Annotated in this window: 109 protein-coding genes and 1 pseudogene (2 of these 110 running past the window's edge); 50 read left to right on the top strand and 60 right to left on the bottom strand. The window is 62.9% G+C overall.

Going from position 1 to position 110,958, the window contains the following annotated elements; translation table 11 throughout:
- A protein-coding gene (locus tag AC3RCP_RS06100) for a serine/threonine transporter (RefSeq protein WP_492569287.1) crosses the window boundary here: on the top strand, nt 1-631 show its 3' end. Its footprint begins 671 nt before the window's first position; only the last 631 of its 1,302 coding nucleotides appear in the window; its start codon lies off the left edge, out of view; it ends in the stop codon at nt 629-631.
- A gap of 218 nt (nt 632-849) precedes the next feature.
- Nucleotides 850-1,167 (top strand): DUF3509 domain-containing protein, encoded by a 318-nt coding sequence (locus AC3RCP_RS06095; protein WP_007932393.1) that lies wholly within the window; start codon nt 850-852, stop codon nt 1,165-1,167.
- On the opposite strand, the gene AC3RCP_RS06090 is transcribed toward AC3RCP_RS06095, so the two are convergent.
- Nucleotides 1,164-1,664, bottom strand: a complete 501-nt coding sequence (locus AC3RCP_RS06090; protein WP_009042237.1) for a phosphate-starvation-inducible protein PsiE — start codon at nt 1,662-1,664, stop codon at nt 1,164-1,166. The genes AC3RCP_RS06095 and AC3RCP_RS06090 overlap by 4 nt on opposite strands.
- Before the next feature lie 340 nt (nt 1,665-2,004).
- Between AC3RCP_RS06090 and AC3RCP_RS06085 the strand changes: the two are divergent.
- Both AC3RCP_RS06085 and makC read left to right on the top strand, forming a co-directional pair.
- Nucleotides 2,005-2,262: pseudogene (locus tag AC3RCP_RS06085) on the top strand (YebG family protein); the annotation flags it as partial.
- 611 nt (nt 2,263-2,873) lie between these two features.
- On the top strand, nt 2,874-3,278 hold the full coding sequence (makC, locus tag AC3RCP_RS06080; protein WP_101336872.1) for an alpha-pore-forming tripartite toxin MakABE regulator: 405 nt from the start codon (nt 2,874-2,876) through the stop codon (nt 3,276-3,278).
- Nucleotides 3,279-3,595: 317 nt separating this feature from the next.
- On the opposite strand, the gene AC3RCP_RS06075 is transcribed toward makC, so the two are convergent.
- The 4 genes from AC3RCP_RS06075 to AC3RCP_RS06060 all read right to left on the bottom strand — a co-directional run bounded on the left by AC3RCP_RS06075 (nt 3,596) and on the right by AC3RCP_RS06060 (nt 7,907).
- Nucleotides 3,596-4,705 (bottom strand): dihydrolipoamide acetyltransferase family protein, encoded by a 1,110-nt coding sequence (locus AC3RCP_RS06075; RefSeq protein WP_492569285.1) that lies wholly within the window; start codon nt 4,703-4,705, stop codon nt 3,596-3,598.
- Between the two features lie 10 nt (nt 4,706-4,715).
- Nucleotides 4,716-5,702, bottom strand: coding sequence for an alpha-ketoacid dehydrogenase subunit beta (locus AC3RCP_RS06070; RefSeq protein WP_492569283.1), 987 nt, complete (start codon nt 5,700-5,702; stop codon nt 4,716-4,718).
- Nucleotides 5,695-6,789: a pyruvate dehydrogenase (acetyl-transferring) E1 component subunit alpha gene (pdhA, locus tag AC3RCP_RS06065; RefSeq protein ID WP_492569281.1), complete on the bottom strand. Its 1,095-nt coding sequence runs from the start codon at nt 6,787-6,789 to the stop codon at nt 5,695-5,697. Before pdhA ends, AC3RCP_RS06070 begins: the two co-directional genes overlap by 8 nt.
- A 98-nt stretch (nt 6,790-6,887) precedes the next feature.
- Nucleotides 6,888-7,907, bottom strand: a complete 1,020-nt coding sequence (locus AC3RCP_RS06060) for a Leu/Phe/Val dehydrogenase (RefSeq protein ID WP_007932382.1) — start codon at nt 7,905-7,907, stop codon at nt 6,888-6,890.
- Nucleotides 7,908-8,090: 183 nt separating this feature from the next.
- Here AC3RCP_RS06060 and AC3RCP_RS06055 point away from each other — a divergent pair, with 183 nt between their 5' ends.
- From AC3RCP_RS06055 to AC3RCP_RS06045, 3 genes are all read left to right on the top strand, one after another.
- Nucleotides 8,091-8,894, top strand: a complete 804-nt coding sequence (locus tag AC3RCP_RS06055) for a SirB1 family protein (protein ID WP_007932379.1) — start codon at nt 8,091-8,093, stop codon at nt 8,892-8,894.
- A gap of 68 nt (nt 8,895-8,962) precedes the next feature.
- Nucleotides 8,963-9,775, top strand: a complete 813-nt coding sequence (locus tag AC3RCP_RS06050) for a class I SAM-dependent methyltransferase (RefSeq protein ID WP_007932377.1) — start codon at nt 8,963-8,965, stop codon at nt 9,773-9,775.
- Nucleotides 9,776-9,831: 56 nt separating this feature from the next.
- Nucleotides 9,832-10,299: a GNAT family N-acetyltransferase gene (locus AC3RCP_RS06045; protein ID WP_492569279.1), complete on the top strand. Its 468-nt coding sequence runs from the start codon at nt 9,832-9,834 to the stop codon at nt 10,297-10,299.
- Between the two features lie 12 nt (nt 10,300-10,311).
- Here AC3RCP_RS06045 and AC3RCP_RS06040 read toward each other — a convergent pair whose 3' ends face one another.
- The 4 genes from AC3RCP_RS06040 to hmgA all read right to left on the bottom strand — a co-directional run bounded on the left by AC3RCP_RS06040 (nt 10,312) and on the right by hmgA (nt 15,177).
- Nucleotides 10,312-11,682, bottom strand: a complete 1,371-nt coding sequence (locus tag AC3RCP_RS06040) for an MFS transporter (RefSeq protein WP_101336868.1) — start codon at nt 11,680-11,682, stop codon at nt 10,312-10,314.
- A gap of 228 nt (nt 11,683-11,910) precedes the next feature.
- Nucleotides 11,911-12,549 carry a maleylacetoacetate isomerase gene (gene maiA, locus AC3RCP_RS06035; RefSeq protein WP_092417965.1) on the bottom strand — a complete coding sequence of 213 codons (639 nt, stop codon included), beginning with the start codon at nt 12,547-12,549 and terminating at the stop codon, nt 11,911-11,913.
- 15 nt (nt 12,550-12,564) lie between these two features.
- A complete protein-coding gene (fahA, locus tag AC3RCP_RS06030; protein WP_492569277.1) occupies nt 12,565-13,869 on the bottom strand; it encodes a fumarylacetoacetase in 1,305 nt (434 codons plus the stop codon).
- A 3-nt stretch (nt 13,870-13,872) separates the two neighbouring features.
- Complete coding sequence (gene hmgA, locus AC3RCP_RS06025) at nt 13,873-15,177, bottom strand: homogentisate 1,2-dioxygenase (protein WP_492569275.1); 1,305 nt, start codon at nt 15,175-15,177, stop codon at nt 13,873-13,875.
- A gap of 166 nt (nt 15,178-15,343) precedes the next feature.
- Between hmgA and AC3RCP_RS06020 the strand changes: the two genes are divergently transcribed.
- Nucleotides 15,344-16,135, top strand: a complete 792-nt coding sequence (locus AC3RCP_RS06020; RefSeq protein WP_007930806.1) for an IclR family transcriptional regulator — start codon at nt 15,344-15,346, stop codon at nt 16,133-16,135.
- Nucleotides 16,136-16,478: 343 nt separating this feature from the next.
- Here the strand turns inward: AC3RCP_RS06020 and AC3RCP_RS06015 are convergent, their stop codons facing one another.
- From AC3RCP_RS06015 to AC3RCP_RS05980, 8 genes are all read right to left on the bottom strand, one after another.
- Nucleotides 16,479-19,022, bottom strand: a complete 2,544-nt coding sequence (locus AC3RCP_RS06015) for a LuxR C-terminal-related transcriptional regulator (protein ID WP_492569273.1) — start codon at nt 19,020-19,022, stop codon at nt 16,479-16,481.
- 148 nt (nt 19,023-19,170) lie between these two features.
- Complete coding sequence (locus AC3RCP_RS06010; protein WP_101336864.1) at nt 19,171-20,538, bottom strand: DUF1329 domain-containing protein; 1,368 nt, start codon at nt 20,536-20,538, stop codon at nt 19,171-19,173.
- A gap of 25 nt (nt 20,539-20,563) precedes the next feature.
- Nucleotides 20,564-22,357, bottom strand: a complete 1,794-nt coding sequence (locus tag AC3RCP_RS06005; protein ID WP_009042224.1) for a DUF1302 domain-containing protein — start codon at nt 22,355-22,357, stop codon at nt 20,564-20,566.
- A 635-nt stretch (nt 22,358-22,992) separates the two neighbouring features.
- Entirely contained in the window at nt 22,993-23,904 is a 912-nt protein-coding gene (locus AC3RCP_RS06000; RefSeq protein ID WP_101336863.1) for an SDR family oxidoreductase, read from the bottom strand.
- A gap of 214 nt (nt 23,905-24,118) precedes the next feature.
- Nucleotides 24,119-25,021 carry an alpha/beta fold hydrolase gene (locus tag AC3RCP_RS05995; protein ID WP_101336862.1) on the bottom strand — a complete coding sequence of 301 codons (903 nt, stop codon included), beginning with the start codon at nt 25,019-25,021 and terminating at the stop codon, nt 24,119-24,121.
- Nucleotides 25,021-25,803, bottom strand: coding sequence for a class II aldolase/adducin family protein (locus AC3RCP_RS05990; RefSeq protein WP_007929804.1), 783 nt, complete (start codon nt 25,801-25,803; stop codon nt 25,021-25,023). Before AC3RCP_RS05990 ends, AC3RCP_RS05995 begins: the two co-directional genes overlap by 1 nt.
- A 153-nt stretch (nt 25,804-25,956) precedes the next feature.
- Nucleotides 25,957-26,643 (bottom strand): LrgB family protein, encoded by a 687-nt coding sequence (locus AC3RCP_RS05985; protein ID WP_007929805.1) that lies wholly within the window; start codon nt 26,641-26,643, stop codon nt 25,957-25,959.
- Nucleotides 26,633-27,019: a CidA/LrgA family protein gene (locus tag AC3RCP_RS05980; RefSeq protein WP_101336861.1), complete on the bottom strand. Its 387-nt coding sequence runs from the start codon at nt 27,017-27,019 to the stop codon at nt 26,633-26,635. The genes AC3RCP_RS05985 and AC3RCP_RS05980 overlap by 11 nt, the downstream gene beginning before the upstream one ends.
- Nucleotides 27,020-27,129: 110 nt before the next feature.
- Between AC3RCP_RS05980 and AC3RCP_RS05975 the strand changes: the two genes are divergently transcribed.
- Nucleotides 27,130-28,026 carry a LysR family transcriptional regulator gene (locus AC3RCP_RS05975; protein WP_007929807.1) on the top strand — a complete coding sequence of 299 codons (897 nt, stop codon included), beginning with the start codon at nt 27,130-27,132 and terminating at the stop codon, nt 28,024-28,026.
- Here the strand turns inward: AC3RCP_RS05975 and AC3RCP_RS05970 are convergent.
- On the bottom strand, nt 28,007-28,462 hold the full coding sequence (locus tag AC3RCP_RS05970) for a flavodoxin (RefSeq protein WP_492569270.1): 456 nt from the start codon (nt 28,460-28,462) through the stop codon (nt 28,007-28,009). The two genes, AC3RCP_RS05975 and AC3RCP_RS05970, sit on opposite strands and share 20 nt — an antisense overlap.
- Before the next feature lie 156 nt (nt 28,463-28,618).
- Here AC3RCP_RS05970 and AC3RCP_RS05965 point away from each other — a divergent pair, with 156 nt between their 5' ends.
- Together AC3RCP_RS05965 and AC3RCP_RS05960 are read left to right on the top strand one after the other, a co-directional pair.
- A complete protein-coding gene (locus AC3RCP_RS05965) occupies nt 28,619-29,092 on the top strand; it encodes a PAS domain-containing protein (protein ID WP_007929819.1) in 474 nt (157 codons plus the stop codon).
- Nucleotides 29,093-29,147: 55 nt separating this feature from the next.
- Nucleotides 29,148-29,753 carry a hypothetical protein gene (locus tag AC3RCP_RS05960; protein WP_101336860.1) on the top strand — a complete coding sequence of 202 codons (606 nt, stop codon included), beginning with the start codon at nt 29,148-29,150 and terminating at the stop codon, nt 29,751-29,753.
- Nucleotides 29,754-29,784: 31 nt separating this feature from the next.
- Here AC3RCP_RS05960 and AC3RCP_RS05955 read toward each other — a convergent pair whose 3' ends face one another.
- Nucleotides 29,785-30,744 (bottom strand): MerR family transcriptional regulator, encoded by a 960-nt coding sequence (locus AC3RCP_RS05955; protein ID WP_492569268.1) that lies wholly within the window; start codon nt 30,742-30,744, stop codon nt 29,785-29,787.
- Nucleotides 30,745-30,957: 213 nt separating this feature from the next.
- Between AC3RCP_RS05955 and AC3RCP_RS05950 the strand changes: the two genes are divergently transcribed.
- The 6 genes from AC3RCP_RS05950 (at nt 30,958) to AC3RCP_RS05925 (ending at nt 34,080) form a co-directional block, all read left to right on the top strand.
- Complete coding sequence (locus tag AC3RCP_RS05950; RefSeq protein WP_053259667.1) at nt 30,958-31,530, top strand: antibiotic biosynthesis monooxygenase; 573 nt, start codon at nt 30,958-30,960, stop codon at nt 31,528-31,530.
- A 161-nt stretch (nt 31,531-31,691) separates the two neighbouring features.
- Nucleotides 31,692-32,402 carry a dihydromonapterin reductase gene (gene folM, locus AC3RCP_RS05945; RefSeq protein ID WP_492569266.1) on the top strand — a complete coding sequence of 237 codons (711 nt, stop codon included), beginning with the start codon at nt 31,692-31,694 and terminating at the stop codon, nt 32,400-32,402.
- Nucleotides 32,403-32,423: 21 nt separating this feature from the next.
- Nucleotides 32,424-32,984, top strand: a complete 561-nt coding sequence (gene folE / locus AC3RCP_RS05940; RefSeq protein WP_007929828.1) for a GTP cyclohydrolase I FolE — start codon at nt 32,424-32,426, stop codon at nt 32,982-32,984.
- Nucleotides 32,985-32,986: 2 nt separating this feature from the next.
- A complete protein-coding gene (gene folX, locus AC3RCP_RS05935) occupies nt 32,987-33,358 on the top strand; it encodes a dihydroneopterin triphosphate 2'-epimerase (protein WP_007929829.1) in 372 nt (123 codons plus the stop codon).
- A gap of 94 nt (nt 33,359-33,452) precedes the next feature.
- Nucleotides 33,453-33,749, top strand: a complete 297-nt coding sequence (locus tag AC3RCP_RS05930) for a DUF1244 domain-containing protein (RefSeq protein WP_053259666.1) — start codon at nt 33,453-33,455, stop codon at nt 33,747-33,749.
- The gene (locus AC3RCP_RS05925; protein ID WP_053259665.1) at nt 33,742-34,080 is read left to right on the top strand and encodes a HopJ type III effector protein; all 339 of its coding nucleotides are present in this window, start codon (nt 33,742-33,744) and stop codon (nt 34,078-34,080) included. Before AC3RCP_RS05930 ends, AC3RCP_RS05925 begins: the two co-directional genes overlap by 8 nt.
- Nucleotides 34,081-34,245: 165 nt before the next feature.
- Here the strand turns inward: AC3RCP_RS05925 and trxB are convergent, their stop codons facing one another.
- On the bottom strand, nt 34,246-35,202 hold the full coding sequence (trxB, locus tag AC3RCP_RS05920) for a thioredoxin-disulfide reductase (protein ID WP_007929833.1): 957 nt from the start codon (nt 35,200-35,202) through the stop codon (nt 34,246-34,248).
- A 312-nt stretch (nt 35,203-35,514) separates the two neighbouring features.
- On the opposite strand from trxB, the gene cysZ reads away from it, so the two are divergent.
- Together cysZ and AC3RCP_RS05910 are read left to right on the top strand one after the other, a co-directional pair.
- Nucleotides 35,515-36,270, top strand: a complete 756-nt coding sequence (gene cysZ / locus AC3RCP_RS05915; protein ID WP_007929836.1) for a sulfate transporter CysZ — start codon at nt 35,515-35,517, stop codon at nt 36,268-36,270.
- Between the two features lie 40 nt (nt 36,271-36,310).
- Nucleotides 36,311-37,510 (top strand): glycosyltransferase family 4 protein, encoded by a 1,200-nt coding sequence (locus tag AC3RCP_RS05910; protein WP_492569262.1) that lies wholly within the window; start codon nt 36,311-36,313, stop codon nt 37,508-37,510.
- A gap of 84 nt (nt 37,511-37,594) precedes the next feature.
- Here the strand turns inward: AC3RCP_RS05910 and AC3RCP_RS05905 are convergent, their stop codons facing one another.
- The 3 genes from AC3RCP_RS05905 to AC3RCP_RS05895 all read right to left on the bottom strand — a co-directional run bounded on the left by AC3RCP_RS05905 (nt 37,595) and on the right by AC3RCP_RS05895 (nt 40,008).
- The gene (locus AC3RCP_RS05905; RefSeq protein WP_492569261.1) at nt 37,595-38,698 is read right to left on the bottom strand and encodes an NADH:flavin oxidoreductase; all 1,104 of its coding nucleotides are present in this window, start codon (nt 38,696-38,698) and stop codon (nt 37,595-37,597) included.
- Between the two features lie 206 nt (nt 38,699-38,904).
- A complete protein-coding gene (locus tag AC3RCP_RS05900) occupies nt 38,905-39,387 on the bottom strand; it encodes a glutathione peroxidase (protein ID WP_009042206.1) in 483 nt (160 codons plus the stop codon).
- Between the two features lie 135 nt (nt 39,388-39,522).
- Nucleotides 39,523-40,008 (bottom strand): FKBP-type peptidyl-prolyl cis-trans isomerase, encoded by a 486-nt coding sequence (locus AC3RCP_RS05895; RefSeq protein ID WP_007929845.1) that lies wholly within the window; start codon nt 40,006-40,008, stop codon nt 39,523-39,525.
- On the opposite strand from AC3RCP_RS05895, the gene AC3RCP_RS05890 reads away from it, so the two are divergent.
- The 3 genes from AC3RCP_RS05890 (at nt 39,977) to yihG (ending at nt 43,381) form a co-directional block, all read left to right on the top strand.
- Nucleotides 39,977-40,315 carry a DUF3565 domain-containing protein gene (locus AC3RCP_RS05890; protein ID WP_081002212.1) on the top strand — a complete coding sequence of 113 codons (339 nt, stop codon included), beginning with the start codon at nt 39,977-39,979 and terminating at the stop codon, nt 40,313-40,315. The genes AC3RCP_RS05895 and AC3RCP_RS05890 overlap by 32 nt on opposite strands.
- A 62-nt stretch (nt 40,316-40,377) precedes the next feature.
- Entirely contained in the window at nt 40,378-42,477 is a 2,100-nt protein-coding gene (gene pta / locus AC3RCP_RS05885) for a phosphate acetyltransferase (RefSeq protein WP_492569259.1), read from the top strand.
- Entirely contained in the window at nt 42,470-43,381 is a 912-nt protein-coding gene (gene yihG, locus AC3RCP_RS05880; protein WP_007929847.1) for a 1-acylglycerol-3-phosphate O-acyltransferase, YihG family, read from the top strand. The genes pta and yihG overlap by 8 nt, the downstream gene beginning before the upstream one ends.
- Before the next feature lie 85 nt (nt 43,382-43,466).
- On the opposite strand, the gene cysN is transcribed toward yihG, so the two are convergent.
- From cysN to AC3RCP_RS05860, 4 genes are all read right to left on the bottom strand, one after another.
- Entirely contained in the window at nt 43,467-45,365 is a 1,899-nt protein-coding gene (gene cysN, locus AC3RCP_RS05875; RefSeq protein WP_053259659.1) for a sulfate adenylyltransferase subunit CysN, read from the bottom strand.
- A 53-nt stretch (nt 45,366-45,418) separates the two neighbouring features.
- Nucleotides 45,419-45,760, bottom strand: coding sequence for a four helix bundle protein (locus tag AC3RCP_RS05870; protein WP_087091261.1), 342 nt, complete (start codon nt 45,758-45,760; stop codon nt 45,419-45,421).
- 104 nt (nt 45,761-45,864) lie between these two features.
- Complete coding sequence (gene cysD, locus AC3RCP_RS05865) at nt 45,865-46,782, bottom strand: sulfate adenylyltransferase subunit CysD (protein WP_007929849.1); 918 nt, start codon at nt 46,780-46,782, stop codon at nt 45,865-45,867.
- 249 nt (nt 46,783-47,031) lie between these two features.
- On the bottom strand, nt 47,032-47,790 hold the full coding sequence (locus tag AC3RCP_RS05860; RefSeq protein WP_009047010.1) for a Nif3-like dinuclear metal center hexameric protein: 759 nt from the start codon (nt 47,788-47,790) through the stop codon (nt 47,032-47,034).
- Nucleotides 47,791-47,892: 102 nt separating this feature from the next.
- On the opposite strand from AC3RCP_RS05860, the gene algW reads away from it, so the two are divergent.
- Nucleotides 47,893-49,047 carry a Do family serine endopeptidase AlgW gene (gene algW / locus AC3RCP_RS05855; RefSeq protein ID WP_025806436.1) on the top strand — a complete coding sequence of 385 codons (1,155 nt, stop codon included), beginning with the start codon at nt 47,893-47,895 and terminating at the stop codon, nt 49,045-49,047.
- 53 nt (nt 49,048-49,100) lie between these two features.
- Here algW and hisC read toward each other — a convergent pair whose 3' ends face one another.
- From hisC to AC3RCP_RS05805, 10 genes are all read right to left on the bottom strand, one after another.
- Entirely contained in the window at nt 49,101-50,153 is a 1,053-nt protein-coding gene (gene hisC / locus AC3RCP_RS05850) for a histidinol-phosphate transaminase (RefSeq protein ID WP_101336852.1), read from the bottom strand.
- A gap of 2 nt (nt 50,154-50,155) precedes the next feature.
- Nucleotides 50,156-51,484, bottom strand: a complete 1,329-nt coding sequence (gene hisD, locus AC3RCP_RS05845; RefSeq protein WP_007929857.1) for a histidinol dehydrogenase — start codon at nt 51,482-51,484, stop codon at nt 50,156-50,158.
- Between the two features lie 123 nt (nt 51,485-51,607).
- Nucleotides 51,608-52,243 carry an ATP phosphoribosyltransferase gene (hisG, locus tag AC3RCP_RS05840; protein WP_007929858.1) on the bottom strand — a complete coding sequence of 212 codons (636 nt, stop codon included), beginning with the start codon at nt 52,241-52,243 and terminating at the stop codon, nt 51,608-51,610.
- 127 nt (nt 52,244-52,370) lie between these two features.
- A complete protein-coding gene (gene murA / locus AC3RCP_RS05835) occupies nt 52,371-53,636 on the bottom strand; it encodes a UDP-N-acetylglucosamine 1-carboxyvinyltransferase (protein WP_007929859.1) in 1,266 nt (421 codons plus the stop codon).
- A gap of 22 nt (nt 53,637-53,658) precedes the next feature.
- Nucleotides 53,659-53,910, bottom strand: a complete 252-nt coding sequence (locus AC3RCP_RS05830; RefSeq protein ID WP_007929860.1) for a BolA family protein — start codon at nt 53,908-53,910, stop codon at nt 53,659-53,661.
- 115 nt (nt 53,911-54,025) lie between these two features.
- Nucleotides 54,026-54,331, bottom strand: coding sequence for an STAS domain-containing protein (locus AC3RCP_RS05825; RefSeq protein ID WP_101336851.1), 306 nt, complete (start codon nt 54,329-54,331; stop codon nt 54,026-54,028).
- Nucleotides 54,328-54,981 carry an MlaC/ttg2D family ABC transporter substrate-binding protein gene (locus AC3RCP_RS05820; protein WP_007929862.1) on the bottom strand — a complete coding sequence of 218 codons (654 nt, stop codon included), beginning with the start codon at nt 54,979-54,981 and terminating at the stop codon, nt 54,328-54,330. Before AC3RCP_RS05820 ends, AC3RCP_RS05825 begins: the two co-directional genes overlap by 4 nt.
- Nucleotides 54,982-54,991: 10 nt before the next feature.
- Complete coding sequence (gene mlaD, locus AC3RCP_RS05815; protein ID WP_007929863.1) at nt 54,992-55,459, bottom strand: outer membrane lipid asymmetry maintenance protein MlaD; 468 nt, start codon at nt 55,457-55,459, stop codon at nt 54,992-54,994.
- Complete coding sequence (gene mlaE / locus AC3RCP_RS05810; RefSeq protein WP_007929864.1) at nt 55,459-56,256, bottom strand: lipid asymmetry maintenance ABC transporter permease subunit MlaE; 798 nt, start codon at nt 56,254-56,256, stop codon at nt 55,459-55,461. Before mlaE ends, mlaD begins: the two co-directional genes overlap by 1 nt.
- The gene (locus AC3RCP_RS05805) at nt 56,256-57,065 is read right to left on the bottom strand and encodes an ATP-binding cassette domain-containing protein (RefSeq protein WP_009042197.1); all 810 of its coding nucleotides are present in this window, start codon (nt 57,063-57,065) and stop codon (nt 56,256-56,258) included. The genes mlaE and AC3RCP_RS05805 overlap by 1 nt, the downstream gene beginning before the upstream one ends.
- A gap of 275 nt (nt 57,066-57,340) precedes the next feature.
- Between AC3RCP_RS05805 and AC3RCP_RS05800 the strand changes: the two genes are divergently transcribed.
- The 10 genes from AC3RCP_RS05800 (at nt 57,341) to AC3RCP_RS05755 (ending at nt 64,364) form a co-directional block, all read left to right on the top strand.
- A complete protein-coding gene (locus tag AC3RCP_RS05800; protein ID WP_007929866.1) occupies nt 57,341-58,315 on the top strand; it encodes a KpsF/GutQ family sugar-phosphate isomerase in 975 nt (324 codons plus the stop codon).
- A complete protein-coding gene (locus tag AC3RCP_RS05795) occupies nt 58,315-58,839 on the top strand; it encodes a KdsC family phosphatase (RefSeq protein WP_007929867.1) in 525 nt (174 codons plus the stop codon). The genes AC3RCP_RS05800 and AC3RCP_RS05795 overlap by 1 nt, the downstream gene beginning before the upstream one ends.
- 8 nt (nt 58,840-58,847) lie before the next feature.
- Entirely contained in the window at nt 58,848-59,420 is a 573-nt protein-coding gene (gene lptC / locus AC3RCP_RS05790) for an LPS export ABC transporter periplasmic protein LptC (protein WP_053259656.1), read from the top strand.
- Nucleotides 59,407-59,952 (top strand): lipopolysaccharide transport periplasmic protein LptA, encoded by a 546-nt coding sequence (lptA, locus tag AC3RCP_RS05785; protein ID WP_007929869.1) that lies wholly within the window; start codon nt 59,407-59,409, stop codon nt 59,950-59,952. The genes lptC and lptA overlap by 14 nt, the downstream gene beginning before the upstream one ends.
- The gene (lptB, locus tag AC3RCP_RS05780) at nt 59,952-60,677 is read left to right on the top strand and encodes an LPS export ABC transporter ATP-binding protein (protein ID WP_007929870.1); all 726 of its coding nucleotides are present in this window, start codon (nt 59,952-59,954) and stop codon (nt 60,675-60,677) included. The genes lptA and lptB overlap by 1 nt, the downstream gene beginning before the upstream one ends.
- A gap of 182 nt (nt 60,678-60,859) precedes the next feature.
- Nucleotides 60,860-62,353 carry an RNA polymerase factor sigma-54 gene (locus AC3RCP_RS05775; protein ID WP_009042194.1) on the top strand — a complete coding sequence of 498 codons (1,494 nt, stop codon included), beginning with the start codon at nt 60,860-60,862 and terminating at the stop codon, nt 62,351-62,353.
- Between the two features lie 79 nt (nt 62,354-62,432).
- Nucleotides 62,433-62,738 (top strand): ribosome hibernation-promoting factor, HPF/YfiA family, encoded by a 306-nt coding sequence (gene hpf / locus AC3RCP_RS05770; RefSeq protein WP_007929872.1) that lies wholly within the window; start codon nt 62,433-62,435, stop codon nt 62,736-62,738.
- Nucleotides 62,739-62,750: 12 nt separating this feature from the next.
- Nucleotides 62,751-63,215 (top strand): PTS IIA-like nitrogen regulatory protein PtsN, encoded by a 465-nt coding sequence (gene ptsN / locus AC3RCP_RS05765; protein WP_007929873.1) that lies wholly within the window; start codon nt 62,751-62,753, stop codon nt 63,213-63,215.
- Nucleotides 63,216-63,217: 2 nt separating this feature from the next.
- Entirely contained in the window at nt 63,218-64,075 is an 858-nt protein-coding gene (gene rapZ, locus AC3RCP_RS05760; RefSeq protein ID WP_007929875.1) for an RNase adapter RapZ, read from the top strand.
- 16 nt (nt 64,076-64,091) lie between these two features.
- Nucleotides 64,092-64,364 (top strand): HPr family phosphocarrier protein, encoded by a 273-nt coding sequence (locus tag AC3RCP_RS05755; RefSeq protein WP_101336850.1) that lies wholly within the window; start codon nt 64,092-64,094, stop codon nt 64,362-64,364.
- Between the two features lie 30 nt (nt 64,365-64,394).
- Here AC3RCP_RS05755 and AC3RCP_RS05750 read toward each other — a convergent pair whose 3' ends face one another.
- The 6 genes from AC3RCP_RS05750 to pmbA form a co-directional block, all read right to left on the bottom strand.
- Nucleotides 64,395-65,288: a ZIP family metal transporter gene (locus tag AC3RCP_RS05750; RefSeq protein ID WP_101336849.1), complete on the bottom strand. Its 894-nt coding sequence runs from the start codon at nt 65,286-65,288 to the stop codon at nt 64,395-64,397.
- Between the two features lie 33 nt (nt 65,289-65,321).
- Nucleotides 65,322-65,933 carry a superoxide dismutase gene (locus tag AC3RCP_RS05745; RefSeq protein ID WP_492569252.1) on the bottom strand — a complete coding sequence of 204 codons (612 nt, stop codon included), beginning with the start codon at nt 65,931-65,933 and terminating at the stop codon, nt 65,322-65,324.
- A gap of 1 nt (nt 65,934) precedes the next feature.
- A complete protein-coding gene (locus tag AC3RCP_RS05740; RefSeq protein ID WP_007929886.1) occupies nt 65,935-66,384 on the bottom strand; it encodes a DUF2753 family protein in 450 nt (149 codons plus the stop codon).
- Between the two features lie 27 nt (nt 66,385-66,411).
- Entirely contained in the window at nt 66,412-67,788 is a 1,377-nt protein-coding gene (locus tag AC3RCP_RS05735) for a class II fumarate hydratase (protein WP_007929894.1), read from the bottom strand.
- Nucleotides 67,781-68,176, bottom strand: a complete 396-nt coding sequence (locus AC3RCP_RS05730) for a hypothetical protein (RefSeq protein ID WP_007929895.1) — start codon at nt 68,174-68,176, stop codon at nt 67,781-67,783. Before AC3RCP_RS05730 ends, AC3RCP_RS05735 begins: the two co-directional genes overlap by 8 nt.
- A 246-nt stretch (nt 68,177-68,422) precedes the next feature.
- A complete protein-coding gene (gene pmbA, locus AC3RCP_RS05725) occupies nt 68,423-69,769 on the bottom strand; it encodes a metalloprotease PmbA (protein WP_007929896.1) in 1,347 nt (448 codons plus the stop codon).
- A 108-nt stretch (nt 69,770-69,877) separates the two neighbouring features.
- On the opposite strand from pmbA, the gene yjgA reads away from it, so the two are divergent.
- Nucleotides 69,878-70,399 carry a ribosome biogenesis factor YjgA gene (gene yjgA, locus AC3RCP_RS05720; protein WP_492569249.1) on the top strand — a complete coding sequence of 174 codons (522 nt, stop codon included), beginning with the start codon at nt 69,878-69,880 and terminating at the stop codon, nt 70,397-70,399.
- Between the two features lie 48 nt (nt 70,400-70,447).
- Here the strand turns inward: yjgA and tldD are convergent, their stop codons facing one another.
- The 8 genes from tldD to mreB form a co-directional block, all read right to left on the bottom strand.
- Nucleotides 70,448-71,890, bottom strand: coding sequence for a metalloprotease TldD (gene tldD, locus AC3RCP_RS05715; protein ID WP_007929903.1), 1,443 nt, complete (start codon nt 71,888-71,890; stop codon nt 70,448-70,450).
- Nucleotides 71,891-71,917: 27 nt separating this feature from the next.
- Nucleotides 71,918-72,757 carry a carbon-nitrogen hydrolase family protein gene (locus AC3RCP_RS05710; protein WP_009042186.1) on the bottom strand — a complete coding sequence of 280 codons (840 nt, stop codon included), beginning with the start codon at nt 72,755-72,757 and terminating at the stop codon, nt 71,918-71,920.
- Nucleotides 72,758-72,815: 58 nt separating this feature from the next.
- On the bottom strand, nt 72,816-76,619 hold the full coding sequence (locus AC3RCP_RS05705) for a YhdP family protein (protein WP_492569247.1): 3,804 nt from the start codon (nt 76,617-76,619) through the stop codon (nt 72,816-72,818).
- Nucleotides 76,620-76,694: 75 nt separating this feature from the next.
- Nucleotides 76,695-78,152: a ribonuclease G gene (rng, locus tag AC3RCP_RS05700; RefSeq protein ID WP_492569246.1), complete on the bottom strand. Its 1,458-nt coding sequence runs from the start codon at nt 78,150-78,152 to the stop codon at nt 76,695-76,697.
- A 57-nt stretch (nt 78,153-78,209) separates the two neighbouring features.
- Nucleotides 78,210-78,809: a Maf family protein gene (locus tag AC3RCP_RS05695; RefSeq protein ID WP_101336847.1), complete on the bottom strand. Its 600-nt coding sequence runs from the start codon at nt 78,807-78,809 to the stop codon at nt 78,210-78,212.
- A 43-nt stretch (nt 78,810-78,852) separates the two neighbouring features.
- Complete coding sequence (mreD, locus tag AC3RCP_RS05690) at nt 78,853-79,329, bottom strand: rod shape-determining protein MreD (protein ID WP_009042183.1); 477 nt, start codon at nt 79,327-79,329, stop codon at nt 78,853-78,855.
- On the bottom strand, nt 79,329-80,438 hold the full coding sequence (gene mreC / locus AC3RCP_RS05685) for a rod shape-determining protein MreC (protein ID WP_101336846.1): 1,110 nt from the start codon (nt 80,436-80,438) through the stop codon (nt 79,329-79,331). The genes mreD and mreC overlap by 1 nt, the downstream gene beginning before the upstream one ends.
- 141 nt (nt 80,439-80,579) lie before the next feature.
- Nucleotides 80,580-81,617 (bottom strand): rod shape-determining protein MreB, encoded by a 1,038-nt coding sequence (mreB, locus tag AC3RCP_RS05680; RefSeq protein WP_002555108.1) that lies wholly within the window; start codon nt 81,615-81,617, stop codon nt 80,580-80,582.
- A 210-nt stretch (nt 81,618-81,827) separates the two neighbouring features.
- Here mreB and gatC point away from each other — a divergent pair, with 210 nt between their 5' ends.
- The 6 genes from gatC to AC3RCP_RS05650 all read left to right on the top strand — a co-directional run bounded on the left by gatC (nt 81,828) and on the right by AC3RCP_RS05650 (nt 87,034).
- Complete coding sequence (gatC, locus tag AC3RCP_RS05675; RefSeq protein ID WP_007929913.1) at nt 81,828-82,115, top strand: Asp-tRNA(Asn)/Glu-tRNA(Gln) amidotransferase subunit GatC; 288 nt, start codon at nt 81,828-81,830, stop codon at nt 82,113-82,115.
- A 16-nt stretch (nt 82,116-82,131) separates the two neighbouring features.
- On the top strand, nt 82,132-83,583 hold the full coding sequence (gatA, locus tag AC3RCP_RS05670; RefSeq protein ID WP_492569243.1) for an Asp-tRNA(Asn)/Glu-tRNA(Gln) amidotransferase subunit GatA: 1,452 nt from the start codon (nt 82,132-82,134) through the stop codon (nt 83,581-83,583).
- A gap of 10 nt (nt 83,584-83,593) precedes the next feature.
- A complete protein-coding gene (gatB, locus tag AC3RCP_RS05665) occupies nt 83,594-85,039 on the top strand; it encodes an Asp-tRNA(Asn)/Glu-tRNA(Gln) amidotransferase subunit GatB (RefSeq protein ID WP_087091251.1) in 1,446 nt (481 codons plus the stop codon).
- A gap of 131 nt (nt 85,040-85,170) precedes the next feature.
- Nucleotides 85,171-85,542: a septal ring lytic transglycosylase RlpA family protein gene (locus AC3RCP_RS05660; RefSeq protein ID WP_037035547.1), complete on the top strand. Its 372-nt coding sequence runs from the start codon at nt 85,171-85,173 to the stop codon at nt 85,540-85,542.
- Nucleotides 85,543-85,583: 41 nt separating this feature from the next.
- Nucleotides 85,584-86,657 carry a calcium/sodium antiporter gene (locus tag AC3RCP_RS05655; RefSeq protein ID WP_256593481.1) on the top strand — a complete coding sequence of 358 codons (1,074 nt, stop codon included), beginning with the start codon at nt 85,584-85,586 and terminating at the stop codon, nt 86,655-86,657.
- Nucleotides 86,654-87,034, top strand: a complete 381-nt coding sequence (locus AC3RCP_RS05650) for a carboxymuconolactone decarboxylase family protein (RefSeq protein ID WP_038582098.1) — start codon at nt 86,654-86,656, stop codon at nt 87,032-87,034. Before AC3RCP_RS05655 ends, AC3RCP_RS05650 begins: the two co-directional genes overlap by 4 nt.
- A gap of 109 nt (nt 87,035-87,143) precedes the next feature.
- On the opposite strand, the gene AC3RCP_RS05645 is transcribed toward AC3RCP_RS05650, so the two are convergent.
- The 5 genes from AC3RCP_RS05645 to kdgD all read right to left on the bottom strand — a co-directional run bounded on the left by AC3RCP_RS05645 (nt 87,144) and on the right by kdgD (nt 93,879).
- Complete coding sequence (locus tag AC3RCP_RS05645; RefSeq protein WP_009042175.1) at nt 87,144-88,085, bottom strand: AEC family transporter; 942 nt, start codon at nt 88,083-88,085, stop codon at nt 87,144-87,146.
- Nucleotides 88,086-88,429: 344 nt separating this feature from the next.
- Entirely contained in the window at nt 88,430-89,983 is a 1,554-nt protein-coding gene (garD, locus tag AC3RCP_RS05640; RefSeq protein WP_492569241.1) for a galactarate dehydratase, read from the bottom strand.
- Nucleotides 89,984-89,995: 12 nt separating this feature from the next.
- Nucleotides 89,996-91,357: an MFS transporter gene (locus tag AC3RCP_RS05635; protein WP_087091246.1), complete on the bottom strand. Its 1,362-nt coding sequence runs from the start codon at nt 91,355-91,357 to the stop codon at nt 89,996-89,998.
- 97 nt (nt 91,358-91,454) lie between these two features.
- The gene (locus AC3RCP_RS05630) at nt 91,455-92,900 is read right to left on the bottom strand and encodes an aldehyde dehydrogenase family protein (protein WP_492569239.1); all 1,446 of its coding nucleotides are present in this window, start codon (nt 92,898-92,900) and stop codon (nt 91,455-91,457) included.
- A gap of 67 nt (nt 92,901-92,967) precedes the next feature.
- On the bottom strand, nt 92,968-93,879 hold the full coding sequence (gene kdgD / locus AC3RCP_RS05625) for a 5-dehydro-4-deoxyglucarate dehydratase (protein ID WP_007929937.1): 912 nt from the start codon (nt 93,877-93,879) through the stop codon (nt 92,968-92,970).
- A gap of 235 nt (nt 93,880-94,114) precedes the next feature.
- Here kdgD and AC3RCP_RS05620 point away from each other — a divergent pair, with 235 nt between their 5' ends.
- Nucleotides 94,115-95,752: a phospholipase gene (locus AC3RCP_RS05620; protein ID WP_492569237.1), complete on the top strand. Its 1,638-nt coding sequence runs from the start codon at nt 94,115-94,117 to the stop codon at nt 95,750-95,752.
- A gap of 13 nt (nt 95,753-95,765) precedes the next feature.
- Nucleotides 95,766-95,957 (top strand): hypothetical protein, encoded by a 192-nt coding sequence (locus AC3RCP_RS05615; protein ID WP_009042169.1) that lies wholly within the window; start codon nt 95,766-95,768, stop codon nt 95,955-95,957.
- A gap of 108 nt (nt 95,958-96,065) precedes the next feature.
- Here AC3RCP_RS05615 and AC3RCP_RS05610 read toward each other — a convergent pair whose 3' ends face one another.
- From AC3RCP_RS05610 to AC3RCP_RS05595, 4 genes are all read right to left on the bottom strand, one after another.
- Entirely contained in the window at nt 96,066-96,815 is a 750-nt protein-coding gene (locus AC3RCP_RS05610; RefSeq protein WP_009042168.1) for a FadR/GntR family transcriptional regulator, read from the bottom strand.
- Between the two features lie 67 nt (nt 96,816-96,882).
- Complete coding sequence (locus tag AC3RCP_RS05605; protein ID WP_492569235.1) at nt 96,883-98,610, bottom strand: ABC transporter ATP-binding protein/permease; 1,728 nt, start codon at nt 98,608-98,610, stop codon at nt 96,883-96,885.
- A gap of 97 nt (nt 98,611-98,707) precedes the next feature.
- Nucleotides 98,708-99,268, bottom strand: a complete 561-nt coding sequence (locus AC3RCP_RS05600; protein WP_009046975.1) for a response regulator transcription factor — start codon at nt 99,266-99,268, stop codon at nt 98,708-98,710.
- Nucleotides 99,261-100,523 (bottom strand): ATP-binding protein, encoded by a 1,263-nt coding sequence (locus AC3RCP_RS05595; protein WP_007927040.1) that lies wholly within the window; start codon nt 100,521-100,523, stop codon nt 99,261-99,263. The genes AC3RCP_RS05600 and AC3RCP_RS05595 overlap by 8 nt, the downstream gene beginning before the upstream one ends.
- A gap of 400 nt (nt 100,524-100,923) precedes the next feature.
- Between AC3RCP_RS05595 and AC3RCP_RS05590 the strand changes: the two genes are divergently transcribed.
- The 8 genes from AC3RCP_RS05590 to AC3RCP_RS05555 form a co-directional block, all read left to right on the top strand.
- Entirely contained in the window at nt 100,924-101,640 is a 717-nt protein-coding gene (locus tag AC3RCP_RS05590) for an SIMPL domain-containing protein (protein WP_023969588.1), read from the top strand.
- Nucleotides 101,641-101,877: 237 nt separating this feature from the next.
- Entirely contained in the window at nt 101,878-102,441 is a 564-nt protein-coding gene (locus AC3RCP_RS05585; RefSeq protein ID WP_007927037.1) for a cupin domain-containing protein, read from the top strand.
- Between the two features lie 262 nt (nt 102,442-102,703).
- The gene (locus AC3RCP_RS05580; RefSeq protein WP_101336840.1) at nt 102,704-103,141 is read left to right on the top strand and encodes a hypothetical protein; all 438 of its coding nucleotides are present in this window, start codon (nt 102,704-102,706) and stop codon (nt 103,139-103,141) included.
- Nucleotides 103,142-103,254: 113 nt separating this feature from the next.
- Nucleotides 103,255-104,880, top strand: coding sequence for an ABC transporter substrate-binding protein (locus tag AC3RCP_RS05575; RefSeq protein ID WP_492569233.1), 1,626 nt, complete (start codon nt 103,255-103,257; stop codon nt 104,878-104,880).
- A gap of 305 nt (nt 104,881-105,185) precedes the next feature.
- Nucleotides 105,186-106,787 carry an ABC transporter substrate-binding protein gene (locus tag AC3RCP_RS05570; RefSeq protein ID WP_101336839.1) on the top strand — a complete coding sequence of 534 codons (1,602 nt, stop codon included), beginning with the start codon at nt 105,186-105,188 and terminating at the stop codon, nt 106,785-106,787.
- A 172-nt stretch (nt 106,788-106,959) separates the two neighbouring features.
- Nucleotides 106,960-108,360 carry an OprD family porin gene (locus AC3RCP_RS05565; RefSeq protein WP_053259633.1) on the top strand — a complete coding sequence of 467 codons (1,401 nt, stop codon included), beginning with the start codon at nt 106,960-106,962 and terminating at the stop codon, nt 108,358-108,360.
- An 82-nt stretch (nt 108,361-108,442) separates the two neighbouring features.
- Entirely contained in the window at nt 108,443-110,038 is a 1,596-nt protein-coding gene (locus AC3RCP_RS05560; RefSeq protein WP_087091238.1) for an ABC transporter substrate-binding protein, read from the top strand.
- 73 nt (nt 110,039-110,111) lie between these two features.
- On the top strand, nt 110,112-110,958 hold the 5' portion of the coding sequence (locus AC3RCP_RS05555) for an ABC transporter permease subunit (RefSeq protein WP_053259631.1). 164 nt of this gene lie beyond the right edge of the window; the window shows 847 of its 1,011 coding nt (coding positions 1-847); the start codon lies at nt 110,112-110,114; the stop codon falls past the right edge of the window.

Below are 110,958 nucleotides of genomic sequence, written 5' to 3'. Positions count from 1 at the left end.
CTCGTTCAACCATTCGCCGATCATCTCCGCCTTCGCCGTCGACCAGAAGCGCCACTACGGCGCCCAGGCCGAAGGCAAGAGCAGCGGCATCCTCGCCGTGGCCCACGGCATGATGGTGCTGACGGTGATGTTCTTCTGCTTCAGCTGCGTGCTGGCCCTGTCGCCGGCCGACCTGGCCGCGGCCAAGGCGCAGAACATCTCGATCCTGTCGTACCTGGCCAACCACTTCCAGACGCCGGTGATCGCCTATGCGGCGCCGCTGATCGCGCTGGTGGCCATCACCAAATCCTTCCTCGGCCACTACATCGGCGCCAGCGAAGGTTTCCAGGGGTTGATCGTGAAAAGCCTGCGCAGCCGCGGCCAGACCCTGTCGTCGCGCTGGCTGGAGCGTTGCACCGCGCTGTTCATGGTCCTCACCTGCTGGGCCGTGGCCACCTTCAACCCGAGCATCCTCGGCATGATCGAAACCCTGGGCGGGCCGGTGATCGCCTGCCTGCTGTTCCTGATGCCGATGTACGCGATCCGGCGCGTGCCATCGCTGCGCCAGTATTCGGGCCAGCTGTCGAATCTGTTCGTGGTGCTGATCGGCCTGATCGCACTGTCAGCGATCATTTATTCGTTCATGCCCTGAAACGGGTAGCCAAAGAAAAACGGACCTATTGGTCCGTTTTTTTTCGCCCCCGGGTTTATTGGGCGGCGCTTTTCCCGGCATGCCCTTTGCTTTGCAAGACCCGAGGAATACGGACGTTATCAAACCTCGGCGAACGGCCTGCCAGTGGTCTGGAAATGCGAACTAATCCCGATCCCGGCCGGTCAATGACTGCACGATACAATCAGGCGGTGACGCACATGGACAACCCCTTTCAGCTGATTACCGATGCCTTCGCCCCGGAATACCGGGTCAACCTGAGCATCCAGGGCCTGGACGGCAGCATCATGCTGACCCTCTCCAAGGCCGGCCGGGTCGTGGCCAAACGCATGATCAGCGCCGAGCAGCGCAACGATCCACAGCGACTCAAGCGCCTGGTGCAAAGCATTCAGTTCGGCATCGCCATCGAGCAGGGCCACAGCGCCGTGGCCATCCTCGAAGCCATGACCAACAGCGACAGCTTCAAGCTGCCGCTGCCGGCCGCCAAGGGCCGGCCGCCCCTGAGCGTGGCGATTTAAAGCTCGCCCTTCTCCACTTCCGGGTGCTCGCTGGAACCCGCACCGACTTTGCGTTGCGGGTGTTCGATCTTCACCGACGGGAACTGCGACGAGGCATAGCGCACCACCAGGATCGAGAACGCCAGCAGCAGGATGCCGCCACACAGGTAGATGATCCCCAGGTCCGGCGGGTTGTGGTGCGACACGTTGGAGATCAGCAGGCGGGTCAGCGCAGTGATCGCCACGTAGATCAGGAAGCGCACCGGCATGTGGTTGGTCTTGAAGTAGATGCCGACCATGGCGCCCAGTTCGAGGTAGATGAACAGCAGGAGAATGTCATCGATCTTGATATGACCTTCTTCGAGCATCCCGAGAAACTCCATCACCGCCGCCCAGGCCGTCACCGCGCCGATGGCGAACAGCGCCAGGTAGTGAAAGGTCTCGACGAACAGGTTGCCCAGGGACTCGGCCAACTGATGGACGTTCTGCCGCAGTTTCTCGGCCCAATTGATTTTCACGATGGTTTTTCCTTAGGTCGACTCGACCGGATGATGCGGGTTGGACGTGACGGTTGTTCTGCATGCAGAAAAAAGGCCAGCGTCTGGGGAATGAGATGGCGGCCGGGGTCGGCTGGACACTTCTGTGGGGCTTTCAAGGGCGTCTTCGCTGTAGGAGCGAGCGGGCGGCGATCCGACTTGCCCGCGATGGGGATCGACGCGTAATCACCTGACAAACCCTGAAACCCGTCTAGATTAAAAAGCCACTATTCAAAGCATAAGGATTCGCTTATTCTTCTCGCCTGTATATAAATACAGTGGTAGCAAATACCCATTATCGTGAAGGCATGTGAGGTGGTGAATGGCCGTCGAAGTGGTATACCGCAGCAGCCGAGATCTGGAGCGCTTGTTCATGGATAAAGCCGAAGCTGACCGTCATGACAAAATGCTCGAACTGGCTGAATTGCTGGCGCAAGTGTTGCAAAAAGCGGTGCCGTCCCTGAGCGAGCAACAGGTGGAAGAAGCCGGGATCTACATGGCAAAGAACCGCGATGTGTTCGCCAAGGCCTTCAAGAGCCAGCCGGACGCCCTGTCCGAACTGCTCAGCGCGCCGGTTGCGGCAGCCGAGCCAGAGGCTCCGCTGGCAGCGCCGGAAGCCGCGGAACCCGCAGCACTGACCAAGCCCGCCAAGGCGAGCAAAGCCGCCAAGTAAGCCGGTTGCGAATCGAGAAGGCCCTGGGTATCCCGCCCAGGGCCTTTTTTATGCCTGTGGAAATCAGGCCTGACCGCTTTTGATCAATCTCCACACTCAAAATCGACGGTACTGAAGTCGGCCAGAAATACATGACGACTTAAGACCATCCTTAGTCTTCAGTTAGTGTCTGATCTGGTTTTAATACAGAACCATATAGAATATTACGCAATCAATGCAGCCATTTGTACTAATAAACGGCTTCATGTACCGCAACGAAAAGAAGTTATTCTTCAAAACATCCAAAGCCCCACCATAAAGCAGAAACACCACGCTCATTCAATATCAATAGCTTAACATCCCATTACAGGGCCATATCAGCAAAAACAAAGAACTGCCAAAAGCATGACGCGACCAGAACCCCATTAAACTTTCAACCATCATGACTTCACATTAAAAAGCTCAGTGCTACTCTCAGCGTTCCGTCTGAGCCATCAAACTTAAAGTTGACGGAAAACTTACACAAAAGGAATATTGTGATGAAGCAAATTGATGTTCTGATAGTGGTCGATGTTGAAGGTGCTCTGTCAAGCGGTGATCTATCAAATAATGTGTATATGATAGATACCAACAAATATGTTGGATCGAGTACCGGGGAGGGGACGAACGGACTCCACACGGCGTGTAAGGATGGACAGTTAATCAACTGGGGCGTTACAGGTGTCTCACCTTCAAGTGATGTACAGATCAGTCGCTTCGTCGGTCAGATGGTGAGTGACGGCACTTGCAATCCTAAGCCGTTCAACACCCCTGAGGGTGAGAGTGAGTTCTGGCAAGGCCGGGTCGAGGCGCGCGGTTTCAAAGGACGCAAGCAGTACTCGGTGGACCTTAAGTTGAATGGAAAAACATTAACCTTTGATCCGTATCTGGAGATCAAGCAATAGCTGTAAGCGTTGTGTTTCGATACCGACGAGGCTTACTGTACAAACAAATAATTTCGTGCACTTAGCCCCTGCTTTTTTTATAACGTCGGCTTTATTTATCTGAGTGCAACACTAGAAAAGCCCGCCCATTGCGTCGGGCTTTTCTACCCCCCTATAAACACTTACTTTTACTGATGAAACATACCAATCCCACCGCCCAGATTTTCCGATGAAATAAACGACCTTCGCCAACACCGAATACATCAGCCAGTTTGGCTACAGTGATCTGCAAGACCGAGAAAGCCAAGACTCCAGTATGAGCTAAAGTTGCCCCCTTCCTAGGCTTCAGGTTGCTCCAGCGCTTCGACCAACGCCTTGAAAAACCGCGCCGCCTCGCCACCGGTGACCACCCGATGATCGAAGGTCAGGGACAGCGGCAACAGCGGATGCACCGCCACCGCGCCGTTCACGGCCACCGGCTCGTCGCGGATCACCCCGGCGGCGAGGATCGCCACTTGCGGCGGCACCACCACCGGGTTGGCATAACGGCCGAACAGGGTGCCGAAGTTGGACAGGGTCAGGGTCGCGCCCATCATCTCCTTGGGCGGAATCGAGCGTGCCTGCACATCGGCGCGCAAGCGCGTCACCCCCGCCTTGAGGTCCACCGCGTCGCGCTGGCCGACATTGCGCAGCACAGGCACGAACAAGCCATCGGGGGTGTCCACGGCGATGCCCAGGTCGAGGTGCTGGTGCTGCTTGATCGACAGGGTCTTGCCGTCGAACGCGCTGTTGAGCACCGGTTCCACCGCACAGGCCGCCGCCAGCGCCTTGGCCAGGCGGATCAACGGGTCGCGGGCCTGGCCCCAGCGGTGCAGGTCGGCATCGCCGTAAATCGTCACCGGCACCACCTCGGCGTGGGAGCGGGCCATGTTCAGCGCCATGCTCCGACGTACCCCGCGCAGCCGGTCGCCGCCGAACCGCTCGCGTTCCTGCTGCGCGGCGTTTTCCACATCGCTGCGGCTGATCAGCCCATCCTTGGCCGAACCGCTCAAGGCATTCACGTCCACGCCCAGTTGCCGGGCCAGTTGGCGCACCGCCGGCGTGGCGCGGACTGCCATATGCTCGCGGGTCGAGGGCGCGGCGCCGACAAAAAACCGGTCTTCCTGACTGGCCCCGCCACCTTCGAGGCGCCCGACCACGGTGCCGGCATCCGCCTCGCCTTCGTAGCCGAGCAAGGGTTCGCCGACATGCAGGATGTCGCCCGGCGCGCCGTAGGTTTTCGCCACCACCCCGTCATAGGGCGCGGGAATGTCCACCAGGGCCTTGGCGGTTTCCACCGACACCAGCAACTGATCGGTCTTGACCGTATCGCCGGCCCTGACGTGCCATTCGACGATCTCCGCTTCCTGCAGGCCTTCGCCCAGATCGGGCAGTTTGAAATATTTCATCGCAGCCTCCTCAGGCAAAGTTCAGGGTGCTGTCGCAGGCGTGAAGAATGTCTTCGACGCCGGGGATGTACAGCGACTCCAGGCGATACAGCGGCGGTGGAATGTCCGGCGCGGTGACCCGCAGGATCGGCGCCTGCAATTCCAGCAATACCCGCTCGTAGAGGCTGGCGGCAATTTCCGCGCCGACGCCGCAGGTGCGCGGCGCCTCGTGCACGATCACGCAGCGCCCGGTCTTGCGCACCGAGGCTTCCAGGGTGTCGAGGTCCAGCGGCTTGATGCTGGCGACGTCGATCACCTCCGCCGACACGCCCTGCTCGGCCAGCGCGTTGGCGGCCTGCAAGGTCTCGACGATGCTCGCGCCCCAGCTGACCAGGGTGATGTCGCTGCCTTCGCGCAGGGTGAAGCAACTGTCCAGCGGCAGGCGCTTGCCGTCGTCCACCAGCGGTTGCGGGTTCATGCGGTAGAGCCGGGTCGGCTCGAGGAACAGCACCGGGTCGGGATCGTCGATGGCTGCCAGCAGCAGGCCGTAGGCCCGCGCCGGCGAGGACGGCACCAGCACCCGCAGCCCCGGGATATGGGCGAACAGCGCCTCGGTGCTTTCGCTGTGGTGCTCCGGCGCGCGAATGCCCGCGCCCATGGGCGTGCGCAGCACCATCGGGCAGGTGATGCGCCCGCGGGTGCGGTTGCGCATGCGGCTGGCATGGGACACCAGGTGCTCCATGGTCGCGTAGATAAAGCCCATGAACTGGATTTCCACCACCGGCTTCAGGCCTTGGGCGGCCATGCCGATCACCAGACCGCCGAGCATGGTTTCCGCCAGTGGCGAATCGATCACCCGCTTGAAGCCGAAACTGTCGCGCAGCCCCAGGGTGGCGCGGAACACCCCGCCGTTCACCCCCACGTCCTCACCCAGGACAATCACGTTCTCGTCCTCGGCCATGGCCCGGTGCAGCGCCAGGTTCACCGCTTCCAGCAGGCTGAATGTGCCGTTACTCATGGTCCGTACCTCCCGCACGCCGCGCCAGCCGTTCGAGGAACATCTCGCGCTGTTCGGCCAGGGCCGCCGGCCACTGTGCGTAGACATGGTCCAGTATCGACTCGGGGGCCTGGGTGCCCGCCGCCTCGAAGTTATCCACAGCACGCTGCACCAATGCCTGGCATTCCACCATCAGCGCCTGCTCGCGGTTTCCCTCCCAGACACCCTGCCCGACCATGAAGCGTTGCAGGCGTTTGATCGGCTCTTCCAGCCAGGCCTGCTTGACCTCATCCGCGGCCCGATAGCGCGTGGCATCGTCGGCGGTGGTGTGGTCGCCCAGGCGATAGCTCAGGCATTCCAGCAGCACCGGTCCCTTGCCATGCCGGGCACGCTCCAGGGCCACCTGCACCCGGTCGTACACCGCGAGCATGTCGTTGCCATCGACCTGCTCGCCGTGGAAGCCGGCGCCGATGGCCTTCTGTGCCAGGGTTGGCGCGCCGCACTGGATGCGCCGTGGCACCGAGATCGCCCACTGGTTGTTGTTGACCACGAACACCACCGGCAACTGCCAGGTGCCCGCCACGTTGAGGGCCTCGAGGAAGTCGCCCTTGCTGGTGGCGCCATCGCCACAGGTGGTCACCACCACCCGGTGCTCGCCACGGATCTTGAATGCGCTGGCCACGCCGCAGGCATGCAGGGCCTGGGTGGCGATCGGCACACAGATGGGGAAGTCCTCGGCCACCGCCGGGTCGGCGAAATCGCTGCCGCGCTCGTCGCCGCCCCAGTACAGCAGGATCTCCTCCATGCGCACCCCGCGCATCAGTTGCACGGCGGTGTCGCGGTAATAGGGCACCAGCACGTCTTCGGGCCGCATCAGGCTGCCGATGGCCACGCCAATGGCTTCCTGGCCGAGGGTCGGCGCGTAGGTGCCGATGCGTCCGGTGCGTTGCAGGGCCACGGCCTTCTGGTCGAACAGGCGGGTCAGGACCATCTGCCGGTAGAGCCGGGTCAGCAGATTGAAGTCGTCGGCCCAGGCCGGCAGGTCGCCGAGCAACTGGCCGTCCGGGGACAAATAGCGGGTATAGGGAAGTGCAACCTTGTGAGGCATCACATGGCTCCTGGCACGCCGGGTCAGCGTGCAGTTGTTGCGCCTCGCGCTTGTGGCGCGGGGCTTACAGGGCGAAAGGCCGGGTAAGGCCCTCGCGCCTAGCGGTACAGCACGCGCTCCGCCAAGTCGTCGGCCACCCGCGCCGGGGAGCGCTTTTCAGCCTGGGCATGAGCGAAGACCTCGGTGAGCCGCTGGCTGATCTTCGACAGGTGGGCGGTGATGGTCGCCAGGTCTTCACCGCGGTGCTTGAGCGAAACGTAGATCAGCCCGCCGGCGTTGATCACGTAATCCGGCGCGTAGAGGATGCCGCGGTTTTCCAGCTGGTCGGCGACCTGCAGGTTGGTCAGCTGGTTGTTGGCCGAGCCGGCGACCGCCGAGCAGCGCAGTTGCGCCACGCTGTGGCTGTTGAGCACGCCACCCAGCCCGCAGGGCGCGAGGATGTCGCACGGGGTGCTGAGCAAGGCTTCGTTGGCGATGGGATGGGCGCCCAGTTGCTCCATGGCCAGTTGCACCTTGCCGGAATCGATATCGCTGACCAGCAGTTCGGCGCCCGCGGCATGCAACTGCTCGGCGAGGGCAAAGCCGACATTGCCCAGGCCCTGGATCGCCACCCGCAAGCCTTCGAGGTTGTCGCTGCCCAGGCGCGCCATGGCGGTGGCGCGGATGCCGGCGAACACCCCCATGGCGGCATGCGGTGCCGGATCGCCGGAGGCGGTGGTGCTGGTGACGTGCTGGGTGGTTTGGGCGATGCAGTCCATGTCGGCGACCGAGGTGCCGCTGTCGATGGCGGTGATGTAGCGGCCATCGAGTTGTTCGACGCAGCGACCGAAGGCTTCGAACAGCGCGGCACGGCTTTCGACGTGTGGCGGACGGATGATGACCGCCTTGCCGCCGCCGTGAGGCAAGCCGGCCAGGGCGGCCTTGTAGCTCATGCCCTGGGCCAGGCGCACGGCATCGACCACGGCACTTTCGTCGTCGGGGTAGGCAAGGTAACGACAGCCTCCCAAGGCAGGCCCCAGGCGGCTGCTATGAATGGCAATCACCGCCTTCAACCCGGTGGCCGGGTCAACGCTCAGGTGCAGCGATTCAAGGCGAGTGCTTTGCATGAGAGCGAACATCGTCGGGCTCCCGAATCACTTCTTGTAGTCGCCAGTATAGGCTTGTGCATGAAAATTGCTGGAGCGCGCGGGAATAAGCCCGGTGCCTTACCGGGCTTTAGGAAATAACCTGCTACGGCATGTGTGCGGCACTGGACGAACGCCCGCGACGGGGCTAAAACGAGGCATTCGCTGGAGATTTCGATGAACCCGCGTCAAGCTTTTTTCGCCTGCCTGCAACAGTCCCCGCCCGCCCTTTTCGAGGCGGCGCTGTGGATCGCCGCCGAGCACGACAAAGAGGTGTCGCCCGAGCAGTTGCTGCAAGACTTCAAGGAACTGCAACAGCGGGTCAGCGCAGGCTTGCCGCTGCTGCCGGTCAGCGAACTGGGCCAGCCGCTGCTGCGGCGCATGAACGACCTGGGGTTCCAGCAGGACGAGTTCTTGCCGCTGCGCCCGCAGGCGGCGCTGCTGGACAAGGTGCTGCACACCCGGCGCGGGCAACCGCTGGCGCTGGGGCTGATCGCCCTGGAGCTGGCGCGGCGCCTGGAAATCCCCATGGTCGGGGTCAACTTCCCCGGGCACTTTCTATTGCGCGTGCCCGGTGCCGATCACCTGCTCGACCCTTGCGGCGGGCGCCGCCTGTACCCCAACGACTGCCGTGAGCTGCTGGAGCGCCAGTACGGGCCGAACATCAAGCTGGCCGCCGAGCACCTTGCCACGGCCAGCCCGCAGCAGATGCTCCAGCGTCTGTCGCGCAACCTGCGCCAGTTGCACCTGAGCCACGACGACCACCTCAATGCGCTGATCGATGCCGAGCGGGTCCTGGAACTGGGCAATGGCAGCGCCTCCGACTACCTGGCCCGCGCCAGCCTCTACCAGCACCTGGACTGCCCCAACGCCGAACGCTTCGACCTGGAGCACGCCCTGCTGCTCAGCGAAGACCCGATCCAGCGCCTGCGCCTGACCGAACGCCTGGGGCACCTGCCACCCAATACCATCGTGCACTGATGGGGCGCTCTGCCTCCCATGCCACAATGCCCGGCGACAACTCTCCGTTTGCTTCAAGGATGAACAGCATGAACAGCGCCGAACGCTTTCTTCAGGACTTTCACCAACGTCGCCCCGGCACCACGCCGCCGGCTTTTTCCGGGCTTAGCCTGCCGGGGCGCGGTTCATCCTACGAGATGCTGGCAGCCACGCTCGCCACCACTCAGCCTCGCGCACGGGTGCTGGACCTGGGCTGCGGCGACGGTTTCCTGCTGGATCTGCTGGCCAGGAAGTATCCCGATGCCCGGTTGACCGGCGTGGACATGAGCGCAACCGAACTGCAGGCGGCCCGCACCCGCCTCGCGAACCGCAGCGTGCTGCTCAATGAGCGGGCCCAGTGCCTGTCGATTGCCACCGGCAGCATCGATGCCGTGGTCTCGCACCTGGCCCTGATGCTAATGAGCGATATCGAACAGGTGCTGGGGGAAATCCATCGGGTTCTGGCCAAGGGCGGGCAACTCTCGGCCATCGTCGGCCGGGCCTTTCTGTTGGGCGAGCCGGGCCAGCACTACTTGCAGGCCTTTCGCACCGCCGCCCGACGCGACCAGCTCCGTCCCTTGCCCCTGGTGGATCCCCGTACTCAGTCACAGCGTGGATGGCGGGAGCTGTTGGGCCACAGCTTCACCTCGCTGCACTTCGAGGAACTGGACCTTGAGTGGACGCCCACCTTCGAGGAGCTCTGGGATTCGTTGGCAGAAACCTACGACCTGGATCGCCTGACACCCGCCAATCGCGCATTGATGAAGAGCGAACTGCGCACGGCCACACAACCCTTGCTCCGAGCGGACGGCACGCTGCTGACCGGCTGGGGGCTGCTGCTGATCCAGGCCAGGGCGGCATGACAGCCCCGCCCGGGCTCTGGCAGGATGCTCGGCTCACACCAAGGAATGGGCACAGCATGCTGATCAGAAAAGCTCATGGCGACGACGCGCAACGCGTCTTCGTCATTCGCAACCAAGCCATCAACCACCAGTGCAGCGGCCATTACCCCGCCGCCGACCTGCAGGTCTGGACCGCCGGCAGCCTGGGGGACTACTTCGTCGAAGTCCTGAAGAAGACCGGGCACGTAGCCGTCATCGACGACCAGATCGCCGCCAGCGGCATGCTCGATCCGGAGTCGGGGCAGGTCGATGCGGTGTTTGTCGATCCGGCGTACATGGGCCGCGGGATCGGCCGGCAGATGATGGACTACCTCGAACAGCTGGCACTGCAGGCCGGCCTACCGCACCTGATCCTGGACTCGACCCTGAACGCCGCAGACTTCTATCGCCACTGCGGCTTCGTCGGCGAGCAGGTTACCCAGTACCATTCGCCCCGGGGCCTGACCCTGGCCTGCGTGCCGATGATCAAGCATCTGGCACGCTGAGCCCGCGCGCCTTCAGGGTTTGAGCGGCGCCTGCAGTTCTGGTGCAGGCCCCGCGCCTGCCGAAGGCGCCTCGGACGGCGAGCGCACCTGGATGATCAGCAGCGCCGCAATCACCGCTGGAATCGCGCAGAAGAAAAAGATCTGCTGCACCGGGATGTGCATCGCCAGCAGCAGGCTGCCGAACAGCGGGCCGAGGATCGAGCCGAAGCGGCCGACGCCCAGGGCCCAGCCGGTGCCGGTGGCGCGGACATGGGCCGGGTAGAAGTTGCTGGCGAAGGCGTTGAGGGTCAGTTGGCCGCCGATGATGCAGAAGCCGGCGGCGAAGACGAAGGCCACCAGGTAACGCGGATTATCGTGGTTCAGGCCCAACAGCAGGGTGCACAGCGCCGCCCCGGCCAGCACCGCCGAGAGCAGCCGTACCTTGCGTTGCAGGCGGTCGGCGAACCAGGCCATGCAGATCGCCCCCAGGGTGCCGGCGAACAGGAACATCGAGGTCACCAGGTTCGCTTCGTTCAGGCCAAGGCCACTTTCCAGCAGCAGCGACGGCAACCAGCTGATCATGAAATACAGCAGGATCAGGCTGACGAAAAAGGTCGACCAGATCAGCAGCGTCGGGCGCGCATAACCGTGGCGGAACAGCTCGATCACCGTGAGCTTGCTGCCCTGCTCGGCTTGGTTCTGCGCGGCCGAGGCGGCCGGTGGTTGCCAGTCCGGCAGCATGCGCGCGGTGACCTTGCGCAGGCGGGCATAAGGCGGCTGATCGCGCAGCAGGCGCGGCAACGACTCGGGGAGGAACCAGGCCAGGAAGGGAAACAGCAGCAACGGCGTGACGCCGCCGGCGAGGAACACCGCCTGCCAGCCGAAGCGGTCGATGAAACCCGCGGCGACAAAACCGCCGGCCGCGCCGCCGAAAGAGAAACCGCAGGCGGCCAGGGTCACCATCAGGGTGCGCAGGCGCGGCGGCGAATATTCCGACATCAGCGCCATGGCGCTGGGCATCGCCCCGCCCATGCCGATGCCGCAGATAAAGCGCGCGACCATCAGGCTGTTCAGCGAATCGGCGAACACCATCATCACCGTGAGGCTGGCGTAGACCAGCACGCAGGCCAGCAGAATCCGCCGCACGCCAAACCGGTCCGCCAGCGGCGTCACCGCCAGCGAGCCCAGGGTCAGGCCCAGCAGGTTGGCACTGAACACCGGACCGAACGCGGCCTTTTCCAGGCCCCAATCCTGGGCCAGGGCCGGCACCACATAACCCAGCACCTGGGCGTCGTAGCCGTCGGTGACCAGCAACAGGGCCAGGAGCAGAAGAAGCAACCACTGATAACGCGACACCGGACGGGCGTCGAGGGCCGCCCGGAAGCTGGCAATCTGATTGTGCATCGCAAGGTACCTGCTGTTTTTTATGGTTATGGAAGCCGGCAGACCGTCATTGCTCTTGGGCGACAAGGATCGGTCTTGTGTACATCTTCAGGCGCGGGAACACGCTGCTGCCGCAGGCCTGTCTCCTGTAGCCGCTGCCGCAGGCTGCGATAAGGCCGAAGGCCTAGCGATCCTGAGATCTTCGCGACCGCTCCGGTCGATCGCAGCCTGCGGCAGCGGCTACACAGGTCAGGCGGGCGTATCGGGCTGGTTGGCCGGGTGGGCCTTCTGGAACGCCGGATGTTCGGCGGCCAGGGCGGCGACCCGGCGAATCCGCGGGTAGGCGTCCAATGGCACCTTGAAGCGCTCGGCCGCGTACAGCTGGGGAATCAGGAAGGTGTCGGCCAGCCCCGGCTGCTCGCCGAAGCAATAACCCTGCTCGCCGATCAACTGCTCGACCGCCGCCAGGCCATTGCTGATCCAGTGACCGATCCACTCCAGCACCCGGGCCTCGTCGTAGCCCCACTGGCGCAGCAGGTTCTGGGTGCTGGAGTTGTGCAGCGGATGGATATCGCAGCCGATCAGCAACGCCACCGCCCGCTCGTGGGCGCGGGCCGCCAGCTCCTGGGAGAGCAGCGGCACCTGTGGATAACGTTCTTCCAGGTATTCGACGATGGCCAGCGACTGGATCAGCAGCTCGCCGTCATCGGTGCGCAAGGCCGGCACGCGGCCTTGCGGGTTGATTTGCAGGTATTGCGGCTGGCGGTTCGCACCGCCGCCGGCCGCCAACAGGTTGACCGGCAGCGCCTGGTAGTCCAGGCCCTTGAGCGCCAGCGCGATGCGCACCCGGTAGGACGCGGTCGAACGGTAGTAGGTATAGAGCTCCATGACGCGCACCTCTTCTTAACGGGAAGGCAGGACTTTACCGCGGCATTCGCCGAAACCGATGGAGGCGAAACCCTCGCGGCGGCAGCGGCCGTGCAGGATGATTTCGTCGCCGTCCTCAAGAAATTTACGCACTTCGCCGGACGCCAGTTCGATCGGTTTCTTACCGCCTTCGGTGATTTCCAGCAGGCTGCCGAACTGGTTGCTTTGCGGGCCCGACAGGGTGCCCGAACCGAACAGGTCGCCGGCCTGCAACTGGCAGCCGTTGACGCTGTGGTGAGCGACCATCTGCGCCACGGTCCAGTACATGTACTGGGTGTTGCTCAGGGTCAGGCGGTGGGCCGGCAGGCCTTGCTCGCGCATCGCTTCGGTGAGCAACAGCACTTCCAGCTCGATATCGAAACCACCGGCGGCCTGGTCGCGCTTGTCCAGCAGGTACGGCAGCGGCTGCGGGTCGCCTTCGGGACGTGGCGTCTGGGCACGGCGGAACGGTTCCAGGGCTTCGGCCGTCACCACCCAGGGCGAGATGCTGGTGATGAAGCTTTTCGACAGGAACGGGCCCAGCGGCTGGTATTCCCAGGCCTGGATATCCCGCGCCGACCAGTCGTTGAGCAGGCAGAAGCCGGCGATGTGCTCGGCAGCGTCGCCAATGGCGATCGGCTCGCCCAGCTCATTGCCCTGGCCGATCCAGATGCCCAGCTCCAGTTCGTAGTCCAGCCGGGCGCATGGGCCGAAGGTCGGCTCGCTCTGGCCGGCGGGCAGGGTCTGGCCCTTGGGCCGGCGTACGTCGGCACCGGAAGTACGGATGGTGGAAGCGCGGCCGTGGTAACCGATCGGCACGTATTTGTAGTTCGGCAGCAACGGGTTGTCCGGGCGGAACAGCTTGCCGACGTTCTGCGCGTGCTCGATGCCGACATAGAAGTCGGTGTAGTCATTGATCCTTGCCGGCAAGTGCATCTGGCAATCGGCGGCCAGGGGCAGCAGTTTCGCGCCCTGGGCCTCGACCTTGCCGCGCAGGCTGCTGCCCTCGCCGAGCAATTCCAGCAGGCGCTCGCGCAGGGCCACGCGGGCCGGGCGGCCCAGTTCGAAAAAGGCATTCAACTGGCCGCCACGGGTGGCATCCACCGCGGCCTTGGCCGGGCCCTCGAACAGCCCGGCGTCGAGCGCCGCTTCCAGGTCGAAGATGTGCTCGCCGATGGCCACGCCGCTGCGCGGCGCCGAACCCTTGTGGCTGAACACCCCCAGCGGCAGGTTCTGCAGCGGGAAGTCGGCATGGTCGTTGGCGGAGGCAACCCAGCTGCGGGTGATGGTTGGCTGATTCATGGGTTATTTCCGATTCGGGTTGAAGGTGGCGGGCAGCGAGGCCCAGCAAGCATCGTAGTCGTTCTGCAATTGCGGGCACTCCAGGGCGAACTGGCTCGGACGCAGCACCTGGCTGGTCTCGAACATGAAGGCCATGGTGTTGTCGATCTTGGCCGGTTGCAGCTCGGCGTTGATGGCCTTGGTGCAGCTTTCGCCATCCGGGCCGTGGGCGCTCATGCAGCTGTGCAGCGAAGCGCCGCCGGGCACGAAGCCTTCGGCCTTGGCATCGTAGGCGCCCTGGATCAGGCCCATGTATTCGTTCATCAGGTTGCGGTGGAACCACGGCGGCCGGAAGGTGTTCTCGGCCACCATCCAGCGCGGCGGGAAGATCACGAAGTCGAGGTTGGCCAGGCCGTGCACGCTGGTGGGCGAGGTCAGCACGGTAAAAATCGACGGGTCCGGGTGATCGAAGCTGACGGTGCCGATGGTGTTGAAACGGCGCAGGTCATATTTGTACGGCACGTTGTTACCGTGCCAGGCCACCACGTTCAGCGGCGAATGATCCAGCTCGCAGCCCCACAGCTCGCCGAGGAATTTCTGCACCAGGGTCGTCGGCTGCTTGAGGTCTTCGTAGTGGGCGACCGGGGTCAGGAAGTCCCGCGGGTTGGCCAGGCCGTTGCTGCCGATCGGCCCCAGGTCGGGCAGGCGCAGGGGCGCGCCGTGGTTTTCGGCCATATAGCCGCGCGCCTGCGGGTCCAGCAGTTCGACGCGGAACTTCAGGCCGCGGGGCAATACCGCGATCTCCAGCGGTTCGACTTCCAGTACCCCAAGCTCGGTGGCGATGCGCAGGCGGCCCTGTTCGGGCACCAGCAGCAACTCGCCGTCGGCGTTGAAGAACACCCGCTCCATGGAGCGGTTGGCACGGTAGGTGTAGATGCTGATCCCGGCGGGTTTCTGCGCTGCCGAGTTGGCGACCATGTTCACCAGGCCGTCGATGAAGTCGGTCGGCTCACTCGGAATATCCAGCGGGTTCCAGCGCAACCGGTTGGGCGTGATCTCGCCCAGCGGCCCGCCTGCCAGCTGGCGATCCAGCTTGGCGAAGGCCGGGTGGTTGGCCGATGGCTGGATACGGTACATCCAGGTGCGCCGCGCCTCGCTGCGGGCCATGGTGAAGGCCGTGCCGGAGAAGAGTTCGGTGTAGAGGCCGTAAGGGGCTTTTTGCGGGGAGTTCTGGCCGACGGGCAAGGCGCCTGGCAGGGCCTCGCTGGAAAACTGGTTGCCGAAGCCCGACTGGTACGCCAGCCCGGACACCGTGGAATCGAGGTTCATGGAGCCTCCTGGAAGTGGAGTTGGCAGCGGCCAGCGACTCCATGGGAAGAGCTCTCGGCACGCCTGCGTTATTTTTATCGTAATCCAATTACGGATAACGTAATTTGATTGGTATTGACCGTCAAGCTATAAAGACGCCCATTCGTCCCGGGATCACACCGCCTCCATGGAAAAGCCGCGCAGCACCAGCGACAGCAACGGTAAACAGAAAGTCCGCTCGGCCGAGGTCGGCACCGACATCCTCAAGGCTCTGGCCGAGCTGTCGCCGGCGACCTCGCTGTCGCGCCTGGCCGAACATGTGCAGATGCCGGCGAGCAAGGTCCACCGTTATCTGCAAGCGCTGATCGCCAGTGGTTTCGCCGAACAGAACACTGCCACCAACCACTATGGCCTGGGCCGCGAGGCCTTGCGGGTGGGCATGGCCGCGCTGGGCAGCATGGATGTACTGAAGGTCGCCGCCCTGCCCCTGGCCGAGTTGCGCGATGAATTGAACGAGACCTGCTTCCTCGCGGTATGGGGCAACCAGGGCGCGACCGTGGTGCATATCGAACCGGCCGTGCGCGCGGTGACGGTGGTGACCCAACTGGGTTCGGTGCTGCCCTTGCTCAGCTCGTCCACCGGGCTGGTGTTCGGCGCCTACCTGCCGAATCGCGAAACCGTCGATTTGCGCGAGCAGGAACTCAAGGCCCACGCACCCCATGCGCTGGCGGACGAGCAGGCCTATGCCGCCCTGTGCGAGCAGATCCGCCAGCGCGGCCTGCACCATGTGCACGGCCTGCTGATGCCCGGCGTGGATGCCTTGTCGGCGCCGGTGTTCGACGCCACCGGCAAGGTCGCCGCCGTGCTGACGGTGGTCGGCCCGACCTCGCTGTTCCACGCCGACGAAAACGGCCCGGCGGCGCAACGCCTGCTGGCCGCGTCCCAGGCGGTGAGCTGGCGCATGGGTTACCAACCCTAGACGCGGATCCATCCAATCGTCAGCTTTGCGGCCGCTGCGCGACCGATCGCAGGCTGCGCCAGCGGCTACAACAACCCCGACCTCTGTAGCCGCTGCCGAAGGCTGCGATCGGCGGCGCAGCCGTCGTAAAAGAGGGCCACGCGGTTTAGCAGATGCACCGCGCCGTCAGGTTTTGCGGCCGCTGCGCGACCGATCGCAGGCTGCGCCAGCGGCTACAACAACCCCGACCTCTGTAGCCGCTGCCGAAGGCTGCGATCGGCGGCGTAGCCGTCGTCAAAGCGGGCCGCGCGGTTTGGCGGGAGGCCGCGTTGTCAGAGTGGCGGCCCTGATATCTGTCCGACCACTACATCAATCCCAACGTCTTGGCCTTGGCCACGGCCTGGGTGCGGCGCTCCACCCCGAGCTTGCTGTGAATGCGCCGCGCATGGGTCTTCACCGTGTGCAGGGAAATGAACAATTGCTCGGCGATCTGCTGGTTGGAGCTGCCCAGGGCGATCAGTTGCAGCACCTCCAGTTCCCGCTGGCTCAGCGGGCTCTCCCCTGCCGCCAGCAGCGGCATGGGCGCTTCGGGTTCGGCCACCGGCTGGACGTCAAACATCCGCGGCTGACGCAGACGCAATTCATGCAGCGCCTGGTGCAGGTTGCACCGGGCACCGAGCTCCAGCCCCTCCTGCAGGGCCCCGGCGGACAACGCCCGATCCCCCAGCACAAAGGCGACCTCGGCCAGGGCCAGGTGCAACTCGGTCTGCAGGCACAGCATGCCCCGTTGCCGGGCCTGTTCGAGCAGGCGCTGCAAGTTTGCCACCGGTGCCTCGGCACGCTGCTGGTACACCTCGGCCAGCACCAGCAGGTACTCGATACGCGGAATCAGCTCGAGGGTGGCCGGTGGCGCCTGGCGCGCCTGGGGCCCGCGGTAGTGACGCAGCACCCGGCTCAAGGCCTCCTGGGCCAGTTCTGGCCGCCCCTGTTGCAACCAGAACACGCTGCTGACCTGCAGCAGCACGGCGCGGTACACCGTGTCCGGGATCTGCCGTTGCTGCATCAGCCGCTCGGCATCGCGCAGGCGCACAAACGCGTGGGCATAGTCACCCTGGTTGGCGGCCAGGAACGCCTGGCCGAGAAACCCGTACAGGGCGCGCTTGTCGTGACTGAGCAGACAGCGTTCGAGCCCGCTCTGGAAGTGCCCGGCGGCCTGTTCCGCCTGCCCCTGGCGCAAGGCCAGGCGCCCTTGGCGCAAGGCGATACGACCCAGCAGCGGGCCGACCCGATAAGCCTGGCGACTCAACAATTGCTGCACATCGTCCAGCAGGCTCTGCGCCCTGTGGGGCACCCCACGCTGCTCCAGCAGTTGGGCATGGTCCAGCTCCAGCAGCGCTTCGAACAGCAATGAACCCTGGGCCCGGGCCAGGCACAGCGCCTCGCGGTTGAGCATCTGCGCCACGTCCAGTTCGCCCCGGAGCAAGGCCTGCTGGGTCAGGCCCGAAAGGCACAGCAGGCGGGTCGGCCAGGCATGGGCCGGCAGTTCGGTCAGCGCCTCGAGAAAATGCATCCGCGCCGGTTCCATCAACCCTTGCAGATGCAGCAGCCAGCCCTGCTGCGCCTGCCAGAGCGCCACCAGTTGCCGCTGCCCGGAGGCCGTCGGCTGCGGCGTGAAACGCGCCATCTGCGCCACGCAGTGTTGCGCCTGGTCGAAACGCCCGGCGAACAGCAAGGCCGCCGTCAACAGCCCGACCAACTGCGGGCTGCCGAGCAGCAGTTCCTCGCCCTGCTGCTCATGCAAACGCAACAGCAACACCACATTCTGCTGCTCGAACAGGTGCTCGAAACTGAAGTGCTGCAACAGGCTGACCGCCACTTCGTATTCCTGCGCCAGCAACGCCTGCTCGAACGCCGCCTGCCAGTCCTCCTGCGCGGCGAACCACTGGCAGGCACGGCGATGCCAGGAGCGTCCCGCCGGCCAGGGCTCGTCGCGCATCAGCCGGGACAGGGGCGCGAACACTTGCAGCCACTCCGGCGCAGCCTCCCAGGGTTCGATGAAGCAGCCCAGTTCCTGCAATGTCCGCAGGTACTGGGCACCCTCCCCGGCGCCGAACAGGTGCTCGCACAACGGCGCATTGAAGCGCGGCAGGTGCGCCAGCACATGCCAGACCTCGGACAGCTCCGCCGGCAACACGCTGAACAGTTCGTACTCCAGGTATTCCAGCAGGGTATTGGGCCGCCCCTGCCGGCATGGCGTGGCCACCAGCTCGCTGCCTTCGAGCAGGGCGATGCGCACCCCGGCGCACCAGCCGGCACTGCGCTGGAAAATCCGGCTGGCGGTGTGGATCGACAAAGGCTGCGGCAATTGTTGCAGCAGTCGCGCGATGTCCTCCTGGGTGAACGCCAGCTCGGGCCCCGTGCATTCGTAGAGCTGGTCGTCGAGCAGCAGCCGCGGCCAGTTGCATTGCGGCCGGCGGCGGCCGCCCAGCCACCAGGTCAGCGCCGGGTTGCTGATCGCCAGCAGGCGGTCGAGCAGCAGGTCCAGCGGCGGCGCGGCGACCCGGCAATAGTCGTCGAGGAACAGCCAGGTCGGAGTCTGCACCTGCGCCAGATGGTCCAGCACGGCAGCTTCGTCCGATACGGCCAGGCCCAGCGCCCGCGCCAGCTCGCCGCACAATTGCAGCGGTGTCTGCGCGGCCCCGGCCTGGGGCAACCAGCACACCCGGCACCCGGGCGGCGCCTGCAACAGGCATTCGGCGAGCAGGGCCGTCTTGCCGCTGCCGGCCGGCGCACAGAGCAGTTTCACCCGGGCGGGCGACGCCAGGAGCGGGGCACTCAGACGGCTGCGGGCCAGGTGATGGGAGGACAAACGGGGCAGGAATCCAGGACAGGGAGTCATGGCGGTCATTGCGGCGTGCCTTTTTATAGTTTTAGCCTGCGTGCCCCCACCCTAGCCTTGTCGCCGGTGCTTGTTGAGAAGTATTCAGCACGCTGATCCGCGCCCATAAAAAAGGCGACCGATCGGTCGCCTTTTGCCATCGTTTGTATCCCGGGCCTTACCGAACGCCGGTTGCGCGCAGGGCGGCCGGAGTGTAGTCGGCGGCCTTGGCGGCAAAACCGAACTCGAAGCTGTGCTTCTCTTCGTTCTTCATCCCCAGGGCGAGGTAGCGCCCGGCGATGATGTCGTACAGCGCTTCGAGGGTGTAGGCCGGCACCTGGGCGTTGTAATAGAACTGCGCATGCCCTTCGGCCACCCGCCACAGCTGGCCACGCCCGTCGTAGTGGTCCACCAGCGCCACCTGCCAGCTGTCCTCGTCGATGTACATGTGGCGCTTGGCATAGATATGCCGCTCGCTCGGCTTGACCGTGCCGACCACTTCCCAGACCCGGTGCAGCTCGTAGCGGGTCAGGTCCTGGTTGATATGCCCGGCCTTGATGATGTCGTCGTACTTGAGGCTCGGCGAATCCAGCTTGTAGCTGTTGTAGGGGATGTACATCTCCTTCTTGCCCACCAGCTTCCAGTCGTAGCGGTCCGGCGCGCCGGAGAACATGTCGAAGTTGTCCGAGGTGCGCAGGCCGTCGGCGGCGGTGCCCGGCCCGTCGTAGGCCACTTGCGGGGCGCGGCGCACACGGCGCTGGCCGGCGTTGTAGATCCACGCCAGGCGCGGCTCCTTCACCTGGTCGAGGGTTTCGTGCACCAGCAGCACGTTACCGGCCAGGCGCGCCGGAGCGGTCACCGCCTGCTTGAAGAAGGTCAGCACGTTGGCGCCTTTCTCCGGGTCCAGGTCGGGGATCTGCTGCGGCACCGCCACCTCTTCCTCGAAACGGATCGGCGTGTAGCTGCCGTTGGTCTGCGGCGTGGCCTGGGTGATGATCCGGCGCAGGTTGCCACCGCGATAACGGGTGGTGTGGTTCCACAGCACTTCCACGCCGGTCTTCGGAATCGGGAAGGCGTAGTAGCGGTTGCCGGTGAAATTGGCCAGGCCGTTGCCTTCGTTGATCGAGGTGACGTTCAGCGCGCTGCGCTTGGCCGACTCGTAGATGTCCGCCGGCAGGCCGACCGTGCGGTGGGTCGGGTAGACCGGGATCTTGTAGGTTTCCGGGTAGCGCTTGAACATCGCCACCTGGCCGTCGGAGAGCTTGTCCTTGTACTTGTCGACAGTGGCCGCGGTGATAGTGAACAGCGGCTTCTCGTTGGCGAACGGGTCGGCGAGGAAGCCCTTGGCATCCACCGCCCCGGCGTTCTTGCCGATACCGCCGGTCCAGGCCGGGATCGAGCCGTCGGCATTGCCGGCCTTTTCCGCGCCGAGCGGGGTCAGGCTGGTGCCGAGCTTGTCCGCTTCCTGCGGGGTGACCGCCGCCATCACGTTGGCCGCCAGCAGGGTCAAGGCCAGGGCGCCGCATTGCAAAATCGTCTTGCGCATAAAGTTGTCCTTCTTCAGGGCCGGATCAGAAGTTCACGCCGAAGCTCAACGCGAGGAAGTCGCGGTCTTTGAGGGTGTTGTAGTCACCGCCGAAAAAGTCGGTGTAACTGAGGCTGGCGGTGTAGGTGTTGCGGTAGTCGGCATCGACCCCGAGGCTCACCGCCTTGGCGCCTTCGTTGAACAGGCCATTGGGGCCGTAGCCGTTGACGTCGTGGGACCAGGACAGGTTGGGCTTGAGGTTGATCCCGGCGATCAGGTTGTTGTAATCGAGGATCGCCCGGGCGCGATAACCCCAGGACGTGGCGGTGACGAAACCGTCGGTATCGCCACCGAAACCGTACTGGCCGTAGACCGAATCGCGGCCGTAGCGCAGCTGGCTTTTCGACTCCAGGCCACCGACATGCACGATCGCCGCCTCGCCCACCAGGGTCAGGCGGTCGGCGCCCAGCACCTGGTCGAAGAACTGGGTCAGGGTGCTCTGGACCTGGGTGATTTCCTTGCGCCGGTAACCGGTGTTGTCGGCGCCCGCCGAGGTCCGCACCGGCGACGCCAGGCCACCGGCGATGGGGTTGACCAGGGCCAGAGTCAGGTCGTTGGTGTTGATCTGCACCGGGGCGTTGGGCCGGTAGCTAATCTCGCCGGTCCAGGCGGTGCCGGTGGGCAGCGTGGTGGAGAAGCTGGCGCCATACAGACGGATATCTTCCGGGTACTCGAGGTAGTACTGGCCGCGCCCGAGCATCACGCTCTGGGCCAGGGCCGAACCGGTGCCCGGGGCGATACGGTTGGCGGTGCTGACGATCCCCGGGATGCTCGCCAGGGTGCTGCTCCCGGCGGTGATGGTGCCAACCGTCGGGGTGCGCGCGTGGTAGTTCATGAAGTACAGCCCGTACTCGGTGTCGTCGCCCAGCCAGCGCAAGGCGGTGCCCCACTGCCCGGAGTCGCGGGCATCGCGGTCGCCGGCGCGGCCGATCACCACGCCTTCGGGGGCCACGGTGAAGCCCTGGCCGAACGCCGCGGCAATCGGTTGCAGCGGGCGGATCGCCGGGCTGCCGACGGTGTAGCCAGTGGTGCAGCCGTCCGCCACCACGTCGTTGCCGAAGAAGGTGCCGCAGTTGTCGACCACGGTCTGGTCCCACTCCAGCTGATAGAAACCTTCCACGGTCAGCTGGTCGGTCAGGCCCTGGGAAGCGAACAGCATGTTCACCGGGATCAGGCCTTCCTTGATCTCGGCACCCGGGCGGCGAAACGCCGAGACGTCGATCGGGTTGATGCTGTTGATCGAGTTGCCGATGAAGGTGCTTTCGCCCCAGCTGACCACCTGCTTGCCGGCGCGCACGGTGCCCGGAAGGTCGGCGATGGAGTAGTTGTGATAGATGAAGGCATCGAGGATCTGCCCGCCGGACGACTTGGCGCCCTCCTTGCGGTTGTGGTCGCTGATGGGCTTGAACTCGCGGTCTTCGTCCTTGAGTTCGAAGTCGTACCAGTATTTGCCACGGACAAAGACGCCGGTGTCGCCGTACTTCAGTTCAAGGTCGTGGATGCCCTTGAAGATCTTCGAAAAGGTCTCGCCCTTCTTGAAATTCAGACGCCCGTCGTCGCCGGTGGAAGACTGCCCGCGACCACCGTTGGACACACCCACCAGGTCCTTGTCGGCATCGCGCATGCCCCAGCTGGCGCCGATGGACAGCGAAGAATCGAACTGCCCCTCGATCTCCCCGATGTTGAATGAAACGGCTTGCGCCTGGGCGCAGCCCCCCAAGGCCACCGCGACGGCCAGCGCCCGCGGTGTGAAGATGGCGCGCATTGTTGTTTTTGTCATGCGTCTTCCCCGGTGAGTGACAGAAGGCCTCACCCTACTGCCGGCGCACAGGAGCGATAAGCGCACCAAGGAGGTATTCGCGTTGTCGTTCGAAAGGATGAATGCCCCCGCCATTCGGACCTTTGCGCGGTGCATCGACGGGCTGGATGGATGGGTATCAGGTGGATGGATTGCGCCCTTGCGGGGCATGTCCGCGCGACGTGCACTACTATTGCCCAGGCTGTAACAGTCCTTGTCCACAATCGCTATTTTTCATTGCACAGCCAGCCCTTATTCTGGCCTCGCTCTCACGGCAAACAGCCACGCAGAGTCGCCCAGAGGTGTGATCACGCCACCTTGGGGGCAAGAGGATTCAGAAGGTTTGAAGCAACGATATTCAGATCTTCACCGGGTGTTCACTGACGTTGATTTGTTGCTCCTTGATCTAACGTCTTCCTTCGGCCGCTGCCTTGCAGCGGCCTTTTTTATGCCCGGTAGAAAGCCAAGTCGATACTCAAGATGTCTGCTCGCCGTGGCAATGGAAACGCTGCAACAGGCGATGGACTGACAGCACCAGGGTCAGGCCAAAGGCAGTGATGAAGGCATAAGGCGAACAGCCGCGCAGGCCGCGGCTGTTCGGGTTGGCGGGCGCTGCTTCAGATCGCGTATTTCTGCAGGTTCTGCATCATCTCTTTCAAGGCTTCGATGTTGTCCTTGGGGTGCGCCGCGCCCTCGAAGTCGCAGATCTGCTGCCAGTGGGCGGCGACATCTTCCGGGGAAAAACCTTCACGCGGATCGAAGCCCAGGCCCAGGCTGCGCTCCCAGCGCACCTTGCCCATCCAGCCGCCGCCGACCTCGAACAGGCCGGAGGTCTCCTGGCAGTTCTCGCTGCCCAGGTACACCACCAGCGGGCTGACCAGTTCCGGCTTGAGTTGCTCGAACACCTGGGGCGGGATCAGCCCTTCGGTCATCCGCGTGCCGCCGGTTGGCGCGATGGCGTTGACCAGGATGTTGTTCTTGCGACCTTCGATGGCCAGGGTGCGGGTCAGGCCGTAGAGGCCGAGCTTGGCCATGCCGTAGTTGGACTGGCCGAAGTTGCCGTAGATGCCGGACGTGGACGCGGTGAAGATCACCCGGCCATAACCCTGCTCGCGCATGTGCGGCCAGGCGGCGCGGGTCACCTTGTAGGCGCCTTCGACATGGACGCGGTACACCAGGTCCCAATCGGCGTCTTCCATCTTGTGGAAGGTCTTGTCGCGCAGGATGCCGGCGTTGTTCACCAGCACATCCACCCGGCCGAAGGCATCCAGGGCGTTCTGCACGATCTTGTCGCCGTCGGTCACCGAATCGTGGTTGGCCTCGGCGATGCCGCCGGCTTCGCGAATCTGCGCCACCACCCGGTCGGCCGCCGAGGCATTGGCGCCCTCGCCCTGGGTCGAACCGCCCAGGTCGTTGACCAGGACCTTCGCCCCGTGCCGGGCGAACAGCAATGCATGAGCCTGCCCCAGACCGCCGCCGGCACCGGTGACGATCACGACTTTATTCTCGAAGCGCACAGACTCACTCATACCGAACTCCCACAGGCCAGATGGACAACAGACGGACAATGGCTTCGAGTGTCAGGCACGCGGCTGGCGGTCACAATAAACACGGCTGAAGCTGAATGGTGCGCAATAAGGCAGGGGGATGATCGAGGGGGAACCACGGCGTGGGCCGCATCGACGTCTGGCATGCACAGGCCAAGGCCGCAGAACCGCGGTAGCCACGGACAACGCGGGGCGCTCAGGAGCAGGCCAGTTTTCGCGGTGGAAACTCCAGGCTTTCGCGAAAGGCCAGATAGTGCTTGAGCACCTGGACCGGGGCCTCGGTCTGCGGGTAGTGACCGATCCCGGCCAGCAGCACGGTATCCGGGGCGGGGATCAGTTGGCAGTAGCGCTCGACCATGTGCGCCCCGGAAATCGGATCCACCGCGCCGTCGATCACCCGTAGCGGCACCTCGCCGCGCTGCATCGCACTCACCCAACGGTCGCGCTGCACCCGGCGCTCGGGAATGTAGCCGATCAATTTATGCAGGATCCGCGGGCCGTTATTGGCCTCCACCAGGCTCCAGAAGTCATCCAGCACGCTTTCGCTGGGCCGGGTCTGCGGGCCGAAAATCTGGCTGAAACTCTTGGCCAGGCCCTCACGGCTGAAGGCGCGGCCGAGCATCCAGCCCAGCGGGCTGAGCAGCAGCTTCTGCGTCAGCACCGGGCGATGGGTTTCCGGAAACAGGCCGCCGTTGAGGAACACACAGCTGGCCATGTTGCAACGCTCTTCGTAGTGCCGGGCGAGCATTTCCTGGGCGACGCTGTCGCCATAGTCGTGGGCCAGCAGATGCACGGGGCTATCGACCCCCAGATGCTCGAGCAAGGCCTGCTGCAGGTCCGCCTGTTCCAGCAGGCTGTACTCGTGGTCCCGCGGCTTGGCCGAATCGCCAAACCCCAGCATGTCGCAGGCGATCACCCGATAGCGCTGCGCCAGGGGCTGCCACAGGTAATGCCAGTCCCAGGCGGCGGTGGGAAAACCATGGATCAGCAGCAGCGGCTCGCCCTGCCCCGCGGTCCAGTAGCGAATGGCATGGCCGCGAAACGCGAAGCTATGTCCGCGCTTGCGCCACACGCACAGAGGAATCTCGGCCATAGGCATCAGAGTTTATAACCCGCGTCTTGTTTATCGAGTTTGCGCAGCAGTGCCGGCCATGCCAGCGCGCCGCCCATGCCTTGAGCGCTTCTGGTGACCCCGGCGATCATCGCCTTGGCCCCGGCCAGAATCTGCGGCTCGATGGCGATCAGTTGCGCCGCACCGTTCTGCGCCAGCACCTGGATCTCGCAGGCGCGCTGGAAGGTGAACATCATCAGGAAGGTGTCGGCGATGGTGCCGCCACAGGTCAGCAGACCGTGGTTGTGCAGCATCAGGAAATTGCTGTCGCCGAGGTCGGCCTGCAGCCGGGCCTTTTCCTCGTGGTTCAGGGCCACGCCCTCATAGGCGTGATAGGCCAGGCTCGACAGCACGAACAGCGATTGCTGGCTGATGGGCAACACCCCCTGCTGCTGCGCGGACACCGCGACCCCGGCCGCGGTGTGGGTGTGCAGCACACAGGCCACATCGTGCCGCACTTCGTGCACGGCGCTGTGGATGGTGTAGCCGGCGGGGTTGATCTCGTAGGGGCTGTCCATCAGCTTGTTGCCGGCCTGGTCGACCTTCACCAGGCTGGAGGCGGTGATCTCATGAAACATCAGGCCGAACGGGTTGATCAGGAAATCTTCGGTGCCAGGGACCTTGGCGGAGATGTGGGTGAAGATCAGATCGTCCCAGCCATGCATCGCCACCAGGCGGTAGCAGGCGGCCAGATCGACGCGGGTTTGCCATTCGGCGGTGCTGACCTGGTCTTTCACACTCGATGTCGATTGAACGGAGGATAGGCTCACGGCAAGGACCTCAGTGACGGCAGTTTTTATTATTTTTTCGGACGTGGGGATCAGTCTAGTCAGCCACCCGGGTTCGGGTAGTTGCCTTTGCAGCCAGCTTACTGACCGAGCGGGTCAGTGGTCATTTTAGTTGCAATCGGCACAGGTCAAACGTCAAAGCAACGACGCCAGTAAAGGGGCGGCGAACAGGTTCAGCAGGCCCGTGAGGACCATCACCAACCCAGCCACCGAGCCCTCTTCGCCGCCGACTTCATGGGCGCGGCTGACCCCCGCGCCGTGGGCGCCGACCCCGAACAAAGCACCGCGAGCCAGGGCGCTGCGCAGCGGCAGCCACTTGAGCAGGACACCGCCGAGCATGGCGCCGAACACCCCGGTGAACATCACGAACACCGCCGTCAGTTCGGGCACGCCGCCCAGATCATGGGCCAGCGGCATGGCGAAGGGCGTGGTGATCGAACGCGGCACCAGCGACAGGGTCACCGAGCTGTCCAGGGCCAGCACCCGCGCCAGGCCGAAGGAGCTGGCGATGGACGCCGCACTGCCCGCCAGCATGCCCAGGAGCAAGGCCGACCAATGCCGCGCCAACAGCTGCCGCTGCTGCCAGATCGGCACTGCGAAAGCCACGGTGACCGGCCCCAGCACCAGCATCAGCCAATGGGTATTGGCGGCGTATTCGGCATAGGCGGTGTGCAGCGGCACGGCGATCGCCAGCAACAGGGCCGGCACCAGGATCAGCGGCGATAGCAGGTAGCGCCCGGTGCGCCGGTAGATCCAGCGGCTGAACAGATAGGCCGCGAGCGTCAGCAGCAGCCAGAACATCGGCATGGGCTCAAGCGTCATGGCGCATTCTCCAGCGGCACACCCATTCCACCGTGAACGCGGTGACCAGCATCACCATCAGCGTACTGGCGCCAATCACCAGCAGGATCCGCCAGCCGTCCTGGCGCAGCAGGCCACCGTAGTCCAGCAGGCTCATCAGCGCCGGAATGAAGAACAGCAGCATCTCGGCCATCAGCAGGCCCGCGCCCATTTGCAGCGCCGCCGGCTTGACCCAGCCCAGGGCGAACGCCAACAGCAGCAGGGCCAGGCCGATCACCCCACCAGGAATCGGCCACGCCAGCCACCCGGCCAACTGGCAGCCGAACAGATAAATAGCCAGCAACACCGCCAGTTCGGATAACAGGCGACCCAGGTGTTTCAAGGTGGAAGCGTTCATGGAATTCGGTCCTCGCAGGCCTGCATTTTAGGCAAGCGCCTGCCATCACCGAAGCGAATTGTTAGACTAGAAGCCATTCCAGAATGGAATTAAGAGCACGGACCCAAAACATGGACTTCAAACAACTGCGCAGTTTTGTCGAAGTGATTCACCAGGGCGGTTTCACCCAGGCCGCCAAGACCCTGCATATCAGCCAGTCGGCGGTGAGCAAGCAGATCGCCCAGTTGGAACAGAGCCTGGGCACGCCATTACTGGATCGCCAGGGCTCGCACATTCATCTCACCGCCGCCGGCAGCGTGGTGCTGCAACGCGCCGAAGGCATGCTGCGCCTGCGCAATGAGCTGCTCAGCGAGCTGGACGACCTGAGCTTGTTGGCCCGCGGGGAATTGCGTCTGGGCCTGCCCCTGCTGGGCAGCGACGCACTGTTCGCCGGCCTGTTCGCCGAGTACCGCAGGCGCTACCCGAACATCAGCGTGCAGTTGCTTGAAGGCGGCAGCCTGAATATCGAGCAGGCGGTGCTCAACGGCGAACTGGAGATCGGCGGCAGCCTGACGCCCAAGGACCCGACCTTCGCCTACCAGCCTTTCTGCGACGAACCTCTGGATGCCTTGCTACCGGCCGATCATCCACTGGCGATCAAGGCCCAGGTGCGCCTGGAGGAACTGGCGGACACGCCGTTCCTGCTTTATCAGCGCAGTTTCGTGCTCAACGACCGGCTGTTGCAGGCCTGTCAGCAGGTGGGGTTCACCCCGAAGGAAGGTGGCCGCAGCGGCCAGGCGGACTTTCTCGCCGCCCTGGTGGCCGCCGGGCAAGGCGTGGTGCTGTTGCCCAGCGTGGTGGCGCGCGGCCTGGTGCGGCCCGGCGTGGTACGCCTGACGCTGCAAGCGCCCGACTACCTGCGTTGGGACATCGCCTTCATCTGGCGCCAGGGCGCCTATCTGTCCAAGGCCGCGCAAGCCTGGCTGGCGCTGCTGCGCGAGCGGCCGGTCAGCCGCGCAGAGCGCTGATCAACTCGGCCAGCCAAGGCTCGGCGTCGGTTTCCGGGGTCACGCTTTCGCTGGCGTCCAGGCGCAGCATTGCCAGCACTTCACGCACGCCCAGTTCGGCGAACAGTTCGCTCATCTGCTCGCCACCGCCACAGAAGGTGTCGCCATAGCTCGAATCGCCCAGGCCGATCACCGCGCCGGGCAAACCGCGCCAGGCCGCCGGCAGTTGATCGCGAATGGCCGAATACAGCGGCAACAGGTTGTCCGGCAACTCGCCCATGCCGGTGGTCGAGGTCACGGCCAGGAACGCCTCGGGGCCGAACGCCTGGACATCCGCCAGGGTCGCGCGCGGGTTGTGCCAGGCCTCGAAACCTGCGGCATTGAGGAGTTTGGCGGCATGCCGGGCGACTTCTTCAGCCGTGCCGTACACCGTGCCGGAAAGGATGGCGACTTTCATCAATCTGATCCTGAAGCTGAGTAAAAGACTGGGATATTAACAGTTGCACGAAAAAATCCAGCCTTGTAGCGTGATTTACCCATAATGGCCAGTGGACAGCTTCGCGCCATGTCTTAGAATTGCCGCCACCTGCCGATCGACTGCGGAAAGCCTCCGATGATCAACGCCCATCTGCTGCAACTGGTGATCAACGCCTCCAACGACGGGATTGTCGTGGCCGAACAGGAAGGCGAAGACAACATCATCATCTACGTGAACCCGGCGTTCGAACGGCTCACCGGCTACAGCGCCGACGAGGTGCTGTACCAGGATTGCCGCTTTCTCCAGTCGGGCGACCGGGACCAGCCGGCAATCCCGCTGATTCGCCAGGCCCTGGATAGCGGCCAGCCCTGCCGCCAGGTGCTGCGCAACTACCGCAAGGACGGCAGCCACTTCTGGAACGAACTGTCGATCACCCCGGTGTTCAACGAAAGCGACCAGTTGACCTATTTTGTCGGGGTGCAGAAAGATGTGACGGTCCAGGTCAAGGCCCAGCAACGGCTGGCGCAGGTGGAAAAGGAGCTGGCCGAAACCCGCGCGGAACTCGCCGCTTTCCAGGCGACGAGCGGCTCTAACAAGATGTCGAATTAGTTGTCAGTACGCTTAATCACCAATGATTTTGTCATCTTCCCCTTCGAGCAACATCATGCGCCGTGACGCTCTCCTCACCCAGGATGAACTGGACTTCATTCAGACCATGCAGCACAACCCGCAACTCAACGTGCGGGATGCGAACTCGAGCCTGCTGGTGAATGGGGGTTCACAGATCCGCGACCTGCTCACCCGCCTGGCGGCCAATGAGCAAGTGACCATTCAGGCGCACTTTGAAAACCAGCAGATGACCTTTCCCCTGCACCTGGTGGAAGACGAGTTCCACGCGCTGCATCTGCGCCTGGGCGTGCCGAGCATCTTCGAGGATGGGCCGAGGGTCCGCCCCTGGCGCCTGACGCTGGCGGAGCCGGTGGCCTTGGAAAACGCCAAGGGGCAGCCCACTGCGCTGTGGGTGCATGAGGTGTCGTTCAACAGCGTGTTGCTGGAAATCCACAACCGGGCCAAAGCGCCAAAGCAGTTCGCCCAGTGGTTCAGCCCGTCGGGCTACGAGCGCATCGCCCTGCGCGGCCGCCTCGAACGCCAGACCGACGCCGGCTTCTATGCCTATCGGTTGAACCAGAGCGACACGGATGAAACCGAGCGCCTGCGCCAGTTCATCCTGCAACAGCACCGCCTGGCACACCCCAACCTGCACATCTGAAATCGCAGCTTTTGGCTGCCTGGGCATGAGTTCAGGTATCGAGCGTACCGCTGAGAAACTGCCGCAGGCGCTGCATCATCAAACGCCCGTCACTCCCCAGACAGCCCACCGGCGAAGCGCTCAGGCTGTCCTGGGCCAGCTCGGCGACGTCTCCCGCCAGCATCAGCGGACACTCCAGGGTCAGCGCCATGCGGTTCAAGCGTCGAGGCAGCTCCGGCGCCGGCGCGTGATTGGAAAACAGCACCAGCGCCTGGGGCTTGATCTTCTCGCAGACCAGGGTCAGCTCGTCGAACGGCTGCCCCGGCGCCAACACCCGGACTTCCAACTCGGCACTGCCCAGCATCAGCGCCGCCACCAGCAATTCCAGCTCCCGGCATTGCTCGGCAAGCGCCGCCAGCAGCACCGGGCGCAGCGCTTGGCCGCGCTGCAACAGCAGGCGCTGGGAGACCCGCGAACGCAGGAAGTGATCGAAGAACAGCCATTCGCTGGTGTGGCCGTAAGGTTCCTGGTGCTGCGCCAGCTGCCGCCAGAACGGCATGAGGATGTCCTGGAACACCACCGACAGCGAATAGCTGGAGAAGATCTGGCCGTACAGCCGCTCCAGGTGCGGCTCGTCGAAGCCGCCGACCGCCCGCTTGAGTTGCCCCTGCCACTGCAGGTAATCGCCCGATGCGCTGTCGCCCGGCATGGCCTGCGGCGCCTCGCGGGCGGCCCGGGTCTTGGCGAGGATCTTGCCGACCTTGCTGACCGCGACACCCCGATCGATCCAGCCGAGGATCTCGCGGACCGTCTCGACATCGTGCATCGAATACAAACGATGCCCACTTTCGGTGCGCGTCGGCTGGATCAATCCATAACGACGCTCCCAGGCCCGCAGGGTCACCGGGTTGATCCCCGTGAGCCGTGAAACTTCCCGGATTGGAAACAGATCGTCCTGCGAGGGTTGGTCGAGGGGCTGTGTCGGGCGGGAAAGTTCAGTAATAACGGGCATCTGGGCAGAAAACACCGATGGATAAAGTGACGGCCATTCTACTCCCCATCGGTGACAGTTCTTCAACACAGGGCAAAGCGACCGCTGCCTCTGGTGTATTTGTCACAATCAGGAATAATCCTTGCTTGCTTTCAAGACGCAGCCCAACACCCCGGTGCTGCGTCCGGCGTACGGCCTTACCCAGGCAGCGCATTGGTTTTACGGAGATACATAATGTCTACCTCACCCGTCACCCTGATGGTCGCCCGGCGTGTCGCCGATGGCCGTTACCAGGACCTGATCGCCTGGCTGCGCGAAGGCGAACAATTGGCCACCGACTTCCCCGGTTATCTCGGCTCCGGCGTGCTCGCTCCGCCGCCCGACGATGACGAATTCCAGATCATCTTCCGCTTCGCCGACGAGCAGACCCTGCACGTCTGGGAGCACTCCGCCTCGCGCACCGCCTGGCTGGCCCGCGGCAGCGACCTGTTCGCCCATCCCCATGAACACCGGGTCAGCGGCATCGACGGCTGGTTCGGCGCGGCCGGCCAGCGCCCTCCGCGCTGGAAGCAGGCGGTGGCCATCTGGCTGGCGTTCTTCCCGGTGTCGCTGATTTTCAACTTCATCCTCAGCCCGCTGCTGGGCGAACTCAGCCTGGCGCCGCGCGTGCTCGTCAGCACCCTGGCCCTGACGCCGCTGATGGTCTACTGGTTCATTCCGCTGTCCACCCGCCTGTTGTCCGGGTGGCTGAACAGCACGCCGCCCCGTCCGCTGCCGGCAGCACCTTCCCCACAGAGCCACGTGTAGCACCGGCTCGCCGGCGATGAGCAATAACGCGGTCTGCCAGACAGACCGCGGCACCATCATCGCGGACAAGTCGGATCGCCGCCCGCTCGCTCCTGCAGCGGCTTGGGCGAACCCCGCCCCGCGCTGGTATAGTTTTGCTCTACCTGCGACGCGAGCCGTTCATGACTACTTCCCCTGCCTCGATCCTGATCACCGGCGCCGGCCAGCGTGTCGGCCTGCATTGCGCATTGCGCCTGCTGGAAGACGGTCACCGGGTGATCATCAGCTATCGCACCGAACGCCCCGGCGTGCAGGCCTTGCGCGAGCGTGGCGCGATTGCCCTGTTCGCCGACTTCTCCAGCGAAGCCGGGATCCAGGCCTTCATCAGCCAATTGCACGAGCACACCGACAGCCTGCGGGCGATCGTGCACAACGCCTCGCAATGGCTGGAGGAAACGCCCGGCCAGGAAAGCGCGGCCTTCGCCGACATGTTCAGCGTGCACATGCTCGCGCCCTACCTGATCAACCTGCATTGCGCGGACCTGCTGCGGCGCTCCAGCCCCGCCGACATCGTGCACATCGGCGACGACGTCACGCGCCGCGGCAGCAGCAAGCACATCGCCTATTGCGCCACCAAGGCCGGCCTCGACAGCCTGACCCTGTCCTTCGCGGCGAAATATGCCCCGACAATCAAGGTCAACGGCATCGCCCCGGCTCTGTTAATGTTCAATCCCGACGACGACGCGGCGTACCGCGCCAAGGCCCTGGCCAAGTCCGCCCTGGGCATCGAACCCGGTTGCGAGGTGGTCTACCAGAGCCTGCGTTATCTGCTCGACAACCCTTATGTCACCGGCACGACCCTGACCGTCAACGGCGGGCGGCACCTCAAGTAAGGCTTCCCGCGAGGACGTTGCATGACGCTTTCCCTGCCCCAGCACTACCGCGAGATCCTCAAGGGTCTCGGCGAAGACCCCGAGCGCGAAGGCCTGCTCGACACCCCGCAACGCGCGGCCAAGGCCATGCAGTACCTGTGTCATGGCTACAGCCAGTCGGTGGATGAGGTGGTCAATGGCGCGCTGTTCGCCTCCGACAACGATGAAATGGTCATAGTCGCCGACATCGAACTCTACTCCCTGTGCGAACATCACCTGCTGCCCTTCATCGGCAAGGCCCATGTGGCTTATATTCCCACCGGCAAGGTGCTGGGCCTGTCGAAGATCGCCCGGATCGTCGACATGTTCGCCCGCCGCCTGCAGATCCAGGAAAACCTCACGCGGGAAATCGCCGACGCGGTGCAGCGGGTAACCCAGGCCGCCGGCGTCGCGGTGGTCGTCGAAGCCCAGCACATGTGCATGATGATGCGCGGTGTCGAGAAGCAGAACTCGACCATGCACACTTCGGTGATGCTCGGCGCCTTTCGCGATTCGAGCACCACGCGCCAGGAATTCCTGCAATTGATCGGACGGAGCAAGTAGCAATGCCACAACTTCAGCCAGGAATGGCTCGCATCCGGGTCAAGGACCTGTGCCTGCGAACCTTCATCGGAATCAACGAGGACGAGATCCTCAACAAGCAGGATGTGCTGATCAACCTGACCATCCTGTATGCCGCGCAGGAAGCCGTGCGCGACAACGACATCGACCATGCGCTGAACTACCGCACCATCACCAAGGCAATCATCGCCCACGTGGAGGGCAACCGCTTTGCCCTGCTCGAGCGCCTGACCCAGGAAATCCTCGATCTGATCATGGCCAACGAATCGGTGCTGTACGCCGAGGTCGAAGTCGACAAACCCCACGCCCTGCGTTTCGCCGAGTCGGTGTCGATCACGCTTGCAGCGAGCCGCTAGCTACAAGCGGCAAGCTTCAAGCTGTAAACTTCCAGCCACCGCAATCCATCTTGCAGCTTGAAGCTTGCCGCTTGAAGCTGTCTCAGAGAGACCTATGACCCCCCAACAACGCCTGGAACTCGAAGCCGCCGCCTTCCGCCGCCTGGTCGCGCACCTGGACAGCCGCAAGGACGTGCAGAACATAGACCTGATGAACCTCGCCGGCTTCTGCCGCAACTGCCTGTCCAAGTGGTACAAGGCCGAGGCCGACGAGCGCCAGATCGAGGTCAGCCTCGATGACGCCCGTGAAGTGGTGTATGGCATGCCCTACGCCGAGTGGAAGAACCTCTACCAGAAAGAAGCCAGCGCCGAGCAGCAAGCAGCGTTCGCCAAAGGAAAACCCCATGACTGACCTGAACACCCTGCGCGCCAGCCTCAAGAGCGGCGAGCACGCCTTCGCCGACACCCTGGCCTTTATCGCCGCCGGCTACGATTACCAGCCACAGGCCTTCAACAACGGTGGCGTGGAAAACGCCGCCGGGCAGAACGAAGGTTCGTGCAAGACCCTGGGCCTGGCCCTGCTGGAAGGCTTGAGCGACGAAGAAGCGCTGTTGGCGTTCGGTGAGCATTACCGCTCGGTGCTGGCCACCCCTGAAGGCAGCGACCATGGCAATATCCGCGCGCTGATCGCCCATGGCCTGGCGGGCGTGAAGTTTGCCCAGCAACCACTCAAGCGCCGCTGACCTGTAGGAGTGAGGCTTGCCCGCGATCCAGACAACGCGGTGCTGCAGATAGACCGCGTGGAGCCTATCGCGGGCAAGTCGGATCGCCGCCCGCTCGCTCCTACGGAAACAACAGACACAAAAAAACCGGCCTGGGCCGGTTTTTTCATTGCAACGGTCTGAGAATCAAGCGTTCTGCAGGTCGTCCAGGTAACGCTCGGTGTCCAGGGCGGCCATGCAACCGGCGCCGGCCGAGGTAATGGCCTGGCGGTACACGTGGTCGGCCACGTCGCCGGCGGCGAAGATGCCTGCGATGCTGGTGGCGGTGGCATTGCCTTCACGGCCGCCCTGCACGACCAGGTAGCCGTCCTTCAGCTCCAGCTGGCCTTCGAACAGCGAAGTGTTCGGGGTGTGGCCAATAGCGATGAACACACCGTCGACCTTGATTTCGTCGAAGCTGCCATCGTTGTTCTTCAGGCGCGCGCCGGTGACACCCATGTTGTCGCCCAGCACTTCGTCCAGGTTGGCGTTCAGCTTGAGTTCGATCTTGCCTTCGGCAACCCGGGCATTGAGCTTGTCGATCAGGATCTTCTCGGCGCGGAAGGTATCGCGACGGTGGATCAGGGTGACCTTGCTGGCGATATTGGCCAGGTACAGGGCTTCTTCGACAGCGGTGTTGCCGCCACCGACCACGGCCACTGGCTTGTTGCGATAGAAGAAACCGTCGCAGGTCGCGCAGGCCGACACGCCTTTGCCCATGAACGCTTCTTCCGAAGGCAGGCCCAGGTAACGGGCGCTGGCGCCGGTGGCGATGATCAAGGCGTCGCAGGTGTAGGTCGCGCTGTCGCCGGTCAGGGTGTAAGGCTTGGCGGCGAAGTCCACGGCATTGATGTGATCGAAGACGATTTCGGTCTCGAAACGCTCGGCGTGTTCACGCATGCGCTCCATCAGCGCCGGGCCGGTCAGGCCGTGGACGTCGCCCGGCCAGTTGTCGACTTCGGTGGTGGTGGTCAGCTGACCGCCGGCCTGCATGCCGGTAATCAGCAGCGGCTTCAGGTTGGCGCGGGCGGCATAGACCGCGGCGCTGTAACCGGCAGGGCCGGAACCGAGAATAATCACACGCGAATGACGTACATCAGACATGACTCACTCCTATCGACCGGCCCGGATCACTGGCGCGGAACGCCGGATTGCCGGCTGGAATAAAAAAGGACGGCGAAAGCACTTGGGGAAGGCTTCAGGTTCGCCCGTCCGAAAAATAATGGGTGCAGCGTATAGAGGGGGCGAAGATTAAGGAAATACGGTTTAACAATCCAGCTCATAGGAGGTCTCTATCCGGTATCGGCGTATTTACCGGCGCCTTTGTTACAGTTGATGTCGACCTAACGACCGCGCTTTCGCCGGTGGGGCAAAGCCGGTAAGGTCGGCGCGTTTTCCCCTTGCACGGAGCTCCTTATGCCCGCCCCCGTTCTGTCCGGCCCGCAATACCTGCGCGAAGGCCTCAAGCTGGTGCTCAGCCCCGGCCTGCGTCTGTTCGTCCTTTTGCCCCTGGCCATCAACCTGGTGCTGTTCGTCGGATTGATCTATTTCGCCGGCCATCAGTTCAGCCTGTGGGTCGACACCCTGATGCCGTCCCTGCCGGACTGGCTGAGCTTTCTCAGCTACATCCTCTGGCCGCTGTTCGTGGTGCTGGTGCTGCTGATGGTGTTTTTCACCTTCACCATGCTGGCCAACGTGATTGCCGCGCCCTTCAACGGGTTTCTCGCGGAGAAAGTCGAAGTGGTGGTCCGTGGCACCGACGATTTCCCGCCCTTCAGCTGGGCCGAACTGCTGGCCATGATCCCACGCACCCTGGCCCGGGAAATGCGCAAGCTGGGCTATTTCCTGCCGCGGGCCATCGGCCTGTTCATCCTGTCCTTCATTCCGGTGGTGAACCTGGTGGCCGCGCCGCTGTGGCTGCTGTTCGGCGTGTGGATGATGGCGATCCAGTACATCGACTACCCGGCGGACAACCACAAGCTGGGCTGGAACGAGATGCTCGCCTGGCTGCGGGAAAAGCGCTGGCAGAGCATGAGCTTTGGCGGGATCGTCTATCTGGTGCTGCTGATCCCGGTGGTCAACATCCTGATGATGCCGGCGGCGGTGGCCGGGGCGACGCTGTTCTGGGTGCGTGAGCGCGGCGCGGAGAGCCTGGTGGCCCAGCAACGCTGAGCGGGTCACAAATCCATCATCGCAACGTCACAATGACGACATGGCCTCGGCTGACACTGAGGCCATGACGACAGCTCTGCATATCACTCTGATCACCGAAACCTTCCCACCGGAAATCAATGGCGTGGCCAATACCCTTGGCCGCCTGTGCGATGGATTGCGCGCCCGTGGACACCAGGTGGAACTGATCCGCCCACGTCAGGGCGCCGATCAGAGCCGGATCAGCGACGAGGGTCTGCTGCTGTGCCGTGGCTGGCCGCTGCCGGGTTATCCGGGGCTGCAATGGGGCCAGTCGTCGATGCACAAGCTGTTGCGGCGCTGGAAACGTCATCGCCCGGATGTGCTGTACATCGCCACCGAGGGCCCGCTGGGCCTGTCCGCGCTGCGGGCGGCGCGGCGCCTGGGGATTTCCGTGGTCAGCGGTTTCCACACCAACTTCCAGCAGTACTCCAGCCAGTACGGCCTGGGTTTGCTGACCCGCCTGCTGACCCACTACCTGCGCTGGTTCCACAACCGTTCCAAGCTGACCCTGGTGCCCAGCGCCAGCCAGCGCCTGGAGCTGGAGCGGCGCAACTTCGAACGCCTGGCGCTGCTGTCGCGCGGGGTCGACAGCCAGCTGTTCCACCCGGCCAAGCGCCTCAACGAACTGCGCCAAGGCTGGGGGCTGGGCAACGACGATATCGCGGTGATTCACGTTGGCCGCCTGGCGCCGGAGAAGAACCTGGGCCTGCTCAAACGCTGCTTCGCTCAGCTGCAGGACACTTATCCACAGCAGTCCATGAAATTGATCGTGGTGGGCGATGGCCCGCAACGCGCGGTCCTGCAGAAGGAGTTGCCGGACGCGGTGTTCTGCGGTTCGCAGCGCGGCGAAGCGCTGGCCAGTCACTACGCGTCGGGGGATCTGTTCCTGTTCCCGAGCCTGACCGAAACCTTCGGCAACGTGGTGCTCGAGGCCCTGGCCTCGGGGCTGGCCGTGGTGGCTTACGACCAGGCTGCGGCGGCCCAGCATATTCGCCATGGCTACAACGGTGTGCTGGCGATGCCCGGGGACGAATGTGCGTTCTGCGATGCCGCCAGCTGGCTGCTGGAAGAACCCGAGACCTTGCGCCGAGTGCGCCTCAATGCCCGCCAGCACGCCAGCCGCCAGGGCTGGGCGGCGATCATCGAGCAGTTTGAAACCCAGCTGCGCGGCGCTTGCACGGAAGAAGTGGTGGTGTCTGAGGGGCGCTTGTTGCCCTGAAAACATCGCGAGCAAGCTCGCCCCTACATAGACAGTGCCCGTTGTAGGAGCGAGCTTGCTCGCGATAACGTTTCCCGGCTGCACTCAGACCAGCGTCATCAACGCCTCACGGCTGAACGGCAGGATGTCCTGCTCGCGACCGTCCCGCACCTTCTGCGCCCAGTCCGGGTCCACCAGCAACGCGCGCCCTACCGCTACCAGATCGAATTCGTCGTTGTTCAGACGCTCCAGGAGCTTTTCCAGGCTCGCCGGCTGCGCCACCTTGTCGGTGTTGACCATGAACTGCAGGAACTCGCCGTCGAGGCCGACGCTGCCCACGGTGATGGTCGGCTTGCCGGTGAGCTGACGGGTCCAGCCGGCCAGGTTCAGCTCGGAACCCTCGAACTCCGGCTCCCAGAAACGCCGGGTGGAGCAGTGGAAGATGTCCACGCCAGCGTCCGCCAGCGGCTTGAGGAACTCGCCCAGGGCCTCGGGGGTTTGGACCAGGCGGGCGCTGTAGTCCTGCTGCTTCCACTGCGAAAAACGGAAGATGATCGGGAAGCCTGGGCCCACCGCGGCGCGCACGGCCTGGATCAGCTCGATGGCAAACCGCGAACGCTGGGCCAGGTCGCCACCGTACTCGTCGGTACGCTGGTTGCTGCCCTCCCAGAAGAACTGGTCGACCAGGTAACCGTGGGCGCCGTGGATCTCCACGCCGTCCATGCCGATGTCCTGGGCATCCTTGGCGGCCTGGGCGAAGGCGGCGATCACTTCGCCGATGTCGTCCCGGGTCATGCCGTGGACCACCACCTGGCCGTCCTTGAGTTTTTCCGACGGGCCGTAACCCGGCACGCTGGCGTCCGGCTCGGTGCCCAGGCGGCGCACATTGCCCACATGCCACAGCTGCGGAACGATCTTGCCGCCTTCGGCGTGCACCGCGTCCACCACCTTCTTCCAGCCGGCCAGGGCCGCTTCGCCATAAAAGCGCGGAACGTTCGGATAGCCGTTGGAGGCCTTGTGCCCGACCGTGGTGCCTTCGGTGATGATCAGGCCGACCTCGGCCGCGGCGCGACGACGGTAGTACTCGATGACTTTCGAGTTCGGCACGCCACCCGGGGAAAACGAGCGGGTCATCGGCGCCATCACCACCCGGCTCGACAGCTCCAGGGCACCCAGCTGAAAGGGTTTGAACAAGGCTTGAACGGGCATGCGGTACTCCAGGGCTGACGGTCTTAATCGCGGGAAATGGCAAGTCGGGCGGGTACACCGACGGCCTTATGATGGCGATAATATTCCGTACCCCAGGCAACGCCCAGCACTATTGATCGGGGTGATTAAGGTGCCAAAGCGGAGGAAAGCGAAGGTGCGCGAACGCGCGGTAAAACCGGCCGGGCAGCGGGGCCCGGCGTGCAGATTCAGCTCAAGGCTTTTTCGATGGCCTGGATGACCGTCGAATCGTCGGGCGCGGTGCGTGGGGAGAAACGCGCCAGGACGCGGCCGTCCTTGCCCAGCAGGAATTTCTCGAAATTCCAGGTGATGTCGCCCGGGAATTCCGCCCCTTCGCCCGCCAGCAGACGGTACAACTGATGGCGCTCCGGACCGTTGACGTCCAGCTTGCTGCTCAACGGAAAGGTCACCCCGTAGTTGAGGCTGCAGAATTCCTGGATCTCCTGCTCGGAGCCTGGCTCCTGCCCGGCGAACTGATTACACGGCAGGCCCAGCACGCTGAACCCCTGGCCTTTGTATTGCTGGTAGAGGTTCTCCAGCGCCGCGTATTGTGGTGTCAGACCACACTTGGAGGCGACGTTGACCACCAGCACGACGTGCCCCTTGAAAGGCGCGAGCGGTAGCTCCTGACCATCCAGGGCTTTCAATTTAAGGTCGTGAAAAGCACTCATGACGAACTCCAAATTCCCGTGTTCTTGCAGAAAACAGCCACTCGACAGTACCGCCTGTTGCCCGGCGATAAAAGCCGCCGACTAAAAAGGCGCCCTCGGGCGCCTCTCCAGTCAGACTTGAGCTTAGCGCAGAAATCAGTGGTGATGGCCACCTTCGCCATGGACGTGGCCATGGGCGATTTCTTCCTGGCTGGCGTCACGGATGTCGACAACCTTGACCTTGAAGTTCAGGCGCTGGCCGGCCAGCGGGTGGTTGCCGTCGACAGTCACGTCGTCGCCGTCCAGGTCGCGGATGGTGACGATCTGCATCTGGCCGTCCGGAGCGGAAGCGTGGAACTGCATGCCCACTTCCAGTTCGTCGACACCTTCGAACATGCTGCGGCTCAGGGTGCTGACCAGCTCGGCGGCGTATTCGCCGTAGGCATCTTCCGGCTCAACGGCAACGCTCAGCTCGTCGCCGACGTTCTTGCCTTCCAGGGCCTTTTCCAGGCCTGGAATGATGTTTCCTGCGCCATGCAGGTAGACCAGCGGTGCGCCGCCGGCGGAGCTGTCGATGACCTCACCAGCGTCGTTGGTGAGGGTATAGTCGATGGAGACAGCCTTGTTGGCGGCGATCAGCATGGGGCGAGACCTTTTGCATAAGAATGAAGAACGTCCAAGTTTAGCGAAGCAATCGCCCGAAAGCGAACGGAACCCGGACAAACGGAACCTGACGCCAGGCTCGACGATCGTCGGCTTTCATCAGGATGAAGACGGCCACTGGGTCGTCGAGCTGTCCTGTGGCCATACCCAGCACCTGCGCCACCAGCCGCCCTGGCAATCCCGGGCCTGGATCCTGGATCCGCTCAAGCGTGCGGAAAAAATAGGCCAGCCCTTTGCCTGCGGTTGGTGCGCACAAGGCTCGGTTAGCGCTAACCTTGGCGCCTGAATTTCCGGTAGAGCAGTAAACATAAGCGACTCACCGTTGCCATGCACCCGTCGAGAATCCGCATGCAAACTTTTTTTATCGCGCCCACCGATTTTGGTGTGGGTCTGACCTCCATCAGCCTCGGGCTGGTGCGTACCCTGGAACGGGCCGGCCTCAAGGTCGGCTTCTTCAAACCCATTGCCCAGCCTCACCCAGGCGATACCGGCCCTGAACGCTCGACCGAGCTGGTAGCCCGCACCCATGGCCTGAAACCGCCGCAGCCGCTGGGCCTGGCCCATGTCGAACGGATGCTCGGCGACGGCCAGCTGGACGAACTGCTGGAAGAAATCATCACCCTGTACCAGCAGTCGGCCGTCGGCAAGGACGTGCTGGTGGTCGAAGGCATGGTGCCGACCCGCAGCGCCAGCTATGCCGCACGGGTCAACCTGCACCTGGCGAAAAGCCTGGATGCCGAGGTGATCCTGGTATCAGCCCCGGAAAACGAAGTGCTCACCGAGCTGTCCGGTCGCGTGGAGTTGCAGGCGCAGCTGTTCGGCGGCCCGCGCGATCCGAAAGTGCTGGGGGTGATCCTCAACAAGGTGCGGACCGACGAAAGCATGGAGGCCTTTTCCGCCCGCCTGAAAGAGCACTCGCCCCTGCTGCGCAGCGGCGACTTCCGCCTGCTCGGCTGCATCCCCTTCCAGCCGGAACTGAACGCGCCGCGCACCCGCGACGTCGCCGACTTGATGGGCGCCCAGGTGCTCAACGCCGGCGACTACGAAAGCCGGCGCATGACCAAGATCATCATCTGCGCGCGCACCATGCGTAACACCGTGGAGCTGCTCAAACCCGGCGTATTGGTGGTGACGCCCGGCGATCGCGACGACATCATCCTCGCCGTGAGCCTGGCCGCGATCAACGGCGTGCCCCTGGCCGGGTTGCTGCTGACCAGCGACACCCTGCCCGACCCACGGATCATGGAGCTGTGCCGCGGCGCCTTGAATGCCGGCCTGCCAGTGCTGTCGGTGAGTACCGGCTCCTACGACACCGCCAACCAGTTGAACGGCCTGAACAAGGAAATCCCCATCGACGACCGCGAGCGCGCGGAGATCATCACCGACTTCGTCGCCAGCCACCTGGACGCCAAGTGGCTGCACCAGCGCTGCGGCACGCCGCGGGAAATGCGCCTGTCGCCAGCGGTGTTCCGCTACCAGTTGATCCAGCGCGCCCAGGAAGCCAACAAGCGCATCGTCCTGCCCGAAGGCAGCGAGCCGTTGACCGTGCAAGCCGCGGCGATCTGCCAGGCGCGCGGCATCGCCCGTTGCGTGCTGCTGGCCAAGCCGGCGGATGTCGAGGCCGTCGCCCGGGCCCAGGGCATCGAGCTGCCGCCTGGCCTGGAAGTCATCGACCCGGACCAGATCCGCGAACGCTACGTCGAGCCGATGGTGGCGCTGCGCAAGAGCAAGAGCCTCAACGCGCCGATGGCCGAACAGCAGCTGGAAGACCCGGTGGTGATCGGCACCATGATGCTGGCCCTGGACGAAGTCGATGGCCTGGTGTCCGGCCTGATCCACTCCACCGCCAATACCATCCGTCCGGCCTTGCAACTGATCAAGACCGCGCCGGGCTGCACCCTGGTGTCATCGGTGTTTTTCATGCTGTTTCCCGAGCAGGTGCTGGTCTACGGCGACTGCGTGATGAACCCGCACCCGAGCGCCAGCGAGCTGGCCGAGATCGCCCTGCAAAGCGCCGACTCGGCGGCCGCGTTCGGCATCACCCCGCGGGTGGCGATGATCAGCTATTCCAGCGGCGAATCGGCCAGTGGCGAAGAAGTGGAGAAGGTCCGCGAAGCCACCTTGCTGGCCCATGAAGCCCAGAGCTCGCTGCTGATCGACGGTCCGTTGCAATACGATGCCGCGGCCAACGAGGCCGTGGCCCAGCAACTGGCGCCCAACAGCCTGGTCGCGGGCAAGGCCACGGTGTTCGTGTTTCCCGACCTGAACACCGGCAACACCACCCACAAGGCCGTGCAGCGCAGCGCCGACTGCGTCAGCCTCGGGCCGATGCTGCAAGGCCTGCGCAAGCCGGTGAACGACCTGCCGCGCGGCGCCCAGGTCGACGACATCGTCTACACCATCGCCCTGACCGCGATTCAAGCCGCCAACCGACCCCTGGATGTGTAAATTGGATTTTCTACCTGCACCGCTGCGAGGCGTGATCGCCTCGCTGTTGTTGGCGCTCAACACCATCGTCTGCTGCACCCCGCTGTTCGTGGTGGCGATCTTCAAGTTGCTGCTGCCCTTCCCGGCGGCCCAGCGCTTCACCGACTGGCTGATGAGCCACATCCATGAAGCCTGGATCAGCAACAACAAGGCCTGGATGAGCCTGCTCGGGCACACCCGCTGGCACCTCAGCGGGCTCGACAGCCTGGACTACCGGCACTCGTACCTGATCACCAGCAACCACCAGAGCTGGGTCGACATCATGGTCCTGCAGTACGTGCTCAACCGGCGTATCCGCCCGCTGAAGTTCTTCCTCAAGCAGGAGCTGATCTGGGTGCCGGTGATCGGCCTGGCCTGGTGGGCCCTGGGCTTCCCGTTCATGAAGCGCTACTCCAAGGCCTACCTGGAAAAACACCCGGAGAAAAAGGGCAAGGACCTGGAGACCACTCGCAAGACCTGCGCGAAATTCCGCGACAACCCGGTGGGCATCTTCAACTTCGTCGAAGGCACACGCTTCACCCAGGCCAAGCACGCGCAGCAGGCCTCACCGTTCCGCTACCTGCTCAAGCCCAAGGCCGGCGGCATCGCCTTCGTGCTGGACGCCATGGGCGAGCAGCTGGAATCCATCGTCAACGTCACCATTCATTATCCGGCGGGCCAGCCGGGTTATTGGGACCTGCTGTGCGGCAAGGTCAACGAGGTGGTGGTGCATTTCGAGGAGCTGCCGATCCCGCCGCAGTTCATCGGCAAGAACTACGACCAGGATGGCGTGTACCGCCTGGAGTTCCAGGGCTGGATCAACCAGCTGTGGCAGAACAAGGATGCGCTGCTGGAACAGATGCATCGGGAATATCCGGGCAAATAACGGAACGCTCGCGATAGCTTTTCAAGGCCACAAAAAAGCCCGCCGTCGATCACTCGACGGCGGGCTTTTCATTGGCCGCTAAAGCTTAGATCGCGCCACGCTTGCGCAGCAGTTCCAGCACTTGCTTGACGCCCTCTTCCAGCGACACGGACTGGGTATCGATCACCAGATCGGCATCCAGCGGCACGTCGTACGGGAAGGACTCGCCCGGGATGTTATCCCCGCCTGCGGCGTACAAGCCCTGCGGATCACGCTCGGCGCAAGCCGCCGGCGAGGCCTGGACGTAGACCGTCAACAGACGTTCCTTGCCGATCAGGTCCCTGGCCTGTTCACGACCTTCCGCACTCGGCGCAACGAACGCCGCCAGGGTCAGCAGGCCGGCTTCGTTGAACTGGCGCGCCACGTGCGCGGCACGCCGCCAGTTCTCGGTACGCCCGGCGCGATCCTGGGGCAGGCCCTTGTTCAGGTCGTGACGCAGGTTCTGGCCGTCGAGGACGAATACCGCGCGGCCCAGGTCGAACAGCTTGCGCTCGACCGCGTAGGCCAGGGTGCTCTTGCCGGCGCCGGACAGGCCGCTGAACAGCACGGTGGCCGGTTGCTGGCCGAAGCGCTGGGCACGCTCCTCGGTGGCGACATGGGCCAGCTTGCCATGATGCGTGCTGCTGCCATGCACCACAGGCTGGGCGACGATCATGCCGGCGCCGACAGTGCCGTTGGTCAAGCGGTCGATGACGATGAACGCACCGGTGGTGCGGTTGCTGTCGTAACCGTCGAGGGCAATCGGCGCGTCGAGGGCGATCTTGACCTTGCCGATCTCGTTCAGTTGCAGGGCGCTGGCCGGACCTTCTTCAAGGGTGTTCACGTCGACCCTGTTGACGATGCTGGCAATGGAGCCCGGCACGTAGCTGGTAGCGCGCTTGATGTCGTATTTCTTGCCCGGCAGCATCGGCTCTTCGGCCATCCAGACCAGCATGGCTTCGAAGCTGTCGGTCACCGGCGGTACGTTGTCGGCATGCACCAGCAGGTCGCCACGGGAGATGTCGATCTCGTCTTCCATGGTCAGGGTCACGGCCTGGCCCGGGCCGGCATGCTCCAGCTCGCCTTCGAAGGTGACGATGGATTTCACCCGGCTGCTCTTGCCCGACGGCAGCACCACGACTTCGTCGCCCTTGTGCACGATGCCGCTGGCCAGGGTTCCGGCGAAACCACGGAAGTTCAGGTTCGGACGGTTCACGTACTGCACCGGGAAGCGCAGGTCGCTGAAGTTGCGGTCACCCGCCACTTCCACGGTCTCGAGGATTTCCATCAGCGACTGGCCGGTGTACCACGGCGAGCGCTCGGACTTGTTCACCACGTTGTCGCCCTTGAGGGCCGACATCGGCACGAAGTGCAGGCTGGTGGGCTTCATCTTCAGGCCTTCGGCGAACTTCAGGTAGTCGGCCTTGATCGATTCGAACACACCCTGGTCGAAGTCCTTGAGGTCCATCTTGTTGATGGCCACGACTATGTGCTTGATGCCCAGCAGGGAGGCGATGAAGCTGTGGCGACGGGTCTGGGTCTGCACACCGTAGCGGGCATCCACCAGGATGATCGCCAGGTCACAGGTGGAAGCACCGGTGGCCATGTTGCGGGTGTACTGCTCATGGCCGGGGGTGTCGGCGATGATGAATTTGCGCTTGGCGGTGGAGAAGTAGCGGTAGGCGACATCGATGGTGATGCCCTGCTCCCGCTCGGCCTGCAGGCCGTCGACCAGCAATGCCAGGTCGATGTCGTCGCCGGTGGTACCGACTTTTTTCGAGTCGCGGGTAATGGCTTCCAGATGGTCTTCGTAGATCATCTTCGAATCGTGCAGCAGGCGCCCGATCAGGGTGCTCTTGCCGTCGTCGACGTTACCGCAGGTCAAGAAGCGCAGCAGTTCTTTGCGTTCGTGCTGGGCCAGGTAGGCGAGGATGTCCTCGCTGATCAATTCGGATTGATGGCTCATTGCATTCAAGCTCCAAGCTGTAAGCTTCAAGCGGCAAGCTTGTCGGCGTACAGCTAGTCAGAAATTTTGTTGATCAGGCCGCAGAGCATTTTTGAGAGCTCGCGAGTTTCTGTAATCCAGTTTTCAGCCAGTGGGTCGGCTATGTAAGCAATGTCACGACCAATGAGGATCTGGGTACGTAGCTCCCCGCAAGAAGCCTTCGCGATCCAAAGAAAGCGAACTTTTTCTTTAATGCTGTGACGTTCCATGCCTTCTGCGATATTGGAAGGCACCGAAAGTGCAGACCGGGTAATTTGATCCTTGAAACCAAAGTCTCCGCATCCTGCAAGCTCTCTATAAATCCCCACTGCTAAACATCTGCTTCTCTGCCAAACAACCAGTTTCTCGAAGTCCATTGCGAGTCACTCGATAGCGGCTCGCAACAACCGGCTGCAAGCACCAAACTGCAAAATTACGCATACCGCCTTTAACTTGCAGCTTGCCGCTTGTAACTCGAAGCTTAAAAGTACCCCTGACGTTTCTTGTCTTCCATGGAACCGGCGCCATCGTGATCGATGACCCGGCCCTGGCGCTCGGAAGTTCGCGTCAGGAGCATTTCCTGAATGATGTCCGTCAGGCTTTCGGCCTCGGACTCCACCGCGCCCGTCAACGGGTAGCAGCCAAGGGTACGGAAACGCACCTTCTTCTTGACGATGCGGGCCTTCTCCTCGTCGGAGAGGTGCTCAAGGATGCGCTCGTCGTCGATCATGATCAGGGTGCCGTTCTTCTCGATCACTTCGCGCTCGGCGGCGAAGTACAGCGGCACGATCGGGATGCCTTCCAGATAGATGTATTGCCAGATGTCCAGCTCGGTCCAGTTCGACAGCGGGAAGACGCGGATCGACTCGCCCTTGTTGACCTTGCCGTTGTAGACGTTCCACAGCTCGGGGCGCTGGTTCTTCGGGTCCCAGCGATGCTTGCTGTCGCGGAACGAGTACACGCGCTCCTTGGCGCGGGATTTCTCTTCGTCACGCCGGGCACCGCCGAACGCCGCATCGAAACCGTACTTGTCCAGCGCCTGCTTGAGGCCCTCGGTTTTCATGATGTCGGTGTGCTTGGCACTGCCGTGGGTGAAGGGGTTGATGCCCTGCGCAACGCCTTCCGGGTTGACGTGGGTGATCAGTTCCAGGCCCAGCTCTTCGACCATGCGATCGCGGAACTTGTACATCTCCTGGAATTTCCACTGGGTGTCGACGTGCATCACCGGAAACGGCAGCTTGCCCGGGAAGAACGCCTTGCGCGCCAGGTGCAGCATCACGGCGGAGTCTTTACCGATGGAGTACAGCATCACCGGGTTGTCGAACTCGGCGGCCACCTCGCGGATGATGTGGATGCTTTCCGCCTCCAGCTGTTTCAGATGCGTCAGTTTGTCGACCATGGCTACTCACGAAAGCTTTCTTATGGACGGCCTGCGGGCCGTGTTCGAGCGGGGCATGCTAGCACAGCGACCTCTTCTAATCAGGACGCCAGCTAGATCGAAACGGTATATGAATATACCCGCCTGTTTGCTGTGTTTACGCCTCTCTGTAGCCGCTGCCGCAGGCTGCGATCGACTGCGCAGCAGGCGTGCTCTTGAAGGCCCTGCGGGCGTTGGTGCAGCCTGCGGCAGCGGCTACAGGACAAGGCTTTATATAGGGTTCGGGCAGTCGATGAACAAGTGTTCGAGGGCGAAGCGGCGGGCCAGGTAATCCCCCAGCGCCTGCACGCCGTAACGCTCGGTGGCGTGATGGCCGGCGGCGATGAAACTGATGTCGTTTTCCCGGGCGCTGTGGAAGGTCTGCTCCGAGGCCTCACCGCTCAGGTACAGATCGACCCCGGCCAGCACCGCCTGATCGATGTAGCCCTGGCCACCGCCGGTGCACCAGCCGACACGCCGGATCATCTTGCTGCCTTCGACCACCAGCGGCTCGCGCCCCATCACCTCCTGGACCTTGCGCGCGAAGTCCCGCGCGGTCATGGGCTCGGCAAGGGAGCCGACCAGCCCGACGATCTTCAGGTTGTCCGGGTCCAGCGGACCTTCCACGGTGATATCCAGCTGCCGCGCCAGCTGCACGTTGTTGCCGACATCCGGGTGCAGGTCCAGCGGCAGGTGATAAGCCAGCAGGCTGATATCGTGCTTGAGCAGGGTTTTCAGCCGACGCTGCTTCATGCCGGTGATGCAGGGATTCTCGCCTTTCCAGAAATAGCCGTGATGCACCAGCACCAGATCGGCATTGGCCTCCACCGCGGCATCGAGCAACGCCTGGCTGGCCGTGACGCCGCTGACGATGCGCAGTACCTGTGGCCGGCCTTCGACCTGCAGGCCATTGGGGCAGTAATCGGCGATTCGCGAACTGCCCAGGTAGCGGTCCGCTTCCTCTACCAGAGTGCTCAGGGCAACGGCCATAAAAGACTCCTAAATATCCCGTTCAGAGGCGCGCGCGGCCTCGTATAATGCGCGACATTATGGGCCGTCCCGGGCGGCCTGCAACCTCTCAGGACTTGCTCAATGCTCAAGGCTCTGCGTTTTTTTGGCTGGCCACTGTTGGCCGGCGTGCTTATCGCGTTGCTGATAATTCAGCGCTACCCGCAATGGGTCGGCCTGCCCAGCCTGGACGTCAACCTGCAGCAAGCCCCACAAACCAAGGCGCTTCGACAAGGCCCGGTGTCCTATGCCGATGCCGTGGCGATCGCCGCGCCGGCGGTGGTCAACCTGTACACCACCAAGGTCATCAACAAACCAGCGCACCCGTTGTTCGAGGACCCGCAGTTCCGCCGCTTCTTCGGCGACAACCTGCCCAAGCAGCAGCGCATGGAATCGAGCCTGGGTTCCGGGGTGATCATGAGCCCCGAAGGTTATCTGCTGACCAACAACCACGTGACCTCCGGTGCCGAACAGATTGTGGTGGCGCTCAAGGATGGTCGTGAAACCCTGGCCCATGTGATCGGCAGCGATCCGGAAACCGACCTGGCGGTCCTCAAGATCGACCTGAAGAACCTGCCTTCGATCACCGTCGGGCGCTCCGACAGCATCCGCATCGGCGACGTGACCCTGGCCATCGGCAACCCGTTCGGGGTCGGCCAGACCGTGACCATGGGCATCATCAGCGCCACCGGGCGCAATCAGCTGGGCCTGAACAACTACGAAGACTTCATCCAGACCGACGCGGCGATCAACCCGGGCAACTCCGGCGGCGCGCTGGTGGATGCCAACGGCAACCTGACCGGGATCAACACGGCGATCTTCTCCAAGTCCGGCGGTTCCCAGGGCATTGGCTTCGCCATCCCGATCAAGCTGGCCATGGAGGTGATGAAGTCGATCATCGAGCACGGCCAGGTGATTCGTGGCTGGCTGGGTATCGAGGTGCAGCCGCTGACCCAGGAACTGGCCGAATCGTTCGGCTTGTCCGGGCGCCCGGGCATTGTGGTGGCGGGGATATTCCGCGACGGTCCGGCGCAAAAGGCCGGCATGCAGTTGGGTGACGTGATTCTCAGCATCGATGGCGAACCGGCCGGCGATGGCCGTCGCTCGATGAACCAGGTGGCGCGGATCAAACCCAGCGACAAGGTCAGCATCCAGGTAATGCGCAACGGCAAGGAGCTCAAGCTCACCGCCGAAATCGGCCTGCGCCCGCCACCGGCGCCGGTCAAGGAAAAAGAGTAAAGGCATCGCCAGCCAGCTCTCTCCTATTGGAGCGAGCTGGCTCGCGATAGGGCTTACAGCTCGCCCAGGCCGTCGATCAGGGCCTGGTTCTGCTCCGGCGTGCCGATACTGATCCGCAGGAACTGGGCAATCCGCTCCTGCTTGAAGTGCCGGACAATCACCCCCTGCTCCCGCAGCTTGGCCGCCAGGCCCGCCGCATCGTGTTGTGGATGACGGGCAAAGATGAAGTTGGCGGTCGACGGCAGCACCTCAAAGCCCTTGGCGCGCAACTGCGCCACCACCTGCTCGCGACTGTCGATCACCAGCTGACAGGTCTTGGCGAAGTACTCGCGATCGTCGAACGCCGCCGCGGCGCCAACGATCGCCAGGCGATCCAGCGGGTAGGAGTTGAAGCTGTTCTTGATCCGCTCCAGCGCTTCGATCAGGTCCGGGTGCCCCACCGCCAGGCCGACCCGCAGGCCAGCCAGCGAACGGGACTTGGACAGGGTCTGGGTCACCAGCAGGTTCGGATAGCGGTCCACCAGGCTGATGGCGGTTTCACCGCCGAAGTCGATGTACGCCTCGTCCACTACCACGACCGAATCCGGGCTGGCCTTGAGGATCTGCTCGACGGCCTCCAAGGCCAGCAGGCAACCGGTCGGCGCGTTCGGATTGGGGAAGATGATCCCGCCGTTGGGCCTGGCGTAATCGGCTGGGCGGATCTGGAACTGCTCATCCAGCGGCACCGTCTCGAAGTCGATGCCGTACAGGCCGCAATACACCGGATAGAAGCTGTAGCTGATGTCCGGGAACAGCAGCGGTCGGTCGTGCTGCAGCAAGCCGTGGAAGATGTGCGCCAGCACTTCGTCGGAACCGTTGCCGAGGAACACCTGGTTGCTCTGTACCCCGTAATAGCGGGCCACCGCCTGCTTGAGCAGGTCGCTGTTGGGGTCCGGGTACAGGCGCAGGTTGTCGTTCAGTTCGCCCTGCATCGCGGCCAGCGCCTTGGGCGACGGGCCGTAAGGGTTTTCGTTGGTGTTGAGCTTGACCAGTTTGGTCAGCTTCGGCTGTTCGCCCGGCACGTAGGGCACCAAGTCCTTGACGAACGGACTCCAGAATTTACTCATGCTTATTGCCCCTGTTCCTGGTCAGCGATGATCCGGTATTCCGCACTGCGGGCGTGGGCGCTCAGCGACTCGCCACGGGCCAGCACCGAGGCGGTCTTGCCCAGTTCGGAGGCGCCCTGCTCCGAGCAGAAAATGATCGACGAACGTTTCTGGAAGTCATACACCCCCAGCGGCGAGGAGAACCGCGCCGTGCCGGAAGTCGGCAACACGTGGTTCGGGCCCGCGCAGTAGTCGCCCAGGGCCTCGGAAGTGTGACGGCCCATGAAGATCGCGCCAGCGTGGCGGATCTGCGGCAACCAGGCCTGCGGATCGGCAACGGACAGCTCGAGGTGCTCCGGAGCGATGCGGTTGGCCACGTCAATGGCCTGCTGCATGTCGCGCACCTGGATCAGCGCGCCACGGCCGTTGATCGAGGTATTGATGATTTGCGCGCGCTCCATGGTCGGCAGCAGCTTGGCGATGCTGGCGGCGACCTGATCGAGGAACGCCGCGTCCGGGCTGACCAGGATCGCCTGGGCGTCTTCGTCGTGCTCGGCCTGGGAAAACAGGTCCATGGCGATCCAGTCCGGGTCGGTCTGGCCGTCGCATACCACCAGGATCTCCGAAGGGCCGGCGATCATGTCGATACCCACTTGGCCGAACACGTGACGCTTGGCGGTGGCCACATAGATGTTGCCCGGGCCGACCACCTTGTCCACCTGCGGCACGCTCTCGGTACCGTAGGCCAGGGCGGCAACGGCCTGGGCGCCACCGATGGTGAACACCCGGTCGACGCCGGCGATGCAGGCCGCGGCCAGCACCAGTTCATTGACCTCGCCACGCGGGGTCGGCACCACCATCACCACTTCGGTGACGCCCGCCACTTTGGCCGGGATGGCATTCATCAACACCGAGGAGGGATAAGACGCCTTGCCACCCGGCACATACAGGCCGGCGCGGTCCAGCGGCGTGACCTTCTGGCCCAGCACCGTACCGTCGGCCTCGGTGTAGCTCCAGGAGTCCTGTTTCTGTTTTTCGTGGTAGCTGCGCACCCGCGCCGCGGCTTTCTCCAGGGCTTCGCGCTGGGCCAGGGTGATCCGGGTCAGGGCCAGTTCCAGGCGCTCGCGCGGCAGGATCAGGTCGGCCATGGATGCCACTTGCAGGCCGTCGAAACGCTGGGTGAATTCCACCAGCGCCGCGTCGCCGCGCTCGCGCACCGCCTTGATGATGTCCAGCACCCGCTGATTGACCGAGTCGTCAGACACACTTTCCCAGCTCAGCAGATGATCCAGATGATGCGCGAAATCCGGGTCAGCAGCGTTGAGTCGGCGAATTGCAGTGGGAGCGGTCATAGCGAGGGCCTCATTGAATGGCTAATGCTCAGGCACCCTAAGCTACCAGTCCATTCGCGCGGGCACCTGAGAAAATTGGCTATGACACGGATAGACGGGCGCGGCTGGCGCCGCGCGAGTGAATCAACCGCGGTGTCGCGACTCCACTGCTTTGCGCAGGGTGTCGATCAGTGCCTGGATGCGGGCGTGCTGCATTTTCATGGAGGCCTTGTTGACCACCAGACGGGAACTGATCATGGAAATCAGCTCCTGGGGCTCCAGGCCGTTGGCCCGCAGGGTGTTGCCGGTGTCGACCACGTCGATGATCTTGTCCGCCAGGCCGATCAGCGGCGCCAGCTCCATCGAGCCGTACAGCTTGATGATGTCGACCTGGCGGCCCTGCTCGGCGTAGTAGCGCTTGGCAACGTTGACGAACTTGGTGGCGACGCGCAGGCGGCCCTTGGGCTCGACCGCGCCGATGGCACCGGCGGTCATCAGCTTGCACTGGGCGATCTGCAGGTCCAGCGGCTCGTACAGGCCCTGGCCGCCGTATTCCATCAGCACATCTTTGCCGGCAACGCCGAGGTCGGCGGCACCATGTTCGACATAAGTCGGCACGTCGGTGGCGCGCACGATCAGCAAGCGCACGTCGGCCTGGGTCGTGGGGATGATCAGCTTGCGGCTCTTGTCCGGATTCTCGGTGGGCACGATGCCGGCTTCAGCCAGAAGCGGCAAGGTGTCATCAAGGATGCGGCCCTTGGACAGTGCGATGGTCAACATGGGAAACGTAAGTCCTTATCAGGATACTCATGCCCGGTCGCAAATGGCGCCAGACACGCATCGAGCCTGAACACAGGCTCGACTTGGAACCAAACCTTGGGGCACGTCCCTGTGCCCATCACGCAAACTAGCCCGGTACGCGGCGGATCTTGGCGCCGAGCATCTGCAGCTTCTCTTCGATGCACTCGTAACCACGGTCGATGTGGTAGATACGATCGATCAGGGTGTCGCCTTCGGCCATCAGGGCCGAGATCACCAGGCTGGCCGAAGCCCGCAGGTCGGTGGCCATGACAGGGGCGCCCTTGAGGATTTCGGTACCGGTGACGATGGCGGTGTTGCCTTCGACCTGAATCTTCGCGCCCATACGGTGCAGTTCGTAAACGTGCATGAAGCGGTTTTCGAAGATGGTCTCGATCACCGCGCCAGTGCCCTCGGCAATGGCGTTGAGGGAAATGAACTGGGCCTGCATGTCGGTCGGGAACGCCGGGTACGGCGCGGTACGCACGTTGACCGCCTTCGGACGCTTGCCGTGCATGTTCAGCTCGATCCAGTCCTCGCCGGTGGTGACTTCGGCGCCGGATTCCTTGAGTTTTTCCAGGACGGCCTCGAGGATGGTCGGATCGGTGTCCTTGACCTTCACGCGGCCACCGGTCACGGCAGCGGCGACCAGGTAGGTGCCGGTCTCGATACGGTCCGGCATGACCTTGTAGGTCGCCGAGTGCAGGCGCTCGACACCGTCGATGGTGATGGTGTCGGTACCGGCGCCGGAAACCTTGGCGCCCATGGCGTTGAGGAAGTTTGCCAGGTCGACCACTTCCGGTTCGCGGGCGGCGTTCTGCAGCACGCTGCGCCCCTTGGCCAGGGCCGCTGCCATCATGATGTTCTCGGTACCGGTCACACTCACGGTATCGAAGAAGAAGTGCGCGCCGCGCAGGCCGCCTTCAGGCGCCTTGGCCTTGATGTAGCCACCTTCGACGTCGATCACCGCGCCCATGGCTTCCAGGCCGCGGATGTGCAGGTCGACCGGACGCGAACCGATGGCGCAACCGCCAGGCAGCGCGACCTCGGCTTCGCCGAAACGGGCAACCATCGGGCCCAGCACCAGGATCGAGGCACGCATGGTCTTGACCAGCTCATACGGCGCGACCAGGGTCTTGATGGTGCGTGGGTCGATTTCGACGCTGAGTTTCTCGTCGATCACAGGCTCGATGCCCATGCGACCGAACAGCTCGATCATGGTGGTGATGTCGTGCAGGTGCGGCAGGTTGGCGACCGTGACCGGGCCATCGCACAGCAGGGTTGCAGCCAGAATCGGCAGGGCAGAGTTCTTTGCCCCGGAAATGCGGATTTCGCCATCAAGACGAACGCCGCCGGTAATAATCAATTTATCCATAAGAATCTCGACGCCCTTGGGCTCAGGTGCGCTCGGCCCAAGCCGCGCTGCTGAAAAATTTCATAGTGACCGCATGGATGCTGCCATCGGCGATCCACGGGTTCAAATGGGCATAGATGCTCTGCTGACGCTTGACCGGACTCAAGGCCACCAGTTCGTCACTGATCACGTTCAGCTGAAAGTTGCAGCCTTCGCCCTCAACTTCTACCTGAACGGATGAAAGAGTCTCGGACAGCTTTCCTTCAAGGAAGCTCTTCACTTCGTTGGCCTGCATGCTCAACCTCAATCGGCGCCCTGTGCGCGCGGGTCGGACATCATACAAAAAAGCCCCGCGCCTGCGAACCCCGCATAGCAGGACTCTGACGGGGGGCTTGCTTGTCGATGGGTTGCTAAGGCTGTGCCAGCAGCTCGGTCAAACCGGAAACCTCGGCGATTTCGCGCATGTCTTCAGGTAACGCACGGATGCTGACGGCCTTGCCGGCTGCCGCGGCATCGCGCATGAAGGCCAGCAGCAACGACAAGCCGACGCTGCTGGACTTCTCCACCGCAGAACAGTCGAGCACCAGCACCGCCGCGGTGCTGGAGGCGATCAGGGCCTGCCCCTGCTTGCGCAGGCCCGGGCCGGAACGATAGTCCAGCACACCGCTGATCAGCAGTTCGCCGGCTTCACCCAGACGGACGGCCGACTCACTCATTTCACAACCTTCTCTGGAGAGTTTTCGGTCGATTCCTTGGCCTTGGCCACTTCGCCAGCCCAGTTGTTGATGGTCTTGTCCAGGTCATTGCCGTTGCGCTGCATGGCATCGGCGAACTGATCGCGGAACAGCTTGCCGATATTGATGCCGTTGATGATCACGTTGCGTAGCTTCCACTCACCATTGATCTTCTCCAGCGTGTACGACACGGGATAGATCGCGCCATTGCTGCCCTTGACCGTCATGCCGACGCTGGTACGGTCACCCGACTCGTCCCTGGCAGGGTCAACGACGATGCCCTGGTTGTTGTACTCCAGCAAGGCATTACCGTAGAACTGGAACAGGCCCTTCTTGAAGTTCTCTTCAAAGGTGCGCATCTGTTCCGGCGTGGCTTTACGCGAGTACTTGACCGTCATGATGCTCTTGGAAATACCTTCGGCATCCACGACCGGACCCACGATGCTGTTCAGCGCCGTATAAAAGTCCTGCGGGTCCTGTTTGTACTTTTCTTTGTTGGCGGCCAGGTCGGCCAGCAGACGGTTGGTGGTGTCCTGTACCAGATCATGCGCGGAAGGCGCCGCCACGGCGTGAGCCATCAACGGCAACGCCGCCAGTAATACCAACAGGCTACGTCGCAAGGTAGAGATCATGAAAAAATCCTCATTTGGCGTCTTTGCTAACGGTATTGAGCAGGAATTTACCGATCAGGTCCTCAAGCACCAGTGAAGACTGGGTGTCGTGGATGGTCCCGCCATCCTTGAGCAACGTGTCTTCGCCGCCGACGCTGATACCAATGTATTTCTCGCCGAGCAACCCAGCGGTCAGGATAGATGCAGTGGAGTCGGTCGGCAGGTTATCTACACGCTTTTCCAACTGCAGCGTGACCCGACCGGTGAAACTGTCGCGGTCCAGATCGATAGCCGTGACCTTGCCGATGGTCACACCGGCCATGGTCACTTTAGCTCTGACCGTCAAACCGGCGATATTGTCGAAATATGCGTAAAGTTTATAAGTATCGGTGCTCGAGGTCGGGGACAAGCCACTGACCCGCAAGGCAAGCAACAACAAAGCCAGGATGCCAGCCAGCAGGAATAGGCCGACACCGATTTCCAGGGTGCGGTTTTGCATCAGAAATCTCCAAACATCAAGGCGGTCAGAATAAAGTCCAGGCCGAGTACGGCCAACGAGGCGTACACAACGGTCTTGGTAGTGGCACGACTGATCCCCTCTGAAGTGGGCTCGCAGTCATAGCCTTGGAATACGGCGATCCAGGTCACGACAAAGGCGAAAACGATGCTCTTGATGATGCCATTGAGCACGTCATCGCTGAACGTCACGCTGTTTTGCATGTTCGACCAGTAGGAACCTTCATAGACTCCCAGCCAGTCGACGGCCACCCACGAACCGCCCCAGATGCCCACCACGCTGAAAATGATCGCCAGCAACGGCAGGGAAATGAAACCGGCCCACAACCGTGGCGCGATAATGTATTTGAGCGGGTCGACACCGATCATCTCCAGGCTGGAGAGCTGCTCGGTGGCTTTCATGTTGCCGATTTCCGCGGTCAGCGCCGAACCGGCCCGGCCGGCGAAGAGCAATGCCGTGACCACCGGCCCCAACTCACGCAACAAGGTCAGGGCCACCATCTGCCCCACCGCTTGCTCCGAACCGTAGCTGGACAGGATATTGAAGCCCTGCAGCGCCAGTACCATGCCGATGAATATCCCGGAGACCACGATGATCACCAGGGACATCACGCCCACCGAATGCAACTGCTTGACCAGCAAGCCGAAGCCGCCGCCGATACTGCCGCGGCCGAACAACACATGAAACAGCATCAGGCTCGAACGCCCGAGCACCGCGAGAACGTCGATGCCCGAGTGGCCGAACAGACGAATTCGCTCCAATAAAGATACTTTGCGCATCAGCGCTTCCCCAGAAGATCTGCGCGGTAGTCCGGCGCTGGAAAGTGAAAGGGTACCGGACCGTCGGGGTCGCCTTTCATGAACTGGCGGATCCGCGGGTTATCGGAATCCATCAGCTCGTCGGGCGTGCCCTGCCCCAGCACCTGGCCATCGCCCACCACATAGATGTAGTCGGCGATGCTCGCGGTTTCCGCCAGGTCATGGGAAACCACGATGCTGGTAATACCCAGCGCGTCGTTGAGCAGACGGATCAGACGCACCAGCACGCCCATGGCAATGGGGTCCTGGCCTACGAACGGCTCGTCGTACATTAGGATCTGCGGGTCCAGGGCGATGGCCCGGGCCAGGGCCACGCGACGTTTCATGCCACCGGACAGCTCGTCGGGCATCAAGTCGATGGCACCGCGCAACCCGACCGCCTGCAACTTGAGCAGGACAATATCGCGGATCATTTCATCCGGCAGCTGGGTATGAACGCGCAGCGGAAAGGCGACGTTCTCGAACACATCGAGATCGGTGAACAGCGCGCCGCTCTGGAACAGCACGCCCATCTGCTTGCGGGCGTCGAACAGATCGCCGCGCGACAATTTGGGCAGGTTCTGGCCATTGACCCAGACTTCACCGCTGCTGGGGCGCAATTGCGCGCCCATCAACCGCAGGAGCGTGGTCTTGCCGCAACCGGAAGGCCCCATGATGCCGGTGACCTTGCCCCGCGGAATACGGATATCGACATTATTGAAGATGCTGCGCGCACCGCGCTTGAAGGACAGTCCCTTCAGCTCGACCGCGTAGGCGTTATCGGCACTCATCTAAACTCCTTGCGATGCAGCCTCTCACTCGGACGCTTGGCTCCCTGCCGGGAGTACATGCACCCAGGGCAGGCCGAACTGGCGGCGAACTATATCACTGCTGATACGGAGCCCCCAAGGCCGAAGCCATCCGCGTTCAGGATCACGACAGCCTAAAACAGGCTTTACAGGACAATTCCTGCCTATAGAAGGACAAAGGCTGACGAACTTGCGTGAGGGAATCGATCATTACCGCTATAATCGCCGCCTTTTCATCAGGCTATACGATTTCTGACATGAGCCAATCCAGCGACCTGATTCAATCGGCACAACGCACCATCCGCCTCGAGATAGAAGCCGTACAAGGCTTGCTGCCACATATCGACGCAGATTTCGTACGCGCTTGCGAGATGATTCTGGCCAGCAAAGGCCGCGTAGTAGTGGTCGGCATGGGCAAGTCCGGGCACATCGGCAACAAGATCGCCGCCACCCTGGCCAGCACCGGCACCACCGCGTTTTTTGTCCATCCGGCCGAAGCCAGCCATGGCGACATGGGCATGATTACCCGGGACGATGTGATCCTGGCCCTGTCCAACTCCGGCTCGACCAATGAAATCGTGACCCTGTTGCCGCTGATCAAGCGCCTGGGCATCCAGTTGATCAGCATCACCGGCAACCCTGATTCGCCACTGGCCAAGGCCGCCGAGGTCAACCTCAACGTCCAGGTCGAGCAAGAGGCCTGCCCGCTGAACCTGGCTCCGACCTCCTCGACCACCGCCGCCCTGGTCATGGGCGATGCCCTGGCCGTGGCGCTGCTGGAAGCCCGCGGCTTTACCGCCGAAGACTTCGCCTTTTCCCATCCGGGCGGCGCGCTGGGCCGGCGCCTGCTGCTGAAAGTCGAGAACGTCATGCATGCCGGCGAGCAACTGCCGCAGGTCCAGCGTGGCACGCTGCTCAAGGACGCCTTGATGGAAATGACCCGCAAGGGCCTGGGCATGACCGTCATTGTCGAGGCCGACGGGCGTCTGGCGGGGGTCTTCACCGACGGCGACCTGCGCCGCACCCTGGACCGCACCATCGACATCCACCACACCACCATCGATGAAGTCATGACCGTTCACGGCAAGACCGCCCGCGCCGAAATGCTCGCGGCCGAAGCCCTGAAGATCATGGAGGACAATCGAATCAACGCACTGGTCGTGGTGGACAAGGACGATCGCCCGATCGGCGCCTTCAACCTGTCCGACCTGCTGCGCGCGGGAGTCATGTAATGAGCACGGATCTGCTGCAACGCGGCAAGAACATCAAGCTGGCGGTATTCGACGTCGACGGTGTACTGACCGACGGTCGCCTGTACTTCCTCGAAGACGGCAGCGAATTCAAGACCTTCAACACCCTCGACGGCCAGGGCATCAAGATGCTGATGGCCACGGGCGTGCAGACGGCGATCATCAGCGGCCGCAAGACGCCGGTGGTCGAGCGTCGGGCGAAAAACCTGGGGATTCCCCATCTATTTCAGGGTCGCGAGGACAAACTGGTGGTGCTGGACGGGCTTCTTGCCCAACTGGGCCTAAGCTATGAGCAGGTCGCCTACCTGGGCGACGACTTGCCCGACCTGCCAGTGATCCGCCGGGTCGGCCTGGGCATGGCCGTCGCCAATGCCGCCAGTTTTGTCCGTGAACACGCCCATGGCGTCACCCAGGCCCGTGGCGGCGAAGGCGCCGCCCGCGAGTTCTGCGAGTTGATCCTGCGCGCCCAAGGCAGCCTTGAAGCGGCCCACGCCGCCTACTTATAGAGCCTCCCATGCTGAGCAAAAAGATTCGCAACATACTGATCTTCGGCATCATCACCGTGCTGTTCCTGGCGGTGGGGTACTGGAACATCAGCCCGGAACGCTTCCTCGACAAGCCGGTCGCGCAGGTCGACGAAAGCGCCATCGACTACTACGCCATCAACGCCCGCAGCGTGCAGTACCTGCCCGACGGCAAGCTGCAGTACGAAATGACTTCCGACAAGGTCGAGCACCTCAAGGCCACCGAGGTGACCCTGCTGACCAAGCCGGACCTGCAGATGTATCGCGGTACCACCTTCCCCTGGCATGTCCAGAGCGAGCGCGGCGAAGTCAACCCGGACGGCACCGAGGTCGAGTTGATCGATTCGGTACGGGTTTCGCGCACCGACGAGAAAAATCGCAACCTGCTGATCACCACGACCCGCATGACAGTATTCCCGCAGAAGCAATATGCGCAGACCGATCAAGACGTTAGAATCGACGGCGCCGGCGGCGTGACGACTGGCAAGGGAATGAAAGCGTATTTGAAAGACGGCAGGATGAACCTGCTATCGAACGTAAGAGGACAGTATGAGGCTCGTTAAAACCCTCCCTATTTTGCTCGGTCTGGGCGCAGCACTGGGAAGCGTGAGCGCCTGGGCTCTGCCGAACGATAGCCAGCAACCGATCCGCATCCAGGCCGACGACGCTCAACTGGACGACAAGAATGGCGTAGCCACCTACAGAGGCGACGTGATCATCACCCAGGGCTCGATGAAGGTCACCGGCAATACCGTGACCATCACCCGCACCCAGACCGGTGATATCGACGTGGTGACCTCGGTGGGCAACCTGGCCTACTTCGAGCAGATTCAAACCCAGGGCGACACCAAGCCGGTCCAGGGCTACGGTGTGACCATCCAGTACCACGCCGCGCAGAACCGCGTCGTACTGATCGACCGCGCCAAAGTCGTCGACAAGGACGGCAACATCACCCAGGGCGAGAAAATCGTCTACGACACCAACAAGAAGCTGGCCAGCGCCGGTCGCGCCACCGGCAGCAAGGTCACCGAGTCGCGCCCACGGATCGACATGGTCATCCAGCCGAAAAAGAAAACTGACGAAAAGGCCCAGTAATGGCAACTCTGAAAGCTCAGCACCTGGCCAAGAGCTACAAGAGCCGCCAGGTCGTGCGTGACGTCAGCCTGTCCATCGACAGCGGCCAGATCGTCGGCCTGCTCGGCCCTAACGGCGCCGGCAAGACCACCTGCTTCTACATGATCGTCGGCCTGGTCCAGGCCGATCAGGGTCGCATCCTGATCGACGACCTGGATGTCAGCCACCAGCCGATGCACGGCCGCGCCCGTGCCGGGATCGGCTACCTGCCGCAGGAAGCCTCGATCTTCCGCAAGCTTTCGGTGGCCGACAACATCATGGCCATCCTCGAGACCCGCAAGGAGCTCGACAAGGCCGGCCGTCGCCAGGAGCTGGAAAGCCTGCTGCAGGAGTTCCACATCAACCACATTCGCGACAACCTGGGCATGAGCCTTTCCGGTGGTGAACGTCGCCGCGTGGAAATCGCTCGCGCCCTGGCCACCGCCCCCAAGTTCATCCTGCTCGACGAACCTTTCGCCGGCGTGGACCCGATCTCGGTAGGCGACATCAAGCAGATCATTCATCACCTGAAGGCCAAGGGTATCGGCGTGCTCATCACCGACCACAACGTCCGTGAAACCCTGGATATCTGCGAAACCGCCTACATCGTCAACGACGGTCAACTGATCGCCGAAGGCGACGCCGAAACCATCCTCGCCAACGAGCTGGTCAAGGAAGTTTACCTGGGCCATGAGTTCCGCCTGTAAGCCCTGAGGTGTTTGGCTGGTCGCCAGAGCGCCCGCCCCAATAAAACCCTGCTGTTTTTATTGTTACAGCGCTCTAGGCAAACACTTCAGTTTCAGGCATATAATTTGCTTATGTTTGGCGCTCACGCGCCCTGTAGTGGATGGCGCATGTGCGCCGGCGAATAAGGTGTTAAGCCCCTGCCATGAAACCATCGCTAGTCCTCAGAATGGGCCAGCAGCTGACGATGACACCGCAGCTGCAACAGGCCATCCGCCTGCTCCAATTGTCGACCCTGGACCTGCAACAGGAAATCCAGGAGGCCCTGGAGTCCAACCCGATGCTCGAGCGCCAGGAAGAAGGCGACGACTTCGATAACACCGATCCGCTGGCCGACAACGCCGAGCAGAAACCCAATACCGATATCCAGGAACCCTCCTACCAGGAAACCGCCCCGACGGTGGACAACCTCGAGGACGGCGAATGGAACGAACGCATTCCCAACGACCTGCCGGTCGACACCGCCTGGGAAGACGTCTACCAGACCAGCGCCAGCAGCCTGCCCAGCAACGATGACGACGAGTGGGATTTCACCACCCGCACCTCGGCCGGCGAAAGCCTGCAGAGCCATCTGCTCTGGCAGTTGAACCTGGCGCCCATGTCCGACACCGATCGCCTGATCGCCGTGACCCTGATCGACTGCATCAACAATCAGGGCTATCTGGACGAAACCCTCGAGGAAATCCTCGAAGCCTTCGATCCGGAACTGGACATCGAACTCGACGAAATCGAGGCTGTCCTGCATCGTATCCAGCAATTCGAGCCCGCCGGCATCGGCGCCCGCAACCTGGGCGAATGCCTGCTGCTGCAACTGCGCCAGCTGCCTGCCAAGACCCCTTGGCTGACTGAAGCCAAGCGCCTGGTCAGCGACTTCATCGACCTGCTCGGCAGCCGCGACTACAGCCAGCTGATGCGGCGCATGAAGCTCAAGGAAGACGAGCTGCGCCAAGTCATCGAACTGGTACAGAGCCTCAACCCACGGCCGGGCTCGCAAATCGAATCCACCGAAGCCGAATACGTGGTCCCCGACGTCATAGTGCGCAAGGACAACGAACGCTGGCTGGTGGAGCTGAACCAGGAGTCCGTGCCGCGCCTGCGCGTCAACCCACAGTACGCAGGCTTCGTGCGGCGCGCCGACACCAGCGCCGACAACACCTTCATGCGCAACCAGTTGCAGGAAGCCCGCTGGTTCATCAAGAGCCTGCAGAGCCGTAACGAAACCCTGATGAAAGTCGCCACCCAGATCGTCGAGCATCAGCGCGGCTTCCTCGAGTACGGCGATGAGGCGATGAAACCGCTGGTCCTGCATGACATCGCCGAAGCAGTCGGCATGCACGAGTCGACGATTTCACGGGTGACCACGCAAAAATTCATGCATACCCCACGGGGCATTTATGAACTGAAATACTTTTTCTCCAGCCACGTAAGTACCTCCGAAGGCGGTGAATGCTCATCCACGGCGATCCGCGCGATCATCAAAAAACTGGTCGCCGCGGAAAATCAGAAAAAGCCGTTGAGTGACAGCAAGATCGCTGGTTTACTGGAGGCACAAGGCATTCAGGTAGCCCGTCGTACCGTCGCCAAGTACCGTGAATCCCTGGGGATCGCGCCTTCCAGCGAACGGAAGCGGTTGATGTAGCCGCCGGGCTCGCCACAGCGTTCCAGTGGCAGGTCAATCGACCTGCCGCTTTATGCACTGGCAACGAAGGAGAAGCTGTATGCAAGTCAACATCAGTGGACACCAACTGGAAGTGACCGAACCTCTGCGCGCTTACATCGGCGAAAAACTCGACCGACTTGAGCGGCACTTTGACAAGATTACCAATGTGCAGGTAACGCTGGCCGTCGAAAAACTGAAGCAGAAAATCGAGGCCACGCTGCACATCCATGGTGGGGAAGTCGTCGCCAATGCAGAGCATGACGACATGTATGCCGCAATCGACTTGCTCACGGACAAGCTTGACCGCCAACTGAAAAAGCATAAGGAAAAGCAACTCCACCTTCTCCAAGGCACGGGTCGCTAACACTCCCCTCCCATGATCCGACTTGAAAGCATCCTGACCCCCGGCCGTTCCCTGGTGAACGTGCCGGGCGGCAGTAAAAAACGCGCCCTCGAACAAATTGCCAACCTGATCAGCCGCGAAGTGCCTGATCTGGAGATGCAAGATGTCTTCGAAAGCCTGATTGCCCGTGAAAAACTGGGCTCTACCGGTTTTGGCAACGGCATAGCCATTCCACACTGCCGCCTCAAAGGCTGTGAGTCGCCCATCAGTGCCCTGATGCACCTGGACGCTCCCATCGATTTCGACGCCATCGACGGCGCACCGGTCGACCTGCTGTTCGTACTGCTGGTCCCGGAAGCCGCCACCGATGCGCACCTGGAACTGCTCCGGCAGATTGCCAGCATGCTGGACCGCAAAGAAGTGCGCGACAAACTGCGCAGCGCCACCAGCAACGAAGCCTTGTACAAGGTTGTCCTGGACGAACAGAACGGTCAGTAATCATGCGCTTGATCATCGTCAGCGGCCGGTCCGGCTCAGGTAAAAGCACCGCCCTCGATGTACTCGAGGACAATGGCTATTACTGCATCGACAACCTGCCAGCCGGGCTGTTGCCCGAGCTGGCCGAACGGGCGTTGATCCACACCGAACTGACACAGCCCCTGGTCGCCGTGTCGATCGACGCCCGCAACCTGCCCAGCCACCTGTCGCGCTTCCCCGAACTGCTCGAGGAAGTCCGCAGCCGGCATATCCAGTGCGATGTGCTGTACCTGGACGCTGACGAAGAAACCCTGCTCAAGCGCTTTTCCGAAACCCGCCGCCGTCATCCCTTGAGCAGCAACAATCGCTCGCTGGCCGAGGCGATCCAGGACGAAAGCCACCTGCTGGGACCGATCGCCGACCTGGCCGATCTCAAGGTCAACACCACCAACCTGAACCTGTATCAACTGCGCGATACCATCAAGTTGCGCCTGTTGAACCAGCCGGAGCCGGGCACCGCCTTTCTGGTGGAGTCTTTCGGATTCAAGCGTGGCATGCCGGTCGATGCCGACCTGGTGTTCGATGTGCGCTGCCTGCCCAACCCGTACTGGAAACCCGAGTTGCGTGCCCAGTCCGGGCTCGACCAGCCGGTTGCCGAATACCTGGCCGCCCAGCCGGACGTCGAGGAAATGTTCCAGGACATCTCCAGCTACCTGCTGAAATGGTTGCCCCGTTTCGCCGCCAGCAACCGCGCCTACGTCACTATTGCCATTGGCTGCACGGGCGGCCACCATCGTTCGGTCTACTTGACCGAACGCTTGGGCCAAGTCCTGCAAAAGTCCCTGAAGAATGTCCAGGTTCGCCACCGCGACCTTAGCTGAAAGGATCTACCCCGCGATGCCTGCTCTGGAAATTGAAATCATCAACAAACTGGGCCTGCATGCCCGTGCCTCGGCAAAGTTCGTCGGCGTGGCCGGTCAGTTTCCTTGCCAGATCCGCGCAGGGAAAACGCCGGAGTCGATGGTCGACGGCAAGAGCATCATGGCAATGATGATGCTGGCCGCCGGCAAGGGCACCAGGATTCATCTGAAGACCGAAGGCGAACAGGAGCAGGAAGCGCTGGAAGCGCTGGTGGCACTGATCAACAACTTCTTCGACGAAGGCGAGTAAGGTCGGCAGGGCAAACCTCCCGAAAGGTACTCAAGCGAGTGCCGTATCCATGACCATCATCAGGCAAAAGCCGACACACAAGCCCAGGCTGGCCAGCTTCTCATGACCGTTGCGTCGGGATTCGGGAATCACTTCATGGGTCACCACCAGCAGCATCGCCCCCGCCGCCAACGCCAGCCCGAGCGGCAACAGCATCTCGGCCAGGCTCACCAGCCACGCACAAAGCAACGCGAACACCGGCTCCACCAGGCCTGAAGCGGCGCCGATCAGGAATGCCTTGACCCTGGACATGCCGGCGCCAGCCAGCACCAAAGCAATCACCAGCCCTTCCGGCACATCCTGCAAGGCGATGCCCATGGCCAGGCTGTCCGCCTCCGGCATGCCGCCGCCCGCAGACACACCCACGGCCATTCCTTCGGGAATGTTGTGGGCGATGATGGCAAACACAAACAGCCAGATTCGCGGCGGGATGACCGGATGCTCAAGGGTACCCACCAGTTTCTCCGGGTTGCCCCCCGAGACTTTGCGGTCCACCAGAAACAACCCCAAGGCACCGAGCATGATGCCGAAGCTGATCAGGCCACTCGAAGCCCAGGGCGACAGTCCGAGTTTTTCCGCCGCGGCAATCCCGGGCACGATCAACGAAAAGGCCGTAGCCGCCAGCATCACCCCGGCGCCGAATCCCAATAGGGCGTCACTCAGCGCCAGCGGCATCTTGCGAATGACCAGCACTGGCACTGCCCCCAGCGCGGTTCCCAGGGCACAGACCGCCCCACCCTGCAATGCACGCAACAAGCGCGGCTCCAGGTCCAGCCAGGACAAGCCCTGGGCAACCAGCAATGCAGTACCCGCCAACAGCAACAGCGAACCGAATGCGTAACGAAACATCCGCCCGCTGCTGATCGTCAGTGTTTCAGTGCCCATAGTCAGCCTTAGGTCTTTTTTATAGGAGGGGGCTCAAACCAGTGCGGCTTGGTAGCGCTGGGCTACTTCAGGCCAATTGATCACGTTGTAGAACGCGTTGATGTATTCCGGCCGCCGGTTCTGGTAACGCAGGTAATAGGCGTGCTCCCACACGTCCAGACCGAGAATCGGGGTATTGCCGCTCATCAACGGGCTGTCCTGGTTGCCGCTGCTCTCGACGACCAGGGTCTTTTGCGGGGTCACGCTGAGCCAGGCCCAACCGCTGCCAAAACGCGTGAGCGCGGCCCTGGTGAAGGCCTCCTTGAAACTCTCGAAACCGCCCAGCTGCTCGTCGATCGCCTGGCCCAGAGCACCGTTTGGCTTGCCTCCGCCGCTCGGCGCCATCACCGCCCAGAACAACGAATGGTTGGCGTGACCACCGCCCTGGTTGATCACCGCTGCACGCAACTTCTCCGGCAATTGCTGGACCCCGGCCACCAGCTTTTCCACCGACCAGTCGGCCCATTCGGTGCCTTCCACGGCCGCGTTGAGGTTGTTGATGTAGGTCTGGTGATGCTTGGTGTAGTGAATTTCCATGGTCTGCGCATCGATGTGCGGTTCCAGGGCGTCGTAGGCGTAGGGCAATGCAGGCAAGGTAAAGGACATATCAATGTGCTCCGTAATGAGGGGCATTCGGGGTCGCGGTGCCGGCAGTCGATTGCGCGACATTGCTCTCCAGCAGGCGATGCGTACGGGGGTATTCGCCGTGCTCACTGATGAAGTTGAGCAACTCGACATAGGTCTTGCTGCTCTGACGCAGCGCGGCTTCCCGCAGCGCCGGCGCCAGGCGGCTGTCCTGCATGGTCTGCAACAACCGCTGATGGATGGCGCAGAGGTACTCCGCGCTCTCCTCCGGCTGGTTCAGGCGCAGGTGCAGGTCCGCCAGGTTGTGATGGGAGATGACACAGGCCGCCACCGCTTCGTCGGCATCGCTCCAGCGCTCGAACAACACCTGCGCCAGGGCCAGGGCCTGCAAGTAATACTCGCGGGCATCCACCAGGTCGCCCTGCATGAAGAAACGGTTTGCCCTTTCGATCGTGCGTTTCCAGTGCTCCATGGTGAACCTCCAAAGCAATGTCGGGATTTACACGCCGCCCGCGGTGAGTTTTTCCGGGTCGAGCAGGATCTCCAGCTGGCTGCGTGACAGATCAGTGTGTTCAAGGGCGACATCGATCACCGGGCGCCCCTGCTTGTAGGCGGTCTTGGCGATTTCAGCGGCCTTCTGGTAGCCGATGATCGGGTTGAGCGCCGTGACCAGGATCGGGTTGCGCGACAGCGCCTCCTTGAGCTTGGGCTCGTTGACCTTGAAGCTGGCAATCGCCTTGTCCGCCAGCAGGCGGCTGGAATTGGCCAGCAACTCGATGCTGCTCAACAGGTTCTGGGCGATGATCGGCAGCATGACGTTCAGCTCGAAGTTGCCCGACTGCCCCGCCACCGTGATCGTGGTGTCGTTGCCGATCACCTGGGCCGCCACCATCGCCGTGGCCTCCGGAATCACCGGGTTGACCTTGCCGGGCATGATCGAAGACCCCGGCTGCAGCCCTTCCAGCTCGATTTCGCCGAGGCCGGCCAACGGCCCGGAGTTCATCCAGCGCAGGTCGTTGGCGATCTTCATCAAGGTGACCGCGATAGCCTTGAGCTGGCCCGAGACCGCCACCGCGGTGTCCTGGGAGCCGATCAGGGCGAACAGGTTCTTGCCCGGGGTGAACTGCACCTGGGTCAGGCTGCTCAACTGCCGGCTGAAACCCGCGGCGAACTGCGGGTGAGCGTTGATCCCGGTGCCCACGGCCGTGCCACCCTGCGCCAGGGATTGCAGGCTCGGCAGCAGATCCTGCAGGTGACCGATATTGGCCTTGAGCTGCTGCGCCCAGCCTTCCAGCACCTGGCTCATACGCACTGGCATCGCGTCCATCAGGTGGGTGCGGCCGGTCTTGATGAAGGGATGGACCTCGACCGCCTTGCGCTCGATGACTTGCACCAGATGCACCAGCGCCGGCAGCAGTTGTTCGTGCAAGCCCAGCGCGGCGCTGACGTGGATGGTGGTCGGAATGATGTCGTTGCTGCTCTGCCCGCAGTTCACATGGTCGTTGGGGTTGACCGGTTCGCCGAGCAAACGGCTGGCCAGGGTGGCAATGACTTCGTTGGCGTTCATGTTGGAACTGGTGCCGGAACCGGTCTGGAAGATATCCACCGGGAAATGCTGCATGAAGTCACCTTCCAGCAGGCCCTGGGCAGCGTCGACTATGGCCTTGCCCTGGGATTCGCTCAGTTGCTTGAGTTCGACGTTGGCCTTGGCCGCGGCCGCCTTGGCCAGGATCAGCGCACGGATGAACTGCGCCGGCATGCGCTGGTGGCTGATGGGAAAGTTATCCACCGCGCGCTGGGTCTGTGCGCCATACAGCGCCTGCTCCGGAACATGCAGTTCGCCCATGCTGTCGCGTTCGATACGGGTATTACTCATCGGGAAATCCTTGCACCAGTTCGATAAGGGGAATGGATGGCAGCAACGAGCAGGTCGCCAACTGCCAGGCATGGCTTTGCCAGCGCTTGAGCCGGCATTTGCAGAAAGACAGGCGTTCCAGGTCACGCAACGGGCGCCAGGCCTGGTCCAGGCACTGGCTGCGCCAATGCCAGGGCAGCGCGGTATCGGTGGCGGTATCGAGCAGCAGGCGGAATGAAGTTTCGGCGATCAGCCAGGGCGAGGTGGCGGTGCAACACGCCAGATAGCGCCCTTCGGCCAGGTAATGCTCGATCAGGCGCGGCTCGTCCGGATCGAGGGCACAACGGATCTGGCGACTCATCCAACGCCAGCTTTCGAGATAAGGCTGCTCGTGCAAGGCAGAACTCATGACCTGGGCTCATTCGATAATGAGATTTATTATTATATGATATTGAGAATCAAAACAAGCTCGCCCCCCTCCCTGTAGGAGCGAGCTTGCTCGCGATAGCGTTTTTTCAGACAAGGATGCGGCGCCAAGCAATGCGCTTCGCGAGCAAGCTCGCTCCTACCTGGATCGTCAACGTTCAAAAAAACCGGGCAATAAAAAAGCGCGCGCCCCGGACGGGACGCGCGCTTTCGCTGACGCCGTTACGACTTAGCTGCCAGCGACCGTCATGCGTTCGATCAATACCGAACCGGTGCGGATGTTGCTGCGCAACTCCAGATCGTTACCGACGGCGATGATCTGCTTGAACATGTCACGCATGTTGCCGGCAATGGTCACCTCCTGGACAGCGAACTGGATTTCGCCATTTTCCACCCAGAAACCGGCCGCGCCCCGGGAATAATCGCCGGTGACCATGTTCAGCCCGTGGCCCATCAGTTCGGTGACCAGCAGGCCCCGGCCCATGCGGCGCAGCAAGGCCGCCTGGTCTTCCTCGCCATGGGTGACGAACAGGTTGTGCACGCCACCGGCGTTGGCGGTGCTGGGCAGGCCGAGCTTGCGCCCGGAATAAGTTCCCAGCACGTAGGACACCAGTTCGCCGTTCTCGACGAAAGGCTTGGCGTAAGTGGCCAGGCCATCGCCGTCGAACGCCGAACTGCCCAGGGCGCGCATCAAGTGCGGACGCTCATCGATGGTCAGCCACTCGGGGAACAGTCGCTGCCCCAGCGCACCCTCGAGGAAGGACGATTTGCGGTACAGGTTGCCGCCGGAAATCGCTCCCAGGAAGCTGCCGAACAGGCCGCCGGCCAGTTCCGCGGAAAACAGCACCGGCACTTCGCAGGTCGGCACCGGGCGGGCGCCCAGGCGGCTCGCAGCACGTTGCGCGGCGCGCTGGCCGATGGTCACCGGGTCCGTCAACAGATGGCCCTGGCGATTGACGTCATACCAATAGTCACGCTGCATCTGGCCGTCGGCCTCGGCGATCATCACGCAACTCAAGCTGTGCCGAGTCGAAGCATAACCGCCGATAAAACCGTGGCTGTTGCCGTACACACGGCAGCCCTGGTGGGTGCTCAGGGTGGTGCCGTCAGCGTTCTTGATCCGGCTGTCGGCGGCAAAAGCCGCAGCCTCACAGGCCAGCGCCTGCTCGATGGCTTGCTCCGGGGTTATGTCCCAGGCGTGGAACAGGTCGAAGTCCGGCACGTCCCGGGCCATCAGGGCGGCATCGGCCAACCCCGAGCTTTCGTCTTCCGAGGTGTGTTTGGCGATGGCCAGGGCCGCGGCGACGGTTTCGCGAATCGCCTCGGGACCACTGGCCGAGGTACTGGCCGAGCCCTTGCGCTGGCCGACATAGAGCGTGATGCCAAAGCCCTGGTCGCGATTGAACTCGACGGTTTCCACTTCCCGCTGGCGAACCGAAGTCGACAGGCCCTGCTCCAGAGAAACCGCCACTTCGCAGGCACTGGCACCCTGGCGCTTGGCCTCGGCGATGATCTGCTCGACTTGTTCCTGCAGTGCCGGCAAAGCCTGCGGGCCGACGCTTTGTGCTGCACTCATGGTTTTCTCCACTCAAATTCTGCTTTCGGTTAAGGCCTTCGAGCGACCGGGCCGGACAAGCGGCCCCCGACTGGTTATCATGGCGGCGTTTCTTTGCGGACTGCCACCATGGTTGATTCTTACGACAACTCCCTCGATGGGGAGAAAAGCAAATCCCAGGTCAAACGCGAGCTGCATGCTCTGGTTGATCTCGGCGAGCGCCTTACAACACTCAAGCCCGACTTGCTGAACAAACTGCCGTTGACCGACGCCCTGCGCCGGGCCCTGGCGGATGCACCCAAGCATGTCGCCCATATCGCGCGCAAACGCCACCTGCAATTCATCGGCAAGCTGATGCGCGATCAGGACACCAGCGCGATCCTGGTGCTGCTGGACCAACTCGACGCCTCGACTCGCCAGTACAACGAACGTTTCCATGGCCTGGAGCGCTGGCGCGATCGCTTGATCGCGGGCGATGACGCGGTCCTGGAAAAGTTCGTCACCGACTATCCAGAAGCGGATCGTCAGCAGCTGCGCTCCCTGATCCGTCAGGCCCAGCATGAGGTGGCCCATAACAAGCCGCCTGCCTCCAGCCGTAAAATCTTCAAATACATCCGCGAGCTGGACGAGACTCAACGCGGCCTGCGCTGAGCCTCGACTCGGGTGGGTTGCCCGGCAACTCACCCGCCGCTTCACTTCTTAAGCGCCCGTGCCACCCACGGTGATCGCATCGATCTTCAAGGTCGGCTGGCCGACACCCACCGGCACCGACTGCCCATCCTTGCCACAGGTCCCCACACCACTGTCCAGCGCCAGGTCGTTACCGACCATCGACACCCGGCTCATGGCTTCCGGCCCGTTGCCGATCAGGGTCGCGCCCTTGACTGGCGCGGTGATCTTGCCGTCTTCGATCAGATACGCCTCGCTGGTGGAGAACACGAACTTGCCACTGGTGATGTCCACCTGACCGCCACCCAGATTGGCGCAATAGATACCCTTTTTCACCGAAGCAATGATTTCCGCCGGATCGCTTTCGCCACCCAGCATGTAGGTGTTGGTCATGCGCGGCATCGGCAGGTGCGCATAGGATTCGCGGCGACCGTTGCCGGTGCGGGCCACGCCCATCAGGCGGGCATTGAGTTTGTCCTGCATGTAGCCCTTGAGCACACCGTTCTCGATCAGGGTGGTGCATTCGGTCGGGGTGCCTTCGTCGTCGATGCTCAGCGAGCCGCGCCGCCCGGCCAGGGTGCCGTCGTCGACGATGGTGCAGAGTTTCGAGGCCACCATTTCGCCCATGCGACCGCTGTAGGCCGAGCTGCCCTTGCGGTTGAAATCGCCTTCCAGGCCATGCCCCACTGCTTCGTGCAACAGCACGCCGGACCAGCCCGAACCCAGTACCACCGGCAAGGTGCCGGCTGGCGCGGGGATGGCTTCCAGGTTGACCAGGGCCTGGCGCAATGCCTCACGGGCATACCCCATGGCACGGTCTTCACTGAGGAAATAACGGTAGTCGGTACGCCCGCCGCCGCCATGGCCGCCACGCTCGCGGCGACCGTTCTGCTCGACGATCACGCTGACGTTGAAGCGCACCAAAGGCCGCACATCCGCCGCCAGGCCACCATCGGTGGAGGCCACCAGGATGCGCTCCCAGACCCCGGCCATGCTGACGCTGACCTGCTGGATACGTGGATCGAGAGCACGGGTCGCGGCGTCGACACGCTTGAGCAGCTCGACCTTTTCCGCGCGGCTGATGACTTCCAGGGGGTTGTCCGGCGCATACAGCTGGGCCACGTCCTGGGTGGTAAAGGCCTGCACGGTACCGTTCTGCCCGGCGCGGGAAATCGAGCGTGCGGCCCTGGCAGCCAGGCCGAGCGCTTCGAGGGTGATGGCATTGCTGTAGGCAAAACCGGTTTTCTCACCCGATTGCGCCCGCACGCCAACGCCCTGGTCCAGATTGAAGCTGCCTTCCTTGACGATGCCGTCTTCCAGCGACCAGGACTCGGAAATCTGCCCCTGGAAATACAGGTCGGCGGCATCGATACCCGGGCCGGCCAGATCGCCGAGCACGCCCTGCAGGCTTTCCAGGGTCACGCCACCGGGCGCCAGAAGGTGTTCACTGACTGAAGATAACAACCCGCTCATATGCTTTACGCCTTAAATTCGTCGTTCTTAAGCAAGTCGCTGCGCGCCTTGCGAGAAAAAGCGCCGGTGACTGGCCACCGGCATGCGCGCCCGGATGGACGCCTGTTCGCTGCTGTCGCGCTCGGCCAGCAGCACGGCCTCGCCTTGATCCTGCTGCGCCAGCACCCGGCCCCAGGGGTCGACGATGGCCGCATGGCCGAAGGTCTCCCGGGGCCCCGGATGAATGCCGCCTTGCGCCGCCGCCAGCAGGTAGCACTGGGTTTCGATGGCCCGGGCGCGGATCAATACGTCCCAATGCGCCGCGCCGGTCACGGCGGTGAACGCCGAAGGAGCGCTGATCAACTCCGCCCCGGCGGCTCGCAATTCGCTGTACAGCTCCGGAAAACGCAGGTCGTAGCACACGGTCAGGCCAACCCGGCCCACCGGCGTATCCGCCACCACCACCTGCTCTCCATGAGCATAGTCATCCGACTCACGGTAACGGCCGCGATTGTCGGCCACGTCGACGTCGAACAGATGCAGCTTGTCGTAACGCGCCACTTGCTCGCCATGCTCGTCGATCAGCAGCGAGCAGGCCCGGGCCTTGGTCTCCGGCTGATCCACCGGAGGCAGCGGCAAGGTACCGGCGACTATCCATAACTTGAGGTCGCGGGCGGCCTGTTTCAACCAGGGCAGGATCGGGCCTTCGCCCCGGGCCTCCGCCCGACCGATGGCCGCCGCATCGCGGCGCCCCATGGCGGCGAAGTTCTCCGGCAGCACGGCCAGTCGCGCACCGCCGGCAGCAGCCTGCTCCAGCAGTTGGCGCGCCTGCTGTAGATTGGCCAGCACGTCGCTCTGGCTGACCATCTGAATCACCGCAAGAGACATGGCGCACTCCAGGTTGGATATGTGGCCATGCTACTCCATAGGCCCGGGCCGCGGTTTTTCAAAAAGGTTTGTCGAAGGTGATTTTCGGGTCCTTCCAGGGCCCCTTGACGCTGTACTGGACGCTGGCGAAGCGCGACACCCGGTCGCCGATCAGCTTGTCGATCAGGAACAGCGCCCCGCCGACCGCCGGCGCACCGACGATCAGCGCGGCGATCGGCAGGTTGTTGGTCACCGGCAGCGTCACCAGCAGCTTCGAATCCACCTGGTCGGCCACCAGATCCAGGGTGCCATTGAGTTCCAGGTTGCTCGACGGCCCGGTCAGGGTGATGGGTTCGCGGGTCACGTAGACACCGTTGCTGGCCACCAGCAAACCCTTGACCCGGTCGTAGCTCAGGCCCTTGCCGAACAGGTCGGAGAAGTCCAGGCGCAGGCGCCGGCCGATGGAATTGAAGTTCAGCAGGCCGAATACCCGCAAGGCCTGCGCCCCGCCTTCGACTTCCACGAACTGGCCCTTGCGCAGGGTCGCATCCAGGCTGCCCGAGAACCGCTTGGGCCCGACCCAGGCCGGCGAGCCAGGCCAGCGCCCGTCCACATCCAGGTGGAACTCTTCACTGGTCACGGTCGGCGCAAAGCCCCAGCCCTTGAGCACGTCCGCCAGGTTCTTGCCGCCCAGGCGGCCTTTGTACCAGCTGGTGGCCGCGCCGGGTTCGCCTTCCCAGCCGCCGGAGCCTTGCAGGACCATGCCCTTGAGGCCCAGGTCGAGGCTGTTGAAAGCCATGCCCTTGGCGGTCGGGCGCACTTTCAGCGACCAGGCGCCGATCAGGTCGTTGCCCTGGTACAGCTGATTGATCGAGAGATCCAGCGCCGGGACTTTCTTCGGGTCGACCGAGACCAGCGGGTCCGGCGCGTTTTCGTCGGCCTGCACCGTCGGATCGGCGGCCGGCAGGCGCACATATTGCAGATTGATCGCCATCGGCGCCGCCTTGGCATCGGGAATCGCCACGTTGCCCTTGGCTTGCTGGCTGTCGAGCTGCAGGGCCCAGGAGGACGGCTTGCGCGTCAACTGCACGCGGGCCTCGTCCAGGGTCGTGCCGAAACCGCTGAGCTTGCCGACCCGGAAGTCGGCGCCGCTGAGCAGCTGCTTGGCGCTACCGCCCGCGTCCTGCCCGGCATACCGATCGACCAGCGCCTTCCACGGCTCCACGTCCAGTTCCGACAGCACGCCGCGTACCCGCAGGCCCTTGGCCCCCGGCAGCACGGCATCGCCCTCGCCGAGGAACAACTCGCCACGGCCATCGGCAAAATTGCCGCTCGGCGCGGCGAAAGTAAAGTTGGCCAGATCGCCGTAATCGAACCAGTAACGCCGCTCGGCGCCCTGCAAGGTCATGCGCAATACGCTGTCACGTCCCTGGCCGGCCGCCATGCCGAAAGGCGCTGGCAAGTCGACGGCAACCCCCTTGAGGCTGGAGCTGACCATCAGTTGGCTGTCCGCGCCATCGAGGTTGAGCTGCAACTGGTAGGGAATGTCGCCGGAAACCGGCAGTGGCTGGTTGTATTTCAGCCACTCCGTGAGCTTATTGACCGACACCTGGCCCTTGGCAACGACCCGGGTATCGAGCTTGCCGGGGCGACCGTCGGCAAAGATCTGCGCGGTCACCGGGCGCTCGAAGGCCTGGGCGCTGATGCCCTGGCCGCTCAGCCCTTTGCTGCTGTCGAAGCGAAAATCGCCCTTGAGCTGGCTCAACTCCAGCTCCGGCTCGCTCAACTTGAGCCGTGCCTTGCTGGTCTTGAAGTCCACCAGCACCTTCGGTTCTTCTCCCTTGACCAGCGGGATATCCAGTTTCAGCTTGCCCTGCAGGTCGCCATCGCCCTGCCAGCCGGCAAAGGTCGGGCCCGTGCCGATCGGCGCTTCCTGAAGGATCTTCAAGCCATCGCCCAGGCCGCCGGCGAACTCGCCGTCGATAAACATGTGGGGGCTTTGCCCGGCGGGCACATGGGGAATATTGACGTAGACATCCTTCACCTGGGTGTCGAGCAACTGACCCTGGCTGGCCAGGATGCGCACGCCGCTGTCCTCGATGAACACATCGCCGCTGACCTTGCCGATGTGCGGCCAGCCCGGCTGGAAGGCCAGCTCGGCATCGTGCACCTTGAAGAACAGGCTGATGCTGCGCGCGGTGTCGGCTGCACCATGGTTCAGCGAACCCTGGTACTGGAAGAAACCTTCATCCACCGCGCCCTTGAGGATTGCCGTGCGCAGCCATTCGTCCAGGGCCGGGCTGAGCACCTCGGGCAGGTACTTGGCGGTATAACGACCGTCGCCATCGACCAGACCGACCCGCAGGTCCATATAGTCTTCCTGGGTGTGGTCGAAATGCAGGCGGATCAGGAAGTCGCCGGCGATCTTGCCCTCCTCGCCCAGGACCTTGAGGTACGGCGCGATCAGGGTGAACCCCTGCTGATCGAGCTTCCAGGTCAGCCGGGCATTGGCCTGCAGGTATTGCCAGGGCTTGGCGAAGATCGGGTCCAGGTGCAAGGCAAAGTCCTTGCTGTCCATGCGCAGCTCGCCCTGCCCCAGGTCGCCGCTGATGCTGCCGCTGACGTTACGGGCCGCCGGCGCGCCGCGATAGGCGTTGAACCCGATCTGCTCCAGGTTGGCGGCAAAACTCAGGCGCTGATCGCCGCTGACCTGCGGCCGGAAGTCGAACAGGATGTTGCGCAGCGCGCCCGTGACCTTGAGGCTGTCGATGAGGGTCGCGACCTTTTCCGGCAACGGCGCCCAGGCATCCAGGACCGGCGTGATCGGCGTCAGGTCGAGGCGGTCGGCCTGCAAGTGCCAGAGTTCTTCGGCACTGTTGACGGTACCGGTCTGCTGCAGGTGCAGGCGGGACTCCCAGCGCGTCTCGCCGATGTTCATGGCCAGCGAGTCGAAGGCGACGCTGAGGCCCTGCTCGTTGCGCTGGAAATAGGCATTGAGCGCCAGGTTCTTCACGGTGACCGGTTTGCGCTCGTCATAGGCCCCGCTGACCTGCGGCGCGTTCAGGCGCGCGACCATGCTCTGCAGCAGGCCATCGCCCCAACTGAGCCAGAACTCGCCACCAGCCTTGAGTTCGGAGAACGTCCACTGTTGGGTCACGCGCGGCGGCAGCCATTTCGCCCAGTCGCTTTGCGGCAGGCTCAGGTAAGCGTCGGCCTGCCCTTCGCGCCAGGCGCTGGCGCGGATTCGCGTGCGCAAGCTGACAGCCAGAGGCTGACCGTCCGGCAGGGTCAGGCGCGCATCCAGGCGTTGACGGCTGGGGCCAACACGCAGATTGAGGCCGACGTAGGTCAAGGCAATCGCGGGATGATCGAGCGGTTGCAGGGTCACCTGGCTGTCGAGCACCGACAGCTCACTGACCATCTGCATGCGGTTGAGCAACTGCTCGGGGTCGAGAGGCTGGTTATCCTGCACCGGCAGGCCTTCGAGCGCCCAGCGCCCATCCTGACCTTCCTTCAGGCTCAGGTTGAGGCCGCTGAATTCAAGGTGTTTGACCCGCAGTTGGCGCGCCAGGGCACTGCCGGGCAGGTCGGGCGCCACCCGTACCTGATCCAGGCGCAAGGCGTTGGCGCCCTCGCCGACTGTCACATCGTGGGCCAGCAGGATGGGCGAGAAACCGCTCCAGCTGCCTTCCAGCCGGCCGATCTGCACCGGCATGCCCAAGGCTTCCTGAGCCTTGGCCTGGACCTCGGCCCGATATTCAGCCACCAGCGGGGTCAGCTCCCGACCCAGGCTGACGTACAAGGCCGTCAGCACCAGCAGTAATGCACAAAGCCCCAGCCCCCAGCGGGTCAGAGCAGCGAGAAAGCGCATCAGACGCTCCATGTCAGTTGGCCCCCGTGGCAAGAGTCATGTGAAAACCGGGGCCAGCTGTATCCGGTAAATGTAGGGTACGCGGACTCAGAGCAGCACCACGTCGTATTGTTCCTGGGAATACATGGTTTCGACCTGAAAACGGATGGTCCGGCCGATAAAGGCCTCCAACTCCGCGACGTTGCCCGACTCTTCGTCGAGCAGCCGGTCGACCACTTTCTGGTTCGCCAGGACCCGATAACCTTCGGCCTGATAGGCCCGCGCCTCACGCAGGATTTCCCGGAAGATTTCGTAGCAGATGGTTTCCGGGGTTTTCAGCTTGCCGCGGCCCTGACAGCTGCTGCAGGGCTCGCAGAGCACCTGCTCAAGACTTTCCCGGGTACGCTTGCGGGTCATCTGCACCAGGCCCAACTCGGTAATACCAATGATGTTGGTCTTGGCGTGATCGCGCTCCAGCTGTTTTTCCAGAGTGCGCAGCACCTGGCGCTGGTGTTCTTCATCTTCCATGTCGATGAAGTCGATGATGATGATCCCGCCCAGGTTGCGCAGGCGCAGCTGGCGGGCAATGGCGGTCGCCGCTTCGAGATTGGTCTTGAAGATGGTCTCTTCGAGGTTGCGGTGACCGACGAAAGCCCCGGTGTTGACGTCGATGGTGCTCATGGCTTCCGTCGGGTCGACCACCAGGTAACCGCCGGACTTGAGCGGTACCTTGCGTTCCAGGGCTTTCTGGATTTCATCTTCGACGCCATACAGGTCGAAGATCGGCCGCTCGCCCGGATAGTGTTCCAGGCGATCGGCGATTTCCGGCATCAGTTCGGCGACGAACTGCGTGGTTTTCTGGAAGGTTTCCCGGGAATCGATGCGGATCTTCTCGATCTTCGGGCTGACCAGGTCACGCAGGGTACGCAGGGCCAGGCCCAGGTCTTCGTAAATGACGCTGGGGGCGCCGATGGTCTTGATCTGCGCGCCGATCTGGTCCCACAAGCGGCGCAGGTAACGGATGTCCATCATGATTTCGTCGGCGCCCGCGCCCTCGGCGGCGGTACGCAGGATGAAACCACCGGCTTCCTTGATGCCTTCCTGAGCCACGCAATCGCTGACCACCTGTTTCAGGCGCTCGCGCTCGGCTTCGTCCTCGATCTTCAAAGAGATGCCGACATGGGCGGTGCGCGGCATGTACACCAGGTAGCGCGAAGGGATCGACAGCTGGGTGGTCAGGCGCGCGCCCTTGGAGCCGATCGGGTCCTTGGTCACCTGCACCACCAGGCTCTGCCCTTCATGGACCAGGGCGCCGATGCTTTCCACCGCCGGCCCTTCGCGCAGGGAGATTTCCGAGGCATGAATGAATGCCGCGCGATCCAGGCCGATATCCACGAACGCCGCCTGCATGCCGGGCAGAACCCGGACCACCTTGCCTTTATAGATATTGCCGACAATCCCACGACGCTGGGTCCGCTCGACATGGACTTCTTGCAGCACACCGTTTTCGACCACCGCCACGCGCGACTCCATCGGCGTGATGTTGATCAGAATCTCTTCACTCATGGCAGGGTCTCGTTCAGGCATATTCACTATGGATGGCCGCATCGGTAGGTACGGCGCTTAGCGCACTGCAAGGTTTTGCCAACAGGGTATGCCGAAATGGCCAAGTAGTTCTGCGGTTTCGCATACCGGCAAGCCGACGACAGCGGAATAACTGCCATTGAGCCCTGCCACGAATACCGCCGCAAGCCCCTGGATGCCATAGCCGCCAGCCTTGTCGCGGGGCTCGCCGCTGGCCCAGTAGCGGGCCGCCTCGTCATCGCCGATCGCCCGGAAGCGCACCAGGCTGCGGACCACCCGCGACTCGCAGCGCTGGCCATCGAGCACGGCAATGGCGGTCAGCACTTCATGTTCGCGATCCGACAGAGCCATGAGCATCGACTGCGCATCGGCCTGGTCCAGGGGCTTGCCCAGGATCTGCCCATCAAGTACCACCGCGGTGTCGGCGCCCAGGACACAGGCCGCAGACTGGCCATCGGCGATCAGCGCATACCCGGCCGCCGCCTTGTCGCGCGCCAGGCGCTCGACATAGGCCGCTGGGTTTTCATCGGGGAGAGGGGTTTCATCGATATCCGCGCTGATGGCGGTAAAAGGCACACCGATCTGCGTGAGCAGTTCCCGTCGACGCGGCGAGCCTGAGGCGAGGTAAAGCGATTTCATCAAGACATCTCCCTGTCGAGGTACGGGCAAATGCCTGACCGAATCAGTTGATTTTGAAACGTCGGCGCAACCCGCGCAAACCGAAGCTGACCCAAGGCCAGAGCAAGGCACTGACCAATGCCGGCAGCACCAGTGCAAGGGTCGGTTGACGGTTACCGGTCAAGGCGCTGAGCCACAGCTGGACCAGTTGCGCCAGGCCGAAGATCACCAGGATCACCAGGCTTTGCTGCCACATCGGGAACATGCGCAAGCGCTGTTGCAACGACAGCACCAGGAAGGTGATCAGGGTCAGGATCAGCGCGTTCTGCCCCAGCAATGTGCCGTACAGCACATCCTCGGCCAGCCCCAGGCACCAGGCCGTGACCATGCCGACCTTGTGCGGCAGGGCCAGGGCCCAGAACGCCAGCAGCAAGGCCAGCCAGAGCGGGCGCAGGATTTCCATGAATTGTGGCAAAGGCGACACGCTGAGCAGCATGCCGATGGCGAAGGTCAGCCAGACCATCCAGCCGTTTCGGGACATTATTCTCTTCCTCCCGTGGGGGCCGGGGCCGCTGCAGGCGGCTTGGGCGCGGCGGGTCTGGTGGCGGCTGGCTTGACCGGAGCCGGATGGGCCACGGGTTTGACCGGCGTCGTGGCGGCTGGCGTCGCGGGTGCAGCGGCTGGTGCGGCAGGAGCGGTCGCGGTGGCCGGCGTCGCGGGCACGACAGGCTTGGGCACGGTCGCCGGGACCACCGGCATGGCGGTGCCGCCCTGCTGGTCCTGCGCTTCCTGAGCCTGGGCGGCATCGTTGGCACGCTCTTCGGCGGTGCGGTTATCGCTGAACACCAGCAACAGGTAACGGCTGCGGTTCAAGGCGGCCGTCGGCACGGCCCGCACTATGGCAAATGGCTGGCCGGAGTCATGGATCACTTCCTTGACCGTCGCCACCGGGTAACCCGCCGGGAAACGCTGGCCCAGGCCGGAACTGACCAGCAAGTCGCCTTCCTTGATGTCCGCGGTGTCGGCCACATGACGCAGCTCAAGGCGTTCCGGATTGCCGGTACCGCTGGCAATCGCCCGCAGACCGTTGCGGTTCACCTGGACAGGAATGCTGTGGGTGGTGTCGGTGAGCAGCAGCACACGGGAGGTATAAGGCATCAGCTCGACCACCTGCCCCATCAGGCCACGGGCATCGAGCACCGGTTGCCCGAGCACCACGCCGTCGCGCTCACCCTTGTTGATGATGATGCGATGGGTGAAGGGATTGGGGTCCATGCCGATCAGCTCGGCCACTTCGACCTTCTCGTTGACCAGCGCGGAGGAGTTGAGCAACTCGCGCAGGCGAACGTTCTGCTCGGTCAAGGCGGCAAGCTTTTGCATGCGGCCCTGGAGCAACAGGTTTTCGGTCTTGAGTTTTTCGTTTTCGGCGACCAGTTCGGTGCGGCTGCCAAACTGGCTGGCCACACCCTGCCATAGCCGTTGTGGCAGGTCGGTGATCCAGTAGGACTGCATCAGCACCAGCGACATTTGGCTACGCACTGGCTTGAGCAGTGTGAAGCGGGCATCGACCACCATCAGCGCGACCGATAGCACGACCAGCACCAACAGGCGTACGCCCAATGAGGGGCCTTTGGCGAAAAGCGGTTTAATAAGCCGCTCCTCCCAGGCAAATGTTCTCTTTATTCATACGGCTTCAAACCGGCCTGGAGCAGAATGACAGAAGATAAACGCCAACAGGCAGCACTGCAAAGTGCTGCCTGCGAGCGGAACACATGGATGCACCCGGCGCGATTATTCGCTGGAGAGCAAGTCCATGGTGTGTTTGTCCATCATTTCCAATGCACGGCCACCGCCGCGGGCTACGCAGGTCAGCGGGTCTTCGGCGACGATCACCGGCAGACCGGTTTCCTGGGCCAGCAACTTGTCCAGGTCACGCAGCAGGGCGCCACCACCGGTCAGCACCAGACCGCGTTCGGCGATGTCCGAAGCCAGTTCCGGAGGCGATTGCTCCAGCGCGCTTTTCACGGCCTGAACGATGGTTGCCAGGGACTCTTGCAGAGCTTCCAGCACTTCATTGGAGTTCAGGGTGAATGCGCGTGGCACGCCTTCGGCCAGGTTACGGCCACGAACGTCGACTTCACGGACTTCGCCGCCCGGGTAGGCAGTACCGATTTCCTGCTTGATGCGCTCGGCGGTGGATTCGCCGATCAGGCTGCCGTAGTTGCGACGCACGTAGGTGATGATCGCTTCGTCGAAACGGTCGCCGCCGACACGTACGGATTCGGCGTAAACCACACCGTTCAGGGAGATCAGGGCAATCTCGGTGGTACCGCCACCGATATCCACGACCATCGAACCGCGGGCTTCTTCGACCGGCAGGCCGGCACCGATCGCGGCCGCCATCGGCTCTTCGATCAGGAACACTTCACGGGCACCGGCACCGAGGGCCGATTCACGGATGGCACGACGCTCGACCTGGGTGGACTTGCATGGAACGCAGATCAGCACACGGGGGCTGGGCTGCAGAAAACTGTTTTCGTGAACCTTGTTGATAAAGTATTGCAGCATCTTTTCGCAGACACTGAAGTCGGCGATCACGCCGTCCTTCATCGGACGAATGGCAGCAATGTTGCCCGGAGTACGACCGAGCATGCGCTTGGCTTCGGTACCGACAGCCACGACACTTTTCTGATTACCGTGGGTCCGAATGGCCACAACCGATGGTTCATTCAGGACAATACCGCGCTCGCGCACGTAAATAAGGGTGTTGGCAGTGCCCAGGTCAATGGAAAGATCGCTGGAAAACATGCCACGCAGTTTCTTGAACATGGGAAAGGGACCCTAGGCAACGCGTGGGTAAAAAAGTGCGGCAAACTCTAACAACGACAGGGATTTTGGGCAAGGCGCCAATATGTTAAATTGACCGCTTTTCTGTGCACCAACCCCCACAATCGCGGCCTTATGACCGTAGAAATGCGGTAGTGTTCCGACAATCTAACACACGGACGAGATCCGTTCTGTTTTCCACTGGAGAATCCCATGGCGCTTGAACGCTCCGACGTGGAAAAAATCGCTCATCTGGCCAGCCTTGGCCTCAATGAAGCCGATCTTCCACACATCACCTGCGACCTGAACAGCATTCTCGGGCTGGTGGATGCAATGCAGGCAGTCGATACCGACGGTATCGAGCCCCTGGCCCACCCGCTGGAAGCCAGCCAGCGCCTGCGCGCAGACGTTGTGACCGAGTCCAATCATCGCGAGGCCTATCAGTCCATCGCACCAGCGGTCGAAAACGGCCTGTACCTGGTTCCGAAAGTCATCGACTAAAGGGAAAGAGCCTGCAATGCATCACATGACCCTGGCCGAGATCGCCCGCGGACTCGCCGACAAGAAGTTTTCCTCCGAAGAGCTGACCAAGACCCTGCTGGCGCGTATCGCCCAGCTCGACCCGCAGCTCAACAGCTTCATCAGCCTCACCGAAGATCTCGCGCTGCAGCAGGCCAAGGCCGCTGACGCCCGTCGCTCGAACGGTGAGAGCGGTGCCCTGCTCGGCGCGCCGATCGCCCACAAGGACCTGTTCTGCACCCAGGGCATCCGCACCAGCTGCGGCTCGAAGATGCTCGACAATTTCAAGGCGCCCTACGACGCCACCGTGGTCGCCAAGCTGGCCGCCGCCGGGACCGTGACCCTGGGCAAGACCAACATGGACGAATTCGCCATGGGCTCGGGCAACGAGACCAGCTATTACGGCGCGGCGAAAAACCCGTGGAACCTGGAACGCGTTCCGGGCGGCTCGTCCGGCGGTTCGGCGGCCGCGGTCGCTGCGCGCCTGCTGCCTGCCGCCACCGGCACCGACACCGGCGGCTCGATCCGCCAGCCGGCTGCATTGACCAACCTCACCGGCCTGAAACCGACCTACGGTCGCGTTTCGCGCTGGGGCATGATCGCCTACGCCTCCAGCCTCGATCAGGGCGGCCCGCTGGCACGCACCGCCGAGGACTGCGCGATCCTGCTGCAAGGCATGGCCGGCTTCGACCCGCAGGACTCCACCAGCATCGACGAACCGGTACCGGACTACAGCGCCAGCCTCAACGGCTCGCTGCAGGGCCTGCGCATCGGCGTACCCAAGGAATACTTCAGCGCCGGCCTCGACCCGCGCATCGCCGAGCTGATCCACAACAGCGTCAAGGAGCTGGAAAAGCTCGGCGCCGTGATCAAGGAAATCAGCCTGCCGAACATGCAGCACGCCATCCCGGCGTACTACGTGATCGCGCCGGCGGAAGCCTCCTCCAACCTGTCGCGTTTCGACGGCGTGCGCTTCGGCTACCGCTGCGAGAACCCGGCAAACCTGGAAGACCTGTACAAGCGCTCCCGTGGCGAAGGTTTCGGCAGCGAAGTGCAGCGCCGGATCATGGTCGGTGCCTACGCCCTGTCGGCCGGTTACTACGACGCCTACTACCTGAAGGCGCAGAAGATCCGTCGCCTGATCAAGAACGACTTCATGGCTGCCTTTAATGAAGTCGACATCATCCTTGGCCCGACCACGCCGAACCCGGCCTGGAAAATCGGCGACAAGAGCAGCGACCCGGTCGCTGCGTATCTGGAAGACGTTTACACCATCACCGCCAACCTCGCGGGTCTGCCGGGCTTGTCCATGCCCGCCGGCTTCGTCGACGGCTTGCCGGTCGGCGTGCAACTGCTCGCCCCGTATTTCCAGGAAGGCCGTCTGTTGAACGTTGCCCACCAGTATCAGTTGAACACTGACTGGCATACCCGCACACCAACCGGCTTCTGAGGAGAAACACATGCAATGGGAAGTCGTGATCGGGCTGGAGATTCACACCCAGCTCACCACCAAATCGAAGATTTTCTCCGGTAGCTCCACCGCCTTCGGTGCCGAGCCCAACACCCAGGCCAGCCTGGTGGACCTGGGCATGCCCGGCGTACTGCCGGTGCTGAACCAGGAAGCAGTGCGCATGGCGGTCATGTTCGGCCTGGCCATCGACGCCGAGATCGGCCAGCACAACGTGTTCGCCCGCAAGAACTACTTCTACCCCGACCTGCCCAAGGGCTACCAGATCAGCCAGATGGAACTGCCGATCGTCGGCAAGGGCCACCTGGACATCCCGCTGGAAGACGGCACGGTCAAACGCGTCGGAATCACCCGCGCGCACCTGGAAGAAGATGCCGGCAAGAGCCTGCACGAAGAGTTCAATGGCGCCAGCGGCATCGACCTGAACCGCGCCGGCACCCCGCTGCTGGAAATCGTTTCCGAGCCGGACATGCGCAGCGCCAAGGAAGCCGTGGCCTACGTCAAGTCGATCCACGCCCTGGTGCGTTACCTGGGGATCTGCGACGGCAACATGGCCGAAGGCTCCCTGCGTTGCGACTGCAACGTCTCGGTACGCCCCAAAGGCCAGGCCGAGTTCGGCACTCGCTGCGAGATCAAGAACGTCAACTCGTTCCGCTTCATCGAGAAAGCCATCAATTCGGAAGTCCAGCGTCAGATCGAACTGATCGAGGACGGCGGCAAGGTGATCCAGCAGACCCGCCTGTACGACCCGAACAAGGACGAGACCCGTCCGATGCGCAGCAAGGAAGAAGCCAACGACTACCGTTACTTCCCCGACCCGGACCTGCTGCCAGTGGTCATCGAGGACTCGTTCCTCGACCAGGTACGCGCCACCCTGCCCGAGCTACCACCGCAGAAACGCGAGCGCTTCCAGGCGCAGTTCGGCCTGTCGGTCTACGACGCCAGCGTGCTGGCCACCAGCCGCGAACAGGCGGACTACTTCGAGAAGGTCGCCAGCATCGCCGGTGACGCCAAGCTCGCCGCCAACTGGGTCATGGTCGAGTTGGGCAGCCTGCTGAACAAGCAAGGCCTGGAAATCGACGAGGCGCCGGTCTCGGCCGAGCAACTGGGCGGCATGCTGCTGCGCATCAAGGACAACACCATCTCCGGCAAGATCGCCAAGACCGTGTTCGAAGCCATGGCCAATGGCGAAGGCAGCGCCGACGAAATCATCGACAAGCGCGGCCTCAAACAGGTCACCGATACCGGCGCCATCTCCGCCGTGCTGGACGAAATGCTGGCGGCCAACGCCGAGCAGGTCGAACAGTATCGCGCCGCCGATGAAGCCAAGCGCGGCAAGATGTTCGGCTTCTTCGTCGGCCAGGCGATGAAGGCTTCCAAAGGCAAGGCCAACCCGCAGCAAGTGAACGAATTGCTGAAAAGCAAACTCGAAGGCTGACTGCAGTGTTGATGGCGGAGTTCGAAAATTCCGCCCCTGTAGGAGCGAGCGTGCTCGCGATTGCGTTGTCTCAGACAGGACGCTATCGCGAGCAAGCTCGCTCCTACTCTTGTATCTGGGGTCCCGTATTGATGAAACGCTTGCTGGGCTGCCTGGCCCTTTTCTCACTCCTGGCCGGCTGCGCCAGTCATGTCATCGACCCGCGGGGTTACGACAAGACCGGCGTCGCTTCCTATTACGGCGCCAAGCACCATGGCAAACGCACCGCCAGCGGCGAACCCTTCAACCAGCACGGCATGACCGCCGCGCACCGCGAGCTGCCATTCGGCACCCGGGTCAAAGTCACCAACCTCAATAACGACAAGAGCGTCGTGGTCCGGATCAACGACCGCGGCCCGCATACCCGTGGCCGCCTGATCGATTTGTCGCGTGCCGCCGCGCAACAGTTGGGTATGATCAGAAGCGGCACCGCCAAGGTGCGCGTGCAAGCCATCAGCGACTGACCCACGGAGCCCTGATCATTTTCGGATTAACCGATTTACCGCTGCTCAGCGTTCTCCAGTTGTTCAGTGGCCTGGTCCTGCTGGTCGCCGGCGCCGAATTGCTGGTACGCGGCGCGGTCCGCCTCGCCGCCCGCCTGCGCGTACGAGCGCTGATCATTGGCCTGAGCATCGTCGCCTTCGGCAGCAGCGCCCCGCAGATGGCCGTCAGCCTGCAAGCCACCCTGGCGGAAAACACCGATATCGCCGTCGGCAGCGTGATCGGCAGCGGCATCTTCAACATCCTGGTGACCCTCGGCCTGTCCGCCCTGATCATTCCGCTGCGGGTATCGCGCCAGCTGGTGCGGCTGGACATCCCGTTGATGATCCTCGCCAGCCTGCTGGTGTTCGCCCTGGCCTACAACGAAGAACTGACGCCCCTCGACGGCCTGATCCTGCTGGCGACCTTGATCCTCTACCTGGGGTTGCTGCTGCGCCAGTCACGGCACTCGGCGCGCCCACAGTCCCAGCAAGGTTCCGACGCACCCCGCGCGCACTGGCTGAGCAGCCTGCTGTGGATGATCGGCGGCCTGCTCCTGCTGGTGTTCGCCGGCCATCTGCTGGTCGAGGCGGCGGTGGAAGTCGCCACCGACCTGGGGCTGTCCGAGCGCATCATCGGCCTGACCATAGTCGCCGTCGGCACCTCCCTGCCGGCCCTGGCCACCTCGCTGATCGCCGCCTTGCGTGGCCAGCGCGACATTGCCGTGGGCAACGTCATCGGCAGCAACCTGTTCAATCTGCTGGGAGTCCTGGGTTTCACCGCCCTGGTGGCGCCGACGCCCTTGTCGGTATCGCCCAATGCCGTGGACTTCGACCTGCCGGTGATGCTCGGTGTCGCCGTGCTGTGCCTGCCGGTGTTCTATTCGGGTTATCGGGTCACCCGCGCCGAAGGCCTGCTGTTTCTCGGCCTGTACCTGGCCTACGGGCTGCACGTGGTGTCCTTCACCACCGGCATGCCACTGGCTGGCAAGCTGGAAGACCTGATGTTGTTTTTCGTCCTGCCAGTGCTGGTGGCGTTCCTGCTGTTCAGTTCGCTGCGGGCCTGGCGCCGCCAACATAAAAAAGGGGAAACGCAATGACCGAGAATAAAAAGCAGGGCGTGGAAATGCGCCGCCAGGTGATGGGCGATGCCTTTGTCGATCGCGCCCTGGGCAACGCCACCGAGTTCAGCCAGCCGCTGCAGGACTTCGTCAACGAACATGCCTGGGGCAGCGTCTGGAACCGCGAAGGCCTGCCGCTGAAAACCCGCAGCCTGATCACCCTCGCCGCCCTGACCGCGCTCAAGTGCCCGCAGGAGCTCAAAGGCCATGTCCGCGGCGCCCTGAATAACGGCTGCACGGTGGAAGAGATTCGCGAGGCGCTGCTGCATTGTGCGGTGTATGCCGGCGTACCGGCGGCGATCGACGCGTTCCGCGCCGCCCAGGAAGTGATCGACACTTACCAGAAGCCGGAATAACCCTTCCCGCTGTAGGAGCGAGCCTGCTCGCGATTGGCCAAGGGCCGCTGGTGGATTCACTGCCACATCGCGGGCAATCGAGCGTCGACCGGCCGCTTCTACAAGAGCACTAGATCCACCCGCCCCACTGCAGCAGAAAGATCCCGATATTGGTGGTCACCGCCGCCATCAGCGTGGTGATGACGATGATTGCCGCCGCCAGCTGATGATTGCCATTGGCCGCCCGGGCCATGACAAAACTCGCCGCCGCAGTCGGGCTGCCGAAGTACAGGAACAGAATCCCCAGTTCCGCCCCGCGGAATCCGCAGAGCCAGGCCCCCAGGGTGGCGAGGATCGGCAGGCCGACCATTTTCACCAGGCTCGAACTCAAGGCCAGGTCGCCGCTCTCGCGCAACGCCGCCAGGGACAGGGTACCGCCGATGCAGATCAAGGCCAGCGGCAGGGTCATCTGCGCCAGGTACTGGCCAGACGTCTCCAGCCAGGTCGGCAGGCCGATCTGGAACACGGCGAAAGGCGCTGCCGCCAGGACGCTGATGATCAACGGGTTGCTGACCACGCTTTTGCAGATGCTCCACGGATCGGACTTGATCACCGGGCTGTACACCGCCAGGACGATGGTCGACAGGGTGTTGTAGAACAGGATCACCAGCGCCGCGAGAATCGCCCCGAGGGAAATCCCGTAGTCGCCATACATGCTGGCCGCGAGCGCCAGGCCGATGACCCCGTTGTTGCCGCGAAAGGCGCCCTGGGTGTAGATGCCGCGATCTTCCCGCGGGCAGCGCCAGATCGCCCAGCCCCAGGCGAAGGCAAAGCTGGCCAGGGTGGCCACGGCAAAATAGATCAGCAGCCCGGGCTTGAGCGCCGAATGCAGGTCGGCATGCAGAATCCCGAGAAACAGCAGCGCCGGCATGGTGACGTTGAACACCAGGGCCGACGCTGTGTGGATAAAACCGTCGTTGATCCAGCCGATGCGCTTGAGCAGCACACCGAGAAACAACATGGCGAATACCGGCGCGGTGATATTCAGCGTTTCGAGAAAAATGGCCAGCATGCCGGGTCAACCTTGAACCTGTCGTTAGGCGGCTAATGATAAGCCAGCCCGCGCGCTTAAGCCCGATGGATTTGCCCTAACCGCAAGCTGATCCATCGGGCCGCAGGCGTTCGCGGCCATCCAAGGCCACGCCCGCGCCACGCCCGATCGCAGCCTGCACAGCACCACCATCCACCCACGCCCAGCACAACCCTGTAGCCGCTGCCGAAGGCTGCGATAGGTCCGCAGGACCTCCAGCGATTTCAAAAGCCACGCCCGCTCCGCGGTCGATCGCAGCCTGCGGCAGCGGCTACCCGGATTGCGACCTGCCATTCAACCGAGCCCAGCACAAACCCTGTAGCCCGTCAGGTGATCGGCGCCGGATTGAACAAGGTGATGTCGTTGTGCAGCTTGTGCCGTTCGGCCCAGGTCTGCTGCTTGCCACTGGCCACGTCCAGGTAGAAGTGGAACAGCTCCCAGCCCAGCTCTTCGATACTCGCCCGCCCGGTGGCGATGCGCCCGGCATCGATGTCGATCAGGTCCGGCCAGCGCTGAGCCAGTTCGGAGCGGGTCGAGACCTTGACCACCGGCGCCATCGCCAGCCCGTAAGGTGTGCCACGCCCGGTGGTGAACACATGCAGGTTCATCCCCGCCGCCAGCTGCAAGGTGCCGCAGACAAAGTCGCTGGCCGGCGTCGCGCAGAAGATCAGGCCCTTGCGGGTAAAGCGCTCGCCCGGCCCCAGCACGCCATTGATCGCGCTGCTGCCGGACTTGACGATGGACCCCAGGGACTTCTCGACGATGTTCGACAACCCGCCCTTCTTGTTGCCCGGCGTGGTATTGGCGCTGCGGTCGGCCTCGCCCTTGGCCAGGTAGCGGTCGTACCAGTCCATCTCGCGCACCAGCTCCCGGGCCACTTCTGTGGATTCGGCGCGGGAAGTCAGCAGGTAGATGGCATCGCGCACCTCGGTGACTTCGGAAAACATCACCGTCGCGCCGGCCCGCAGCAACAGGTCCGAGGCATAGCCCAGGGCCGGGTTCGCGGTGATTCCGGAAAAGGCATCACTGCCACCACATTGCATACCGAGGACCAGCTCCGAGGCCGGCACGGTTTCCCGGCGCCGCTGATCGAGCTTCTGCAAACGCACTTCGGCCAGCTGCATGATCTGCTCGATCATCTCGGTAAAACCCTGGCTGGCGTCCTGCAGGCGGTACAGCCAGGGCTCGCTGAGGTCCACCGAGCTGTCGCCTTCGTGCATCACCTGCCCGGCCTGCAACTTCTCGCAGCCCAGGCTGATTACCAGGGCTTCGCCCCCCAGGTTCGGGTTGCGCGCCAGGTTGCGCACGGTGCGGATCGGGATATAGGCATCGGTGGCGGTGATCGCCACGCCGCAGCCATAGCTGTGGGTCAGCGCCACCACATCGTCGACATGGGGATACCTGGGCAGCAGTTCGTCCTTGATGCGCTTGACCGCATGATCGAGCACCCCGGCCACGCATTGCACGGTGGTGGTAATTCCCAGAATGTTGCGTGTGCCGACCGTGCCGTCGGCATTGCGATAACCCTCGAAGGTGAAACCCTCCAGGGGTGCCTGGGCCGCCGGCACCTCGGTGGACAGCGGCAGGCTGTCCAGCGGCGGCGCGCTGGGCATGCGCAACTGCTCTTCCCTGACCCAGCTGCCGCGCAGGATCGGCTGCAAGGCATAACCGATGGCCTGGCCATAGCGGATCACCGGGTCGCCTTCGGCGATATCTTCCAGCGCCACCTTGTGGCTCTGGGGGACGAAGTCCAGGGTCACCAGGCCGTCGGCGAACGCCGTGCCTGCCGGTACGCCCTGGTCATTGACCACAACCACCACGTTGTCCCGCTCGTGCAGGCGGATGTAGCGCGGCGAATCGGAATGTTCAATCAACTGCATGACGCCGCCCCTTCAGGAATGCGCTTGGGAAAGTTGGGTCAGCTCGGGGCCGTTGCTCGGCGGCTCCTTGAGCACCACGCGCTTGATCGGGCCGACGATCACCAGGTAGCTGAACACTGCCAGCAGCGCGTTGCAGCCGACGAACACCAACGCCCATTTGAACGAGCCGGTGGAACTGATGATGTAGCCGATGACGATCGGCGTGGTGATCGACGCCAGGTTGCCGAAGGTGTTGAACAGGCCGCCGCTCAAGCCGGCGATCTGCTTCGGCGAAGTGTCGGACACCACCGCCCAGCCGAGCGCGCCCACGCCTTTGCCGAAGAACGCCAGGGCCATGAAGCCCACCACCATCCATTCGATGTCCACATAGTTGCAGGCCACGATGCTGCTGGAGACCAGCAGGCCGGCGATGATCGGCGCCTTGCGGGCGAAGGTCAGGGAATGCCCCTTGCGTAGCAGGTAGTCGGAAATCACCCCGCCAAGCACCCCACCGATAAAACCGCAGATGGCCGGCAAGGAGGCGATGAAGCCAGCCTTGAGAATGGTCATGCCACGCTCCTGCACCAGGTACACCGGGAACCAGGTCAGGAAGAAGTAAGTGATGCCGTTGATGCAGTACTGGCCCAGGTACACGCCGAGCATCATGCGGTTGGTCAGCAACTGGCGCAGGTAGTCCCATTTCGGGCCGTCGCTGCGCTTGCCTTTGCCGTCCTGGTCCATGTCGACCATGCCGCCGTTGTCGGCGATGTGCTTGAACTCGGCCTCGTTGATCAGCGGGTGCTGGCGCGGGCTGTAAATCACCTTGAGCCAGACCAGCGAGAAGACGATGCCGATCACCCCCATCACGATGAACACGTGCTGCCAGCCAAAGTGATAGACGATCCAGCCCATCAGCGGCGCGAACAGCACCGTGGCGAAATACTGCGCCGAGTTGAAGATCGCCGAAGCCGTACCGCGCTCGGCGGTGGGGAACCAGGCCGCGACAATCCGCGCGTTGCCGGGGAAGGACGGTGCCTCGGCCAGCCCCACCAGGAAGCGCAGCATGAACAACGCCACCACCGCGGTGGAAACGCCGAACTCACCGACATAACCCTGCAGCACGGTGAACAGCGACCAGGTGAAGATGCTCAGGGCATAGATTTTTTTCGAGCCGAAGCGGTCGAGCAGCCAGCCGCCGGGGATCTGCCCCGCTACATAAGCCCAACCGAATGCGGAGAAGATATAACCGAGGGTGACGGCGTCGATGCCGAGGTCTTTTTGCAGGCTGGAACCCGCGATGGCGATGGTGGCGCGGTCGGCATAGTTGATCGTGGTCACCAAAAACAGCATGAACAGGATCAGGTAGCGGACGCGAGTCGGCTTGGTCGCTTGCATATGGATGTACTCCCACTAGTTATTTTTATGCGGGTAAACATGCGTTTCATCGACCCCGCCGAGCCTCAGGCAACGGCCGGCGGGGGTACGGCGGGGCTTAGGATCCGATGTAGGAAGTCTTCACCACGGTGTAGAACTCCTGCGCGTAGCGACCTTGCTCGCGGGAACCATAGGATGAACCTTTGCGGCCACCAAAAGGTACGTGGTAATCGACGCCGGCCGTCGGCAGGTTGACCATGACCATCCCGACCTGGGAGTGGCGCTTGAAGTGGTTGGCGTATTTCAGCGACGTGGTGGCGATGCCCGCCGACAGGCCGAATTCGGTGTCGTTGGCCATGGCCAGCGCCGCCTCGTAATCAGCCACCCGTACCACGTTGGCCACCGGGCCGAAGATCTCTTCGCGGCTGATGCGCATCGAGGCCTGGCTGTCGGCGAACAGGGTCGGCGCGAGGAAATAACCTTCGGTATCGCAAGTCACCAGGCCGCCGCCGCTGACCAGCCGCGCCCCTTCGGACTGGCCGATATCGATGTACTTCAAGTCCTGTTCGAGCTGCGCCTGGGACACCACCGGACCGATATCGGTGCCGGCCCGCAGCGCATGGCCGACCTTGATCGAACCCATGCGTTCGGCCATCGCCGCGACGAACCGGTCGTGGATGCCCGCGGTGACGATCAGCCGGCTGGAAGCGGTGCAACGCTGCCCGGTGGAATAGAAGGCACTCTGTACCGCCAGTTCCACCGCCTGCTTGAGGTCGGCATCGTCGAGGATGATCTGCGGGTTCTTGCCGCCCATTTCCAGCTGCACCTTGGCCTGGCGCGAGACGCAGCTGACGGCGATCTGCCGGCCCACGCCCACGGAACCGGTGAAGCTGATGCCGTCGACTTTCGGGCTGTTGACCAGGGCATCGCCGACCAGCCGGCCGCTGCCCATCACCAGGTTGAACACCCCGGCCGGGAAGCCGGCGCGGGAGATGATTTCCGCCAGGGCCCAGGCACAGCCCGGCACCAGCTCGGCGGGCTTGAGCACCACGCAGTTGCCGTAGGCCAGGGCCGGGGCGATCTTCCACGCCGGGATGGCGATCGGGAAGTTCCACGGGGTGATCAGGCCGACCACGCCCAGGGCTTCGCGGGTCACTTCGACGTTGACCCCCGGACGCACCGACGGCAGGTAATCCCCCGACAGGCGCAGGCATTCGCCGGCAAAGAACTTGAAGATGTTGCCGGCGCGGGTCACCTCGCCGATGGCCTCGGGCAGGGTCTTGCCCTCCTCCCGGGCCAGCAGGGTGCCGAGCTCTTCGCGACGGGCGAGGATCTCGCTGCCGACCTTGTCCAGGGCATCGCTGCGCGCCTGGATACCGGAAGTCGACCAGGCCGGGAATGCATCGCGCGCCGCATCGATCGCGGCATGCACCTGAGCCAGGTCGGCCTTGGCGTATTCGCCAATGACATCGGACAACTCGGACGGGTTGATATTGGTCGAGTAGTCGGCACCGGCAAGCCATTGGCCACCGATGTAGTTATCGAAGCGTTTTACCTCTGCCACGCGCCCTCTCCTTACACAAAAGCCTTACGCAAAAGGCCGCTGATTGCTCAGCGGCCCCGGGGATGGATTACTGCGCGCCCTGGGCGTCGATCAACGCCGCCAGCGCTGCATATTCTTCCGGCAACAGGTCGGTCAACGGCGCCCGCACCGGGCCTGCGTCATGGCCGACGATGCGGGCTCCGGCCTTGACGATGCTCACGGCATAACCAGCCTTGCGGTTACGGATATCCAGGTAAGGCAGGAAGAAGTCGTCGATGATCTTGCCGACCGTGGCGTGATCTTCCCGGGCAATGGCGTGGTAGAAATCCATCGCGGTTTTCGGGATGAAGTTGAACACCGCCGAGGAATACACCGGCACGCCCAGGGCCTTGTAGGCCGCGGCGTAGACTTCGGCGGTCGGCAGGCCGCCCAGGTAGCTGAAGCGATCGCCGAGGCGGCGACGGATCGACACCATCAGCTCGATATCGCCCAGGCCGTCCTTGTAGCCAATCAGGTTCGGGCAGCGCTCGGCCAGGCGCTCCAGCAGCGGCGCGGTCAGGCGGCAGACGTTGCGGTTGTAGACCACCACACCGATCTTCACCGATTTGCACACCGCCTCCACATGAGCGGCGACCCCATCCTGGCTGGCTTCGGTCAGGTAGTGCGGCAGCAGCAACAGGCCCTTGGCCCCCAGGCGCTCGGCCTCCTGGGCGTATTCGATGGCCTGGCGGGTCGAGCCGCCGACGCCGGCCAGGATCGGCACGCTGGTGGCGCAGGTGTCGACCGCAGTCTTGATGATTTCCGAATATTCGCTGGCCGCCAGGGAGAAAAACTCACCGGTGCCACCTGCCGCGAACAGCGCCGAGGCGCCATATGGAGCCAGCCATTCCAGGCGCTTGATATAGCCCGCGCGATGGAAATCGCCCTGGGCGTTGAAATCGGTCACCGGGAAAGACAGCAGGCCGGAGGAGAGGATGGACTTCAGTTCTTGTGGATTCATTATTCGAACACCCTGGGACGCACATTGTGATGAAAAACACATCAGCCTTGGCTGAAGTTGTAAGTCATCGTACAACTTAAAAAACAATCGTCAACAGCAATTCGTCAGCCATCGCCAAAATACGCGGTAAAAAATACCTGCTTGACGAGTCAGGGTTTTGCTTTATGCTCGCAATTAACTGTATATACATACAGTTAATTTCTTGAAATACCTACGACATATCAAGGAGCTAGAAATGTCAGGTCTACACACTCAGCAGCGGGAACAGCTGCAACACAAAAGCCAGGTCGTTGCCGATCTGGACAGCCTTTTCAGCGAACGCGGCATTGCCATTTCCGGTGATGGCGACCACCTGGTGCTGATCGCCGACGGTCATCACACCATCAAGTATCACCAGCCCGGGCTCCTCCCCGCGGTACCGGGCAAAAACCTCAAGGCCCTGCCCCAGCTGCGTTTCGAGGGTGGCGAACACACCGCCATCGGCGATGCCACCCTGCTGCGTTTCGTCAAGGACGCCCCCGGCGTTCCAGCCTGGCAGGTCGAATTGCACCTGCCCAATGGCCTGGCCCTGACCTACGGCCAGGTGGTGGCGCTGGGCGGCGATTTCTACGGCATCCCCGACCAGCCGATCTGCGAAGGCGCGACGCCGGTGGATCGTTTGCAGCGTTTTACCGCCGCGTTCAACTCCCTCGCCGTGTTGCCAGCGGCCAAGGACGAGGCGAAACAGATTCTCGCGGTAATGCAGAAGGAAGTCGCCGCCGCCAACCAGGCGCTCAAGGACGGCAGGCAACCTCACGAAGCCTATGACGCCCTGGGAGATACGTTGTCCGAAGAGTGGAACAAGATCACCGGCGGCGGCAGCTTCGCCTCGGCGCTGTTCCCCCTGGGTCGCTACCTGAAGCTGGCGGCCAACAATGCCGACCATTTCGGCGAGTGGGCGCTGCTGGCCTATATCGCCGGGCACACCGCGGCCCTGCAGCAAGCGGTACTGGCGCACAAGAACGCCGACGAGAAGCAGCTGGAACTGGCCTACGCCATGAACGCCTTCGCCGATCACTTCCTCACCGACCTGTTCTCCGCCGGCCATGTACGGGTACCGCGCAAGCAACTGGCGGCGGTGGTCACGCCGAGCGATCTCGGTTCGCTGATCACCCGCTTCATGCACGACGAGGACAGCAAGTTCGGCCTCAACGTCAGCAACGCCCAGGGCGACCGCTGGCATGCCTATGGCGACAAGCGTTATTTCGACACCCTCGACAGCAACAACCGCAAGCAGGTCAAGTTGGCCGTGCAACGCTCGGCGGACGAAATCTTCGAAAGCTACCTCAGCGGTGCGGCCCCGACGCCCGGCAACTTCACGGCGCTGAAGCTGTTGCCGGACCTGAACGCGGCGAAGAGCGGCAACTTTTCACCACTGTTCGTGATGCAGGGCGACAAGGTGCTGCGACGCAGCGACGTGAACAACCTGAACGACACCAAGACCATCGACAACTGGTGGGGCTGGAGCACCTACCTGCTGCTCAAGGACTACAAGCCCAACAAGCCGGCGGGCTACCTGGAAGCACCGACGCTTGCCCCGAGCATCCAGGCCGATGGCTGGCAGAGCCAGACACCCAGCGAACCCAACTGGCTGCCCGGCAATGCCGTGCGTTATGCCTTCAGCTACACCAACGGTTTGAACGAGTCTTACATCGGCCCGTGGTCCGCCTACGCCGAACTGAGCGAGCGCTTCCAGCCAACCCTGAATGTGCCGGTGGATACCGGCGGCGGTTCCAGCGGGCGCAACATTTTCCGCCAGTTCCGCGGTGGCTCGCCGGAGCTGATCGCCTCGATCGACAAGACCGCCACCACTTACATCGACCGCAATGCCTGATAAGGACATCGACATGGCTATCAATCTGACTCTAGAACTGGCCTCGGGCCAATCCCTGCAGGGCGCGCCCCTGGAACTGCTGGTCAACGGCGCTCCCGTCGCGCGGGCAACCGTCGACCAGCAAGGGCATGTGACCTTCAATGCCAAACCCGGCGCCGGGCAACTGGCCGTGAGGGTGGATCGCTCGATTCTCAAAAACCGCTAAAAGCATCGCGGGCAAGCTTCGCTCCTACAGGGTCACCTCCCCTCTCCGTAGGAGCGAGCTTGCTCGCGATAAGAAGCAAAGGGCAACGCAATAACCGCCCCAACCGCATTACCCGCGCTGCGCCTCTGCCTCTTCATGGGCATGGCGCAGCCGTTCGCGGCTGTTGGTCAGGTGCAGACGCATGGCCGCCCGGGCCGCGTCCGAATCCTGGCGGGCAATGGCTTCATAGATTTCTTCATGCTCGCGGCTCAGGCGGCTCATGTAGTGCTGCTGATCGTCGTGAGCCAGGCGTGCCGAATTCAGGCGGGTGCGCGGAATGATGCTGGTTCCCAGGTGGGTCATGATGTCGGTGAAATAGCGGTTGCCCGTGGCCAGGGCAATCTGCAGGTGGAACTGGAAATCCGAGGCCACCGCATCGCTGTCGTGGGCCGCGCTCTCATTGAGGGCATCCAGCGCCGCCCGCATCGCCGCCAGTTGCTCGGTGCTGCGCCGCTGCGCGGCCAGCCCGGCCGACTCCACTTCCAGGCTGATGCGCAGTTCCAGGATCGCCAGCACATCGCGCAAGGTCACCACGGTCGCCGGATCGATCCTGAAGCCGCTCGGGCTCGGCGTGTCGAGCACAAAGGTGCCGATGCCGTGGCGGGTTTCCACCTGGCCGGCGGCCTGCAAGCGGGAAATGGCCTCGCGCACCACGGTCCGGCTGACGCCATGGGCCTCCATGATCGCCGACTCGGTGGGCAACTTGTCACCGCGCTTGAGCTGACCGTCGCGAATCTGCTCCGACAGCACGGTCACCAGCTCCTGGGCGAGGCTACGGCGCTTGCGTGGAAGGCGGGGCGCCGTGTTCTGGTTGTCCATGGTGAAGTTCTTTCTCCGAAAACTGATGACGCATCATAGCTCAGCCGGGTTGTACGATCACTGTTGACTACACCGTCACCGCCTGGTCGACCAGATGCCCGCGCTCGATGCGGATGTGCCGCGGGTGGAAACGCTTGAGGCTGCTGCGATGCCCGACGCTGACAATGCTCAGCCCCGGCAGCTGGTCGATCAGCGCCTGGTACAGGGTCGCCTCGTCTTCTTCGTCCATGGCCGAGGTGGCCTCATCCATGTACAGCCACTGCGGCGCATAGAGCAACGCACGGGCAAAGGCCAGGCGCTGCTGCTCGCCCGGGGACAACATGCGCTGCCAGTGATTGCTCTCGTCCAGACGAGAAACCAGGTGCGGCAGCCGGCAGGTTTCCAGCACCTGCGCATAACGCTCCTGCGGGTAGGTGTCGCCCGACTGTGGATAACTCAAGGCTTCGCGCAGGCTGCCGATCGGCAGGTAAGGCTTTTGCGGCAGGAACAGATAACGCTCGGCAGGCATGCGAATGCTGCCGTGACCGGCCGGCCAGAGCCGCCCCATCGCCCGCAGCAGGGTACTTTTGCCACTGCCGGAACGGCCGCTGAGCATCAGTCGCTCACCGGGAGTCACGGTCATCTCGGCACCGGCCAGCAGGTGCCGGCCGTCCGCCAGGTCCAGGCCAAGGTTATGCACCTGCAGGGTTTCACCCTGGCTCTGCACGTCGATGGCTGGCGCGCGCTCTTCGTTTTCGCTCATAGCCTGGCGGAAACTCAGCAGCCGGTCGCAGGTGGCGCGCCATGCCGCGAGCTCGGAATAGGCGGTGATGAACCAGCTGAAGTTCTCCTGGACGTTGCCGAATGCCGAGTTGATCTGCATCAGCTCGCCCAGTTCGATCTTGCCCGTCAGGTAACGCGGGGCCGCGACGATGAAGGGGAAAATGATTGCGATCTGGCCGTAGCCCGAGGTGAAGAAGGTCAGCCGCTTGGACACTTTCATGATGTCCCAGAAGTTGTGCCAGACCATGCCGAAGCGAGCGCTGAGGCGTTTGTTCTCATTCGGCTCGCCGTCGTACAGGGCAATGCTCTCGGCGTTCTCCCGCACCCGCACCATGGAAAAACGCAGGTCCGCCTCGAAACGTTGCTGGTTGTTGTTCAAGCCGATCAGGCGTCGACCGATCAAGTGGGTCAGCCAGCTGCCGACGGCGGCGTACACCAGGGCGCACCAGAACATGTAGCCGGGAATGGTGTAGCCGAAGACTTCGATACTGCCCGACACGCCCCACAGGATGATCGAGAACGACACCAGGCTGACCACGGTACGCAGCAGGCCCAGGGCGAGCCCCAGGGTATTGCTGGTGAAGCTGTTGAGGTCTTCGGAAATCCGCTGGTCCGGGTTATCGGTGTAGCCGCCCTGCTCCAGCTGGTAGTAGTTCTTGTGGCCCAGCCAGCGGGCGAAGTGTTTTTCCGTGAGCCAGGCGCGCCAGCGAATGGTCAGCATCTGGGTCAGGTAGAGCCGGTAGACCGCGGCCAGGATGGCCACCGCGGCAATTCCGCAGAAATACAGGATCAGTTGCCAGAACGCCGCCTCGTCCTTCTTTTGCAGGGCGTTGTAGAAATCCTTGTACCAGCTGTTGATCCACACCGAGATCGCCACGCTGAACAGGGTCAGGGCCACCACCGCGAACAGCAGCAACCAGGCCTTGCCCTTCTCTTCACTGCGCCAGTAAGGCGTAGTCATTTCCCAGACACGACGGAAAAACTGCCCGCGCACAGCATCGTTGACCGCGGAATACTCAGCGTTCTGATTCATCATCAAGGCTCGATTGGGATAGGAACAAGCATCGAGCCGATCATAGAGGATCGGCTCGTTTTTTCACTTGTCCTGAGGACATTCGTTCAGTCGCGGTTCAGCGACGAACCGGGCGCTTCTGCAACTTGCGTTGCAGCGTTCGACGGTGCATGCCCAGGGCGCGGGCAGTGGCGGAGATATTGCCTTCGTGCTCGGTCAGCACCCGCTGGATGTGCTCCCATTGCAGGCGGTCCACCGACATCGGGTTTTCCGGCACCAGGGTGTCGAGGTCGGCGTGCTCGGAGAGCAGCGCGGCCAGCACGTCGTCGGCGTCTGCCGGTTTGCACAGGTAGTTGCAGGCGCCGCGCTTGATCGCTTCGACCGCGGTGGCGATGCTCGAATAACCGGTGAGGATCACCACGCGCATTTCCGGATCGAGCTCGAGCAGCTTGGGCAGCAGCACCAGGCCGGAGTCGCCGTCCATCTTCAGGTCCAGCGCGGCGAAGTCCGGCAGGTCCTGCTGGGCGAGGGCCAGGCCTTCCTCGGCGGAACCCGCGGTGCTGACGCGAAAGCCGCGACGGCTCATGGCTCGCGCCATCACCCGGGTGAAGGTGGCGTCGTCATCCACCAGCAACAGATGCGGCAGTTCTTCGCCTTCGACTTGGATTTCGTCACTCATGTTGGTCTCCTCGGGCGCCGTGGGGCAGACGCAGCTCGGTGAGCGTGCCGCCTTCCTCATGACTGTAGAGTTTCACTGAGCCACCGGCGCGTGTCACGCTGGCTTTGCTCAAAAACAGGCCCAGGCCGAAACCTTTGCCCTTGGTGGTAAAAAACGGTTTGCCGATCTGCTCGGCGATGGCCAGCGGCACACCGGCGCCGTGGTCACGAATACTGATGGTCAGGTTCTCGGCGTCCCAATCCAGCTGGACTTCCAGCCCTTCCGGACAAGCATCGGCTGCATTGTTCAGCAGGTTGAGCAACGCCTGGGTCAGGTCCGGCGGCGGCGCCAGCCGCGGCATCGTGCCCTTGCCCAGCAATTGGAAGCGGTAGCTGGCTTCGGGGCGCATCAGGTGCCAGCGGTTCAGCGCTTCGTCGAGCCAGACGGTGACATCCTGCATCTCCACCGCCAGCCGGCGGTTGGCCTCGGCGGCGCGCACCAACTGTTGCAGGGTTTCCTTGCACAGTTTGACCTGGTCCTGGAGCACGCCCAGGTCATCTTGCAGCATTGGGTCGAGGTGGTCCTGGCGCATTTCCTTGAGCAGCACGCTCATGGTCGCCAGGGGCGTTCCCAACTCGTGGGCGGCGCCAGCGGCCTGGGTCGCGACAGCCAGCAACTGCTGGTCGCGCAGGCCCTCTTCGCGGCGGATCGCCCGCAGCTCCTCCTGCCGCCGCAGCTCCTCGGCCATTCTCGCGGCGAAGAAGGTGATCACCGCCGCGGCCAGGGCGAAGCTCAGCCACATCCCGTAGATCTGCAGGTTCTCCCGGGCGATGGGGAAAGTCTGCAGCGGGTAGAACTGCGCCAGCAGCAAGGTGTACATGGTCAGCGCGATACCGGAAAGGACCACCGAATAGCGCCATGGCAAGGTCACGGCGGCGATGGTCAGCGGCACCAGGTAATAGGAGACGAAGGGATTGGTCGAGCCGCCGGAGAAATACAACAGGGCGCTGTGGATAAACAAATCACAAGCCAGTTGCACGGCATATTCCAGCTCGGTGACCGGCCACGAGGTGCGCAGGCGAATGGCGGTGAAGGCGCAGAGGATCAGCGACAGGCCCAGGGTGACGGCCAGTTGCAGCCAGGGCAGCGGCAACAGGTCGAACCAGTAGGCGAGCCCCACCGAGCCAGCCTGAGCGGCCAGAACCAGGATGCGGATGAAAGTCAGACGCCAGAGGTTCTGGCGAGTGGCGGAAAGCAGTTGTACGGGGGCGAGCATGAGCTCTCCTGATGAGCGCTCCAGGCGGATCGCGACGAGTATAACCAAGCAGCGGCCCGGACAGGCAAAACTGCGGCAAACCGCCACAGTCTTGGGCAATGGCCAATCGCGGGCAAGCCTTGCCTGCAAAAACACCACCTGCCTGTAGGAGCGAGGCTTGCCCGCGACAGAGCGCAAAGCGCTCGCCATCCCCATCTCAGAGTCCGGCTCGAGAACAGATTACGACTGCTGCGCAGTCGAGCGCAGGCTTCGCCAGCGGCTACAAAAACCTCCGTAGTTGGCGTTGGGTAATAGATGTATAGAAGTTGTTAACGGGCCGAACCAGACAATAAAAGCTAGAGTCTGATGGTTTCACGCAGGCTGGGACCCAATACCTGCGGACCGCACTCAAGGAGTTTTCATGCATACATTCAGTCGCAGCGCCGCCCTTCTCGCCCTCAGCGCCGGCACCCTCGCCAGCCTGCCGGCCCTGGCCGCCGATGAGCTTCATTACAACCAGATCTCCCTGCGCGCCGAAGTCAGTCAGGAAGTGGCCCGCGACCTGATGATCGTCACCCTCTACAGCGAATCGCAGAACGCCGACCCGGCCAAGCTCGCCGCGGAAATCACCACCACCATGAACAAGGCCCTGGGCCAGGCACGCCAGGTCAAGGACATCACCTTGCGCCAGGGCAGCCGCAACAGCTACCCGATCTACGACACCAAGGGCCAGAAGATCACCGGCTGGCGCGAGCGCGCCGAACTGCGCCTGGAAAGCTCGGACTTCGCCGCGCTGTCCAAGCTCACCGGCGAACTGCTGACCGACCTGAAGATGGGCGGGATGGATTTCGCCATCGCCGACCCGACCCGCAAGGCCAGCGAAGACAAGCTGCTCAAGGAAGCGGTCGATGCCTTCAAGGCTCGCGCGCAACTGACCACCGAAGCGCTGGGCGGCAAGGGCTACAAGATCGTCAACCTGAACCTCAACAGCAACGGTTATCCACAACCGTACCTGCGTGGCCAGATGATGATGAAAGCCGCGGGCATGGATGCGGCGCCGGTCACTCCGGAAGTCGAAGCCGGTACCAGCCAGGTCAGCATGACCGCCGATGGCTCGATCGAAGTCCTGATGCCGTAACGTTTTCCCTGCCCGTCCCCAAAAAAACGGCGGTGACCTCCAGCACCAATGAGGTTACCGCGTTTTTTTTGCTACCCACTGTTTCAACCCAGCCTGAGGGACTCGCCCTTTTTTGGAATAGAGGGGCTGAACTCGGCCACATCGGTGATGCTAAAGTTACGGCCCCCGGTATGGCGCCTATCAGACGTCATTGACGTCCACCGGGTATACTGCGCCTTTCCTATAAGAGTCTCTCCAATGACCGCAGACCGCATCGGCGAACGCCTGCGTCGCTATCGCCGCGCCGCCAAGAAAACCCTGCGCCAGATCGCCAGCGAATCCGGCCTGACCGCCAGTTTCCTCTCCCAGGCGGAACGCAATCTCACCGGCGTCTCGATCTCCTCCCTGGTCAACATTGCCAAGTCTCTGAACGTTCCGCTGAACGCCCTATTCGACCAGCCGACCCAGGCACAACCCGACTCCCACGACGGCAAGCGGGTGCGCTACACCATCGAAGGCCAGCCCCTGGCCTACGAGCGGCTGTCCAGTTCCTTTCCCGGCAACCTGATCAACGCGGTGAAGATGAACATACCCGTGGGCTACCAGTCGGAACTGATTTCCCATGATGGCGCCGAGTTCTCCTACGTTCTTTCGGGGCAAATTGTCTACACCATCGAGGGGCAGCAGTATCCCCTCGGCGCCGGCGACTCGGTGCACTTCGACTCGACCAAACCTCACTACCTGGCTAACGCCGGCAACGGCCCGGCAGAAGTATTGACCGTCACGACCATGGGCCTGTTCGACGACCATTCAGCGGCCTGAACCCGCCCCGTGGCCGCCTGCGCAACCTCACAGACACCCCGCGCGCAAGAGAAATGTTAGTCACGCTTAATTTTCGTTGACCACGATTTCAGCATGACTTAATTTCGGCATCGGCGAATCGTCAATCACCCCCACAACAAAGCGATCGCCATCGCCGCACAGGGTCCATGGGGCTGCATCCACTCCCCATAGAAGGCGAGTTGCCCCGGCCCACAAGGCCAATCCTCAGATATGCCCTAGAAAAAGAAAAAATGAGGTTTGCATGCGTAAGACCTTTCCGCTCCAGGTTTGGCAGACAGCGGGGCTGATCCTCGGCATCCCACTGTCGCACGCCACCCGCAACCTCCACAGTGACAACCTCACTGCGAGCCACAACGTCAACGCCGCCGCCGATGTGCTGTGCACCCGCCATCGCCTGCAAGGTCCCGGGCATCCGTTCTCCACGGCCTCCCTCACCAAACCGTCCTACTTCATCCGGTCAACCCAATGCGCCAAACACTTGCGCCAGGCAGGCAAGGCCAGGCGGTTCAACCAGAAGCCGGTCGACACCTGCTCCAGCGACGCACCAAGCGGAGGCACGACTCGCTCCGGATGCCCCGCAAGAAGGCAACCCATGCACCAGAAAAAACCAGCGCATAGGGCCAAATTCGTCAATATTTATACAAATGCGTCATTCCTGTACGTTCGTTCCACTCCTTGATACTTGTGACGGCCCCGCATCTTGCATTGGGTATGGGGCCTGCATAAGTATCGGCGGGTCGACTCATAAGGTCGCCCTCTACACCAAAAATGACAACAAATCATGAGGCAACCATGTTCAAACAAGCAGTCATTCCGCTTTTAGTCAGCGCCGGCTTGCTCGCCAGCGCACCCTTCGCCCAGGCGGCGACTAACCTGGTGTTCTGCTCCGAAGGGAGCCCGGCCGGCTTCGACCCAGGCCAGTACACCACCGGAACCGACTTCGACGCCTCAGCAGAGACCCTGTTCAACCGCCTCAGCCAGTTTGAGCGTGGCGGCACCGCCGTCATTCCTGGCCTGGCGACCAGTTGGGACATTTCCGACGATGGCCTGACCTACACCTTCCATCTGCGTGATGGGGTGAAGTTCCACACCACGCCGTATTTCAAGCCGACTCGTGATTTCAACGCCGACGACGTGCTCTTCACGTTCAACCGCATGCTCGACAAGGACATGCCGTTCCGCAAGGCGTACCCCACCGAATTCCCTTACTTCACCGACATGGGGATGGACACCAACATCACCAAGGTCGAGAAAGTCGACGACAAGACCGTCAAGTTCACCCTGAAAACCGTAGACGCCGCGTTCATCCAGAACCTGGCGATGAGCTTCGCCTCCATCCAGTCCGCCGAATACGCCGACCATCTGCTCAAGGAAGGCAAGCCGGGCGACATCAACCAGAAGCCGATCGGCACCGGCCCGTTCGTGTTCAAGAGCTACCAGAAGGACTCCAACATCCGTTACACCGGCAACAAGGAGTACTGGAAGCCTGAAGACGTGAAGATCGACAACCTGATCTTCGCCATCACCACCGACCCGTCGGTACGCATCCAGAAGCTGAAAAAGAACGAATGCCAGGTCACCCTGTTCCCGCGCCCGGCCGACCTCAAGGCCCTGGGCGAGGACAAGACCCTCAAGCTGCCGCAGCAAGCCGGCTTCAACCTCGGCTACATCGCCTACAACGTGATGCCTGTGCTCAAGGGCCGCACCGACGCCAACCCGCTGGCCGACCTCAAGGTCCGCCAGGCGCTGGACATGGCGGTGAACAAGCAGCAGATCATCGACTCGGTCTACCAGGGCGCGGGCCAGCTGGCGGTCAACGCCATGCCACCGACCCAGTGGTCCTATGACGACACCATCAAGGATGCCAAGTACGACCCCGAGAAAGCCAAGGCGCTGCTCAAGGAAGCCGGCATCAAGGAAGGCACCCAGATCACCCTGTGGGCCATGCCGGTGCAGCGTCCGTACAACCCGAACGCCAAGCTGATGGCTGAAATGCTGCAGTCCGACTGGGCGAAGATCGGCCTGAAGGTCAACATCGTCAGCTACGAATGGGGCGAGTACATCAAGCGTTCCAAGGGTGGCGAGAACCAGGCGATGATCATCGGCTGGAGCGGCGACAATGGTGACCCGGACAACTGGCTCGGCACCCTGTTCGGCTGCGACGCCATGAACGGCAACAACTTCTCCAAATGGTGCGACAAGCCGTACGACGCACTGATCAAGCAAGCCAAGGCCACCCCGGACGTGGCCAAACGCACCGAGCTGTACAAGCAGGCGCAACACCTCCTCAAAGACCAGGTCCCGATGACACCTATCGCCCACTCGACGGTGTTCCAACCCATGCGCGCCAACGTGCAGGACTTCAAGATCAGCCCCTTTGGCCTGAACTCGTTCTACGGCGTCAGCATCAGCAAATAAGGGTCTGCAACGGCGACGTCAGCTGACGTCGCCGTTGCCTTACCTGCCAGGACTGCCGGAACTCGAACGCTCTTCCTCTTGCTGCGCCCCATCGTGGTGAGTACGGGCATTTCGGAAGTTCCTTACATGTCTTTCAGGCTCTTTGGCATTTACTACCCATGCGGCGACCCCTACCGTCAAAGCATGGAGTGGTGCATCCATTGCCCGGCATTTGCTGCAAGCGAGACTTGGGATCAATGACATGACCGCCTCCGGATGGGGCGACTGCTCATCGATCAAAACAATAAAAAGGAAGAGGGATCGTCATGCGTCATTCCCTGGTTTTATCCGCCCTGCTGGGCACCGGTCTGTTGACCGCAACCTCCGCCAGCCTGGCGGCCGGCAACAGCCTGGTGTTCTGCTCCGAAGGCAGCCCGGCCGGCTTCGACACCGCGCAATACACCACCGCCACCGACAACGACGCGGCAGAGCCGCTGTACAACCGCCTGGCGGAGTTCGAAAAAGGCGCGACCAATGTGGTGCCGGGCCTGGCCACCCGCTGGGATATTTCCGCGGACGGCCTGCAGTACACCTTCCATCTGCGCGAAGGGGTGAAGTTCCATACCACGCCGTACTTCAAGCCGACGCGTGATTTCAACGCCGACGACGTGCTCTTCACCTTCAACCGCATGCTCGATCCCGAGCAGCCCTTCCGCAAGGCCTACCCCACCGAGTTTCCCTACTTCAACGGGATGAGCCTGAACAAGAACATCGCCAAGGTCGAGAAGACCGGGCCGTTGACCGTGGTGATGACCCTGAACTCGGTCGATGCGGCGTTCATCCAGAACATCGCCATGAGCTTCGCCGCGATTCTCTCGGCCGAATATGCCGACCAGTTGCTCAAGGCCGGCAAACCCAGCGACATCAACCAGAAGCCGATCGGCACCGGGCCGTTCGTGTTCAAGAGTTACCAGAAAGACTCGAACATCCGCTACACCGCCAACAAGCAGTACTGGGACCCGAGCCGGGTCAAGCTCGACCAGCTGATTTTCGCCATCAATACCGATGCCTCGGTGCGCGTGCAGAAACTCAAGGCCGGCGAATGCCAGGTCACCCTGCACCCGCGGCCGGCCGATGTCGAAGCGCTGAAAAACGACCCGAAACTGCAACTGATCGAAAAGCCCGGCTTCAACCTCGGCTACATCGCCTACAACGTTCGCCACAAACCCTTCGACCAGCTCGAAGTGCGCCAGGCGCTGGACATGGCGGTGAACAAGCAGGGCATCCTCAACGCCGTGTACCAGGGCGCCGGCCAGCTGGCGGTCAACGCCATGCCGCCGACCCAGTGGTCCTACGACACCAGCATCAAGGACGCCGCCTACAACCCGCAAAAGGCCCGTGAGCTGCTCAAGGCCGCCGGGGTCAAGGAAGGCACGGAAATCACCCTCTGGGCCATGCCGGTGCAACGTCCCTACAACCCCAACGCCAAGCTGATGGCCGAAATGCTCCAGTCCGACTGGGGCAAGATCGGCCTGAAAGTGAAAATCGTCAGCTACGAGTGGGGCGAGTACATCAAGCGCACCAAGAATGGCGAGCACGACATCAGCCTGATCGGCTGGACCGGCGACAACGGTGACCCGGACAACTGGCTCGGCACCCTGTACAGCTGCGACGCCATTGGCGGCAACAACTACTCCATGTGGTGCGACCCGCAGTACGACAAGCTGATCAAGCAGGCCAAGATCGTCACCGATCGCGAACAGCGCACGGTGCTCTACCAACAGGCCCAGCAGTTGCTCAAGCAGCAGGTACCGATCACCCCGGTCGCCCACTCGACGGTCAACCAGCCGTTGAGCGCCAAAGTCGAAGGATTCAAGGTCAGCCCCTTCGGCCGCAACGTGTTCTCGGGCGTCAGCATCGACCAATAAATGATTAGCCAGGCCGCTGGGGGCGATATTCGCCCCCACGCAAATCTGTTGCCTGAATTCGGCGATCAAGCCTCATGCAAACGTTTGCGATGCCTTGAATGAGTTGTAAAGCAAAAGCCGGTCAACCCAAAAAGACCGGCATAAAAATAAAGAAAGCAAAGGAGCTTCACCCATGAAACCGAGCAACACCGCGTTACTGGCCCTGGCCATCAGCAGCATCACGGCCATGGCCCATGCGGAAAGCGTGAGTCAGGAATTCGTTCCGACCGAACTGAACGGCACCAGCGCCCAGGCGGAGGCCAAGGGCTTCGTCGAAGGCCAGAGCCTGTCGGGCACGACCCGCAACTGGTACGCCAACGAGCTGAAGCGTCGTGACGACCGCTTCTCCTACAACCACAACGGTCAGCCGACTTCGACCCCACGCCGGATCAACTGGGTCCAGGGCACCATCCTCAACTACAGCTCGGGCTTCACCGAAGGCACTGTCGGGGTCAGCACCGAGGTGGCCGCCTACAACGCCATCGCGTTGGATCGTGACCGCAAGGACATCGCCGGCAAGAACAACCGTACCCTGACCCACTCCGACGGCGACGCTGTCGGCCAGTGGAGCAAACTGGGCCTGGCCAACGTCAAGTTCCGCGTCTCCAACACCACCCTGACCGCCGGTCGCCAGAACTTCAGCACGCCGATCGTCGACGTCATCGGCAACCGTGCCCTGCCTTCAAGTTTCGAAGGTGTGAGCCTGCACAGCGAAGAGTTCAACAACCTGTCGTTCGATCTGGCCGGTTTCGATCGCGTTTCGCCGCGTACCGAACAGAGCCTGTCGAAATTCCGCACCGAGTACTCCGCCACCGGCGTGGAAACCGACAAGGTCTACACCGCAGGTGTGAACTACCAGCCGTTCAAGAGCCTGAAAACCAGCCTGTATGGCGCCAACGTCAAAGACTTCTGGAACCAGTACTACTTCGGCGCCACCCACGAGCTGGGTGACAGCCAGGTACTGAGCCTGACCACCGGCCTGAACTACTACAAGACCGTCGACGAAGGTAAGAAGTTGATGGGCGAGATCGACAACGACACCTACTCGCTGTCGCTCGGCCTGACTCACCAGGCCCACAGCCTGACCTTCTCCTACCAGCAAGTGAACGGTAACGAGTACTTCGACTACCTGCATGAAACCAACGGTATCTACCTGGCCAACTCCCTGCTCTCGGACTTCAACGGCCCGAACGAGAAGTCCTTCCAGATCGCCTACGGTCTGAACATGGCCGAATACGGCGTGCCAGGCCTGAAGTTCAACATCTACTCGGCACGCGGCTGGGGCATCGACGGTACCCACTACCGCGGCACCGCCTACACCGATCCAGGCGCCCAGCGCGGCGACCTGAGCCTGATGGATGGCGAAACCCACTACGAATACGGTATTGGCGCGTCTTATGCAGTCCAGAGCGGTCCGCTGAAGGCAACCGCGATCCGGGCGACCTACACTACCCACCGCGCCAGCGAAAACCAGGCCGACGGTAACATCAACGAGTTCCGCCTGGTCACCACCATCCCGTTCAAGATTCTCTAAAAAACACATCGGCTGGTTGGCGAATTCATGACGAATTCGCCACTCCAGCTACTCTGGTTCAACCGATTGCAGAGGGTTCTAGATGAAAATGCTTCCCCTGAAAGCGGCCATCGCTGCCGCACTGCTGAGCGTCGCCGCAGGCGTCTCGGCCAAGCCCTTGGTGGTCTGTACCGAAGCCAGCCCGGAAGGCTTCGATATGGTCCAGTACACGACTGCAGTCACTGCCGACGCGGTGGCGGAAACCATCTTCAACCGCCTGGTGGACTTCAAGCCCGGTACCACGGACATCGAGCCGGCCCTGGCCGAGTCCTGGGAGATCAGCCCGGACGGCCTGATCTACACCTTCCACCTGCGCAAAGGCGTCAAGTTCCACAGCACCGATTACTTCAAGCCAACCCGCGAGATGAACGCCGACGACGTGCTCTGGAGCTTCCAGCGTCAGCTGGACCCGAAACACCCGTGGCATGACAAGTCCAGCGTGGGCTTCCCCTATTTCGAGAGCATGGGTTTCAAGGAACTGCTCAAAAGCGTCGAGAAAACCGACGACCACACCGTGGTCTTCACCCTGACCCGTCGCGAAGCACCGTTCCTGGCCGACGTGGCCATGGCCTTCGCCTCGATCTTCCCGGCCGAATACGCCGACCAGTTGCTCAAGGCCGGCAAGCCCGGCGAACTGAACAGCAAGCCGATCGGCACCGGCCCGTTCGTCTTCCAGCGCTACGCCAAGGACGCCCAGGTGCGGTTCAAGGCCAACCCGGACTACTTCCGTGGCAAGCCGCCGGCCGACGCGCTGATCCTGGCGATCACCACCGACAACAACGTGCGCCTGCAGAAGCTCAAGGCCAATGAGTGCCAGGTCGCCCTGTATCCGAAGCCGGACGACATCCCGAGCATCAAGGCCGACACCAACCTGAAGGTCGACGACCTGGCCGCCATGACCGTGGGCTACGTGGCCCTGAACACCACCAAGAAGTACATGAGCGACCCGCGTGTCCGTCAGGCCATCAACATCGCCTTCGACAAGGAAGCCTACGTCAACAGCCTGTACGGCAAGGGCAACGCGGTGGTCGGCACCGGCCCCTACCCGCCGACCCTGCTGGGCTTCAACACCAGCCTGGGCAACCCGGCCCGCGACCTGGACAAGGCCCGCGCCCTGATCAAGGAAGCCGGCGTGCCGGAAGGCACGGTCTTCACCCTGTTCACCCGCAACGGCGGTGGCCCGACCAACCCCAACCCGCTGCTCGGCGCACAGATGATGCAGTCCGACCTGGCGAAGATCGGCCTCAAGATCGATATCCGCGTCATGGAATGGGGCGAGATGCTCAAGCGCGCCAAGAACGGCGAGCACGACATGGTTTCCGCCGGCTGGGCAGGGGATAACGGGGACCCGGACAACTTCCTGACCCCCAACCTCAGTTGCGAGGCCGCCAAAAACGGCGAAAACTACGCTCGCTGGTGCAATAAAGCGTTCCAGAGCCTGATCGATCAGGCCCGCGCCGAATCCGAGCCGGCCAAACGGACCGCACTCTATGAACAGGCCCAGGATATTTTCGACAAGGAACAACCCTGGATCCCCATGGCCTATCCGAAAATGTTCACGGCAATGCGCAAGAACGTCGAGGGCTACCACCAGAGTCCCCTGACCACCAACAACTTCGCTACCACCCAGGTGAAGTAGATAAGAAACGCCCGGCATCCCTGACCCCAGGGATGCCGGACACGCCTAACCGGCTGATGAGGTACACCAGAAGATGTTTAGTTTTATTGCCCGCCGTGTGGGGTTGTTGATTCCCACATTCTTCGGCATCACCTTGCTGACGTTCGCATTGATTCGCATGATTCCCGGCGATCCCGTGGAAGTCATGATGGGCGAGCGCCGGGTCGACCCTGAGATGCATGCCCAGGCAATGGAACGCCTTGGTCTGAACAAACCGCTGTATGCCCAGTACCTGGACTACATCGGCAAACTCGCCCAGGGCGACCTGGGTGAATCCCTGCGTACTCGCGAGAGTGTGTGGAGCGAGTTCAGCTCCCTGTTCCCGGCGACCCTGGAACTGGCCTCGGCCGCGATGCTGTTCGCTGCTGTGATCGGCCTGCTGGCCGGAGTGATCGCCGCGCTGAAACGAGGATCCCTGTTCGACCACGGGGTGATGGGCATCTCTCTTGCCGGCTATTCGATGCCGATCTTCTGGTGGGGCCTGATCCTGATCATGTTCTTCTCCGTGAGCCTGGGCTGGACCCCGGTTTCCGGGCGGCTCGACCTGCTCTACGACATCGAGCCGAAAACCGGCTTCATGCTCATCGACACCCTGCTGGCCGATGACACCGGCGCCTTCTTCGACGCCCTGCACCACCTGATCCTGCCGGCCATCGTGCTTGGCACCATTCCGCTGGCGGTGATCGCGCGGATGACCCGTTCCTCGATGCTCGAAGTGCTGCGCGAAGACTACATCCGCACCGCCAAGGCCAAGGGCCTGTCGCCGGCGCGCGTGGTGTTCGTGCACGGCCTGCGCAACGCGCTGATCCCGGTGCTGACCGTGGTCGGCCTGCAAGTCGGCACCCTGCTGGCCGGCGCGGTCCTGACCGAAACCATCTTCT

The organism is Pseudomonas sp. GW822-FHT05A08 (assembly GCF_058800485.1).
The sequence above is the reverse complement of the archived record's forward strand: the minus strand, read 5'-3'. Positions and strand labels throughout refer to the sequence as shown.

Excerpts from the sequence above, each read along its gene's own strand:
- AC3RCP_RS06095 (WP_007932393.1), top strand. The coding sequence starts at position 850 with ATGGACAACCCCTTTCAGCTGATTACCGATGCCTTCGCCCCGGAATAC.
- makC (WP_101336872.1), top strand. The coding sequence starts at position 2,874 with ATGAAGCAAATTGATGTTCTGATAGTGGTCGATGTTGAAGGTGCTCTG.
- AC3RCP_RS06075 (WP_492569285.1), bottom strand. The coding sequence starts at position 4,705 with ATGAAATATTTCAAACTGCCCGATCTGGGCGAAGGCCTGCAGGAAGCG.
- AC3RCP_RS06070 (WP_492569283.1), bottom strand. The coding sequence starts at position 5,702 with ATGAGTAACGGCACATTCAGCCTGCTGGAAGCGGTGAACCTGGCGCTG.
- pdhA (WP_492569281.1), bottom strand. The coding sequence starts at position 6,789 with ATGCCTCACAAGGTTGCACTTCCCTATACCCGCTATTTGTCCCCGGAC.
- AC3RCP_RS06060 (WP_007932382.1), bottom strand. The coding sequence starts at position 7,907 with ATGTTCGCTCTCATGCAAAGCACTCGCCTTGAATCGCTGCACCTGAGC.
- AC3RCP_RS06055 (WP_007932379.1), top strand. The coding sequence starts at position 8,091 with ATGAACCCGCGTCAAGCTTTTTTCGCCTGCCTGCAACAGTCCCCGCCC.
- AC3RCP_RS06050 (WP_007932377.1), top strand. The coding sequence starts at position 8,963 with ATGAACAGCGCCGAACGCTTTCTTCAGGACTTTCACCAACGTCGCCCC.
- AC3RCP_RS06045 (WP_492569279.1), top strand. The coding sequence starts at position 9,832 with ATGCTGATCAGAAAAGCTCATGGCGACGACGCGCAACGCGTCTTCGTC.
- AC3RCP_RS06040 (WP_101336868.1), bottom strand. The coding sequence starts at position 11,682 with ATGCACAATCAGATTGCCAGCTTCCGGGCGGCCCTCGACGCCCGTCCG.
- maiA (WP_092417965.1), bottom strand. The coding sequence starts at position 12,549 with ATGGAGCTCTATACCTACTACCGTTCGACCGCGTCCTACCGGGTGCGC.
- fahA (WP_492569277.1), bottom strand. The coding sequence starts at position 13,869 with ATGAATCAGCCAACCATCACCCGCAGCTGGGTTGCCTCCGCCAACGAC.
- hmgA (WP_492569275.1), bottom strand. The coding sequence starts at position 15,177 with ATGAACCTCGATTCCACGGTGTCCGGGCTGGCGTACCAGTCGGGCTTC.
- AC3RCP_RS06020 (WP_007930806.1), top strand. The coding sequence starts at position 15,344 with ATGGAAAAGCCGCGCAGCACCAGCGACAGCAACGGTAAACAGAAAGTC.
- AC3RCP_RS06015 (WP_492569273.1), bottom strand. The coding sequence starts at position 19,022 with ATGACCGCCATGACTCCCTGTCCTGGATTCCTGCCCCGTTTGTCCTCC.
- AC3RCP_RS06010 (WP_101336864.1), bottom strand. The coding sequence starts at position 20,538 with ATGCGCAAGACGATTTTGCAATGCGGCGCCCTGGCCTTGACCCTGCTG.
- AC3RCP_RS06005 (WP_009042224.1), bottom strand. The coding sequence starts at position 22,357 with ATGACAAAAACAACAATGCGCGCCATCTTCACACCGCGGGCGCTGGCC.
- AC3RCP_RS06000 (WP_101336863.1), bottom strand. The coding sequence starts at position 23,904 with ATGAGTGAGTCTGTGCGCTTCGAGAATAAAGTCGTGATCGTCACCGGT.
- AC3RCP_RS05995 (WP_101336862.1), bottom strand. The coding sequence starts at position 25,021 with ATGCCTATGGCCGAGATTCCTCTGTGCGTGTGGCGCAAGCGCGGACAT.
- AC3RCP_RS05985 (WP_007929805.1), bottom strand. The coding sequence starts at position 26,643 with ATGACGCTTGAGCCCATGCCGATGTTCTGGCTGCTGCTGACGCTCGCG.
- AC3RCP_RS05980 (WP_101336861.1), bottom strand. The coding sequence starts at position 27,019 with ATGAACGCTTCCACCTTGAAACACCTGGGTCGCCTGTTATCCGAACTG.
- AC3RCP_RS05975 (WP_007929807.1), top strand. The coding sequence starts at position 27,130 with ATGGACTTCAAACAACTGCGCAGTTTTGTCGAAGTGATTCACCAGGGC.
- AC3RCP_RS05970 (WP_492569270.1), bottom strand. The coding sequence starts at position 28,462 with ATGAAAGTCGCCATCCTTTCCGGCACGGTGTACGGCACGGCTGAAGAA.
- AC3RCP_RS05965 (WP_007929819.1), top strand. The coding sequence starts at position 28,619 with ATGATCAACGCCCATCTGCTGCAACTGGTGATCAACGCCTCCAACGAC.
- AC3RCP_RS05960 (WP_101336860.1), top strand. The coding sequence starts at position 29,148 with ATGCGCCGTGACGCTCTCCTCACCCAGGATGAACTGGACTTCATTCAG.
- AC3RCP_RS05955 (WP_492569268.1), bottom strand. The coding sequence starts at position 30,744 with ATGCCCGTTATTACTGAACTTTCCCGCCCGACACAGCCCCTCGACCAA.
- AC3RCP_RS05950 (WP_053259667.1), top strand. The coding sequence starts at position 30,958 with ATGTCTACCTCACCCGTCACCCTGATGGTCGCCCGGCGTGTCGCCGAT.
- folM (WP_492569266.1), top strand. The coding sequence starts at position 31,692 with ATGACTACTTCCCCTGCCTCGATCCTGATCACCGGCGCCGGCCAGCGT.
- folE (WP_007929828.1), top strand. The coding sequence starts at position 32,424 with ATGACGCTTTCCCTGCCCCAGCACTACCGCGAGATCCTCAAGGGTCTC.
- folX (WP_007929829.1), top strand. The coding sequence starts at position 32,987 with ATGCCACAACTTCAGCCAGGAATGGCTCGCATCCGGGTCAAGGACCTG.
- AC3RCP_RS05930 (WP_053259666.1), top strand. The coding sequence starts at position 33,453 with ATGACCCCCCAACAACGCCTGGAACTCGAAGCCGCCGCCTTCCGCCGC.
- AC3RCP_RS05925 (WP_053259665.1), top strand. The coding sequence starts at position 33,742 with ATGACTGACCTGAACACCCTGCGCGCCAGCCTCAAGAGCGGCGAGCAC.
- trxB (WP_007929833.1), bottom strand. The coding sequence starts at position 35,202 with ATGTCTGATGTACGTCATTCGCGTGTGATTATTCTCGGTTCCGGCCCT.
- cysZ (WP_007929836.1), top strand. The coding sequence starts at position 35,515 with ATGCCCGCCCCCGTTCTGTCCGGCCCGCAATACCTGCGCGAAGGCCTC.
- AC3RCP_RS05910 (WP_492569262.1), top strand. The coding sequence starts at position 36,311 with ATGGCCTCGGCTGACACTGAGGCCATGACGACAGCTCTGCATATCACT.
- AC3RCP_RS05905 (WP_492569261.1), bottom strand. The coding sequence starts at position 38,698 with ATGCCCGTTCAAGCCTTGTTCAAACCCTTTCAGCTGGGTGCCCTGGAG.
- AC3RCP_RS05900 (WP_009042206.1), bottom strand. The coding sequence starts at position 39,387 with ATGAGTGCTTTTCACGACCTTAAATTGAAAGCCCTGGATGGTCAGGAG.
- AC3RCP_RS05890 (WP_081002212.1), top strand. The coding sequence starts at position 39,977 with ATGGAGACAGCCTTGTTGGCGGCGATCAGCATGGGGCGAGACCTTTTG.
- AC3RCP_RS05895 (WP_007929845.1), bottom strand. The coding sequence starts at position 40,008 with ATGCTGATCGCCGCCAACAAGGCTGTCTCCATCGACTATACCCTCACC.
- pta (WP_492569259.1), top strand. The coding sequence starts at position 40,378 with ATGCAAACTTTTTTTATCGCGCCCACCGATTTTGGTGTGGGTCTGACC.
- yihG (WP_007929847.1), top strand. The coding sequence starts at position 42,470 with ATGTGTAAATTGGATTTTCTACCTGCACCGCTGCGAGGCGTGATCGCC.
- cysN (WP_053259659.1), bottom strand. The coding sequence starts at position 45,365 with ATGAGCCATCAATCCGAATTGATCAGCGAGGACATCCTCGCCTACCTG.
- AC3RCP_RS05870 (WP_087091261.1), bottom strand. The coding sequence starts at position 45,760 with ATGGACTTCGAGAAACTGGTTGTTTGGCAGAGAAGCAGATGTTTAGCA.
- cysD (WP_007929849.1), bottom strand. The coding sequence starts at position 46,782 with ATGGTCGACAAACTGACGCATCTGAAACAGCTGGAGGCGGAAAGCATC.
- AC3RCP_RS05860 (WP_009047010.1), bottom strand. The coding sequence starts at position 47,790 with ATGGCCGTTGCCCTGAGCACTCTGGTAGAGGAAGCGGACCGCTACCTG.
- algW (WP_025806436.1), top strand. The coding sequence starts at position 47,893 with ATGCTCAAGGCTCTGCGTTTTTTTGGCTGGCCACTGTTGGCCGGCGTG.
- hisC (WP_101336852.1), bottom strand. The coding sequence starts at position 50,153 with ATGAGTAAATTCTGGAGTCCGTTCGTCAAGGACTTGGTGCCCTACGTG.
- hisD (WP_007929857.1), bottom strand. The coding sequence starts at position 51,484 with ATGACCGCTCCCACTGCAATTCGCCGACTCAACGCTGCTGACCCGGAT.
- hisG (WP_007929858.1), bottom strand. The coding sequence starts at position 52,243 with ATGTTGACCATCGCACTGTCCAAGGGCCGCATCCTTGATGACACCTTG.
- murA (WP_007929859.1), bottom strand. The coding sequence starts at position 53,636 with ATGGATAAATTGATTATTACCGGCGGCGTTCGTCTTGATGGCGAAATC.
- AC3RCP_RS05830 (WP_007929860.1), bottom strand. The coding sequence starts at position 53,910 with ATGCAGGCCAACGAAGTGAAGAGCTTCCTTGAAGGAAAGCTGTCCGAG.
- AC3RCP_RS05825 (WP_101336851.1), bottom strand. The coding sequence starts at position 54,331 with ATGAGTGAGTCGGCCGTCCGTCTGGGTGAAGCCGGCGAACTGCTGATC.
- AC3RCP_RS05820 (WP_007929862.1), bottom strand. The coding sequence starts at position 54,981 with ATGATCTCTACCTTGCGACGTAGCCTGTTGGTATTACTGGCGGCGTTG.
- mlaD (WP_007929863.1), bottom strand. The coding sequence starts at position 55,459 with ATGCAAAACCGCACCCTGGAAATCGGTGTCGGCCTATTCCTGCTGGCT.
- mlaE (WP_007929864.1), bottom strand. The coding sequence starts at position 56,256 with ATGCGCAAAGTATCTTTATTGGAGCGAATTCGTCTGTTCGGCCACTCG.
- AC3RCP_RS05805 (WP_009042197.1), bottom strand. The coding sequence starts at position 57,065 with ATGAGTGCCGATAACGCCTACGCGGTCGAGCTGAAGGGACTGTCCTTC.
- AC3RCP_RS05800 (WP_007929866.1), top strand. The coding sequence starts at position 57,341 with ATGAGCCAATCCAGCGACCTGATTCAATCGGCACAACGCACCATCCGC.
- AC3RCP_RS05795 (WP_007929867.1), top strand. The coding sequence starts at position 58,315 with ATGAGCACGGATCTGCTGCAACGCGGCAAGAACATCAAGCTGGCGGTA.
- lptC (WP_053259656.1), top strand. The coding sequence starts at position 58,848 with ATGCTGAGCAAAAAGATTCGCAACATACTGATCTTCGGCATCATCACC.
- lptA (WP_007929869.1), top strand. The coding sequence starts at position 59,407 with ATGAGGCTCGTTAAAACCCTCCCTATTTTGCTCGGTCTGGGCGCAGCA.
- lptB (WP_007929870.1), top strand. The coding sequence starts at position 59,952 with ATGGCAACTCTGAAAGCTCAGCACCTGGCCAAGAGCTACAAGAGCCGC.
- AC3RCP_RS05775 (WP_009042194.1), top strand. The coding sequence starts at position 60,860 with ATGAAACCATCGCTAGTCCTCAGAATGGGCCAGCAGCTGACGATGACA.
- hpf (WP_007929872.1), top strand. The coding sequence starts at position 62,433 with ATGCAAGTCAACATCAGTGGACACCAACTGGAAGTGACCGAACCTCTG.
- ptsN (WP_007929873.1), top strand. The coding sequence starts at position 62,751 with ATGATCCGACTTGAAAGCATCCTGACCCCCGGCCGTTCCCTGGTGAAC.
- rapZ (WP_007929875.1), top strand. The coding sequence starts at position 63,218 with ATGCGCTTGATCATCGTCAGCGGCCGGTCCGGCTCAGGTAAAAGCACC.
- AC3RCP_RS05755 (WP_101336850.1), top strand. The coding sequence starts at position 64,092 with ATGCCTGCTCTGGAAATTGAAATCATCAACAAACTGGGCCTGCATGCC.
- AC3RCP_RS05750 (WP_101336849.1), bottom strand. The coding sequence starts at position 65,288 with ATGGGCACTGAAACACTGACGATCAGCAGCGGGCGGATGTTTCGTTAC.
- AC3RCP_RS05745 (WP_492569252.1), bottom strand. The coding sequence starts at position 65,933 with ATGTCCTTTACCTTGCCTGCATTGCCCTACGCCTACGACGCCCTGGAA.
- AC3RCP_RS05740 (WP_007929886.1), bottom strand. The coding sequence starts at position 66,384 with ATGGAGCACTGGAAACGCACGATCGAAAGGGCAAACCGTTTCTTCATG.
- AC3RCP_RS05735 (WP_007929894.1), bottom strand. The coding sequence starts at position 67,788 with ATGAGTAATACCCGTATCGAACGCGACAGCATGGGCGAACTGCATGTT.
- AC3RCP_RS05730 (WP_007929895.1), bottom strand. The coding sequence starts at position 68,176 with ATGAGTTCTGCCTTGCACGAGCAGCCTTATCTCGAAAGCTGGCGTTGG.
- pmbA (WP_007929896.1), bottom strand. The coding sequence starts at position 69,769 with ATGAGTGCAGCACAAAGCGTCGGCCCGCAGGCTTTGCCGGCACTGCAG.
- yjgA (WP_492569249.1), top strand. The coding sequence starts at position 69,878 with ATGGTTGATTCTTACGACAACTCCCTCGATGGGGAGAAAAGCAAATCC.
- tldD (WP_007929903.1), bottom strand. The coding sequence starts at position 71,890 with ATGAGCGGGTTGTTATCTTCAGTCAGTGAACACCTTCTGGCGCCCGGT.
- AC3RCP_RS05710 (WP_009042186.1), bottom strand. The coding sequence starts at position 72,757 with ATGTCTCTTGCGGTGATTCAGATGGTCAGCCAGAGCGACGTGCTGGCC.
- AC3RCP_RS05705 (WP_492569247.1), bottom strand. The coding sequence starts at position 76,619 with ATGGAGCGTCTGATGCGCTTTCTCGCTGCTCTGACCCGCTGGGGGCTG.
- rng (WP_492569246.1), bottom strand. The coding sequence starts at position 78,152 with ATGAGTGAAGAGATTCTGATCAACATCACGCCGATGGAGTCGCGCGTG.
- AC3RCP_RS05695 (WP_101336847.1), bottom strand. The coding sequence starts at position 78,809 with ATGAAATCGCTTTACCTCGCCTCAGGCTCGCCGCGTCGACGGGAACTG.
- mreD (WP_009042183.1), bottom strand. The coding sequence starts at position 79,329 with ATGTCCCGAAACGGCTGGATGGTCTGGCTGACCTTCGCCATCGGCATG.
- mreB (WP_002555108.1), bottom strand. The coding sequence starts at position 81,617 with ATGTTCAAGAAACTGCGTGGCATGTTTTCCAGCGATCTTTCCATTGAC.
- gatC (WP_007929913.1), top strand. The coding sequence starts at position 81,828 with ATGGCGCTTGAACGCTCCGACGTGGAAAAAATCGCTCATCTGGCCAGC.
- gatA (WP_492569243.1), top strand. The coding sequence starts at position 82,132 with ATGCATCACATGACCCTGGCCGAGATCGCCCGCGGACTCGCCGACAAG.
- gatB (WP_087091251.1), top strand. The coding sequence starts at position 83,594 with ATGCAATGGGAAGTCGTGATCGGGCTGGAGATTCACACCCAGCTCACC.
- AC3RCP_RS05660 (WP_037035547.1), top strand. The coding sequence starts at position 85,171 with ATGAAACGCTTGCTGGGCTGCCTGGCCCTTTTCTCACTCCTGGCCGGC.
- AC3RCP_RS05650 (WP_038582098.1), top strand. The coding sequence starts at position 86,654 with ATGACCGAGAATAAAAAGCAGGGCGTGGAAATGCGCCGCCAGGTGATG.
- AC3RCP_RS05645 (WP_009042175.1), bottom strand. The coding sequence starts at position 88,085 with ATGCTGGCCATTTTTCTCGAAACGCTGAATATCACCGCGCCGGTATTC.
- garD (WP_492569241.1), bottom strand. The coding sequence starts at position 89,983 with ATGCAGTTGATTGAACATTCCGATTCGCCGCGCTACATCCGCCTGCAC.
- AC3RCP_RS05635 (WP_087091246.1), bottom strand. The coding sequence starts at position 91,357 with ATGCAAGCGACCAAGCCGACTCGCGTCCGCTACCTGATCCTGTTCATG.
- kdgD (WP_007929937.1), bottom strand. The coding sequence starts at position 93,879 with ATGAATCCACAAGAACTGAAGTCCATCCTCTCCTCCGGCCTGCTGTCT.
- AC3RCP_RS05620 (WP_492569237.1), top strand. The coding sequence starts at position 94,115 with ATGTCAGGTCTACACACTCAGCAGCGGGAACAGCTGCAACACAAAAGC.
- AC3RCP_RS05615 (WP_009042169.1), top strand. The coding sequence starts at position 95,766 with ATGGCTATCAATCTGACTCTAGAACTGGCCTCGGGCCAATCCCTGCAG.
- AC3RCP_RS05610 (WP_009042168.1), bottom strand. The coding sequence starts at position 96,815 with ATGGACAACCAGAACACGGCGCCCCGCCTTCCACGCAAGCGCCGTAGC.
- AC3RCP_RS05605 (WP_492569235.1), bottom strand. The coding sequence starts at position 98,610 with ATGAATCAGAACGCTGAGTATTCCGCGGTCAACGATGCTGTGCGCGGG.
- AC3RCP_RS05600 (WP_009046975.1), bottom strand. The coding sequence starts at position 99,268 with ATGAGTGACGAAATCCAAGTCGAAGGCGAAGAACTGCCGCATCTGTTG.
- AC3RCP_RS05595 (WP_007927040.1), bottom strand. The coding sequence starts at position 100,523 with ATGCTCGCCCCCGTACAACTGCTTTCCGCCACTCGCCAGAACCTCTGG.
- AC3RCP_RS05590 (WP_023969588.1), top strand. The coding sequence starts at position 100,924 with ATGCATACATTCAGTCGCAGCGCCGCCCTTCTCGCCCTCAGCGCCGGC.
- AC3RCP_RS05585 (WP_007927037.1), top strand. The coding sequence starts at position 101,878 with ATGACCGCAGACCGCATCGGCGAACGCCTGCGTCGCTATCGCCGCGCC.
- AC3RCP_RS05580 (WP_101336840.1), top strand. The coding sequence starts at position 102,704 with ATGCGTAAGACCTTTCCGCTCCAGGTTTGGCAGACAGCGGGGCTGATC.
- AC3RCP_RS05575 (WP_492569233.1), top strand. The coding sequence starts at position 103,255 with ATGTTCAAACAAGCAGTCATTCCGCTTTTAGTCAGCGCCGGCTTGCTC.
- AC3RCP_RS05570 (WP_101336839.1), top strand. The coding sequence starts at position 105,186 with ATGCGTCATTCCCTGGTTTTATCCGCCCTGCTGGGCACCGGTCTGTTG.
- AC3RCP_RS05565 (WP_053259633.1), top strand. The coding sequence starts at position 106,960 with ATGAAACCGAGCAACACCGCGTTACTGGCCCTGGCCATCAGCAGCATC.
- AC3RCP_RS05560 (WP_087091238.1), top strand. The coding sequence starts at position 108,443 with ATGAAAATGCTTCCCCTGAAAGCGGCCATCGCTGCCGCACTGCTGAGC.